The organism is Leifsonia poae, assembly GCF_050632195.1.
GTDB classification, from domain to species: Bacteria; Actinomycetota; Actinomycetes; order Actinomycetales; family Microbacteriaceae; genus Leifsonia; species Leifsonia poae_C.
The window spans coordinates 897,060-1,008,910 of the sequence record NZ_CP192580.1; the positions used below are offsets into that span (position 1 = coordinate 897,060).

At 66.9% G+C, this 111,851-nt stretch carries 106 protein-coding genes, 1 tRNA gene and 8 pseudogenes (2 of these 115 cut by a window edge); 72 read left to right on the forward strand and 43 right to left on the reverse strand.

Annotation, left to right across the window (positions count from 1 at the left end; genetic code table 11):
* Positions 1–1,365, reverse strand: a pseudogene (locus ACQ86A_RS04640) (catalase) (it extends 128 nt beyond the left edge of the window).
* An 11-nt stretch (positions 1,366–1,376) separates the two neighbouring features.
* Positions 1,377–1,829, reverse strand: coding sequence for a Fur family transcriptional regulator (locus ACQ86A_RS04645; RefSeq protein ID WP_431279444.1), 453 nt, complete (start codon positions 1,827–1,829; stop codon positions 1,377–1,379).
* Positions 1,830–1,980: 151 nt separating this feature from the next.
* Between ACQ86A_RS04645 and ACQ86A_RS04650 the strand changes: the two genes are divergently transcribed.
* Positions 1,981–3,294, forward strand: coding sequence for a hypothetical protein (locus ACQ86A_RS04650; RefSeq protein ID WP_431279445.1), 1,314 nt, complete (start codon positions 1,981–1,983; stop codon positions 3,292–3,294).
* On the opposite strand, the gene ACQ86A_RS04655 is transcribed toward ACQ86A_RS04650, so the two are convergent.
* Positions 3,291–3,581: a hypothetical protein gene (locus ACQ86A_RS04655; protein ID WP_431279446.1), complete on the reverse strand. Its 291-nt coding sequence runs from the start codon at positions 3,579–3,581 to the stop codon at positions 3,291–3,293. The two genes, ACQ86A_RS04650 and ACQ86A_RS04655, sit on opposite strands and share 4 nt — an antisense overlap.
* Before the next feature lie 171 nt (positions 3,582–3,752).
* On the opposite strand from ACQ86A_RS04655, the gene ACQ86A_RS04660 reads away from it, so the two are divergent.
* The 6 genes from ACQ86A_RS04660 (at position 3,753) to gap (ending at position 8,477) form a co-directional block, all read left to right on the forward strand.
* A complete protein-coding gene (locus ACQ86A_RS04660) occupies positions 3,753–4,283 on the forward strand; it encodes a hypothetical protein (protein WP_431279447.1) in 531 nt (176 codons plus the stop codon).
* A 133-nt stretch (positions 4,284–4,416) separates the two neighbouring features.
* Positions 4,417–4,554 carry a hypothetical protein gene (locus tag ACQ86A_RS04665; RefSeq protein ID WP_431279448.1) on the forward strand — a complete coding sequence of 46 codons (138 nt, stop codon included), beginning with the start codon at positions 4,417–4,419 and terminating at the stop codon, positions 4,552–4,554.
* Between the two features lie 140 nt (positions 4,555–4,694).
* Positions 4,695–5,117 carry a YciI family protein gene (locus ACQ86A_RS04670; RefSeq protein ID WP_431279449.1) on the forward strand — a complete coding sequence of 141 codons (423 nt, stop codon included), beginning with the start codon at positions 4,695–4,697 and terminating at the stop codon, positions 5,115–5,117.
* Between the two features lie 29 nt (positions 5,118–5,146).
* On the forward strand, positions 5,147–6,373 hold the full coding sequence (locus ACQ86A_RS04675) for an RNA polymerase sigma factor (protein ID WP_431279450.1): 1,227 nt from the start codon (positions 5,147–5,149) through the stop codon (positions 6,371–6,373).
* 53 nt (positions 6,374–6,426) lie between these two features.
* Positions 6,427–7,383 carry a GlxA family transcriptional regulator gene (locus ACQ86A_RS04680; protein ID WP_431279451.1) on the forward strand — a complete coding sequence of 319 codons (957 nt, stop codon included), beginning with the start codon at positions 6,427–6,429 and terminating at the stop codon, positions 7,381–7,383.
* Between the two features lie 95 nt (positions 7,384–7,478).
* Positions 7,479–8,477 carry a type I glyceraldehyde-3-phosphate dehydrogenase gene (gene gap / locus ACQ86A_RS04685; protein ID WP_431279452.1) on the forward strand — a complete coding sequence of 333 codons (999 nt, stop codon included), beginning with the start codon at positions 7,479–7,481 and terminating at the stop codon, positions 8,475–8,477.
* Between the two features lie 13 nt (positions 8,478–8,490).
* Here gap and ACQ86A_RS04690 read toward each other — a convergent pair whose 3' ends face one another.
* Positions 8,491–9,876, reverse strand: a complete 1,386-nt coding sequence (locus ACQ86A_RS04690; protein WP_431279453.1) for a dihydrolipoyl dehydrogenase family protein — start codon at positions 9,874–9,876, stop codon at positions 8,491–8,493.
* A 100-nt stretch (positions 9,877–9,976) separates the two neighbouring features.
* On the opposite strand from ACQ86A_RS04690, the pseudogene ACQ86A_RS04695 reads away from it, so the two are divergent.
* The 8 genes and pseudogenes from ACQ86A_RS04695 to ACQ86A_RS04730 all read left to right on the forward strand — a co-directional run.
* Positions 9,977–10,434 (forward strand): annotated as a pseudogene (locus ACQ86A_RS04695) (cupin domain-containing protein); the annotation flags it as partial.
* A gap of 192 nt (positions 10,435–10,626) precedes the next feature.
* Complete coding sequence (locus ACQ86A_RS04700) at positions 10,627–10,881, forward strand: helix-turn-helix domain-containing protein (RefSeq protein ID WP_431280366.1); 255 nt, start codon at positions 10,627–10,629, stop codon at positions 10,879–10,881.
* 452 nt (positions 10,882–11,333) lie between these two features.
* Positions 11,334–11,780 (forward strand): FAS1-like dehydratase domain-containing protein, encoded by a 447-nt coding sequence (locus tag ACQ86A_RS04705; protein ID WP_431279454.1) that lies wholly within the window; start codon positions 11,334–11,336, stop codon positions 11,778–11,780.
* On the forward strand, positions 11,780–12,202 hold the full coding sequence (locus tag ACQ86A_RS04710) for a MaoC family dehydratase (RefSeq protein ID WP_431279455.1): 423 nt from the start codon (positions 11,780–11,782) through the stop codon (positions 12,200–12,202). Before ACQ86A_RS04705 ends, ACQ86A_RS04710 begins: the two co-directional genes overlap by 1 nt.
* The gene (locus tag ACQ86A_RS04715) at positions 12,199–13,326 is read left to right on the forward strand and encodes a UDP-N-acetylmuramate dehydrogenase (RefSeq protein ID WP_431279456.1); all 1,128 of its coding nucleotides are present in this window, start codon (positions 12,199–12,201) and stop codon (positions 13,324–13,326) included. The genes ACQ86A_RS04710 and ACQ86A_RS04715 overlap by 4 nt, the downstream gene beginning before the upstream one ends.
* A gap of 17 nt (positions 13,327–13,343) precedes the next feature.
* Positions 13,344–14,087: a PadR family transcriptional regulator gene (locus ACQ86A_RS04720; RefSeq protein WP_431279457.1), complete on the forward strand. Its 744-nt coding sequence runs from the start codon at positions 13,344–13,346 to the stop codon at positions 14,085–14,087.
* Positions 14,088–14,265: 178 nt separating this feature from the next.
* A complete protein-coding gene (locus tag ACQ86A_RS04725; protein ID WP_431279458.1) occupies positions 14,266–15,228 on the forward strand; it encodes an ATP-binding cassette domain-containing protein in 963 nt (320 codons plus the stop codon).
* Between the two features lie 48 nt (positions 15,229–15,276).
* Positions 15,277–16,041 (forward strand): ABC transporter permease, encoded by a 765-nt coding sequence (locus ACQ86A_RS04730; protein WP_431279459.1) that lies wholly within the window; start codon positions 15,277–15,279, stop codon positions 16,039–16,041.
* Positions 16,042–16,172: 131 nt separating this feature from the next.
* Here ACQ86A_RS04730 and ACQ86A_RS04735 read toward each other — a convergent pair whose 3' ends face one another.
* Both ACQ86A_RS04735 and ACQ86A_RS04740 read right to left on the reverse strand, forming a co-directional pair.
* On the reverse strand, positions 16,173–17,987 hold the full coding sequence (locus ACQ86A_RS04735; RefSeq protein ID WP_431279460.1) for a glycoside hydrolase family 2 protein: 1,815 nt from the start codon (positions 17,985–17,987) through the stop codon (positions 16,173–16,175).
* 47 nt (positions 17,988–18,034) lie between these two features.
* On the reverse strand, positions 18,035–19,045 hold the full coding sequence (locus ACQ86A_RS04740) for a LacI family DNA-binding transcriptional regulator (RefSeq protein ID WP_431279461.1): 1,011 nt from the start codon (positions 19,043–19,045) through the stop codon (positions 18,035–18,037).
* Positions 19,046–19,198: 153 nt separating this feature from the next.
* Here ACQ86A_RS04740 and ACQ86A_RS04745 point away from each other — a divergent pair, with 153 nt between their 5' ends.
* Complete coding sequence (locus ACQ86A_RS04745; protein WP_431279462.1) at positions 19,199–21,292, forward strand: RecQ family ATP-dependent DNA helicase; 2,094 nt, start codon at positions 19,199–19,201, stop codon at positions 21,290–21,292.
* Positions 21,293–21,332: 40 nt separating this feature from the next.
* Here the strand turns inward: ACQ86A_RS04745 and ACQ86A_RS04750 are convergent, their stop codons facing one another.
* Genes ACQ86A_RS04750 through ACQ86A_RS04765 form a run of 4 tightly spaced genes read right to left on the reverse strand, consistent with a single transcriptional unit; the run spans position 21,333 to position 25,159 of the window.
* Positions 21,333–22,145, reverse strand: coding sequence for an ABC transporter permease (locus tag ACQ86A_RS04750; protein WP_431279463.1), 813 nt, complete (start codon positions 22,143–22,145; stop codon positions 21,333–21,335).
* Positions 22,142–23,044, reverse strand: a complete 903-nt coding sequence (locus tag ACQ86A_RS04755; RefSeq protein WP_431279464.1) for an ABC transporter ATP-binding protein — start codon at positions 23,042–23,044, stop codon at positions 22,142–22,144. The genes ACQ86A_RS04750 and ACQ86A_RS04755 overlap by 4 nt, the downstream gene beginning before the upstream one ends.
* 7 nt (positions 23,045–23,051) lie before the next feature.
* A complete protein-coding gene (locus ACQ86A_RS04760; RefSeq protein WP_431279465.1) occupies positions 23,052–23,411 on the reverse strand; it encodes a hypothetical protein in 360 nt (119 codons plus the stop codon).
* Entirely contained in the window at positions 23,408–25,159 is a 1,752-nt protein-coding gene (locus ACQ86A_RS04765; RefSeq protein ID WP_431279466.1) for a PspC domain-containing protein, read from the reverse strand. Before ACQ86A_RS04765 ends, ACQ86A_RS04760 begins: the two co-directional genes overlap by 4 nt.
* 113 nt (positions 25,160–25,272) lie before the next feature.
* Between ACQ86A_RS04765 and ACQ86A_RS04770 the strand changes: the two genes are divergently transcribed.
* Positions 25,273–26,631, forward strand: coding sequence for a PspC domain-containing protein (locus ACQ86A_RS04770; protein WP_431279467.1), 1,359 nt, complete (start codon positions 25,273–25,275; stop codon positions 26,629–26,631).
* Positions 26,628–27,358, forward strand: a pseudogene (locus ACQ86A_RS04775) (LuxR C-terminal-related transcriptional regulator). The gene ACQ86A_RS04770 and the pseudogene ACQ86A_RS04775 overlap by 4 nt, the downstream one beginning before the upstream one ends.
* A gap of 15 nt (positions 27,359–27,373) precedes the next feature.
* Here ACQ86A_RS04775 and ACQ86A_RS04780 read toward each other — a convergent pair.
* A complete protein-coding gene (locus ACQ86A_RS04780) occupies positions 27,374–28,339 on the reverse strand; it encodes an endonuclease domain-containing protein (protein WP_431279468.1) in 966 nt (321 codons plus the stop codon).
* A gap of 140 nt (positions 28,340–28,479) precedes the next feature.
* Positions 28,480–29,679, reverse strand: coding sequence for a pyridoxal phosphate-dependent aminotransferase (locus tag ACQ86A_RS04785; RefSeq protein WP_431279469.1), 1,200 nt, complete (start codon positions 29,677–29,679; stop codon positions 28,480–28,482).
* A 184-nt stretch (positions 29,680–29,863) separates the two neighbouring features.
* On the opposite strand from ACQ86A_RS04785, the gene ACQ86A_RS04790 reads away from it, so the two are divergent.
* From ACQ86A_RS04790 to ACQ86A_RS04820, 7 genes and pseudogenes are all read left to right on the forward strand, one after another.
* Positions 29,864–29,936 (forward strand) — tRNA-Trp (locus tag ACQ86A_RS04790).
* A 42-nt stretch (positions 29,937–29,978) separates the two neighbouring features.
* Entirely contained in the window at positions 29,979–30,251 is a 273-nt protein-coding gene (gene secE / locus ACQ86A_RS04795) for a preprotein translocase subunit SecE (protein WP_431279470.1), read from the forward strand.
* A gap of 69 nt (positions 30,252–30,320) precedes the next feature.
* Positions 30,321–31,243: pseudogene (gene nusG / locus ACQ86A_RS04800) on the forward strand (transcription termination/antitermination protein NusG).
* A gap of 102 nt (positions 31,244–31,345) precedes the next feature.
* On the forward strand, positions 31,346–31,777 hold the full coding sequence (rplK, locus tag ACQ86A_RS04805) for a 50S ribosomal protein L11 (RefSeq protein ID WP_431279471.1): 432 nt from the start codon (positions 31,346–31,348) through the stop codon (positions 31,775–31,777).
* 91 nt (positions 31,778–31,868) lie between these two features.
* Positions 31,869–32,558 (forward strand): 50S ribosomal protein L1, encoded by a 690-nt coding sequence (gene rplA, locus ACQ86A_RS04810; protein ID WP_431279472.1) that lies wholly within the window; start codon positions 31,869–31,871, stop codon positions 32,556–32,558.
* Positions 32,559–32,795: 237 nt separating this feature from the next.
* Positions 32,796–34,793, forward strand: a complete 1,998-nt coding sequence (locus ACQ86A_RS04815) for a S53 family peptidase (RefSeq protein ID WP_431279473.1) — start codon at positions 32,796–32,798, stop codon at positions 34,791–34,793.
* 112 nt (positions 34,794–34,905) lie between these two features.
* On the forward strand, positions 34,906–35,469 hold the full coding sequence (locus ACQ86A_RS04820; protein WP_431279474.1) for a GNAT family N-acetyltransferase: 564 nt from the start codon (positions 34,906–34,908) through the stop codon (positions 35,467–35,469).
* On the opposite strand, the gene ACQ86A_RS04825 is transcribed toward ACQ86A_RS04820, so the two are convergent.
* A complete protein-coding gene (locus ACQ86A_RS04825) occupies positions 35,466–36,434 on the reverse strand; it encodes an NADP-dependent oxidoreductase (protein ID WP_431280367.1) in 969 nt (322 codons plus the stop codon). The two genes, ACQ86A_RS04820 and ACQ86A_RS04825, sit on opposite strands and share 4 nt — an antisense overlap.
* Before the next feature lie 140 nt (positions 36,435–36,574).
* Here ACQ86A_RS04825 and ACQ86A_RS04830 point away from each other — a divergent pair, with 140 nt between their 5' ends.
* On the forward strand, positions 36,575–37,306 hold the full coding sequence (locus ACQ86A_RS04830; protein WP_431279475.1) for a DUF998 domain-containing protein: 732 nt from the start codon (positions 36,575–36,577) through the stop codon (positions 37,304–37,306).
* Positions 37,307–37,314: 8 nt separating this feature from the next.
* On the opposite strand, the gene ACQ86A_RS04835 is transcribed toward ACQ86A_RS04830, so the two are convergent.
* Both ACQ86A_RS04835 and ACQ86A_RS04840 read right to left on the reverse strand, forming a co-directional pair.
* The gene (locus tag ACQ86A_RS04835; RefSeq protein ID WP_431279476.1) at positions 37,315–38,040 is read right to left on the reverse strand and encodes a YqaJ viral recombinase family protein; all 726 of its coding nucleotides are present in this window, start codon (positions 38,038–38,040) and stop codon (positions 37,315–37,317) included.
* Between the two features lie 19 nt (positions 38,041–38,059).
* The gene (locus tag ACQ86A_RS04840; protein ID WP_431279477.1) at positions 38,060–39,118 is read right to left on the reverse strand and encodes a Gfo/Idh/MocA family protein; all 1,059 of its coding nucleotides are present in this window, start codon (positions 39,116–39,118) and stop codon (positions 38,060–38,062) included.
* 172 nt (positions 39,119–39,290) lie between these two features.
* Between ACQ86A_RS04840 and ACQ86A_RS04845 the strand changes: the two genes are divergently transcribed.
* The 3 genes from ACQ86A_RS04845 to ACQ86A_RS04855 all read left to right on the forward strand — a co-directional run bounded on the left by ACQ86A_RS04845 (position 39,291) and on the right by ACQ86A_RS04855 (position 42,555).
* Positions 39,291–40,640, forward strand: a complete 1,350-nt coding sequence (locus ACQ86A_RS04845; RefSeq protein ID WP_431279478.1) for an ABC transporter substrate-binding protein — start codon at positions 39,291–39,293, stop codon at positions 40,638–40,640.
* Between the two features lie 84 nt (positions 40,641–40,724).
* Positions 40,725–41,723 (forward strand): carbohydrate ABC transporter permease, encoded by a 999-nt coding sequence (locus tag ACQ86A_RS04850; protein ID WP_431279479.1) that lies wholly within the window; start codon positions 40,725–40,727, stop codon positions 41,721–41,723.
* Entirely contained in the window at positions 41,716–42,555 is an 840-nt protein-coding gene (locus ACQ86A_RS04855) for a carbohydrate ABC transporter permease (protein WP_431279480.1), read from the forward strand. The genes ACQ86A_RS04850 and ACQ86A_RS04855 overlap by 8 nt, the downstream gene beginning before the upstream one ends.
* Positions 42,556–42,578: 23 nt before the next feature.
* On the opposite strand, the gene ACQ86A_RS04860 is transcribed toward ACQ86A_RS04855, so the two are convergent.
* The 3 genes from ACQ86A_RS04860 to ACQ86A_RS04870 all read right to left on the reverse strand — a co-directional run bounded on the left by ACQ86A_RS04860 (position 42,579) and on the right by ACQ86A_RS04870 (position 45,824).
* A complete protein-coding gene (locus tag ACQ86A_RS04860; RefSeq protein WP_431279481.1) occupies positions 42,579–43,322 on the reverse strand; it encodes a ThuA domain-containing protein in 744 nt (247 codons plus the stop codon).
* A gap of 2 nt (positions 43,323–43,324) precedes the next feature.
* Positions 43,325–44,401, reverse strand: a complete 1,077-nt coding sequence (locus ACQ86A_RS04865) for a Gfo/Idh/MocA family protein (RefSeq protein ID WP_431280368.1) — start codon at positions 44,399–44,401, stop codon at positions 43,325–43,327.
* A gap of 217 nt (positions 44,402–44,618) precedes the next feature.
* On the reverse strand, positions 44,619–45,824 hold the full coding sequence (locus tag ACQ86A_RS04870) for an ROK family protein (RefSeq protein WP_431279482.1): 1,206 nt from the start codon (positions 45,822–45,824) through the stop codon (positions 44,619–44,621).
* Positions 45,825–45,986: 162 nt separating this feature from the next.
* Here ACQ86A_RS04870 and ACQ86A_RS04875 point away from each other — a divergent pair, with 162 nt between their 5' ends.
* From ACQ86A_RS04875 to ACQ86A_RS04895, 5 genes are all read left to right on the forward strand, one after another.
* Positions 45,987–46,709, forward strand: a complete 723-nt coding sequence (locus ACQ86A_RS04875) for a sugar phosphate isomerase/epimerase family protein (protein ID WP_431280369.1) — start codon at positions 45,987–45,989, stop codon at positions 46,707–46,709.
* Positions 46,706–47,800, forward strand: a complete 1,095-nt coding sequence (locus tag ACQ86A_RS04880) for a Gfo/Idh/MocA family protein (protein WP_431279483.1) — start codon at positions 46,706–46,708, stop codon at positions 47,798–47,800. Before ACQ86A_RS04875 ends, ACQ86A_RS04880 begins: the two co-directional genes overlap by 4 nt.
* 85 nt (positions 47,801–47,885) lie before the next feature.
* Complete coding sequence (locus tag ACQ86A_RS04885; RefSeq protein WP_431279484.1) at positions 47,886–49,007, forward strand: Gfo/Idh/MocA family protein; 1,122 nt, start codon at positions 47,886–47,888, stop codon at positions 49,005–49,007.
* A complete protein-coding gene (locus ACQ86A_RS04890; RefSeq protein WP_431279485.1) occupies positions 49,004–50,059 on the forward strand; it encodes a sugar phosphate isomerase/epimerase family protein in 1,056 nt (351 codons plus the stop codon). Before ACQ86A_RS04885 ends, ACQ86A_RS04890 begins: the two co-directional genes overlap by 4 nt.
* A gap of 39 nt (positions 50,060–50,098) precedes the next feature.
* Positions 50,099–50,680, forward strand: a complete 582-nt coding sequence (locus tag ACQ86A_RS04895) for a pentapeptide repeat-containing protein (protein WP_431279486.1) — start codon at positions 50,099–50,101, stop codon at positions 50,678–50,680.
* A gap of 20 nt (positions 50,681–50,700) precedes the next feature.
* Here the strand turns inward: ACQ86A_RS04895 and ACQ86A_RS04900 are convergent, their stop codons facing one another.
* The gene (locus tag ACQ86A_RS04900; protein ID WP_431279487.1) at positions 50,701–51,546 is read right to left on the reverse strand and encodes a phosphotransferase; all 846 of its coding nucleotides are present in this window, start codon (positions 51,544–51,546) and stop codon (positions 50,701–50,703) included.
* Between the two features lie 91 nt (positions 51,547–51,637).
* Here ACQ86A_RS04900 and ACQ86A_RS04905 point away from each other — a divergent pair, with 91 nt between their 5' ends.
* The 3 genes and pseudogenes from ACQ86A_RS04905 (at position 51,638) to ACQ86A_RS04915 (ending at position 53,993) form a co-directional block, all read left to right on the forward strand.
* Positions 51,638–52,393, forward strand: a complete 756-nt coding sequence (locus tag ACQ86A_RS04905; protein ID WP_431279488.1) for a response regulator transcription factor — start codon at positions 51,638–51,640, stop codon at positions 52,391–52,393.
* A 668-nt stretch (positions 52,394–53,061) separates the two neighbouring features.
* Positions 53,062–53,724, forward strand: a pseudogene (locus tag ACQ86A_RS04910) (HAMP domain-containing sensor histidine kinase); the annotation flags it as partial.
* Between the two features lie 125 nt (positions 53,725–53,849).
* The gene (locus ACQ86A_RS04915; RefSeq protein ID WP_431280370.1) at positions 53,850–53,993 is read left to right on the forward strand and encodes a hypothetical protein; all 144 of its coding nucleotides are present in this window, start codon (positions 53,850–53,852) and stop codon (positions 53,991–53,993) included.
* On the opposite strand, the gene ACQ86A_RS04920 is transcribed toward ACQ86A_RS04915, so the two are convergent.
* The 11 genes and pseudogenes from ACQ86A_RS04920 to ACQ86A_RS04970 form a co-directional block, all read right to left on the reverse strand.
* Positions 53,952–55,181: an SGNH/GDSL hydrolase family protein gene (locus ACQ86A_RS04920; RefSeq protein WP_431279489.1), complete on the reverse strand. Its 1,230-nt coding sequence runs from the start codon at positions 55,179–55,181 to the stop codon at positions 53,952–53,954. The two genes, ACQ86A_RS04915 and ACQ86A_RS04920, sit on opposite strands and share 42 nt — an antisense overlap.
* Positions 55,178–55,315 (reverse strand): hypothetical protein, encoded by a 138-nt coding sequence (locus tag ACQ86A_RS04925; RefSeq protein ID WP_431279490.1) that lies wholly within the window; start codon positions 55,313–55,315, stop codon positions 55,178–55,180. Before ACQ86A_RS04925 ends, ACQ86A_RS04920 begins: the two co-directional genes overlap by 4 nt.
* Positions 55,288–57,333, reverse strand: coding sequence for a hypothetical protein (locus tag ACQ86A_RS04930; protein ID WP_431279491.1), 2,046 nt, complete (start codon positions 57,331–57,333; stop codon positions 55,288–55,290). Before ACQ86A_RS04930 ends, ACQ86A_RS04925 begins: the two co-directional genes overlap by 28 nt.
* A gap of 16 nt (positions 57,334–57,349) precedes the next feature.
* Complete coding sequence (locus tag ACQ86A_RS04935) at positions 57,350–58,165, reverse strand: carbohydrate ABC transporter permease (protein WP_431279492.1); 816 nt, start codon at positions 58,163–58,165, stop codon at positions 57,350–57,352.
* Between the two features lie 9 nt (positions 58,166–58,174).
* The gene (locus ACQ86A_RS04940) at positions 58,175–59,050 is read right to left on the reverse strand and encodes a carbohydrate ABC transporter permease (protein ID WP_431279493.1); all 876 of its coding nucleotides are present in this window, start codon (positions 59,048–59,050) and stop codon (positions 58,175–58,177) included.
* Between the two features lie 3 nt (positions 59,051–59,053).
* On the reverse strand, positions 59,054–60,313 hold the full coding sequence (locus ACQ86A_RS04945) for an ABC transporter substrate-binding protein (protein ID WP_431279494.1): 1,260 nt from the start codon (positions 60,311–60,313) through the stop codon (positions 59,054–59,056).
* A 170-nt stretch (positions 60,314–60,483) separates the two neighbouring features.
* Positions 60,484–62,259 carry a class I mannose-6-phosphate isomerase gene (locus tag ACQ86A_RS04950; protein WP_431279495.1) on the reverse strand — a complete coding sequence of 592 codons (1,776 nt, stop codon included), beginning with the start codon at positions 62,257–62,259 and terminating at the stop codon, positions 60,484–60,486.
* Positions 62,256–63,176: an ROK family protein gene (locus ACQ86A_RS04955; RefSeq protein ID WP_431279496.1), complete on the reverse strand. Its 921-nt coding sequence runs from the start codon at positions 63,174–63,176 to the stop codon at positions 62,256–62,258. Before ACQ86A_RS04955 ends, ACQ86A_RS04950 begins: the two co-directional genes overlap by 4 nt.
* 203 nt (positions 63,177–63,379) lie before the next feature.
* Positions 63,380–63,937 carry a substrate-binding domain-containing protein gene (locus ACQ86A_RS04960; protein ID WP_431279497.1) on the reverse strand — a complete coding sequence of 186 codons (558 nt, stop codon included), beginning with the start codon at positions 63,935–63,937 and terminating at the stop codon, positions 63,380–63,382.
* A 359-nt stretch (positions 63,938–64,296) separates the two neighbouring features.
* Positions 64,297–64,413 (reverse strand): annotated as a pseudogene (locus tag ACQ86A_RS04965) (LacI family DNA-binding transcriptional regulator); the annotation flags it as partial.
* Positions 64,414–64,568: 155 nt separating this feature from the next.
* Positions 64,569–64,754, reverse strand: a complete 186-nt coding sequence (locus ACQ86A_RS04970) for a hypothetical protein (protein ID WP_431279498.1) — start codon at positions 64,752–64,754, stop codon at positions 64,569–64,571.
* A 63-nt stretch (positions 64,755–64,817) separates the two neighbouring features.
* Here ACQ86A_RS04970 and ACQ86A_RS04975 point away from each other — a divergent pair, with 63 nt between their 5' ends.
* The 8 genes from ACQ86A_RS04975 (at position 64,818) to ACQ86A_RS05010 (ending at position 71,380) form a co-directional block, all read left to right on the forward strand.
* Positions 64,818–65,696: a DUF4185 domain-containing protein gene (locus ACQ86A_RS04975; protein WP_431279499.1), complete on the forward strand. Its 879-nt coding sequence runs from the start codon at positions 64,818–64,820 to the stop codon at positions 65,694–65,696.
* Positions 65,697–65,963: 267 nt separating this feature from the next.
* A complete protein-coding gene (rplJ, locus tag ACQ86A_RS04980) occupies positions 65,964–66,479 on the forward strand; it encodes a 50S ribosomal protein L10 (protein WP_431279500.1) in 516 nt (171 codons plus the stop codon).
* Between the two features lie 59 nt (positions 66,480–66,538).
* On the forward strand, positions 66,539–66,925 hold the full coding sequence (gene rplL, locus ACQ86A_RS04985; protein WP_431279501.1) for a 50S ribosomal protein L7/L12: 387 nt from the start codon (positions 66,539–66,541) through the stop codon (positions 66,923–66,925).
* Positions 66,926–67,221: 296 nt separating this feature from the next.
* Positions 67,222–67,365: a hypothetical protein gene (locus tag ACQ86A_RS04990; RefSeq protein ID WP_431279502.1), complete on the forward strand. Its 144-nt coding sequence runs from the start codon at positions 67,222–67,224 to the stop codon at positions 67,363–67,365.
* 137 nt (positions 67,366–67,502) lie between these two features.
* Complete coding sequence (locus ACQ86A_RS04995; RefSeq protein ID WP_431279503.1) at positions 67,503–68,891, forward strand: DUF1254 domain-containing protein; 1,389 nt, start codon at positions 67,503–67,505, stop codon at positions 68,889–68,891.
* Positions 68,892–68,895: 4 nt separating this feature from the next.
* Entirely contained in the window at positions 68,896–69,546 is a 651-nt protein-coding gene (locus ACQ86A_RS05000) for a class I SAM-dependent DNA methyltransferase (protein ID WP_431279504.1), read from the forward strand.
* A gap of 31 nt (positions 69,547–69,577) precedes the next feature.
* A complete protein-coding gene (locus ACQ86A_RS05005) occupies positions 69,578–70,048 on the forward strand; it encodes a MarR family winged helix-turn-helix transcriptional regulator (protein ID WP_431279505.1) in 471 nt (156 codons plus the stop codon).
* A gap of 93 nt (positions 70,049–70,141) precedes the next feature.
* Positions 70,142–71,380: an MFS transporter gene (locus ACQ86A_RS05010; protein ID WP_431279506.1), complete on the forward strand. Its 1,239-nt coding sequence runs from the start codon at positions 70,142–70,144 to the stop codon at positions 71,378–71,380.
* 121 nt (positions 71,381–71,501) lie between these two features.
* Here ACQ86A_RS05010 and ACQ86A_RS05015 read toward each other — a convergent pair whose 3' ends face one another.
* The 5 genes from ACQ86A_RS05015 to ACQ86A_RS05035 all read right to left on the reverse strand — a co-directional run bounded on the left by ACQ86A_RS05015 (position 71,502) and on the right by ACQ86A_RS05035 (position 76,075).
* Positions 71,502–72,512, reverse strand: a complete 1,011-nt coding sequence (locus ACQ86A_RS05015) for a LacI family DNA-binding transcriptional regulator (protein WP_431279507.1) — start codon at positions 72,510–72,512, stop codon at positions 71,502–71,504.
* A 15-nt stretch (positions 72,513–72,527) separates the two neighbouring features.
* Positions 72,528–72,776, reverse strand: coding sequence for a hypothetical protein (locus ACQ86A_RS05020; protein ID WP_431279508.1), 249 nt, complete (start codon positions 72,774–72,776; stop codon positions 72,528–72,530).
* 4 nt (positions 72,777–72,780) lie between these two features.
* The gene (locus ACQ86A_RS05025; protein WP_431279509.1) at positions 72,781–73,695 is read right to left on the reverse strand and encodes a carbohydrate ABC transporter permease; all 915 of its coding nucleotides are present in this window, start codon (positions 73,693–73,695) and stop codon (positions 72,781–72,783) included.
* A complete protein-coding gene (locus ACQ86A_RS05030) occupies positions 73,695–74,723 on the reverse strand; it encodes a carbohydrate ABC transporter permease (RefSeq protein ID WP_431279510.1) in 1,029 nt (342 codons plus the stop codon). The genes ACQ86A_RS05025 and ACQ86A_RS05030 overlap by 1 nt, the downstream gene beginning before the upstream one ends.
* Positions 74,724–74,806: 83 nt before the next feature.
* A complete protein-coding gene (locus ACQ86A_RS05035; protein ID WP_431279511.1) occupies positions 74,807–76,075 on the reverse strand; it encodes an ABC transporter substrate-binding protein in 1,269 nt (422 codons plus the stop codon).
* 173 nt (positions 76,076–76,248) lie between these two features.
* Here ACQ86A_RS05035 and ACQ86A_RS05040 point away from each other — a divergent pair.
* Positions 76,249–78,119: pseudogene (locus ACQ86A_RS05040) on the forward strand (ABC transporter ATP-binding protein).
* A 9-nt stretch (positions 78,120–78,128) separates the two neighbouring features.
* Here the strand turns inward: ACQ86A_RS05040 and ACQ86A_RS05045 are convergent.
* Entirely contained in the window at positions 78,129–78,470 is a 342-nt protein-coding gene (locus ACQ86A_RS05045) for a histone-like nucleoid-structuring protein Lsr2 (RefSeq protein WP_431279512.1), read from the reverse strand.
* 238 nt (positions 78,471–78,708) lie between these two features.
* Between ACQ86A_RS05045 and ACQ86A_RS05050 the strand changes: the two genes are divergently transcribed.
* Complete coding sequence (locus tag ACQ86A_RS05050) at positions 78,709–79,929, forward strand: Nramp family divalent metal transporter (protein WP_431280371.1); 1,221 nt, start codon at positions 78,709–78,711, stop codon at positions 79,927–79,929.
* A 34-nt stretch (positions 79,930–79,963) separates the two neighbouring features.
* Positions 79,964–81,157: a low temperature requirement protein A gene (locus tag ACQ86A_RS05055; protein ID WP_431279513.1), complete on the forward strand. Its 1,194-nt coding sequence runs from the start codon at positions 79,964–79,966 to the stop codon at positions 81,155–81,157.
* 7 nt (positions 81,158–81,164) lie between these two features.
* On the opposite strand, the gene ACQ86A_RS05060 is transcribed toward ACQ86A_RS05055, so the two are convergent.
* Positions 81,165–81,833 carry a metal-dependent transcriptional regulator gene (locus tag ACQ86A_RS05060; protein WP_431279514.1) on the reverse strand — a complete coding sequence of 223 codons (669 nt, stop codon included), beginning with the start codon at positions 81,831–81,833 and terminating at the stop codon, positions 81,165–81,167.
* A gap of 48 nt (positions 81,834–81,881) precedes the next feature.
* On the opposite strand from ACQ86A_RS05060, the gene ACQ86A_RS05065 reads away from it, so the two are divergent.
* The 6 genes from ACQ86A_RS05065 to ACQ86A_RS05090 all read left to right on the forward strand — a co-directional run bounded on the left by ACQ86A_RS05065 (position 81,882) and on the right by ACQ86A_RS05090 (position 88,700).
* Positions 81,882–83,246, forward strand: coding sequence for a cystathionine beta-synthase (locus tag ACQ86A_RS05065; RefSeq protein ID WP_431279515.1), 1,365 nt, complete (start codon positions 81,882–81,884; stop codon positions 83,244–83,246).
* A 26-nt stretch (positions 83,247–83,272) separates the two neighbouring features.
* Positions 83,273–84,421: a cystathionine gamma-synthase gene (locus ACQ86A_RS05070; RefSeq protein ID WP_431279516.1), complete on the forward strand. Its 1,149-nt coding sequence runs from the start codon at positions 83,273–83,275 to the stop codon at positions 84,419–84,421.
* Positions 84,422–84,532: 111 nt separating this feature from the next.
* The gene (locus ACQ86A_RS05075; RefSeq protein WP_431279517.1) at positions 84,533–86,386 is read left to right on the forward strand and encodes an alpha/beta hydrolase; all 1,854 of its coding nucleotides are present in this window, start codon (positions 84,533–84,535) and stop codon (positions 86,384–86,386) included.
* Between the two features lie 116 nt (positions 86,387–86,502).
* Entirely contained in the window at positions 86,503–86,916 is a 414-nt protein-coding gene (locus tag ACQ86A_RS05080; RefSeq protein WP_431279518.1) for a hypothetical protein, read from the forward strand.
* A 540-nt stretch (positions 86,917–87,456) separates the two neighbouring features.
* Complete coding sequence (locus ACQ86A_RS05085; protein WP_431279519.1) at positions 87,457–88,170, forward strand: alpha/beta fold hydrolase; 714 nt, start codon at positions 87,457–87,459, stop codon at positions 88,168–88,170.
* Complete coding sequence (locus ACQ86A_RS05090) at positions 88,167–88,700, forward strand: GNAT family N-acetyltransferase (RefSeq protein WP_431279520.1); 534 nt, start codon at positions 88,167–88,169, stop codon at positions 88,698–88,700. The genes ACQ86A_RS05085 and ACQ86A_RS05090 overlap by 4 nt, the downstream gene beginning before the upstream one ends.
* Here the strand turns inward: ACQ86A_RS05090 and ACQ86A_RS05095 are convergent.
* A complete protein-coding gene (locus ACQ86A_RS05095) occupies positions 88,642–89,388 on the reverse strand; it encodes a histidine phosphatase family protein (protein ID WP_431279521.1) in 747 nt (248 codons plus the stop codon). The two genes, ACQ86A_RS05090 and ACQ86A_RS05095, sit on opposite strands and share 59 nt — an antisense overlap.
* A gap of 111 nt (positions 89,389–89,499) precedes the next feature.
* Here ACQ86A_RS05095 and ACQ86A_RS05100 point away from each other — a divergent pair, with 111 nt between their 5' ends.
* Together ACQ86A_RS05100 and ACQ86A_RS05105 are read left to right on the forward strand one after the other, a co-directional pair.
* Positions 89,500–90,627, forward strand: coding sequence for a glutamate--cysteine ligase (locus ACQ86A_RS05100; protein WP_431279522.1), 1,128 nt, complete (start codon positions 89,500–89,502; stop codon positions 90,625–90,627).
* Between the two features lie 5 nt (positions 90,628–90,632).
* Positions 90,633–90,902: a hypothetical protein gene (locus ACQ86A_RS05105; RefSeq protein ID WP_431279523.1), complete on the forward strand. Its 270-nt coding sequence runs from the start codon at positions 90,633–90,635 to the stop codon at positions 90,900–90,902.
* Positions 90,903–90,910: 8 nt separating this feature from the next.
* Here ACQ86A_RS05105 and ACQ86A_RS05110 read toward each other — a convergent pair whose 3' ends face one another.
* Positions 90,911–91,711 carry an SDR family oxidoreductase gene (locus ACQ86A_RS05110; protein WP_431279524.1) on the reverse strand — a complete coding sequence of 267 codons (801 nt, stop codon included), beginning with the start codon at positions 91,709–91,711 and terminating at the stop codon, positions 90,911–90,913.
* A gap of 177 nt (positions 91,712–91,888) precedes the next feature.
* On the opposite strand from ACQ86A_RS05110, the gene ACQ86A_RS05115 reads away from it, so the two are divergent.
* The 5 genes from ACQ86A_RS05115 (at position 91,889) to ACQ86A_RS05135 (ending at position 99,016) form a co-directional block, all read left to right on the forward strand.
* Positions 91,889–93,181 carry a glycosyltransferase gene (locus ACQ86A_RS05115; RefSeq protein ID WP_431279525.1) on the forward strand — a complete coding sequence of 431 codons (1,293 nt, stop codon included), beginning with the start codon at positions 91,889–91,891 and terminating at the stop codon, positions 93,179–93,181.
* A complete protein-coding gene (locus ACQ86A_RS05120; protein WP_431279526.1) occupies positions 93,178–95,283 on the forward strand; it encodes a glycosyltransferase family 39 protein in 2,106 nt (701 codons plus the stop codon). The genes ACQ86A_RS05115 and ACQ86A_RS05120 overlap by 4 nt, the downstream gene beginning before the upstream one ends.
* Positions 95,284–95,846: 563 nt before the next feature.
* Positions 95,847–96,539: a signal peptidase I gene (gene lepB, locus ACQ86A_RS05125; RefSeq protein ID WP_431279527.1), complete on the forward strand. Its 693-nt coding sequence runs from the start codon at positions 95,847–95,849 to the stop codon at positions 96,537–96,539.
* Positions 96,540–96,567: 28 nt separating this feature from the next.
* Positions 96,568–97,947: an APC family permease gene (locus ACQ86A_RS05130; protein ID WP_431279528.1), complete on the forward strand. Its 1,380-nt coding sequence runs from the start codon at positions 96,568–96,570 to the stop codon at positions 97,945–97,947.
* An 88-nt stretch (positions 97,948–98,035) separates the two neighbouring features.
* Positions 98,036–99,016, forward strand: a complete 981-nt coding sequence (locus tag ACQ86A_RS05135; protein WP_431280372.1) for a LacI family DNA-binding transcriptional regulator — start codon at positions 98,036–98,038, stop codon at positions 99,014–99,016.
* Position 99,017: 1 nt separating this feature from the next.
* Here the strand turns inward: ACQ86A_RS05135 and soxR are convergent, their stop codons facing one another.
* The gene (gene soxR / locus ACQ86A_RS05140) at positions 99,018–99,518 is read right to left on the reverse strand and encodes a redox-sensitive transcriptional activator SoxR (protein WP_431279529.1); all 501 of its coding nucleotides are present in this window, start codon (positions 99,516–99,518) and stop codon (positions 99,018–99,020) included.
* Between the two features lie 36 nt (positions 99,519–99,554).
* Between soxR and ACQ86A_RS05145 the strand changes: the two genes are divergently transcribed.
* The 4 genes from ACQ86A_RS05145 to ACQ86A_RS05160 all read left to right on the forward strand — a co-directional run bounded on the left by ACQ86A_RS05145 (position 99,555) and on the right by ACQ86A_RS05160 (position 102,890).
* On the forward strand, positions 99,555–101,033 hold the full coding sequence (locus tag ACQ86A_RS05145) for an MFS transporter (RefSeq protein ID WP_431279530.1): 1,479 nt from the start codon (positions 99,555–99,557) through the stop codon (positions 101,031–101,033).
* 116 nt (positions 101,034–101,149) lie between these two features.
* A complete protein-coding gene (locus tag ACQ86A_RS05150; protein WP_431279531.1) occupies positions 101,150–101,641 on the forward strand; it encodes a cellulase N-terminal Ig-like domain-containing protein in 492 nt (163 codons plus the stop codon).
* Entirely contained in the window at positions 101,578–102,657 is a 1,080-nt protein-coding gene (locus tag ACQ86A_RS05155) for a hypothetical protein (RefSeq protein ID WP_431279532.1), read from the forward strand. Before ACQ86A_RS05150 ends, ACQ86A_RS05155 begins: the two co-directional genes overlap by 64 nt.
* 17 nt (positions 102,658–102,674) lie before the next feature.
* The gene (locus ACQ86A_RS05160) at positions 102,675–102,890 is read left to right on the forward strand and encodes a hypothetical protein (RefSeq protein WP_431279533.1); all 216 of its coding nucleotides are present in this window, start codon (positions 102,675–102,677) and stop codon (positions 102,888–102,890) included.
* Positions 102,891–103,003: 113 nt separating this feature from the next.
* On the opposite strand, the gene ACQ86A_RS05165 is transcribed toward ACQ86A_RS05160, so the two are convergent.
* From ACQ86A_RS05165 to ACQ86A_RS05175, 3 genes and pseudogenes are all read right to left on the reverse strand, one after another.
* A complete protein-coding gene (locus ACQ86A_RS05165; protein ID WP_431279534.1) occupies positions 103,004–103,525 on the reverse strand; it encodes a zinc-binding dehydrogenase in 522 nt (173 codons plus the stop codon).
* A 174-nt stretch (positions 103,526–103,699) separates the two neighbouring features.
* Positions 103,700–103,816: pseudogene (locus tag ACQ86A_RS05170) on the reverse strand (alcohol dehydrogenase catalytic domain-containing protein); the annotation flags it as partial.
* Positions 103,794–103,931 (reverse strand): hypothetical protein, encoded by a 138-nt coding sequence (locus ACQ86A_RS05175; protein ID WP_431279535.1) that lies wholly within the window; start codon positions 103,929–103,931, stop codon positions 103,794–103,796. The pseudogene ACQ86A_RS05170 and the gene ACQ86A_RS05175, both read right to left, overlap by 23 nt.
* 265 nt (positions 103,932–104,196) lie before the next feature.
* Here ACQ86A_RS05175 and ACQ86A_RS05180 point away from each other — a divergent pair, with 265 nt between their 5' ends.
* The 7 genes in view from ACQ86A_RS05180 to ACQ86A_RS05210 are tightly spaced (at most 38 nt apart) and all read left to right on the forward strand, a layout consistent with a single transcriptional unit that may run on beyond the window.
* Positions 104,197–105,276, forward strand: a complete 1,080-nt coding sequence (locus ACQ86A_RS05180) for a Gfo/Idh/MocA family protein (protein ID WP_431279536.1) — start codon at positions 104,197–104,199, stop codon at positions 105,274–105,276.
* Positions 105,277–105,290: 14 nt separating this feature from the next.
* A complete protein-coding gene (locus ACQ86A_RS05185) occupies positions 105,291–105,743 on the forward strand; it encodes a hypothetical protein (RefSeq protein ID WP_431279537.1) in 453 nt (150 codons plus the stop codon).
* On the forward strand, positions 105,653–106,006 hold the full coding sequence (locus ACQ86A_RS05190) for a ThuA domain-containing protein (RefSeq protein ID WP_431280373.1): 354 nt from the start codon (positions 105,653–105,655) through the stop codon (positions 106,004–106,006). Before ACQ86A_RS05185 ends, ACQ86A_RS05190 begins: the two co-directional genes overlap by 91 nt.
* Positions 106,007–106,013: 7 nt before the next feature.
* Positions 106,014–106,988: an ABC transporter permease gene (locus ACQ86A_RS05195; RefSeq protein ID WP_431279538.1), complete on the forward strand. Its 975-nt coding sequence runs from the start codon at positions 106,014–106,016 to the stop codon at positions 106,986–106,988.
* Positions 106,989–106,991: 3 nt separating this feature from the next.
* Entirely contained in the window at positions 106,992–109,082 is a 2,091-nt protein-coding gene (locus ACQ86A_RS05200) for a dipeptide/oligopeptide/nickel ABC transporter permease/ATP-binding protein (protein WP_431279539.1), read from the forward strand.
* The gene (locus tag ACQ86A_RS05205) at positions 109,079–110,215 is read left to right on the forward strand and encodes an ABC transporter ATP-binding protein (RefSeq protein ID WP_431279540.1); all 1,137 of its coding nucleotides are present in this window, start codon (positions 109,079–109,081) and stop codon (positions 110,213–110,215) included. The genes ACQ86A_RS05200 and ACQ86A_RS05205 overlap by 4 nt, the downstream gene beginning before the upstream one ends.
* Positions 110,216–110,253: 38 nt before the next feature.
* Positions 110,254–111,851: the 5' portion of an ABC transporter substrate-binding protein gene (locus ACQ86A_RS05210; RefSeq protein ID WP_431279541.1), read on the forward strand. The gene runs 64 nt beyond the window's last position; 1,598 of the gene's 1,662 nt are visible here — the first part of the coding sequence; it begins with the start codon at positions 110,254–110,256; the stop codon falls past the right edge of the window.

Sequence of the window (111,851 nt, forward strand, 5' to 3'; positions counted from 1 at the left end):
TCTCGGGGTTCTTCACACCGCCGACCGCGCCCGTGATGGTCTGCAGGAAGCGCTCCTTCGCCGCAGCAGAGAACACGTCTCGGTAGAGCGTTCCGGCCTGACCGAAGTCGTCATCCTCGGCGTGCAGGGTTGCCGCTGATCGGATGAGCTCGCCGTCCGACTCCCACGAACCTTCGCCCGCGCGTGCGGGTCGGCGGCCGGGCCGCCCTTCGAGTTCGGGGCGTAGACCGGCGCATCCGCGGGCTTGTAGCCGTGGCGGGTCGCGCCGTCCTGCGAGTAGTTGTGCACGGGTGCGATCGGCGCGTTGACCGGGAGCTCGTTGTAGTTGGTGCCCACGCGGTAGCGCTGAGCATCCGGATACGAGAAGACACGGGCCAGAAGCATCTTGTCGGGGCTGACGTCGATGCCCGGCACGGTATTCGCGGGCGAGAACGCTGCCTGCTCGATCTGGGCGAAGAAGTTCTCCGGGTTCTTGTCGAGCGTGTGAACTCCCAGCTCGATCAGCGGGTAGTCCGAGTGCGACCAGATCTTCGTGAGGTCGAACGGGTTGAACCGGTAGGTCTTCGCGTCCTCGTACGGCATGACCTGAACGGAGACCTTCCAGGCCGGGAACTCGCCCCGCTCGATTGCCTCGTAGAGGTCGCGGCGGTAGTAGTCCGCGTCCGCACCGGCGATCGCCTCCGCCTCGACGCCGTCCATCTCCTCGTTGCCCTGCAGCGCGTGGAAATGGTATTTGACCCAGAAACGCTCGCCGGCCGCGTTGATCCACTGGTAGGTGTGCGACCCGTAACCGGGCATGTGCCGCCAGGAGCGCGGGATGCCGCGGTCGCCCATGAGGTAGGTCACCTGGTGCGCCGACTCGGGGGAGAGGGTCCAGAAGTCCCACTGCATGTCCGCATCCCGAAGCCCGGAGCCCGGGAGGCGCTTCTGCGAGTGGATGAAGTCGGGGAACTTGATGCCGTCGCGGATGAAGAACACCGGGGTGTTGTTGCCGACGATGTCGTAGTTGCCCTCGGTCGTGTAGAACTTCACCGAGAATCCGCGCACGTCGCGCCAGGTGTCGGGGGAGCCCTGCTCGCCGGCGACGGAGGAGAACCGCTGCACGGTCTCGGTGGTCGTTCCGGGCTGGAAGACCGCTGCCTTCGTGTACGCGGTGACATCCCCAGTCACCACGAAGTGTCCGAACGCGCCGCCGCCCTTTGCGTGCACGATCCGCTCAGGGATGCGCTCACGGTTGAACTGGGCGAGCTTCTCCACCAGGTAGCGGTCGTGCAGCGCGACCGCGCCGTCTGGGCCTGCGCTCAGCGAGTGCGTGTCGCTTGCCACGGGGCTTCCGGTCTGGCTGGTCGTGTAGTTCTCCGACATTGTTCTCCTTGCTAGTCACTCTGCTCGGCGTGCGACGAGACCTCGGCACGCTGTTGGCAGGACGGGCACAGCCCCCAGAAGGTGACCTCCGCGGTCGACACGGTGAATCCGGATGCGTCCGACGGCGTCAAGCACGGAGCGTGCCCCACGACGCAGTCCACATCCGCCACGGCACCGCACGACGTGCAGACGACATGGTGATGGTTGTCACCGATGCGTCGCTCGTACAGTGCGGCGGAGCCCGCAGGCTCGATCCGCCGAACCAGTCCGGCCGCGGTCAGGTCGCCCAGAACGTTGTGCACGTTCTGGATCGACGTGCCCGGCAGCTCGGCGAGCACCGCGCGGAACACCGTCTCGGCGTCCGTGTGCGGCCGCTCGCCGAGCGCGCCGAGAACGGCGACCCGACCGGCGGTGACGCGGAGGCCCGCGGCCCGAAGGCCGTCCTCGAAGTGTGCGTCGTCCATCCCTCGACCCTAGCGGGTTGTTTTGAATGACTCAAAACTGTCTGGCCTCACTGGCGAAAGCGACTCCGATTCCGATTGGTTGCGATCCGATCGAGACGGGGTCTTATCAGGCAGACCCGTCCTCGCCCTCCCGACACGAAATGCGACTCCCATGCCTGAATGCCTCACTACGCTCGCACACACCGGTTCCGACATCGTCGGGCCGGCCATTCTCGCCCTCGCGGTTCTCGTCGTCGGACTCGTCCTTACAGTGGCCCGCCGGCCTGGCGGTCGTCCTCGCTTTCTACGGCGGCACCGCAGCTCGACAGTGCTCGTCGCGGCCGCGCTCGTCGCAGTCGGTGCGCTGGCCACACTCATGCCGACCCCGTCACAAGCTGCGGAGGTCTGCGGAGCTCCCTCGGGAGCAGACCCGGTCCCCGGACCGGCGGAAGCCGATGCGATCCTCGCCACCGTACCTGTGGCGCCTGCAGATCCGGGAGAGCCGCCGGTGCAAGCAGACGCCAGCGCCGACGCGACTGCCGTCGTCGCGCTGAGCGGTACTCCTGCGGACAAAAGCGCGGGTGTTTTGAACACGGTGGGCTCGCTCATCGCCGGCGTCAGAAGCAGTACCGGGAGTCTCCCCGTTGGAACCCGATTTCACGTGCGATACACCGCCGCCGGAACGGGCCAGCTGCTCTTTCTCGGCGTCCCTGTGCCGACGCCGCCGTCGACCGTAACGATCGATTCGATCAGCCCCGACCTCCGCTGCGATCCGGCAGCCGCTCCTGGACTGGTCGCGGGCCCCGGATCGCAGGTCGTCCTCGACATGACCTGTTCCCTCACATCGGTGTTGCCCCCGGGTCACCTCGCCGAAATCAGGGCGTCCTTGCTGATCGGCGGGTGCGGTAAAAGCACCAGACCCGTCGTGGATGTCGCGCTTCCCGCTTCTCTCAGAGATCTGAACCTCGCCGACAATTCCGCTTCGGCAGATCCACTCGCCGGCACGTGCCTCGCGGTGCGTCCGCCACGCGGCGTCGATGCCACCGCGATCGCTACGAGCGAGGCCGGCGGAATCTCCCCAGCCGACTCGTTTCAGTCGCTGCCCGCGGGCTCGGCGATGCACATCGTGCTCTCTCTCAGTTCCACCCCGCCGCAGGGATTCGCGGGCACGCCCTCGAGGGTCACGATCGGATCGATCGATCCGCGGCTGAAGTGCGACGAGATCGCCGCTGGTCAGGCCTTCGGCCCAGCCGACCTCTTCGGCTTCAGCGCCACCTGCACGTTGACCACCGCGCTAGAACCTGGAACCGCCGCTTTAGTCACGTTCACGCAACAACTGGGTGAGTGCGTATCGATCGTGGGCCCCGTCGTAACCGTGGTGTTGCCGACCGGATACACAGACACAGATTTGTCCAATAACGAGGTGACCAACGCAACCAGGTCGGTTCCTTGTTCACCTGTACGCCCCGTCGCGATTCCTGACTAGACGCACAACCGGGCGCGGATCCAATCCCCGGAATCGGCCGGCGAGAGCTCGCCCGAACGGATCAGCCGCGTGAATTCGAGGGCCTGATCGGTGAGCCGCCCGTCGGCGCTCGTCGGTTTGTCGCCGCCCACGGTGATCGAGAGCCGCCGGGCCAGCCGGGTTCCCACGCGCGCGGCGACCGCGACGATTCCGGCGAAATGGCGCGCCTGTCCGTCGGTGCCGTCGTCGACATGACGGCGGAATCCGCGACCCGAGAGCCGGTTGCGGCCGCCCGTTCCCGCATCCAACACCCAGAGCGGCCCACGGCGTACCCCGCCGCGGCGTGGCCGAAGTCGACGAGAAAGCGCCGCGGAGTGGTGGCGGTCGACGCGACGCGGGTGGCGGCTTCGGCGAGTTCGGAACAGGCATCCATGCGGTCCACGTTACGTCGAGCAGGTCGACGGACTAGAAAGGACTCGATGACTATTCAGGCGTTCGAGAGGATCGTCCCGGTGGCGGCGACCCGAATCGAGATCGTGGCCGACGTTCCATTCGAGACGCTACGGCGGGCGTTCGAAGAGGAGGTGCCGCCGCTCGACGAGGAGCTGTTCCGAAGGCTCGTCGACGCGGGCGCCGAGTGGCGACAGTTCGCTCAGGCGGCGGCGGGCAACGGCATCCACAGTTTCGTCGTGTTCTGGCGCGACTACCCCGGCGACATCATGCGTGCAGGCGGATCGGATCGGCCGAGCGCGAGCTATCTGATCGGCGACTACGCCACGGCTGCACGGATGTTCCGGCACGACCCAGGCGTCATGCTCTACGCGCCGTTGCGCGTCGAACTACACGTGGATCGCGTCGGCAAGACCGTGCTCTCCGTCGACCAGCCCAGCTCGCACCTCGTGAGCTTCGGCAACAACAAGATCACCCAGACCGGCTATGAGCTCGACCGGATGCTCGGCGACCTCATCGAGGAACTCGGCCTCCCGAGACCCTCCGTTCTGCGCCGCTGACCCCGATGCAACGCACCGCGGACGCGGGCGCACATGGGGGTTGCCTGCCAATGTCGCAGAAGAGTGTGTGGAAAGGGGCCGGAGGCATAGCCTTCGACTACCGAGCCACCGTGGCTCCGATGGAGGAATCACAATGGCCGAGAAATCCGCACGCAAGACGACCGCCAAACCCGCCGCGCGCTCGCTCAAGGAGAAGCGCGCCGACAAGAAGGCGAAGAGCGACCGTCAGGACCACGCCGCCGACGTCGTCTCCAACACCAAGAAGCGGTAGCACCGCATCCGGTGACCGAATCCACCAGCACCCCTTCGACTCTCGAAAGAAAGTCGAAGGGGTGCTGTCGATTTCCCCGCGCTCGTTCGACGCCATAGTAGAGGGACGCAATCGCGACCCCTGACGAAGGAGAAGAAACCGTGAAGTACATGCTGATCATGCGCTCCAACGACGAGGCAGTGAAGACCTACGAGAACATGGACTTCGAAGAGGTCATCAACGCGATGGGCGCTTTCAACGAGGCCATGATCAAGGCGGGCGTTCTGCTCGCCGGCGAGGGTCTGTCGGACGCCAAGGAGGGCTTCGTCGTCGACTTCGCATCGGAGAAGCCGATCATCACCGATGGCCCTTACGGGGAGACGCACGAGCTCTTCAACGGCTTCTGGATCATCGGGGTCTCCAGCAAGGAGGAGGCCGCGGAGTGGGCCCAGCGGGCACCGCTCACCCCGGGCAACAAGCTCGAAGTGCGTCGTGTGACCGACGAGACCGACTTCGCCGACTACGCCGACAACGAGTACATCCAGAAGGAGGCCGGCTGGCGCGCTGAGGCGGAGAAGGCCTGACGGGTCCGTCGGCGCATCCGGAGACCGCGATGACCGACACCCGGCGAGCCGCCGAGGCTGTCTGGCGAATCGAGGGTTCGCGCATCGTGGCGACACTCGCCAAGATGACCGGAGACGTCGGTCTCGCCGAGGATCTCGCCCAGGAGGCGTTCGTCGACGCACTGGCCCAATGGCCCGAGTCGGGCGTTCCGCGCAATGCGGGCGCCTGGCTCACGGCCGTCGCCAAGCGGAAGGCGATCGACGGATGGCGGCGCCGCGAGCGACTCGACGAACGCTACCGCGCGATCGCCCGCGACCTGTCGGAGACCACCGAGGACGACTGGCAGGCGATCGACGACGACATGCTGCGCCTGGTGTTCACCGCCTGCCATCCCGTGCTGTCGCGAGAGGCTCAGGTCGCGCTGACGCTGCGGATCGTTGCCGGGCTCAGCACGGAGGAGATCGCCCGGATGCTGTTCGTTCCGGTCGCGACCGTGCAGCAGCGGATCGTCCGCGCGAAGAAGACGCTGTCGGCCGCGCGGGTGCCGTTCGAGGCACCCGATCCGAACGAGTGGGCGACACGGATGGGGGCGGTGCTGGGCGTCGTGTACCTCATCTTCACCGAGGGCTACGCTGCCACCTCCGGCGACCGGTGGCTGCGGATCGAACTGGCCAATGAGGCGCTCCGGCTCGGACGCATCCTCGCCAACCTGCTGCCAAGCGAGCCCGAGGTGCACGGACTCGTCGCGCTGATGGAATTCCAGGCGTCGAGGTTCTCGGCCCGCACCGCCCATGACGGAACGCCGATCCTGCTCGACGAACAGGATCGGTCGCGCTGGGATCGCGCGCAGATCGCCCGGGGACAGGCATCCCTCGCTCTGGCGGATGCGGTAGGACGCGGTCGTGGAAGCTACGGCCTGCAGGCGGCGATCGCCGAGTGTCACGCGACCGCGCCCACGTTCGAAGCGACCGATTGGGAGCGGATCGTGCTGCTCTACGAAGCGCTCGGTCGGTTGGCTCCGAGCCCCGTCGTCGAGCTCAACCGCGCCGTTGCCGTCTCGATGGCGACCGGGCCGGCCAACGCCCTTCGCATCGTGGACGAGCTTGCTGCAGAGGGCGCGCTCCGCGGCTCGCACCTTCTGCCGAGCGTGCGGGGCGAACTGCTCGCCCGGCTCGGTCGCACCGAGGAGGCGCGTTCGGAGCTGTTGACGGCAGCCGCGCTGGCGGCCAACGAGCGCGAGAGCGCGTTGCTGCGCGCGAAGGCAGCAGCGCTCTGAGCGGAGGCTACGCTGCCGGACCGGCCGACCGCGCATGCGGCTAGCCTGGGGCTGTGTCAGCCTCCCGTCTGCATCGCGTCGCCGTTCTCGTTCTCGAGGGTGCCAAGCCGCTCGATGTCGGCATCCCCGCGCAGGTGTTCTCGACCCGCGCGAGCATGCCATACGAAGTTCGCGTGTGCGGCGCCGCACCGGGACTGGTGACGGGCGGCGACGGCCTGTCGTATCACGTCGCCGACGGCCTCGATGCGCTCGAGTGGGCCGACATCGTCTTCATCCCGGGCTACCGGTTCCCGGATCGGGACGACGCGCCGCAACCTGTCGTCGACGCCCTCATCGCCGCCCACGACCGGGGCGCGCGGCTCGCCGCCATCTCGACAGGCGCGTTCGCGCTCGCCGCAACGGGTCTGCTCGACGGCAAACGCGCGACGACCCACTGGCACTACACGCGGGCGCTCGCCGCGAAGTACCCGCTCGTGCGCCTCGACGAGAATGTCCTATTCGTCGACGAGGGCAGCGTGCTCACCTCGGCGGGCGCCGCCTCCGGGATCGACCTGTGCCTGCACATCCTTCGCGGAGATCTCGGCGTTGCGGCATCGAACCACACGGCTCGGCGTCTGGTCGCCGCGCCTTACCGGAGTGGCGGCCAGGCGCAATACGTTCCACGCAGCGTGCCGGAACCGCTCGGCGAGCGGTTCACGGATACCCGGGAGTGGGCACTGCACCGACTCGGCGAGCCGCTCAATCTCGACGTTCTCGCCCGCCACGCGGCGGTGTCTCCACGCACGTTCTCGCGCCGCTTCGTCGAGGACACCGGATACACGCCGATGCAGTGGGTGATGCGCGCCCGGATCGACGTGGCCAGGGAACTGCTCGAGCGCTCCGAGCGGAGTATCGAACAGATCGCAGCGGACGTGGGACTCGGCACCGGCGCGAATCTGCGGCTGCACTTTCAGCGCATCCTGGGCACGACGCCGAGCGAGTACCGGCGCACCTTCGCCCTGGGTGAATAGCTCTGGCGCGATCCTTTCGAACCATGGCGCTCTCGCCGCTGTCGTCGACGGATGCGGCGAGCGAGTCTTGTGGGGAAACCGAAAGGAACCCCTTCATGACCCGCATCGCCATCAACGGATTCGGCCGCATCGGACGCAACACCCTGCGCGCGCTCCTCGAGCGTGACAGCGACCTCGAGGTCGTCGCCGTCAACGACCTCACCGAGCCGACGGCTCTCGCCCGACTCCTCGCCTTCGACACCACGGCCGGCCGCCTCGGTCGCCCGGTGACCGTCGACGGCGACACCCTCGTCGTCGACGGCCGACGGATCAAGGTCCTCGCCGAGCGCGAGCCGGCCAACCTGCCCTGGGCGGAGCTCGGCATCGACGTCGTCCTCGAGTCGACCGGGCGCTTCGCGACGGCTGCAGCGGCGCACGCACACATCGACGCCGGTGCGAAGCGCGTGCTCGTCAGTGCTCCCGCCGATGGCGCCGACGTCACACTCGCCTTCGGCGTCAACACCGACGCCTACGACCCGGCCGTCCACACGATCATCTCGAACGCCTCGTGCACGACCAATGCGCTCGCGCCCCTGGCCGCGGTGCTCGACGACCTGGCCGGCATCGAGCACGGCTTCATGACCACGGTCCACGCGTACACCCAGGAGCAGAACCTTCAGGATGGGCCGCACCGCGATCCCCGCCGCGCCCGCGCCGCCGCCGCCAACATCGTGCCGACGACCACCGGCGCCGCGAAGGCCATCGGCCTGGTGCTCCCCAACCTCGAGGGCAAGCTCTCGGGCGACTCGATCCGCGTTCCGGTGCCGGTCGGCTCCATCGTCGAGCTCAACACGACCGTCTCCCGCGACGTGACCCGCGACGACGTGCTCGCCGCATACCGCGCAGCCGCAGAAGGCCCGCTCGCGGGCATCCTGGAGTACTCGGAGGACCCGCTCGTGTCGTCCGACATCACGGGCAACCCGGCCTCCTCGATCTTCGACTCGGCACTCACCCGCGTCGAAGGCCGGCACATCAAGGTGGTCGCCTGGTACGACAACGAGTGGGGATTCTCGAACCGCGTGGTCGACACCCTGGAGCTGCTCGCCGCAAGCTGACCGGCCGACGAAGTCAGCCGACGATCTTGCCGAGCACCTCGTTGAGAGCTTCGGTCGAACTCGGGTGCGTGTAGATGGCGTTCCTCAGCGTCGTGGCGGTCACCCGCTGCCGCATCGCCAGCGCAATGGTGTTGATCACTTCTTGCGCATCGATGCTGAGGATCGCCGCTCCGAGGATGAGGTCGGTGTCGGCATCCAGGATGAACTTCATCACTCCACGCGTCTCCTCGACCGTGTATGCGCGAGGCATCGCGACGATGTCGGCGACGTTCTCCCGAGCAACCAGGATGTTCAGGCCGCGCTCGCGGGCCTCACGTTCGGTGAGTCCCACGGTCGCGAGCGGGGGAGTGATGAAGAGCGTCTTCGGCACCGCGACCCGGTCGTCGGTGCCCCGTTCACCGTCGCCGAGTAGCTGGTCGATCACGATGCGCGCGTCGTCGAGTGAGACGTACGTGAACTGCGGTCCTCCGTTCACGTCGCCCAACGCGAAGATGTGCGGCTGGGTCGTGTGGAGTTTCTCGTCCACGACGATCGTGCCGCGTTCGGTCGTGTCGACGCCGGCCCTGCCGAGGTCGAGCGTCTGTGTGGCGGCACGACGTCCGGTCGCGGCGAGGAACGCATCCGTCTCGACTGTGTGCATGTCGCCGCCATTTCGGTAGCTGATGGTCGCCGAGCCTTCTCCGTCACGAACCTCGGTGACCTCGGCGCCCGTCACGACGGTGATTCCGTCTCCGATCAGGATGCCCGTGGCCACGTCGGCAACGTCCTCGTCCTCGCGCGGCAGCAGTCTGTCGGCCGCTTCGAGAATCGTCACCTCGGATCCGAACTGGCGGTAGATGGAGGCGAACTCGAGTCCGAGGTAGCCGCCCCCGATGATGACGAGCCGCGCCGGCAGATCCTGGGCCCGGATCAGGTCGGTGCTGCTCACTAGGTGAGTACTCGTGCGAACTCCTGCGATGTCGGGGAGGATCGGCTCCGATCCCGTGTTGATCAGGATGGTCGGAGCGGTCACCGTGATCGTGTCCGAGCCCTCGCCGACGGCGATCGTGTGCGAGTCGATGAAGCGTGCGTGCCCCGTGATCACCGTCGCCGTGTCCTTGCCGTCCAGCGCCTCGAAGTTGCCGGCGCGGAAGGCGCTCGTCAGCGCACGGACGCCCTCGATCGAGTTCGCGAAGAACTCCTGGGCCTCGTCCTCCAGTCGCTTCGAATTCGAGTAGTGGACGAGCATCTTCGTCGGCACGCAGCCGACATTCGGGCAGGTTCCGCCGTACATGTCCTCGGACTGCTCGACGAGGATCACGCGCTTGCCGGCATCGGTGAGGGCGTGTGCTGCGGTCTTGCCGCCTTTGCCGAATCCGATCACGAGGACGTCGGCGCTGAGTGCTGTTGTCGTTTCCATGTGTTGAGTTTGCGCGCTCGTGAATGATACAAATAGGCATACCGGTATCAATAAACTGCCCGAAAGTCTCACATTGGATGACATCAGCAACCTTCTGAGAATGGCCCGACTCGAGGCGACCCTGGAGAAGAGGTGTCTTCTCGGAGCAGCGACCCGCATGGACGTGAGCCCCGGAGCGGAACGCGAGGTGCCGTTCCACGTGCTCCTCGAGGGCGAATGCCGGATCGAGGTGGGGGAGCGCTCTACTCGATGAGCGCCGGAGACGTAGTGATCATCCCCGCGGGCGTCGGCCATCGGATCATCACCGCGGGTGCCGGCGAACGCCCCACGTCCGAGGTGGCTGGCAGGACTTTCGCGATGACGACGACGGAGGGCGGGGCGACCCCGGTCATCGACCTGTTCTGCGGTCACTACACGATCAGTGCGGGAGCGGGCGACATCCTCTTCGGCTCCCTCCCGACGCCGACGCGAGTGTCCCTCTTCGAGACGTCGGAGGGGAAGGCGATCCTCCTGCAGCTGAGCGCACTGATGCGAGCTGAAGCCGAGCGCGACGGTGCTGGCACCGCAGCGATCATGTCCGCGTTCTGCACCGTGCTGATGGCGCTGGTGTTGCGCACCCCGGTCGGTGCGGGAGCGCACTCGAAGCTCTGGACTGCGATCCCCGACCCTCGGCTCAATAGAGTCGTGCAGCGAATCATGGATGCGCCAGGCGATCAGTGGTCGATCGACCGCCTGAGTCGGGAAGCCTCGATGTCCCGGGCGACGTTCATCCGGCGATTCAGTTCGAGCACCGGGATGACCTTCGGTCAGTTCCTGTCGCGGGCGCGCCTGATGTGCGCGGCAGAGTTGCTGACGACGTCGGACCTGACCGTCGCCGCAGTGGCTGCGCAGGTGGGATACCAGTCGGAGTCGGCCTTCACCCGTGCATTCCGAGCCCAGGTCGGCCAAACGCCAGCGCGCTTCCGGAGATCGCAGGAGGCTACCCGACCGGTCGTGCCGGTTTAGGGGTGCGTGCCTACAAGCCGTCAGTCGCGGGTTCCGACACGCCGAAAACACGCGCGACACGCCGTGGATCGACGCGCTGCAGTGGCTCTGGATCGCGGAAATGTCGGTGGTTCCCGCTAAATTCAAGGTGAGCCCAAAAAAGTTCGAAAACACTACATGTAGTGGAATGACAAGAGTGTCATTCGGGTTATATAGTGGGTGAACACCGCACGAAGCGGTGACCAAGACTTCAAGGGAGGCCATCATGGACTACGAAAACAGCGACAGCGTTGGCGGCTACTCGGTTCCCGTCGACCCCATGGACCTGCTGCAGTGCGACAGCTGCCAGTAAGGCGCTAGCACCGAGCACGAGAACCCCGGCAGCCGCAAGGCCGCCGGGGTTCTCCCGTTAACGCACGTCCCCGCATCCGGACCCTGCTGGGGCGAGGGAACAGCATCCGTAGAATGGTCGGGTGCCAGTGAACCCAGAGTTGCAGGGGCGGGCGTTCGCGCCGGTCAGCCCCTACCTTGTCGGCCGGGAGAAGATCCGCGAGTTCGCGGCGGCCGTCTACGCCACCAACCCGCTCAGCTTCGACGTCGACGCCGCGCGCGCCGCGGGCTATGCCGACCTCGTGGCCCCGCCGACGTTCCCGATCGTCGTGCAGGAGCGCACCCTCGCGCAGCTGCTCGCCGAAGAGGACTCAGGGATCGACTTCAGCCGCGTGGTGCACGGCGACCAGCGCTTCACGTACTCGCGTCCCATCGTGGCCGGCGACGAACTCACCGCAACGCTCGCGGTGACCAGCGTCAGGACGCTCGGCGCCCACTCGATGGTGACCGCCGAGTCCACGATCGTCGGCGCCGACGGCGAGCATGTCGTAACCGCCACGTCCACCCTGGTCGTCCGAGGAGACGAGTGATGCCCGAGTTCGACACCCTTACCGTCGGCGATGTCGTCGCCGAGCGCGTGACTGCGATCACCCGTGAGTCGCTCGTGCGCTACGCGGGCGCGTCCGGAGACTTCAATCCCATCCACTACCGCGACGACGTCGCCACGGCTGTCGGTCTGCCGGGTGTGATCGCCCACGGGATGCTCACCATGGGTCTCGCCGTGCAGCCCGTCGTCGACTGGGCCGGCGACCCGTCGCTCGTCTCGGACTACCAGGTGCGGTTCACGCGACCGGTCGTCGTCGACCCAGCTGACGGCGCATCCGTCACCATCACCGCCAAGGTGGGCCAGCTGGATGCGGAGGAGAACGTCGCCCGCATCGACCTCACCGTCACATTCAACGGCGACACAGTGCTCGGCAAGGCGCAGGTGCGCGTCTCGCTTTCGCGATGACCGAGCTCTCGTCCCTGACCACCATGCAGGTCGGCGGCGCGCCCGAGAATCTCATGGCGCCCGCAACCCGCGACGAGCTCGTCGCGGCCGCTCGTGAGGTGTGGTCGGAGGGCGGCGACTGGCTGCTGCTCGGCGGCGGCTCCAACACCATCGCGAGCGACGACGGATTCGCGGGCACGGTCATCCGGATCGTCACCCGCGGCGTCGAACGCCTCGAAGCGCCCGCCGGCACGGTCCGACTGCGCATTCAGGCGGGGGAGCCGTGGGATGAGCTGGTCGCGCACACCGTGCGCAACGGCTGGTCGGGCGTCGAGGCGCTGTCGGGCATCCCTGGTTCCACCGGTGCTGCTCCCGTGCAGAACATCGGCGCCTATGGCCAGGAGCTCGAGTCGAGCCTGCTGGGGGTCGAGTTCCTCGACGAGGCGACGCACGAGGTCCGCTGGATGTCGCGCGCCGACCTGCACCTCGGCTATCGCACGTCTGTGTTGAAACAGGGGATGCGCGGGGTGGTGCTCTCCGTCGACCTCGAGCTCGCCGACGGCAACGCACCCGGCGGACTCGGAGCTCCGCTCAGTGCGCCCGTCGCCTACGCCCAGCTCGCCGACTCACTCGGCGTCGCGCTCGGCTCGCGGGTGCCCGTCGCCGAACTGCGCCGGTCGGTTCTCGCGCTTCGCGCATCGAAAGGCATGGTGCTCGACCCGAACGACCAGGACACGGTCAGCGCGGGATCCTTCTTCACCAATCCGATCGTGTCTGAGAACTTCGCGCGGTCCCTGCCCGCGAATGCGCCTCGGTGGCCCGTCTCACCGGCCGAGCCCGACACGGTTCTCGGTCTCGGTGCGGGCGGCGTGCATCCCCTCGACATCCCGCAACTGGCCGACGGGCCTTACGACGTCAAGCTCAGCGCTGCGTGGTTGATCGAGCAGTCGGGCATCCGCAGGGGCTTCTCGCTTCCCGGATCGCGTGCTGCCGTATCGAGCAAGCACACGCTCGCTCTCACCAACCGCGGCGGGGCCACCGCGTCGGAGATCGTTCAGTTGGCGTCGTACGTGCAGGCGCGCGTGCAGTCCGAGTTCGGCGTGCTGCTGCAGCCGGAGCCGATCCTGGTGGGGGTCGCCCTCTAGTCGCGCGCCTGGGCCTTGTGGCGTCGTCCTCTAATCGCGCCTGTTCTGGAGCGACCCGCTCTTTAGAATGGCCACATGGCCGCCACCTCGACCCGCATGCTCGTGCTGGGCGTGGTGCGCCTCTTTCGCCGGCGAACGGCTACCAGCTGCGTCGCGAACTCGTCTCGTGGAACGTCGACTCGTGGGCCAAGGTCAATCCCGGGTCGATCTACTCCATGCTCGCCACGCTGACCAAGCAGGGGATGCTGGAGGCGACCGCGCTTCCCGAAGGCGGCCGAACCGTCACGGTGTACACCCCGACACCCGCCGGGATCGAGGAACTCGACCGGCTCATCCACGACGGGATCCGCACCGTCACGGCGATGGACCCGACCGGTTTTCGCGTGGCCTTGAGTTTCGCACCCCTGCTCGAACGAGGAGTGTTCGCTGGCCTCCTCGAAGACAGGCTGCAAACGGTCCGCGGGGGAGCGGACGGGTTGGCGGTCGAGGCCGAGCGGATTCTCACAACCCAGTACGCGCCGCCGCATGTCGCATATTCGTTGGGCTTGGAGGGCTGCCTCCTCGCCGCAGAGGCCGAATGGATCGAGGACCTGCTCACCGTCGTGCGCGACGGCGGCTTGAACTTCGCCGGCGAAGACGGCGGCTGGGTAGCTCCGCCGGAGGATGCCGGATGGGAAATGGCGCACGAGAGCGCTCGGTACCGCGAGCAGCTCGAACGGCTGCACGCGATCACGGCGGAATCGCATGGGAAGTCGGCCTAGCGTCAGTCTCGTCTACTGATTTTAGTCAAACTTGACTAATCAATTTTGACTAATCTGGTCCCACCGCTTGCGTGCGCACAACTTCGCGATATATCGTGAGTCCGGTCAATCACGATATATCGCGATTCATGATCAACGCGTCAACAGTCACAGACTCATCCAACCGAAGGGATCCACGGTGATTCACGCCAGAGGGCTCGCCCGCACATTCGACACCAAGCGAGGCAGGGAGAAGGTCGCGGTCAAAGCGGTCGCGGGCGTCGACATCGACGTCGAGGAGGGCGAGATCGTCGGCTTCCTCGGTCCGAACGGAGCCGGTAAGACGACGACGCTCCGCATGCTGACCACCCTGCTGAAGCCCACGACGGGCACCGCGACGGTCGCCGGTTTCGACCTCGCCAAAGACCCGATCAACGTGCGCAAGAGCATCGGCTACGTCTCGCAGAGCGGTTCGACCGCATCCGAGGCCCGCGCGGGCGAAGAGATCGTCGACCACGGACTGCTCTACGGAATCACCGCGGCGCAGGCCACGCGCCGCGGCAAGGAACTGTTCGAGCAGCTCGACCTCGACGGGATGTGGGCGCGCCAGCCCAAGACGATGTCCGGCGGCCAGCGCCGCCGGCTCGACATCGCGATGGGACTCGTGCACGATCCGAAGCTCGTGTTCCTCGACGAGCCGACCACGGGCCTCGACCCGCAGGCTCGCGCCAACCTCTGGACGCACATCTCCGACCTGCGCACGAAGCGTGGAAGCACGGTGTTCCTCACCACGCACTACCTCGACGAGGCGGATGCGCTCTGCGACCGCATCCTGGTCATCGACCACGGCTCGATCGTCGCCTCCGACACTCCGGATGCTCTGAAGCGTCAGGTGGCCGGCGACCTCATCGAGCTCGTACTCCACGATGAAGCACAGGTCGGCATCGCGGCCGAGCAGCTCGGCCGTCTCGGTGACGCGGATCCGGACGTGAAGGATCGCGTCGTCAGCGTTCGCGTGCCCAACGCCGGTACCGAGCTCCCGCCGCTGCTGCGCTCGCTCGACGCCGCCGGTGTGGCGCTGGCGGCCATCGAAGTGCGCCGCCCGACGCTCGACGATGTCTTCCTCACGATGACCGGCCGTTCGCTGCGCGAAGACGCCTGAGCCGCGCACCCCGTCGCCACTGACTTTCACGACTTCTAAGGAACGACCATGACTTTCGCAAACCAGACCTGGATCATCTTCCGGCGCCAGATGCGCCTCGCCCTCCGCAATCCCGCTTGGGTGATCATCGGGCTTGCTCAGCCGGTGCTCTACCTCTGCCTCTTCGGACCGCTGCTCGAGCCGTTGGCCGCACAGATCGGAACCGACAACGCGTACACATTCTTCGTGCCGGGTCTCCTCGTGCAGCTCGCCCTGTTCGGCGCCCTGTTCGCGGGCTTCGGACTGATCTCGGAATGGCGTGAAGGCGTCATCGAGGCGGAACGCGTCACGCCTGCCAGCCGCACGGCACTCCTGCTCGGTCGCGTCGGCCGCGACCTCGCCCTGTTGACCGTGCAGGGCCTCGTGCTCGTCGCCCTCGGCTTCGCGTTCGGCCTCACCGGGTCCATCCCGGGCATGATCTTCGGACTCATCCTCACCGTGCTGCTCGGCGGCGCGTGCTCCGCATCGTCGAACGCCCTCGCGCTGACGACCAAGAGTGAGGATGCACTCGCCCCCATCCTGAACAGCATCTCGCTGCCCGTGCTTCTGCTGTCGGGCATCCTGCTGCCGATCAGCACTCAGACCGGTGCGCCGCAGTGGCTCGTCACCCTGAGCGACTTCATGCCGATCAAGTACATCGTGAGCGGGATCCGCTCCACTTTCACGGGTGACTTCTGGACCACGACCGTGCTCTGGGGCGTCGTCTGGACTCTTGTGCTGTTCATAGCCGGACTGTGGGTGGGCACGCGCACCTTCCGCAAAGACAACGCGTAGGTCGCTGGCTGGCCGTCGGCCCGCCTGTTCGTAACTCCGGAGCTTTGGTCGTTTTCGGCAGCAAGACTCCGTCATAACGGAGTTCCCGCCGGCGTGTCGGCCGAAGTCTCCGGAGTTACGAACCGACCGGGTTAGGCGTGTGGCCCCTGCACCATCCGCCGAATCGCCTCGGCCGGCACCTTCGGCACCCGCGCGTCCGTCACCAGCCCGTTCGTCTCCTGCCCGGTGTCGGCCAACTGCGTGTAGCAGAAGCCGGCGAGCACCGGGCTCGCCAGCGTCGCCTCGATCAGGGCGCCGACCCGGGATGCGAAATCGTCGGCGTTCTCGGCGGCCGAGTACCCCCACGCGCCGTCCACCGACCCCGCGCGGTCGACGAAGGACACCCCGCCGAACTCGGTGAGCATCACGGGCGCGTTCGGATCGCGGTCACCGGCCACGATCATCCGGCGACCGGCGGGGCCGAGTCCGCCGAGCATCCGGTCGACCGACTCCTCGCTGCCGTACCTCGAGGCGACGACCGGTCCCGACGACTCGTAGTCGTGAATGCTCAGGATGTCTGACCCGACATGCTCCCAGCCGTCGTTCGAGATCACGGGGCGCGTGGGGTCGAGTGCCTTCGTGAGTTGCACGAGCGCGGCGGCGTAGTCGCGCATCCGTCGGTCGTGGGCTATGTGCTGCACTCCCCAGCTCTCGTTCGTCGGCACCCAGGTGACGATCGACGGATGCGAGTAGTCGCGATCGACGATGGCCGTCCACTCCGCCGTCGTGCGGCGCATCGCGAGGTGGGTGAACTCGTAAGCGGCCGGGGCCTCGCCCCACACGAGCAGGCCCAGCTTGTCGGCGAAGAAGAGGAACCGGGGGTCCTCATACTTCTGGTGGATACGGGTCGCGGTGAATCCCAGGTCCAGGATGAGCTGCGCCTCGGCCCGCAACATCTCGGTCGTGGCCGCGAGGTGGGTCGTCGGCCAGTAGCCCTGGTTGAGCACCGAGCGCACGTAAAAGGGTCGGTCGTTGAGGAGAAAGCGGCCGTCGGCGACGGCGACAGACCGCAGACCGAGGTAGGAGTGGACGGTGTCGACGGTGCCCGCGGTCAGGGTGACGACCGCATCCACCAGTCGGGGATGCTCGGGCGACCACAGCAGGTGCTCGTACGCCTGCCCGTTGCGCTGCTCCGGGAGCGGGATGCGCACCTCGATCTCGCGTCCGACGGCCGACGTCGACACGCGGCCGACCGACCGGCCCTCGTAGTCGAGTGCGATCGAGAGCTCCGAACCGGCGGGGGCAGGCCGGTTCAGGCGTACCCGGGCGTGCACACTCGCGTCGACCACATCCGGAGTCCAGTGGATGCGCTCGATCGCGACCGGCGCAACCGCTTCGAGCCAGACCGGCTGCCAGATGCCCGTGGTGCGGTGGTACCAGATCACGTGCGGATCGAGCAGCCAGTCCTGCTTGCCTCGGGGCTGCGAGAGGTCGGCCGGATCGTCTTCTGCGCGAACGACGACGGACGTTCCGGCGGGGGAGTCGCCGAGCAGGTCGGTGATGTCGAACGAGAACGGTGAGCCGCCGCCCTCGTGCGTTCCGGCGAGCGAGCCGCCGACCCAGACGCTGGCGCGATAGTCGACCGCGCCGAAGTTCAGGATGAACCGGGTCCCGTCGCCGTGGCCGACCGCAGCGACGTCCTGAGCGGTGAGAGTGCGGCGGTACCACACGACGGGGTGGAAGCCGGTGTCGCCGATGCCCGAGGCGGGCGACTCGGGCGGGAACGGCACGACGATGGTCCGGTTGAAGACGTCGGTGACGGTGTCGGCGAACCATGATTCGCGCAGGCCGGCATCCTGATCGTCGTAGGCGAATTCCCACTCGCCGCCAAGGTCGCACCAGTGCTCTCGCACGAGTTGCGGTCGGGGGTAGGTTCCGTCGAGGGTGCTGGCGCGGTTCAAGGTCATGCGCACTATCGTGCCCTACATTTGCAGCGCTGTAAATGCGAAGACGATCACGCCTCGGGTGCGCTCTCCCGCTTGACGAGGTCGAAGTCGACGAGCTCGTGGCGTCCCATCGTGTCGAGTCCATCGATCCGCTCACGCAGCATCGTCAGCGCTCGGGACGCCAGAGCGGTCATGTCGGGGGCGATCGTCGTGATGCTCGGAAAGGTGACCCACGTCATCTGGGTGTTGTCCCAGCCGGTGATCGCCACGTCTTCGGGAACCTTCAGGCCGCGCTCTTGCAGCGCGCGGAGGGCGCCGATGGCGGCGAGATCGTCGCGACACATGATGGCGTCAACGGCCAGCCCGGCGTCGAGGGCGGCGCCGACCGAGCGGGCCGAATCCACCGGCGAGACGGACTGCGAAGGGATGAGCAGCGCAGGATCCGCGGTCAGCCCCGCCTCCTCGAGGGCGGCCTGGTAGCCGGCGATGCGCAACTCGGACGTGCGAGAGAGCGCTGTCCGCTCATGGCCGGCGAAGGCTACCCTCCTGCGTCCCAGGGAGAGGAGGTGTCTCGTCGCTTCCCGCGCTGCGGCGACGTTGTCGATCATGACGCGGTCGATTGTGACCGGAGCCGCGCCCTCGCCGAGGATGACCATCGGGATGTCGCTGCGAGTCTGCGCGAGTTCGGCCGAACTCATCCTGCTGGGTTGAAAGATCATCCCGTCGACGAGCCCGGCTTCGCCGCTCGAGACCACGGCGCGCTCGCCCTCGAGCGTGCCATCCGTCTCTTCGAACAGCACCCGGTAGCCCTGTTCGGCCGCGAGTGACGAGACGCGTCGCGCGAGTTCGGCGAAGTAGGGGACGGAGACGTCCGCGAAGGCCAGCGCGATGAGTCCGGTTCGGCCCGTGGCGAGGCGTCGGCCCAGCACGTTCGGGCGGTAGCCGAGCTCCGCGATGGCGTTCTGCACGCGCTCGCGCATCTTCGCGCTGACGTGGGGATAGTCGTGGACGACGTTCGAGACGGTCTTCATGGAGACGCCGGCCAGGTCGGCCACGTCTTGCAGGCGCACCCCGCTCATGCCGCCTCTTCTCGTGTTCGTCTGACCCGTCGATCGATGAGTCGATCGATTGTAGCGCTGCAAATCGCGTTTCTCGGTTCTCCACAACCCTGACTTCTCAACAGATTCAGGCCTTCACCGGGGACTGCCGGTGGCCTCTGAAACGATGGAGTCATGAGCACCACCAGAGAACAAGCCCTCGCCACGCTGCGAGCCCTCGTCGGCCGAGACGACGCCGAATTCCACGACGGCCAGTTCGAGGCGATCGCGGCCCTCGTCGACGAGCGGCGGCGGGCACTCGTGGTCCAGCGCACCGGATGGGGCAAGTCCGCGGTGTACTTCGTGGCGACCATGCTCTTGCGTGCTCGCGGTGCTGGGCCGACCATCCTGGTGTCACCTCTCTTAGCGCTCATGCGCGATCAGGTGGCTGCGGCCGAGCGCGCCGGCGTGCGGGCGGTCACGCTCAATTCGGCCAACCGCCACGAGTGGGAAGACGTCACGCAGGCGCTGCGTGACGACACAGTGGATGCGCTGCTCGTCTCGCCCGAGCGGTTGAACAACCCGGAGTTCCGCGATCAGTATCTACCGGCGCTCATCGCTCGAAGCGGCCTACTGGTGATCGACGAGGCCCATTGCATCAGCGACTGGGGGCACGACTTCCGCCCCGACTACCGGCGCTTGCGCGACCTGATCGCTGGGATGCCCGACGGCGTGCCCGTGCTCGCCACGACCGCAACGGCGAACGAGCGCGTCGTGGCCGACGTTGCCGAGCAGATGGGCGCAGGGGCGCACAATGACGTTCTCACCCTGCGAGGTCCGCTCGCCCGAAAGTCGCTACGGCTGGGCGTGCTGACGCTTCCGGATGCGGGTGCCCGCCTCGCGTGGCTGGTCAGCAACCTCGGGGCGCTCCCGGGCAGCGGCATCATCTATGCGCTTACGGTGTCGGCCGCAGAAGACACTGCGAGACTCCTGCGCGATGCGGGGCACGAGACCTTCGCGTACACCGGGCAGACGGATACGGCGGAGCGCGAAGAGCTCGAGTCGAAGCTCAAACGCAACGAGGTCAAGGCGCTCGTGGCGACGAGCGCGCTCGGAATGGGGTTCGACAAACCCGACCTCGGATTCGTGGTGCACCTGGGCGCTCCCTCTTCGCCCGTCGCCTACTACCAGCAGGTCGGCCGGGCGGGCCGAGCGACCGACAACGCTGACGTGCTGCTGCTGCCGGGACAGGAAGACCAAGCCATCTGGGACTACTTCGCGACCGTATCCATGCCCTCGAAACCCAAAGCGGGTGCCGTTCTCAGCGCGCTCGGTACCGAGCCTCAGTCGACGCGCGCGCTCGAGAGCCAGGTCGACCTCAAGCCCTCCACCCTGGAGCTCCTCCTCAAGGTGCTCGACGTGGACGGTGCCGTTCGCCGGGTGCCCAAGGGATGGGTGTCGACGGGCGAGGAGTGGCGATATGACGAAGAGCGATACGCGCGGATAGCAGCCGCCCGTCTGGCCGAGCAACGGTCGATGCTCGCCTATGAGACCACGGACGAATGCCGCATGACCTTCCTGCAGCGAGCGCTCGACGATGCCGGAGCGCAGCCCTGCGGTCGATGCGACAACTGTGCCGGCGCCTGGTACCCGAGCGAGGTCGCGTCGGGAGCAGCAGCCTCGGTCGCCACCGCCCTCGACCGGGTCGGCGTCGAGATCGAGCCACGCAAGCTGTGGCCCACTGGCGCCGATCGGCTCGGGGTGCCCGTGCGCGGCAAGATCACGCCCGAAGAACTCCTCGCGCCGGGCCGCGCTCTCGCCCGGCTGACCGACCTCGGCTGGGGCGGTCCGCTTCGCGAGCTTTTGGACGCAGATGCGGAGGACAGAGCGATTCCGCCTCAGGTGCTCGCCGCCTGCATCCGGGTCCTTGCGGACTGGAAATGGGACGAGCGACCGGCAGCGGTCGTGAGTATGCCGTCGCGCCGTCGACCGGAGTTCGTCACGTCGCTCGCGCGAGGGTTCGCCGACGCTGGACGCCTGCCGTACCTCGGCTCGATGGAATCGGTGGGTGGGGGCCCGACCGGCGGACCCGGCGGCAACAGCGCCTTCCGGCTGTCGTCGGTGTGGGAACGATTCGGAGTCGGCTCGCTGGAGCTCCCGGTCGGGCAGCCTGTGCTGCTTGTGGACGACCTGGTCGACAGCCGCTGGAGTGTCACCGTCGCCGGGCGCGAGTTGCGTCGCGCCGGCGCGTCAGCGGTGCTCCCGTTCGCGGCGGCACTTCGCAGCTGACCGCGCCGGAATCGTGCATCCGGCGTGCTGCGCTGACGGCTCAGCGGTCCTTGCGGATCCAGCGGAATGTCATGCGACAGACGATGAGGCCGACCACCAACCAGATGGCGAGCACGAGCGCGATCAAGCCGAGCTGCCAGCTTCCGCTGGGCTCCTGGGCTTCGAAGCTGGCGGGGAGGAAGACGCTGCGCATCCCCTGGGCGATCCATTTGAGAGGAAAGATGCTCGCGATGTTCTGCAACCACTCGGGAAGGAGATTGAAGGCGAGATAGACGCCCGAGATGAACTGAAGAATCAGGACGATCGGGATGATGACGGCCGTAGCACTCTTGCCGGTGCGAGGAACCGACGAGAGCGCGATGCCGAGTACGGCGGAGGTGACGATGCCGAGCAAGTAGATCCAGACGAAGCGCAGCCACAGAGCTGGATCCGTCGGCAGGGCGACACCGAAAGCCACTCGGGCCACCAGCAGCAGGATCAGGATCTGCAGCACGCTGGTGACGATGACCTGGCCCATCTTCCCGAAGAAGTAGGACACGACAGGAAGCGGTGTACCGCCGAGACGTTTCAGGGTGCCGTCGCTCTTCTCCATGGCGATGTCGACCGCCAGGTTCTGCACACCGCTCAGCAGGATGCCGGCTGCGATCATCCCGGGCAGATAGTACGCAGCCTGTGTGATGCCGCCCGTGCCATCCGGAGCCGCGCCAACGTTGCCGAGCCCCTGGAACGCGACCGAGAAGATCCCGAGCATGACCACGGGAAAGAGGAAGGTGAAGAAGATCGTGTCGCCCTGACGAAAATAGACGGCGACCTCGTAGCGCACGCGATTGACGCCCAATCCCACGGTCCTCATGCGCGGCCTCCGATGCCGGCACCGCTGCCGGTGCCGATCGCGCTCTCGGTCGCTTCGCGCACGAGGTCCAGGTAGATGTCCTCCAGGCTCGGGCGGATCACCTCGAGATCACGGGGCTCGCCGCCGAGCTCGGCCGTGAGGCGCGCCACCAGCGCGGCCGGGGCATCCGTTCGCTCGGATCGCGACTGCCCGTCGCGGTCGCGCCACCGCACGATCGGAATCCGGGCATCCTGACCGCCGATCGCGTCGACCTCGCCGATGTCGATCAGCTCGCCGTTGGCGATCACCGCGACCCGGTCGGCCAGTTGGGCGGCCTCGTCGAGGTAGTGCGTGGTGAGCAGGATGGTCGTGCCCTCCCGCTTGAGGCCGCGGATCAGCTCCCAGAAGTCGCGTCGTGCCTCGGGATCGAACCCCGTCGTCGGCTCATCGAGAAACAGCAGCTCGGGCCGTCCGATCACGCCGAGTGCCACATCCACTCGCCGTCGCTGACCGCCCGATAGATTCTTGATCCGCGTCTTGGCCTTGTCGGCGAGCCCGACGGCGGCGATGACCTCCTCGACGTCCCGCGGGTTCGGATAGAACCGGGCGAAATGCGTCAACTGCTCACGAACGCTCACGTTGCCGGCCTCGCCGCTCGACTGGAGCACGATCCCGATCCGTGCCTTCCAGTCGAGGCGGCCCTTGTGCGGGTCGATTCCGAGGACGCTGGCCTCGCCGCTGCTGCGATCGCGGTACCCCTCGAGGATCTCGATGGTCGTGCTCTTGCCTGCCCCGTTCGGTCCCAGCAGGGCGAAGGTCTCGCCGGAAGCGATATCGAAAGTCACACCGCGGAGGGCCTCGAAAGATCCGTACTCCTTGCGGAGCTCGCGAACCGAGACGGCGGGAGACGGCGAGGTCATGTGACCATCATGCCCGCCGCTTGCGCTGAGCGCTCCTCACCACCGCCAACAACGCGAGAATCAGGATGAACACCCCGACTGCAATGACGGCCAGCGTCCAGAAGCCCCCGGGCGTCAGACCCGCCACCCAGCTGTCGAAGGCAGCCTGACGCTCGTGCGACGACACGATGAAGAGCACGAAACCGGCGATCGCGACGAGGATCGCTCCCCACACGATCCCGCCCCAACGCACGTGGGGCCGGGTCGACACATTCGCGGCGTACGCGTTTGCGGTGTACACGGCGCTGGGAGCCCATGCGCCCTCGGGTGCCTGGGTCGCCTCCGCCGCCGGTGTCGGCAGCGTCGGGTTCTCGTCGCTAGTACTCATTGTCCGGCTCCCTCGTTCTGCTCGGGGTCGTGGATCTGAACGGTCAGTTCTCCGGTCTGCTCGACGCGCAGGATCGTGTCGGGTGTGCCGCCCGGACCGACGTGGACGTGAATCGTGCAACTACCGGACCGGTCGGCCGGGCAGCTGTGCTGTACCGAGCGTCCGGTCGACTCATCGACGACGAAGAGGCTTCCTCCGTGCAGCTGCGCCACGACCTCAAGGGTCAGGTCGGACTGCATCGTGGCTGTTGTCGTCCCTGCGCCCTTGACGAGGTCGACGACCGGCGCTTTGGGGAACGAGGCCAGCCCGGGGTCGAGTGTCAGGTCGGTGTACCCGTACGGCTGAGCGATGCTCTCACTGCTCGACACCGTCAGGTTCGCTCCGTCCAGCACGACCAGCCGATCGCGAGGGATGAGTGCGCTCACGATGGTGACCACGGCCAACACGATGCCGAAGAAGATGAGAGCGCCGCTGCGCCGCTTGGCGACCCCGGCGATCAGTGCGGCGAGCCCGAAGACCCCGGTCGCGACCGCGAACGCCGCCGTGAGGCTGTACTCGGGGAGATCGGTCATCTGCCACAGTGCCTGCGTCAGGGCGGCGCCCACGAGAGCCAGTCCGACCACGGCCCAGCCGACAGCTGCGCCCACCCGGGGGTTCGCCGCCCGGCGAGCCGCGCGTTCGGCACGTGCCCGAGCCGCCATCGCAGCGGACTGTGCTCGCAGCTCTGCCGAGCGCTGAGCCTTGACCGCTCGCATGTCTTCGTTGAGGCGCTGCTTCCACTGTGCGTGCTCCGCCTGCCAGGCGGCGTGGCGCGCCTGCCAGTCGGCAACATCCTGAGTCGACGCCCCGACGGTCGGTGCAGGCGGCTCGGTCGGTTCGGCGGTGGTGTCGAGGGATGGGGTGAGCGGCACAGTCGCGTCGGCTCCCGCCGTGGCGTCTTCCGTGTTCGAAGCGTCGGAGTCCGACGACGCCGTGCTCGCGTCATCAGGCGCTGTCGTCCCGGAGGCCCGGGCAGCGAGTGTTGCGGCTCCCGCTGCTGCTGCAGCTCCCGCTGCGGCTGCAACTCCCGCTGCGGCTGCAGCGGTCGCCGCGGTCGAAGTCGGAGGAGTGGCCGAATCCGTCGAGGCCGGCTCGGCCGTGGACGAGGCAGGGCCCGCGGTCGCCGACGGTGCAGCGGTGGCCGTGCCCGCGAATCCGGACCAAGTCCCTCCCCGCCGTGAGGCGATGATCACCAGCGCGACCAGGGCCCCGATGACGATGAGGGTCCAGACGACGCGTCCGACCACGTCGCCCCAGGATGCGGTGCCCCAGAATCCACCGCCGGCCCACCACAGTCCCTGCGCCATCGGGAGGAGCGAGAGCAGTGCCATCGCGCCAATGCCGACGATTGCAGGCTGGAAGTCGCCCTCGATGAGTCGCTGCAGGTGGATGCGGTTCTCCCGATCGGGGAGGAGCGCCCATGCCGCCGCATAGAGCAGCAGCGCTGGAGCGCCGAGGATCGCGGCCACGACGACGATGCCGCGCACGATGATCGGGTCGATGCCGAGGCGGTTGGCGATCGCGGCGCAAACACCTCCGATCCAGCCGTCCGTGCGAACGAGGCCGAGACCGCGCAGCCAGTCGAAGAAACGGGTGCCGCGTCCTGAGAGTCCGGTCTGCGGTCCGTCGTATGGCGATGAGGGCGTACCCGCACCGGAGTACGGCGGTGGTGGCGGAGGAGGCGGTGGCGTCGAATCGTGCTGTGACATGCTTCGATCGTGGCCCCACGGCCGGGGCGCTGCTATGGGGTATCACCCTGACCGGCCCCTGATTCATCAGAGCTGGGGTGTCGGGGCTCCCCCGAGTCTGCTTGGATTTCACCATGACCCAGGCCGCCTCCTCCCACGCCCCGCGCAAGCCGCGGGCTTCGGGCGCGCCGCGCGCTTCGCGCACGCCACGAGCTCCGGGCGCGCCGCTGGCTCCGGGCGCGCCGGTGGACCCGCGTGCCCAGCAGGCGGAGCGCGCCCCGTCCTCCTCTCGGCCGCCCCTCGCACGCCCCCGTGTCTGCGTTCTCGGCGGGGTGAGTCAGGCGCTCGCCGATCACCTGGGGTGGCCCGTGACATCCGTGCGGTGGATCTTCGCCGGACTCTCGCTTTTTGCGGGCGCAGGGGTACTCCTCTATCTCTGGCTATGGGCACTCACCCCGCTCCGGCCACTCCAGGCTCCGGATGCGGTCGGCCCTGCGGGTCTGACCGGCTCGGTCGGCCGAGTGGATCCGGTCGACGGGGTGCAGCGCACGGTCCCGGTCGCGTGGGTGCTGCTCGCGCTCGCCGCCCTCGCCGGAATCGGCACCATCGGGTCCGCTGTCTCCGGCGGCAATCCGCTCGGGCTCCTCGCCCTGGTGGGTCTGATGATCGCCTTCGCCGTCAGTGCGGTGAGCTGGGACCAGCTCGTCGACGTCGGCGACGCTGCTCGCGGCCGTGCATCCTCGGCGCTGCTCAGGCTCGTATCGGGCGGCTTCCTCCTCCTCGTCGCCATCGCCTTGGCCGCCACCCCGAGCCAGGTCGGTTCCGGATGGGTCTGGGCGTCGATCATCGCCATCACGTTCGCAGGCGCGGCGGTTCTGCTTGCCCCGTGGGCGTTCCGGCTCTGGCGGGAGCTCATCTCCGAGCGCACCGCCCGGATCAAGGAGGAGCAGCGCGCCGAGATCGCCGCGCACCTACACGATTCCGTGCTGCAGACCCTCGCCTTGATCCAGAATCGGGCTGGAGCATCGAGCGAGGTCGCCCGCATCGCCCGGGCGCAGGAGCGCGAGCTGCGGGAGTGGCTGTTCGCGGGATCCGAGGCTCCTTCGAGCGACTTGGCCGCGGACCTGCGCGACTTCGCTGCTGTGCTGGAGGTCGACCATCCTGTGCACATCGACGTCGTCACTGTCGGCGAACCGGTCGAGCGGGGCACGGCGGAACTCGGCGCGGCGGCCCGCGAAGCCATGCTGAACGCGGCACGGCACGCCGGCGGCGAGATCTCGGTGTACGTCGAGAGTCGCCCGGGCGCTGTCGACGTCTTCGTCCGCGACCGCGGAGCGGGCTTCGACGTGGAATCCCTTCCCGAGGGGCGCCTCGGAGTCCGCGAATCCATCATCGGCAGGATGAAGCGGGCCGGTGGCACCGCGACCGTGTCGTCCCGCGAATCCGGCACCGAAATCCACCTGAGTATCGAATTCACGAACGAGGCACCATGAGCGACGAGCACAGTCCGAGCGACCACGCCGACCACGCCGACCACGCCGAAGAAGCGAGCGCGACCCGTCCAGAGCCCGATCCCATCTCGGTGGCGATCGTCGACGACCACTCCATCTTCCGGTCGGGCCTGCGGGCTGACCTCGATGCCCGGCTCTCTGTCGTCGCGGAGGCGGCGGACGTGGATTCGGCCGTCGAGGCCATCCTGAACTCCCATCCTGGTGTGGTGTTGCTCGACGTGCACCTTCCCGGGGGCGCGGGTGGCGGGGAGCGGAAGTGGTTCGGCGCACGGCTCCGCAGTGCCCGGACACGCGCTTTCTCGCCCTGAGCGTCTCGGACGCGGCCGAGGATGTGGTCGGCGTGATCCGCGCGGGCGCTCGCGGCTACCTCACGAAGGGAAGCTCGGGCAGCCAGGTCAGCGATGCCGTCGTGGCGGTCGCTAGCGGTGACGCGGTGTTCTCGCCACGCCTCGCCGGATTCGTGCTCGACGCGTTCGGTGTCGCGGCAGGCGAGCAGGCGGAGACCAAGGACGAACTCGACCGCCTCTCGGCGCGCGAGCGCGAGGTCATGCGGCTGATCGCCCGGGGCCACTCCTACAAAGAGGTGGCCGCCGACCTCTTCATCTCGATCAAGACCGTCGAGACCCACGTGTCGGCCGTGCTCCGCAAACTGCAACTCTCCTCCCGTCACGAACTCACCGCCTGGGCCCTCGAGCGCAAGCTCCTCTAGCCGCTGCGAGCCCCCTCATCCCGGCGCCTGGCGTCGAGTGGCGCCGATTCGACCTTCCCGCGCGCCACGAAGGTCGAATTGCCGCGACTCGGTGCGCAGTCGGAGGAGGTCACGCACCGTCCGAACGAACGCGGCTTCGGAGCGGATGTCGTCGGGCCCGACGAGGACGACATGCAGGCCAGCCGTCTGAAGGTCGAGCACCCGGGAAAGATCCTTCCTGTATTGCTGGCGTTCGCGATGATGGTCACCCTGGTACTCGAGAATGAGCCCGCGATCGAGGAAGGCGAAATCAGCGCGGTACAACTGACCGCTGGCGCCCTGAACAGGTGCATTGACGCTGAGCCCCGGAAAGTTGGCGCGCACCAGGATCAAACGGATCCGCGTCTCCTGTGGAGACTCTGAGCGATCGTGAAGCAGCGGAAGCGCCTCTCGTAGCTTGCGTCGACCTCGTTGACCCAGGAAACCTTGCACCGCGGCCGTCAAATCTGCCGACGACGCGATCGGATGCGCCCGTCTGATGATGAAGTCACCCGCAGCGATGAGCTCATCGGTCGTTAGATACGAGCCGAGTTCGCACCACGTTCGTGTGGGGTTGCTTACTCGCAAACCATCGACTTCCCTGATATCGCCGTCAAGAAATCGGACCGTGTGACCCCTGACGCCGCGACCTTCCGGCGCTCGATTCGGCCACGCCACTGAGACGTCGATCGCGCGTGACGTAGCGTGGGGCGGGAGTGGAATTCCCCAGAGTTGCGCGGCCGTCGTATGGCTGAAGAATGACTCGGGCGGCGCTTTGGTCGAATACGCGCGACACAGTGAGGCGACGTCCGAGGGGAGATCGGCGGGCATCCTGACCCCGTGGAACGGGATCGCGAGGTCGCGCCCGTAGAGGCGTCGCTCACCGTATCCCGCGTCGCGCGCCTCACGGACCAGAAAGGCTCGCGTGCGGTGGAGCGATTCAAGTTCGATGCGAGGCGTCATGTCCCCACCTTGCAGTTCCGCAACCGCCGCTAAGCGGTTATCCCCAGCCCGCAATCACCGTCCACAGATCGAGTTGCGGCGAATCGACCCTCCGGGCGCGCGGGAAGGTCGATTTGCCGCCACTCAGCAAAAAGAGGGGGCTATGCGAAGAGGCGCTGCAGGCGGCGCACGCCCTCGAGGAGTTCGTCGTCGCCGAGCGCGTAGGAGAGCCGCAGGTAGCCGGAGGGGCCGAAGGCCTCGCCCGGTACCGTGGCGACCTCGGCCTGGTCCAGGATGAGGTCCGCGAGCTCCAGCGAGGTCGTCGGCGTCACGCCGCCCCACGAACGGCCGAGCAGGCCGCTTACGTCTGGATACACGTAGAAGGCACCGAGAGGTGTCGGGGTGCGGATGCCCGCGATGGCGTTCAGCTCGGCGACGATCGTGCGCCGGCGCCGGTCGAACGCGAGACGCATCTCCTCCTCCGGCTCCTGCGGCCCGGTGAGTGCTTCCAGAGCAGCCCGCTGGGAGATGTTGGACACGTTGGAGGACAGGTGCGACTGCAGGTTCGCCGCTGCCGCGATGGCATCGGCCGGCCCGGTCATCCAGCCCACGCGCCACCCGGTCATGGCGTAGGTCTTCGCCACACCGTTGACCAGGATGGTGCGGTCCGCGAGCTCGGGGACCGCATCCACGATCGACACGGCCTTCACACCGTCGTAGGTGAGGTTCTGGTAGATCTCGTCCGCGATGACCCACAGCCCGTGAGCTTCCGCCCAGCGCCCGATCTCCTCGACCTGCGACGGTGAGTAGACCGAGCCAGTCGGGTTCGACGGGGAGACGAAGAGAAGCACCTTCGTGCGGTCGGTTCTGGCGGCCTCGAGCTGGTCCACGGTGACGAGATAGTCCTGGTCTGCTCCGGCGAAGACGTCGACCTGCGTTCCGCCGGCCAGCTTGATGACCTCGGGATACGTGGTCCAGTACGGCGTCGGCACGAGAACCTCGTCGCCCGGGTCGAGCAGCGTCGCGAACGCCTGGTAGACGGCCTGCTTGCCCCCGTTGGTCACGACGACCTGCGAGAGGGAGACGGCGAGGCCGGAATCGCGGAGGGTCTTGGCTGCGATCGCCTCGCGCAGCTCGGGCAATCCGGCGGCAGGGGTGTACCGATAGTTGCGCGGATCGCGAACAGCCTCGAGCGCGGCCTCGACGATGTTCGACGGTGTGACGAAATCGGGCTCGCCCGCCGCATAGCTGATGATGGGCCGGCCCTGGGCTCTCAGCGCCTTCGCCTTCGCGTCGACTTTGAGGGTGGCGGATTCGGCGATGCCACTGATTCTGCGGGAAACTCGCTGCTGCGCTGTCACGATGCCCAACTTTACAGTCGTGCATCCGTCACATACACTGGGCTGCGGTAGTTGAAATCTGCCAAGCTTTTTGCGCCCTTTTTTCGGTAGAGCAGCTGCGAAGCCCCGGAGTAACTTCCTGGCGATATCGGTTAGCCTTGTCGTCAGGATGTGCGCGATCAAGTGTCGCGGTTTCCACTTTCCTAGGGCGGTGGCTCAATTGGTAGAGCAGCGGTCTCCAAAACCGCAGGTTGCAGGTTCAAGTCCTGTCCGCCCTGCAAGCCGGCATTCCGATGCCGGCCCACGAAAGGTGTAACGAGGTGGCCCGAAAAGTTATCGACGAGCCCAGCGAGGAAGTCGTCGCCAACGCGAAGAAGGAGCGCGCTGCAAAGCGTGGACCCTTCGCGCGGATCGCCCTGTTCATCCGACAGGTCATCGGCGAGCTCAAGAAGGTGGTCACACCCACCCGCAAAGAGCTGTTCAGCTACACCGGCGTCGTGCTCGTCTTCGTGGTGATCATGATGGGGATCGTCTCCCTGCTCGACTGGGTCTTCGGACTCGGAGTCGTGTGGGTGTTCGGCAATCCGTCCTAACGACGGCAGCCGCCGTCACGACGGCAGTCAGGGCCGCATCCGGCCAACGACAGAAATGGAATGAATTCAGTGTCTGAGACAAATCGCGACGACGTGGACTGGGCGACCGCAGCCGAGCAGTCCTCCGAAGACGATGAGGCGCAGACCGGGAACGTTCTCGCCGCCGATGAAGACTCCGTAGACGCCGCAGAGCACGAGGCCCTGCACGTCGTCGCCGAAGACGGAACCGAGATCGATCTCGACGCCGTGCTCGACGCGATGGCCGAGGCCGTCGACCCCGAGGCCGACCGCGCCGTCGACGAGGCCCTCGAAGTCGACAACGACGAAGAGGCCGAGGCCGCGATCGAAGCCGTCGAAGACGAGGACGAGAACGCCACCGACCCGTACGAGGAGTTCCGCGCCGAGCTGCGCGCCAAGTTCGGCAAGTGGTACGTCATCCACTCCTACGCCGGGTTCGAGCGTCGCGTGAAGTCGAACATCGAGAACCGCATGGTCTCGATGTCGATGGAGGACTTCATCTTCGAGGTGCAGGTCCCCATGGAAGACGTCGTCGAGATCAAGAACGGCCAGCGCAAGATGGTCAACCGCGTGCGCATCCCGGGTTACGTGCTCGTGCGCATGGACCTGAACGAAGACAGCTGGTCCGTCGTCCGCCACACGCCGGGCGTCACCGGCTTCGTCGGCAACGCGCACAACCCCACCCCCTACGTTTCGAAGAAGCCTTCTCGATGCTGAAGAGCCTCGTGCAGGTGCAGGAGGCTCCGGCCAAGGGCGGCGCCACCAAGGGCGCCAAGACCGCACAGCGCGTCATCCCGGCCGAGGTCGACTTCGAGATCGGCGAGACCATCACGATCAAGGAAGGCTCGTTCGCGGGTCTTCCCGGTTCGATCAGCGAGATCAAGCCCGAGAGCGGCAAGCTCACGGTCCTCGTCTCCCTCTTCGAGCGCGAGACCCCGGTCGAGCTCAGCTTCGACCAGGTCACGAAGCTCTAACCCACAGATTTTTTAGAACACCGGATCTCGGAACGGCCGAGAAACCGGGAGAGCCGTTCGGGATGCATCCCGAACGCTCGAATACACAAAGAAGGAATGAACATGGCACCGAAGAAAAAGGTCACTGGTCTGATCAAGCTTCAGATCAAGGCCGGCGCCGCCAACCCCGCCCCGCCCATCGGCCCGGCGCTCGGTCAGCACGGCGTCAACATCATGGAGTTCTGCAAGGCGTACAACGCGGCTACCGAAGCGCAGCGCGGCAACGTCATCCCGGTGGAGATCACCGTCTACGAGGACCGTTCGTTCACGTTCATCCTCAAGACCCCGCCGGCCGCAGAGCTGATCAAGAAGGCCGCTGGCGTCGCCAAGGGCTCAGGCGTCCCGCACACCACCAAGGTCGGCAAGCTGACCACGGCACAGGTTCGCGAGATCGCCGAGCAGAAGATGGTCGACCTCAACGCGAACGACATCGACGCCGCGTCGAAGATCATCGCCGGCACCGCGCGTTCCATGGGAATCACGGTCGAGGCCTAAGCAGCCCGCCCGTCCATCCCGGACGCCAGCACAGACACATTCGTGGCAGAGCTTCGCCAGGCTCGCACCACATTCTCGACAGGAGAAACAAATGGCACAGAAGTCAAAGGCCTACCGGGCCGCGGCCGAGAAGATCGAGGCCGGAAAGTACTACACCCCCGCTGAGGCCGTCTCGCTCGCACGCGAGACCGGTTCGGCCAAGTTCAACTCGACCGTCGAGGTCGCGCTGAAGCTGGGCGTCGACCCCCGCAAGGCGGACCAGATGGTCCGCGGTACCGTGATCCTTCCCCACGGCACCGGTAAGACCGCCCGCGTCATCGTGTTCGCGACCGGTCCGGCCGCTGAGGCTGCGATCGCAGCCGGCGCCGACGAGGTCGGCGGCGCCGAGCTCATCGAGAAGGTCGCCGGCGGCTACACCGCGTTCGACTCGGCCGTCTCCACCCCGGAGCTCATGGGCCAGGTCGGTCGTCTCGGTAAGGTGCTCGGCCCGCGTGGCCTCATGCCCAACCCGAAGACCGGCACCGTTACGCCGGATGTGGCCAAGGCCGTCTCCGACATCAAGGGCGGAAAGATCGAGTTCCGCGTCGACAAGCACGCCAATGTGCACTTCGTCGTCGGCAAGGCCGGCTTCACGGCCGAGCAGTTGCAGGACAACATCAGCGCCGCCCTCGAAGAGGTCATGCGACTGAAGCCGTCCGCTTCGAAGGGTCGTTACATCCAGAAGGGCGCCGTGTCGACCACGTTCGGCCCCGGCATCCCGCTGGACGTCAACGCGATCTAGTCGATCTGCGTACGAAGACACAGTCTCGTTCGAAGGCCCGCTCCGTGAAGGAGCGGGCCTTCGTCGTTGACGGCTCCGGGCATCCCGAACCAGCGAGTCGAAGTGAGAATAGTTCATTCCCGACAAAGACTATGACAGACCCGTCTACCCCCTCTTGTGGTGGTAGAACACACAGGTCTAATGTCGCGCTTGGTACGCGCCGCGTGCCAGCTCACAGTCGAGTAAAGGATGACATTCATGACAACTCGCATCAGCCGACGGCCTCTCCACAAGAGGGCCGTCGGAATCGTCGCCACCGTGACCGCCGTCGTGGCGCTGTCACTGACCGGCGTAGGGGCGGCGAACGCCGCCGACCGGGTCACGTTCGCCGACTCGGTCCCCACCTGGGCGACTTCTGCCAACGACGCCGGAGCCGCCCCGACCGATGAGACGTTCGAAGGGGAGATCTACCTTCCACTGCGCGACCAGCAGGGCGCTGAAGCCCTCGCCAAGGCGGTGTCCTCACCCGTCAATCTCGCGTTCCGCAAGGCCCTCACCCCGAATCAGTGGATCAAGCGGTTCTCCCCGACCCAGGCAGACTCCGACTCGATCGTGAGCTTTCTCAAGACCGCCGGCCTGACCATCACTGCCGTTCCGGCCAGCCGCCAGTACGTGGTGTTCCGCGGAACTGCCGAGCAGCTCGGCTCGATATTCGGCACCTCGCTTCACGCGTTCAACTACGCGGGCAAGCAGCTCGTCGCTCCGACCACGGCTCCGTCGCTCCCGACGGCTGTCGGCACGAAGGTATCCGGCATCAGCATCGAGCAGTCCAGGATGCTCACCAAGCCAGACTCGATCAAGCAGGGCGACCTGGGCGCATCCGGCGAACCGCAGCTGAGCCGCAAGGCCGCTGCCGCTCCCGTCATCGTGACGCCTTGTTCGCACTACTCGGGCGAGCACACCGTCACCGTTCCGCCGGCCTACAACGGGCAGACGCAGTACAGCACCTTCAACTGCGGCTACACCCCCAAGCAGCTCCGGTCGGCTTACGGCCTCGACACGCTGAGCAAGCAGGGCATCAACGGGTCGGGACAGACGATCGCAATCATTGACGCGTACGCCAGCCCCAGCATCCTGAGCGACGTGAACACGTACTCGGCTGCGAACGGCGAGCCCGGTCTGACCAACTCCACCTACCAGCAGCTCGTGCCGAAGCCGAGCGACTTCACCGACCAGGCGCTGTGCCAGTACCCGAGCGGATGGCAGGGTGAGCAGACGCTCGACGTCGAGTCGGCCCACGGCATCGCACCGGGGGCGCGCATCCTGTACGTCGGCGGAACGAACTGCGGCGGCGGCCTCGATGTCGCCATGTCGAAGATCCTGGATAACAAGCTCGCGACGATCGTGAGCAACAGCTACGGCAACGTCGGCGAAGCGGTTCCGGCCGACGTGCTCCAGGGCGAGGCCAACCTGCAGATCCAGGCGGCCGGCGAGGGCATCGGCCTCTACTTCTCGAGCGGTGACAACGGTGACGAGGTCGCAGCTCTCGGCTACCCGTCGCCCGACTTCCCGGCATCCTCGCCGTGGGTCACCTCGGTGGGTGGCACGAGCATGGGCATCGACAAGAACGGCAAGCTCGCTTACGAGACCGGTTGGGGCGACACCTTCGACCAGATCGTGAAGGATGCGTCGGGCAACCTGTCCTACGTGCAGCCGCTCCCCGGAACGCGTTTCGTGGGTGGTGCCGGTGGTGGAACGAGCGCCGTGTTCGCGCAGCCTGACTACCAGAAGAACGTGGTTCCGGCGGCTCTCGCCAACGGTCACCGCGTGTCTCCGGATGTTGCGGCCCTGGCCGACCCGTACACCGGGTTCCAGATCGGCATCCGTCCGATCATCGACGACGACACCCTGGCGACGGGCGACTTCATCAACGAGACCTACGGTGGAACGTCGCTGGCCTCGCCGATCGTGGCAGCCCAGATCGCGATCGTGCAGCAGTCGACGCACACGTCGATCGGGTTCGCGAACCCGACGCTGTATGCCGTCGACCGCGTGCTGCCGAAGAGTTTCCGTGATGTCCTGCCGCTGAACCCGACCCAGGCGGTCGCTTACACGAGCGCGATCAGCGGAAACACCTATCTCGTGTCCTTCGACCAGGACACCTCGCTGAAGACGGCGAAGGGATACGACAACGTCACCGGCCTCGGCGGCGTCTCGTTCTCGCTGCTGTCGTTGGTGGCCTCCGGGCGCCACTAGCGCGTCGGATCATCGGGCCGGCCGTCCCCACCAGGGGCGGCCGGCCTTCCTCTGCCTCGCGTCTCTGCCAGCGTCTCTCCGTGGTGTCGCAGCACGGCGATACAGTGAACGGATGACCGTCACGATCCGCACCGCGGGGGCTCAGGATGCGCGGGCGCTCGCCGCCGTCGCAGCCGAGACCTTCGCACTCGCCTGCCCACCGCACACCACGGAGGAGGCGAAGGCGCACTTCATCGCCACGATGCTCTCCGAGGCCAAGTTCACCGAATACCTCGCCGACGACCAGCGCGCACTTCTCATCGCCGAGGATGTCGACCCCGAGGACGGCGGGGCCGTCGCGCTCGGCTACACGATGGTGAATTTCGGGGAGCCGACGGATGCGGACGTGAAGTCGGCGATCCGCATCCGGCCCACGAGCGAGCTCAGTAAGTGCTACGTGCTCGCCGGCCATCACGGAGCGGGCGTGGCCGCCGGGCTGATGCAGGCGAGTCTCGACGCGGCCGTCCAGCGCGGAGCCGAGGGGATCTGGCTGGGCGTGAACGAGGAGAACAGTCGCGCCCAGCGGTTCTACGCGAAGCACGGGTTCGAGCGGGTCGGGTCGAAGCAGTTCCTCGTAGGGGAGCGGCTCGAGGACGATTGGGTGATGGAGCGGTCGCTCGCGCCTGCCGAAAACTAGCCTTCGGCGACCTTGATCACGATCTTCCCGCGGGTGTGCCCGCCTTCGATGGCGCGATGCGCCTCGGCGATCTCATCGAGGGAGAAGATCTGCTGGACGTGCACGCGTACATTGCTCGACTCGAGCAGGCGGGCTATCACCGCCAACGCGTTGCCGTCGGGGGCGACCTTGAAGTCCGTGCCGCGCATCCCTGCGGCTGTCACATCTTCCTGAAAGGTCGGCCAGCTGCCCGTCGGCACGTTGATGATGAGACCGCCGGGGCGCAGTACGGAGAGCGAGCGTGTGCCGGTGTCGTCGTGCACGTTGCCGATCAGGTCGATCACGACGTCGACATCGCTGACGACGTCCTCGAAGCGGGTGGTCGTGTAGTCGATGACTTCGGTGGCCCCCAGTGAGCGCAGCCAGGCGACGTTCGCCGTCGAGGCGGTGGCGATCACGTGGGCGCCGAAGTAGGAGGCGAACTGCACGGCGAAATGACCCACACCGCCGCTGCCGGCGTGGATGAGCATCCGTTGCCCCTCATGCGCTTTCGCCACCTCGACGACCATGCCCCAGGCCGTGAGAGCCGCAACGGGAGCGGCTGCAGCCTCGATGTGGGAAAGCGTCGTGGGTTTGCGCACGACGCTCAGGCTCGGCACCGACACGTACTCGGCGTAGGTTCCGCTGTAGCGCGGGACCATGACCATCCCGAACACTTCATCGCCGGGCTTGATGGGATGCGCGCTGAACGGCGACTGCACGACGACACCACTGAAGTCGTGCCCGAGCACCGCTGGAAGGCTGTGGATGGCGCCGAACACCCCGCGACCGGCGCGGGTCTTGGCGTCGATCGGATTGACGCTCGAAGCGACCACCTTCACCAGGAACTCGGCGTTCACCCGGTCGGGGGCGGCGGTCTCGGCGATCTCGAATTCCTCGGGAGGTCCGGGCTGGCGGAGGAGGGCTGCTCGCATCGTCGTCACCATTCGTCGTCCCATCGTCGTTTCGATCCTCAGTCAATCCCGTCAATGATTCGCCGGTGTTACGACGGAGTCACCGCTTGTGAACAATCTGTTTCGGATACCCCCAGGCAGTTTCCCTGACTTCACTCGTTATGATGCTGCACGTGACCCGACTGCTCCGATCCGACGGCCGAGTGCGGCTGTCGCAGATCGTGCGGCAGCCGTTCGCTGTGCCGCTGCTCGCGCGCGGATGGCAGCGAGCCGTTCCGGTTCTGCTCGCGATCGGCACCTTCGCCGTTCTCGGCGGACTCACCGTGATCTGGGCGGCCAGACTCACCGTGCCGTATCCGGTGTACGTCAGCGAGCTCGGCGCACACGGGGCTCCCACGGCGGCGCCCTTTGCGGTGGCGTTGCTCAGCATCGCCGCGGGCGGATTCTCGATCGCATTGGCTAGCGGGCACATCCGATCGGCTGCGCCGGTGCTCGGTCGCTGGGCTCCCGCTGTCACGCTGGGATTCGCTGGACTGTGCTTCGTTGTCGCGTCGCAGATCACCTGCTCCGCGTACTGCCCGGTTCCCCTCGTCGACCCGCGTTCGACGGTGGGAGACCTCGTGCACACGTCGACCGCTGTGCTCGGGTTCGGGGCCGCCTGCTACGCCATGCTCCAGGTCGCTTTCGCGACCGCCCTGCCTCGGATCGCGCGCTTCTCGCTGCTCTGCTGCGTGGCGGTCGCATCGATCACGATCGTGGGCGGTCTGCTTGCTCTCGTCCACGTCGCCACGGATGTGGGGGCGTGGCTGGAACTCACCGGAACGACGGTGGCGATCGCCTGGTTGGCGGTCTACGGGATGTCACTCGTGCGCGTTCCCGTGCTTGCGGCGGGCGACGGGCAGTAAGCCAGGCGTCAGCCCGCGCGTTGCGTGCTGCGCTGGAGCACGGCGATGAGATTGGCGGCAAGGGCGACCAGTTTCGCGATCTCGGCGTCATCCCGGTCGACCCACTGGCACTGGGGCTCCTCGTGGACGGGGACGAAGTTCACGTGCTGCTCCCAGACGAACAGCGTGCGCTCGGCGCCGAGCACATACTGCTGCCACCAGATCTGACGCAGATAGTTGCGCGGGATGCTGCGGAACTCCTTGTTCGTCGTCTTGATCTCGGCGAGTTCCAGCGTTCCGGTCGAACGCAGCGCGAGACCGTCGGGCGTCGCCAGGTGCCGAAGGTCCCGTTCCGCGTGGAACAGCGCGTCGCTCGGGTGGATGCCGTGGGTCGCAGCGACCCAGGATGCGATCTGGGGTTCGCGGTCGCGACCGTGCTGCGTGTAGACGTTGCCGCCGAATCCTGTGCCGTGCAGCTTGTCGTATGCGGCGCTCTGCACGGAGCGCGGCGTGGACAGCTTTGCGACGTCCGTTGCGGTGATCCCGCGGCTGCGGGCGCGCAACCAGGCCACACGGTCGCTCGATCGAGCGACGACGCGGCCGAGGTGGCCGGTGGGGCGCTGCTGCGGCTGCTGCTGCGGCTGCGCTTGCAGCGGCGATCGGCGGGGCGGGATGCGCTCTGGGAGGCCGAGGTCCAGCTCTGGCGCTGCCGGCTCGGAGAGAGCCAGCGGGCGGGTCAGAGCGACGTCGAACATCCTCCTATTCTGCCCCGAGTCATCGTGCCGCGCCGCCGCCCACGCCCAGCGCGCCGATCTGCCGTCGGGCCTCGTCGATGGTCTCGAGGGTGCTGATCGCCTCGTCGAGCGGGTGCAGAGGCGAGTCGGTGAGTCCGTCGGCCACGTAACGGGCGAGGGCCGCGGCCTCGTACACCATTCCCTGGCGTCCGGGCCGGTCATACGGATCGATCCACTCGGCGCCGACGGATCCGTCCGCCTCGTGGAAGCGGAGTCCGCTCGGGGCCCAGAAGGGGCTGTGCGTCTCGACCCTGCCTGCCGATCCGCTGATGGTCGCGAGCGACGGGGTGCCCGCCCTGATCCCGGTACTGAGCAGGGCTTGGGCTCCATTGGCAGAGCTCAGGATGAGCGCGACCTGCTCGTCGACGCCGGTCGACGTGAGCGTTCCCGCGGCGATGACACCCGCGGGTGCGCCCAACGCGAATGACGCCCAGGAGACGGCATAGACGCCGAGGTCGAGCAGAGCCCCGCCACCGAGCGCCGGGTCGAAGAGGCGGCTGGTCGGGTCGAATGTGGCGGCGAATCCGAAGTCCGCTGTCACGACGCGAACATCGCCGAACGCGCCGTCGGCGAGCAGCTGGCGCACGATGTCGGTCTGCGGAAGGTAGCGGGTCCACATGGCCTCCATTGCGAACACGCCGGCTTCGCGAGCGGCCGCGGCGATCGCCCTGGCGTCGTCCGGCCGTACGGCGATGGGCTTCTCGATGAGCACGTGCTTGCCAGCGGAGATCGCGAGGAGGGCGAGCTCGGGGTGCTGAGGATGGGGCGAGGCGACGTACACGACGTCGACCTCCGGATCGGCGACGAGCTCCTCGTACGACCCGTAGGAACGAGCGACCCCGTGCGCGGCCGCGAAGGCGGCGGCGCGCTCGGCGGAGCGCGAACCGGCGGCGACGACGCGCTGACCGGAGTGCTTGTGCAGCGCATCCGTGAAATCTGCGGCGATGCCACCAGGAGCCAGCACGCCCCAGCGGAGTGCGGGAGCGTCCGTGGGATCGGGGAAACGGGGTTCGGGCAGGGTCTGGAAGGCGCTAGTCATGAGATCAGTCTGCCTTATATACACGTATTCTGCCGTCGATCAGGCGACTTTTGCTTGACCTCCGATCGAAGTATCTCTAGGTTGATGGCATCCAGTAGAAAATACCTAGGGCATAAAAGCACTAGGTTCCCCACCGCCGATGTCGTCGACGACGAGAGGACCCACCGGTTCCATGAGCAACAAACGCAGTTCCAGGCCGCGCAGCGCTCGGCAGCGCCGCATCCGGTCGTTCACCATCGGGACGGCGCTCGCTGCCGCCACCGCGGTACTGATCGGCACGAGCGGATGCGCCACGGGCGCATCCGACAGCGCCGACGGCACCACACTCACCTACTGGGCGAGCAACCAGGGCACCAGCCTCGACAACGACAAGGCCGTGCTCACGCCGGTGCTGAAGGACTTCACCGACAAGACGGGCATCAAGGTCAAGCTCGAGGTCATCGGCTGGAACGACCTGCAGACCCGGCTCCAGACCGCGGTGACGAGTGGTCAGGCGCCCGACGTCACCAACATCGGCAACACGTGGGCCGCCTCGTTGCAGGCGACCGGCGCCTTCCTGCCCTTCGGAGAGACTGAGTTGAAGGCCGTTGGCGGCGCCAAGAAGTTTGTTCCCACGGCGCTCGAGACCGGTGGCGCCGCGGGGCAGGATCCCACGTCGGTTCCGCTCTACGGCCTGGCATACGGCCTCTATTACAACAAGGCCTTGTTCGCGGCAGCGGGCGAGAAGCCGCCGACGACCTGGGAAGAACTCGTGGCAACGGCGAAGAAGCTCACCACGGCAGACATCGCAGGCATTTCACTCGCAGGTGGAAGCTACACCGAGAACGCGCACTTCGCCTTTATCAACTCCGCTCAGAACGGCGCGGCTCTTTTCGACAAAAAGGGGAAGCCGACCTTCACCAGCGACGGGGTCGTCGACGGTGTGATGCGCTACCTCGATCTCATGCAGAAGGACAAGGTGATGCCGACGGCCGACGCTCAGTTCGCAAGTAGCAACGACGCTCTTGCTCGCTTCGCGGCAGGCAAGGCGGCGATGACGGTGACGCAGAACAGCGCGGGTACGTCTCTGGAGGCCGGCGGAATGCACTCCGACGCATACGGGGTGGTTCCCTTCCCCTCTCCCCAGGGAGGGAAAGCGATCGCCAGCATGGTCGCGGGCATCAATCTCTCGGTCTTCAAGAACACGAAGCACAAGGACGAGGCGCTCAAGCTCGTCGACTACCTCACAAGCGAGTCCGCCCAGGCGGCACTCGGCCGACAGTTCTCCACCCTTCCTGTACTGAAGGGCGTGGCACCCAGCGTCAAGGGCGACCCGGAGCAGATCGCCCTGTTCCAGAAGATCTACAGCACGATGTCGGCGCCGCTGCCGACTGTCGCAGCCGAGGACCAGTACGAGAGCACGGTCGGCAAGGCCATGAACCAGCTGTTCGCCTCGATCGCCACAGGAACCCCCGTCAGTCGCGCCGACGTCAAGAAGGCCCTGCAAACCGCGCAGGACGACGTCGCCGCATCCGTCGGCTAACAGACCGGGGCGCGCGGGCGGGTTCCCCCGTCACCTCAGCCCGCGCGTCCCACCTCCGTTCAGCGTCGAACCGAAAGAAATGCCATGACGACAGTGTCCGAACCATCCGCGCGCGACGTGAACGGCATCGCTACCGCATCCCCGCCCCGTTCGTCTCGTCGATCTCGTGGACGCGGCGGCGTATTCAGCAGTCGCTGGCTGCCGCTGCTGCTCCTGGCTCCGGCTCTGGTCTTCGAGCTGGGAATCCACGTCTTCCCGATGATCACGGGCATCTGGATCAGCTTTCTCAAGCTCACCAAGTTCTTCGTGGCCAACTGGGGTGCCGCCCCCTTCGTCGGGTTCGAGAACTACCGGGTCGCAATCGACGTCAATGGCGCTGTTGGCGCGGGGCTCGTGCGCTCCTTCGTGATCACCTGTGCCTTCACAGCACTCGTCGTCGGGGCGTCATGGGCGTTCGGGATGTGCGCAGCCGTCGCCCTGCAGCGTTCGTTCCCGGGTCGGGCGATCCTCCGCACCCTGTTCCTGCTGCCCTATGCGCTGCCGATGTACGCCGCCATCATCGCGTGGAAGTTCATGCTGCAGCGCGACACGGGAGCTGTGAACCACTTTCTCGTCGACAACCTCCACTTGTTGGACGAGAAGCCGTTCTGGCTGATCGGAGACAATGCGTTCTGGTCTGTCGTGATCGTGGCCGTCTGGAAGCTCTGGCCGTTCGCGTTCCTCATGCTGATGGCCGGCGTTCAGAGCGTGCCGGCCGAGGTGTACGAGGCGTCGGCGATGGACGGCGCCGGTGCTCTGCGGCAGTGGCGTGCGGTGACGCTGCCGATGCTCCGCCCGGTGAACCTCGTGCTCGTGCTGGTGATGTTCCTCTGGACGTTCAACGACTTCAACACGCCCTTCGTGCTGTTCGGGTCCGCGCAGCCTCCGGCCGGCGATCTCATCTCGTTCCACATCTACAACGCCTCGTTCCTCACCTGGAACTTCGGGTCGGGGGCCGCGATGAGCGTGCTCCTGCTGCTCTTCCTGCTTCTCGTGAGCGGCGCTTACCTGCTCCTCACCAACCGGAGGTCCTCGGATGCATGACACGATCGGCAACCGCGTCTTTCGCATCGTGGTGCTTACCCTGCTCGCGGTCTTCGTTCTCGTACCGCTCTACGTCATGGTCACCTCGGCCATGAAACCGCTTCAGGATGTGCAGGGCGCGTTCACGTGGATCCCCACCACCGTCACGCTGCAACCCTTCATCGACATCTGGTCGACGGTGCCGCTGGCGTCGTACTTCCTGAACAGTTTGATCGTCTCGAGCGCGGCTACTGCTCTGAGCGTGGTCGTTGCGATCTTCGCGGCATACGCGGTGTCGCGCTACAGGTTCAAGGGGCGCACACTGTTCACGACGAGCGTGCTCTCGACGCAGATGTTCCCCGGCGTGCTCTTCCTGCTGCCGTTGTTCCTGATCTTCGTCAACCTCAACCAGACACTCGGCATCCAGCTCGTGGGCACGCGCTGGGGCCTCATCATCACCTACCTCACGTTCTCGTTGCCCTTCGCGATCTGGATGCTCGCCGGCTACTTCGATGGCATCCCGCGCGATCTCGACGAGGCGGCGACGGTCGATGGAGCGGGGCCGCTGCGAGCGCTCTTCAGCGTCGTGCTTCCTGCGGCTAGGCCCGGCGTCGTGGCGGTGGCGATCTACAGCTTCATGACCGCGTGGGGCGAAGTGCTCTTCGCATCCGTCATGACCAACGACGAGAACCGTACGCTAGCGGTCGGGCTGCAGCTCTATTCGACGCAGACCAATGTGTTCTGGAATCAGATCATGGCAGCGTCGCTCGTGGTGAGCATCCCTGTCGTCGTCGCTTTCCTGCTGCTCCAACGTAACTTCGTCGCCGGCCTCACCGCCGGCGCCGTGAAGTAACGACGCCGGCGGCGGCACGCTCCTCAGCGAGGGAACGCGCCCGCTTCCGGATTCGACACCTCGGGCGCCCGGCGCGTGTCGGACAGCGGCGCCGCCCAGCGGACGCCGTTGGCGAGCACGCGCCGCACCTGCGGGTGGAAGTACACCGGATACTCCTGGTCGCCCGGGCTGAAGTAGAAGATCTTGCCGCGGCCGCGCGTGAATGTCACGCCCGAACGGAAGACCTCGCCGCCGGTGAATGAGCTGATGAAGACGAGGTCGTCCGGGGTGGGGATGTCGAAGAACTCCCCGTACATCTCCTGCGCTTCGATCACGATCGGCTGCTCGACGCCCTCGGCGATGGGATGAGTCGGGTTCACCGACCAGACCAGCTCTCGTTCGCCGCCCTCCGGGTTGCGCCACGCGAGCGAGCAGGTCGTGCCGAGCATCCGGATGAAGATCTTCGAGAAGTGTCCCGAGTGCAGCACGATCAGACCCATGCCGCCGAGAACGTGCTCGCGCACGCGCTCGACCACCTCATCGGAGACCTGGTCGTGGGCGATGTGCCCCCACCAGAGCAGCACGTCGGTGTCGGCGAGCACCTCCTCGGTGAGGCCGTGCTCGGGGTCGGCGAGGGTCGCGGTGCGGATGCGCGCATCCTGTCCCAGCAGCTCGCCGAGTCCCTCGGCGATCGCACCGTGGATGCCGTGCGGGTAGACGGCGGCGATCGCGGGCTGAGTGGTCTCGTGAACACCCTCGTTCCAGACGGTGACGCGCAGAGCGGACATGATCAGGCTCCCTTCGAAGCGGTCGTGGAGTTGGTGGTTTCGGTGCCGGTTTCGCCCGGACCCGCGTCGAGACGCACTTCGGCGCCGCGGGCTGCGGACTCGTAGGCGGCGTCGATTATTCGGGCGCGCTCAAGGGCCACCGACCCGTCGTAGTGCGACCAGTTCGCTTCGTCGGCGACGTGCTCGAGGAAGGTCTCGACGACGGCCGCGTGACCGCGGCCCGGGTCGGCGTTGACGCTGACATCCGCTCTGAGCTCGCCGTCGCCGCTGAAAATGGTCAGCTCACCGGCCGGTGCGTAGTCGACAACACGCAGGTCGGCGCCGCCCTCGGTGCCGTAGAGGGTGATTCCGAACTCGTCGCCCGCGGGTCGGTACGCTGCCCAGCTCGTCTCGAGCACCAAGGATCCGCCGTTCTCGAGTCGGAGCAGCAAGCTGGCGAGATCTTCGACTTCGTACGCGGAGCCCACATCCTGCTTGTTGCCCGCTGCCCCGCCCCGGCCGCGGGAGCCGAGCTCGGAGTGGGTGACGGCTGAGACGGCGAGTACGCGAGGCTCCCCGAACAGGAACATGGCGTAGTCGAGCACGTGCACGCCGATATCGATGAGGGGCCCGCCGCCGGCCATCTCGCGGTTGGTGAACCAGCTGCCGAGGGCGGGGATGCCTTCACGACGCAACCAGGTGGCGCGGCCGTGGTACGGGCGGCCGATCTGACCGGCGTCGATCGCGGCCTTCAGCGCCTGGATGTCGCCGCGGCGGCGATGGTTGAAGGCCACCTCGAGCACTCGGCCGCTCGCGTGCGCGGCATCCACCATCGCCTGCGCCTCGGGAGCCGTTCGAGCGATCGGCTTCTCGCTGAGCACGTGGATGCCCGCCTCGAGTGCGCCGACCGCGATGGGAGCGTGCAAGAAGGTAGGCACCGCGACGCTCACGACGTCGAGGTCGCCGTCGGCGACGAGATCCTTCCAGTCGCGGTAAAGCCGGGTGATTCCGTACTTCTCACCGAGGGCCGCTCGGGGCTCGTCCTCCATGCCGGCGATTGCCACCAGCTCGACGCCGGGCAGAGCGGCATAGGCCTCCATATGCTGCTGGCCGGCCCACCCGAGGCCGACGACGCCCGCGCGTAAAGGCTTGCTTGTGGTGGTTGCGTTCTCCGAGGTGCTGGTCACGTCGGTCCTTCCGGTTCTGTCGATGGTGCTTCTCGGTCTACTACTGAAACGGCTTCACTGCTGCTCGGGAGGGGAATCGAAACGATTCGATCGGTGCGATCGCGACGATGTCCGTTCGACGGATGCGGGCTCAGCGGCCCAGGGATCTGGACGGCGCGGGCGTATGGCGCTCCGCATCCGGGTCGAGGGCGTGCTGGATGACCATGATGGCCGCGCCGAGCACGCCGCCGGTCTCACCTGCCCGTGACTGGGTGATCGTCAGGTATTGCGTGGCGAGTGGTGTCGAGCGCTGATAGACGACCTCGCGCACCCCGGCCAGCAGCTGCTCGCCGACGCGCGACAGGCTTCCGCCGACGACCACGACGGAGGGGTTCAGCAGGTTCACGCAGGTGGCCACGACTTCACCGAGGTCGCGCCCTGCCTGGCGGATGGCCTGCAGAACGGTCGGATTGCCGGTTCGGGCGAGGGTGACGACGTCTTCGCTTGTGGTGGCCGGGATGCCAGCGGCTGTCAGCATGCGCGCGATGGCGGGACCGCTGGCGAGAGCCTCGAGGTCCGCATCCTGAGCCCCGTGGCTCGGTGTCTCGGCGCCGAAGGGAACGCGCACATGACCGAGGTCTCCCGCAGAGCCCTGCGCACCGCGCTGCAGGCGACCGCCGTTGATGATGCCCGCGCCGATGCCGGTGGCGACCTTGACGAAGAGGAGGTCCGACTGGTCGGGCCAGCTCGTCGCATGCTCGCCGAGGGCCAACAGGTTGACGTCGTTGTCGACGAGGACGGGAACGTCGAAGGTCTTCGCCACGTATGCGGGGATGTCGAAGCGGTCCCAGCCGGGCATGATCGGCGGATTGACGGGCTTGCCGCTCGAGTGCTCGACGGGCCCGGGTACGCCGATCCCGATGCCGATCAGGTCTCCGACAGGTCGATTCGACTCGGAAAAGAGGGTTGAGGCGGTCGTCAGTGCCCAACCGAGCACGGCCTCCGGTCCGTCTGAGATCAGGATGCGGCGCGATTCGCTGTGCAGGATGGTGCCGGCGAGGTCGGCGATCGCCACGACCCCGTGCGTCGCGCCGAGATCGATGGCGATCACGATGCGTGAACTGGGGTTGAACGCGATGCGCGCCGGGGGCCGGCCCCCGGTGGACACGTCATCGCCGGCGGGAGCGACAAGGCCGCTCGCGGTGAGGCCGTCGATGCGCACGGCGATGGTCGACCGGGCGAGACCGGTGAGTTCGGCGAGCTGGGCGCGGGTGCGGGGAACGCCGTCGCGCAGGATCGAGAGCAGTTGTGCAGCGTCGGGCGCGACCAGCGTCGAATCGCGCGCGCTATCTGTCATGAGGTCATTGAAGCACACGGTTCCCCGGCGATCCAAAGTCTGATTTCGAAGAGCGATCTTTTGATTGACAATCGGCAGAAGCCTGCTTGAATGGTTGAGCGCCTTTTCGCGCGCTCAATGAATCACTCGACGAGGAGAACAGTGTCGACGTCCAAACTCTCCGTGCAGCTTTATACCGTTCGTGAACTTCTGACCGAAGACGCGGTAGGCACGCTCAAGCGCATCGCCGACCTGGGGTTCACCCAGGTCGAGCCGTTCGCATTCCTGTCTTTCGGCGACGACCTCCGTCGCGGCCTCGCTGAGGCCGGCCTGTCCGCCCCGACGACCCACCAGAGCTTCATCGGCGCCGACCTCGAGCCCGTCTTCGAGGCCGCCAAGGCCCTCGGCATCGAGACCGTCATCGACCCGTTCGTCGACCCCGCCCGCTGGCAGACCGCCGAGAGCGTCGACGAGATCGCCGCGCAGCTCAACGAGGCCGCCGAGGTCGCCGCCCGCTACGGCGTGCGCGTCGGCTATCACAACCACGCCCACGAGCTCGAGAGCACCATCGACGGCGTCACCGCCCTCGAGTACTTCGCGAGCAAGCTCTCCGACAAGGTCGTGCTCGAGGTCGACACCTACTGGGTGGCGGTCGGTGGACACGACCCCGTCGAGCTGCTCCAGAAGCTCGGCGACCGCGTCGTCGCGCTGCACGTGAAAGACGGCCCCGCTACGACCGAGACGAAGGACCAGGTCGCCGTCGGCCAGGGATCCCTGCCGGTCGAGGCCATCATCGCCGCGGCACCGAACGCGCTGCGCGTGATCGAGCTCGACGACTCGCGCGGTGACCGCTTCCAGGCCGTGGCCGACAGCTACGCCTTCCTCACCTCGAAGGGGCTCGCATGAGCGGCGGTCGTGTCGGAGTCGGTGTCATCGGCGCCGGTGTCATCAGCACGGAGTACTTGAAGAACCTCACCACCTTCCCGGATGTCGAGGTGCGATTCATCGCCGACATCGACGAAGAGCGTGCACGCGCCCAGGCCGAGGCGTTCGGCATCGCCGGTTCCGGGTCGGTCGATCAGCTTCTCGCTGACGACGGGATCGAGATCGTCGTCAACCTCACCCTGCCGAAGGTGCACGTGGAGGTCGCGCTGAGGGCTCTCGCCGCCGGCAAGCACGTGTGGAGCGAGAAGCCGTTCGCGCTCGATCGCGAAAGCGGCAAGCAGTTGCTCGACACCGCGCACGAGAAGGGACTGCGGGTCGCCACGGCGCCCGACACCTTCCTCGGGGCCGGCATCCAGTCGGCTCGTCGCCTGGTCGAGGGCGGCACGATCGGTGCACCGCTCACGGCGCTCACACTGATGCAGAGCCCGGGTCCCGAGTCGTGGCATCCGAACCCCGACTTCCTGTTCCAGGAGGGCGCGGGTCCGCTTTTCGACATCGGCCCGTACTACCTGACGGCGCTCGTCCAGCTCTTCGGGCCGATCGCGCGGGTCACGGCCGTCGCCTCCAAGTCGCGCGAGTCGCGGGTCATCGGCTCGGGTCCCCGCGCCGGTGAGGAGTTCGCGGTCACCGTTCCTACACACGTGAGCGCGCTGTACCAGTTCGAGGGCGGTCAGACCGCGCAGAGCATCTTCAGCTTCGACTCGAAGCTCGGGCGCACGCTGTTCGAGGTGGCGGGAGTCGAGGGCACCGTCGTCGTTCCCGACCCCAACACCTTCGTCGGCGAGCTTCTCGTGCACGGCACCGACGGGGTCGAGACGATCCCGGCCACCGGATCGACCAGCAGCCGCGGAACCGGTGTCGTCGAACTCGCGCGGGCAATCCGCGCCGGGCAGCCGGAACGCGCTTCGGGTGAGCAGGCTTATCACGTGCTCGACGTCATGGTCTCGACGATCGAGGCGGGCCTGAGCGGTCTGCCCGTCGACGTCGAGAGCACGGTCACCGTGGCCCCGGCGCTCCCCGAGGACTGGGACCCGCGGGCGGCGACGCTCTAGACGAATTGGCGAGCCGCAAGCTCGCAAGCAAGGCGATGACACGAACGACGATGGCTGATGCGGGCTTGCCCGGGAGGACGACTGAATGACGGAGAGTGAGACGGTGAGCGGTTCGGGACTGGGCGCACGGCGGGTAAGGGCCGCCGTTGTCGGCGGTGGATTCATGGCTGAGGTGCATTCCCGGGCAGCTCGCACCGCGCGGGCAGAGCTGGTGGGCGTCGTCTCGTCGTCGCCGGCGAAGTCGGCTCAGGCCGCCGAGACGCTCGGGTTCGAGCGATCGTACGGGTCGCTCGACGAGTTGCTGGCCGACGACTCGATCGACGTCGTGCACGTCTGCACGCCCAACACCCTGCACGCGGAGCAGGCGGCGGCCGTGCTCGCCGCGGGCAAGCACGTCATCTGCGAGAAGCCGTTGACCACGACGGTCGCCGACGCCGAATCGCTCGTCGGTGCGGTCGGCTCCCTCACGGCCACGGTGCCGTTCGTGTACCGCTTCCATCCGATGGTGCGGGAGGCTCGGGCGCGGTTCCGTTCGGGAGACGCGGGCGAGGTGCTGAGCATCAACGCCTCGTACCTCCAGGACTGGCTGCTGGGTGTCGGCGACGACAACTGGCGGGTCGACTCGGCTCTGGGCGGTCGCTCGCGTGCGTTCGCCGACATCGGGTCGCACCTGGTCGACCTGGTCGAGTTCGTGAGTGGCGACCGGGTGTCCCGGGTCGCCGCGACGAAGAAGACCGTCTTCAGCGAGCGCGCGGCTCATTCGGGAATCACCACCGAAGACGCGGTCGCTGTCGTTCTCGAGACCGTTTCGGGTGCGCTGGGAACGCTCCTCGTGTCGCAGGTGGCGCCGGGACGCAAGAATCGCCTCTACCTCGAGATCGCGGGCAGCGAGCAGAGCGTCGGCTTCGACCAGGAGCAGCCCGAGACGCTGTGGGTGGGCAAGCGGAAGGGCAGCATGGTCGTGCCGCGTGACGCCGATCAGCTCGATGCCGACGCGGCGCGACTCTGCGTCGTCCCGTCCGGGCACGCGCAGGGCTATCAGGATGCGTTCAACGGCTTCGTCGCTGACACGTACGCCGCGATCGGGGGAGCCGACCCCGACGGCCTTCCGCGCTTCACCGACGGCCTGCGCGCCGTTCGGGTGACGGATGCGGTGATCGACTCGGCGGAAGCCGGCACCTGGATTGAGATTGGATCAGAACGATGACCGACACGAACTCGACGAACGGCGGCGCCGCCAAGGAGCTCGCCAGCACGCATCCGGTGACCCTGTTCACCGGCCAGTGGGCCGACCTCACCCTCGAGGAGGTGGCGAAGTACGCCAGCGACTGGGGCTACGACGGGCTGGAGATCGCCTGTTCAGGTGAGCACCTCGACGTGTGGCGAGCGGCCGAAGACGACGCATACCTGCAGGGACGCCTCGACATCCTGAACAAGTACGGCCTCAAGGTGTGGGCGATCTCGAACCACTTGAAGGGTCAGGCGGTCTGCGACGACCCGATCGACTTCCGCCACCAGGCGATCGTCGGCTCGAAGGTGTGGGGCGACGGCGAGCCGGAGGGCGTGCGGCAGCGCGCCGCCGAGGAGCTCAAGCTCACCGCCAAAGTGGCGCGCAAACTCGGAGTGGACACAGTGGTCGGCTTCACCGGCTCGAAGATCTGGCCGTACGTCGCCCAGTTCCCGCCGGTTCCCGCCGACGTGATCGACGCCGGCTACCAGGACTTCGCCGACCGGTGGAACCCCATCCTCGACGTGTTCGACAGCGAAGGCGTGCGGTTTGCCCACGAGGTGCATCCATCGGAGATCGCCTACGACTACTGGTCGAGCGTGCGCTCCCTCGAAGCGATCGATCACCGTGAGGCCTTCGGTTTCAACTGGGACCCGAGTCACATGATGTGGCAGGACATCGACCCGGTCGGCTTCATCGTCGACTTCAAGGACCGCATCTACCACGTGGACTGCAAGGACACCCGTCTGCGCCCGAAGAACGGCCGGGCCGGCGTGCTCGGCTCCCACCTGCCCTGGGGTGACCCGCGACGCGGCTGGGACTTCGTCTCAACCGGGCACGGCGACGTGCCCTGGGAGGACTCGTTCCGGGCCCTGGAGTCGATCGGCTACACCGGTCCGATCTCCATCGAGTGGGAGGACGCGGGCATGGACAGGCTCCACGGCGCGAAAGAGGCAGTCGGCTACATCCGCTCCCTGCTCTGGGACCTGCCGACCGCATCCTTCGACGCCGCCTTCAGCAACCAGGACTGATCCGCGGCAGTCGTCGGTGGCGACTGCTTGGATGAGCACATGGAAAGCACTGTTCGGGGCGAAGACTGGTACGGGCGCGAGCTGGAGGGCGCCGAGTACACAGAGGTCGACTTCGTCGACGTCGACATGACGGAGTTGGTGAGCACCGCCGCGGTATTCACCAACTGCACCTTTCGCAACGTGCGCTTCAACGTCAGCGAGCACACCGATAGTGCGTTCGTGAACTGCTCGTTCAGCCGGTGCAACTTCTTCGACGCCACCTTCCGCCGCTGCAAGCTCACCGGCAGCACCTTCGACGGATGCGACTTCGGCTTGCTCAAAGTCGACGGCGGCAACTGGTCGTTCGTCAGCCTGCCGAAAGCGGACCTGGCCGGCGCCGAATTCGCGGGCGTGCGGCTTCGCGAAGCCGACCTCGCCCGCGCTCGCTTGGTCGGTGCGACCCTGACCGGCTGCGACCTCTCCGCCTCAGCATTCGAGGGTGCCGACTTCAGCAAGGCCGACCTCCGCGGGAGCGACCTCACCGGTCTCGACCCGCAGACCGTCACGCTTACCAACGCCACCATCGACGACCGTCAGGCCGTCACCATCGTCGAAGCACTCGGCCTCATCGTCATCGGCTGACCGGCGCCCGTCGCGCCGGGTCAGGTGATCGCCGCGTTGAGAGCCGCCGCGTTCTCGCCCAGCCACTTTCCGCGGCGCAGGATGCGGTCGCCGACCCCCGCATCCCACATCCGTTGCCAACCGCCCCCGCGCTCGAGAGCGTTGCGGCGCATGAGATGCCACGACCGGTCGGCTCCATTGTGGGCGACCTCCACCACCCGCGACCGATCGGCCGACCCCAGATCGTATGCGTCGAGAAGGTCCGCGGCTCGGCTCGCAGGATCTACGTATCGGAACGCCGGGTCCCGGTCTTCCTCGGGCATCCAGGCACCCCACCACAGCAGCAGATTCACGACCTCCTCGACGCGCGTCGCAGGCCGCACGAGGTCGAAGTCGATGAGGGCGGCGGCCCGGCCAGAACGGAAGACGACATTCTCGGGAGTGATGTCGAGATGGGCGAGGAAGGTGGGCGCTCCGGCGATCGGTGGCGGGCATCCGGCGGGGTCGGCTGGTCGCGCACCGGCAGCCCAGTCAGGAACGCCGAGCGGATACGCAGCGTCGTCGTATGCGCGAACAAGACGGGCGACGCTCAGCCCTCGCGCTTCGTCGCCCACCCATGAAGGCCAGGGACGACCCGCGACCTCACCCGGAACGTAGGTCAGCACGTCACGGTCGACGGCATCCACGCCCAGAAAGCGCGGCGCGCCGGTGAACCCGACGGAGGCGAGATGGTCGAGCACCCCGCGGACCCGAATCGACGCATCGTTCACGGGCCGGCGAACCGTGTCGTCGATGCGGACGAGCCCCTCTGTCACATCCCCGCCGAGCAGCGGGATCTCGGGTCCCGGATCGGCCGGTTCGACGTAGCGGAGAGGCTCGGTGGTCATCTCCTCATGCTGCCAGAGGATTCTTCTCAGACGTCGCATAGGTTTCACATAGCCCGCGCGAAGGGCTCTCGCGATAATAGGAAAGGTGACCATGAACTCGCGCGCCGTTCCCGGCACCCCCAGCCCCTCCCGCACCCTGTTGCGCCGTGCAGACGGCAGCTCCATTCGCGTGCTCGTCGTCGACGACGAGTCGACGCTCACCGATCTGCTCTCGATGGCCCTCCACTACGAGGATTGGGATGTGAAGACGGCCTCGAACGGCCAGCAGGCGCTCAGCATCTCGCGCGAGTTCAAACCCGATGTCGTCGTGCTCGACATCATGCTCCCCGACATCGACGGTTTGCAGGTGCTCTCCCGGATGCGCGCCGACGGCAACGAGGCGCCCGTCCTCTTCCTGACCGCCAAGGACTCGCTCGACGACCGGATCGCCGGCCTGACCGCGGGCGGCGACGACTACGTCACCAAGCCCTTCAGCCTGGAGGAGCTCGTCGCCCGGCTCCGCGGACTCCTGCGCCGGTCGCGGGCGGCGGTGGCCGACCACAGCGACCCTGTGCTCATCGTGGGCGATCTCGTTCTCGACGAGGACAGCTACGAGGTGCACCGCGACGGAGAGCCCGTACAGCTGACCGCGACCGAGTTCGAGCTACTGCGCTTTCTGATGCGCAACCCCCGTCGCGTGCTGAGCAAGACGCAGATCCTCGACCGGGTGTGGAGCTACGACTTCGGGGGCTCGTCGAGTGTCGTCGAGCTCTACATCTCGTACCTCCGTAAGAAGATCGACTCGGGCCGCGCCCCGATGATCCACACCGTGCGCGGTGCCGGGTACATGGTGAAGGCCGCGACGTGACGGCTGCCCCTGCGACGGGCGCTGCTCAGTCCGGGTCCAGGATGCGCCGCGGATTCGCGCGCATCCGCCCGTTCCGTTCGTGGACCATCCGGAGCCGGGTCGTTCTCGTCGTCGTCGCCATGCTCGCCGTTCTCGGTACAGCGATCGGCACGGTCAGCGTCTTCGCGCTGCAGGGCTATCTGCTGGACCGCCTCGACGGACAGCTTACGAGCGCGGTCGAGCGCGGCCAGCACGCAGCCAACACCGCGCTCGCTGTGAACCCGACCTCTCCCGATCTGGCGGGCATCGTGATCACGCCCGGCCAGCAGACGTCGACCTTCGGTGCGATCGTGAGCGGCAAGGCCGTGGCGTACTCGGTGGTCCTGTCACCGCGACCCGAGGGCACGGTTCCGAACGGGCCGCTGGCGCCGAAGCAGGTACCGGCGACGCTGGGCGACGTTCCTAAAGTGAAGGCAGGCGCCGACCCGCAGACGCAGAATCTGGGCCCGACCCTCGGCGACTATCGGCTCGCATCCGCGCCCCTGCTGAACGGCGACGTCGTCGTTATCGGGCTGCCGCTGAACGACTTGAACGCGACGGTCGAGCAACTCACCTTGGTGATCGTCCTCGTCACGCTCGCCGGGTTGATCTTCGCCTTCCTGATTGCGAACTTCGTCACCCGGCTCGCGATGCGCCCGTTGGAGCGCGTCGCCTCCACCGCTCAGGCCGTTGCCGAGATGCCGCTCGATCGCGGCGACGTCGCGCTCTCGGTGCGAGTGCCCGAGGCCGACACCGACTCGCACACCGAGGTCGGCAAGGTCGGTGCGGCACTGAACCGGATGCTCGGCCACGTCGCGTCTGCGCTGACCGCGCGTCAGGCGAGCGAGCAGAAGGTGCGGCAATTCGTCGCCGACGCGAGCCACGAGCTGCGAACCCCGCTTGCCTCGATCCGCGGCTACGCGGAGCTGACCCGGCGCTCGCCGCACGAGCTTCCGACCGACGTGACGCGCTCGCTCGGACGCATCGAGTCGGAAGCGACTCGCATGACGTCGCTCGTCGAAGACCTGCTCTTGCTCGCCCGCCTCGACGAAGGTCGCGAACTTGATCGCGACCCTGTCGATCTGTCGATGCTGCTCGTGAACGCCGTGAGCGACGCCCACGCGGCCGGCCCGGATCACAAGTGGTCCATCCAGTTGCCCGAAGAGCCGGTGGAGGTTGTGGGCGACCGGGCGCGACTGCATCAGGTCGTGGTCAACCTGCTGGCGAACGCACGCGTGCACACCCCCGAGGGCACGAAGGTGACCGCCGCTCTCAGCCTGGATGACGAGAACGAACGCGCGATCATCACGGTCACCGACAACGGCCCGGGCATCCCGGACGACCTCAAGGCGACCCTGTTCGAGCGGTTCGCGCGGGGGACAGCTCGCGCAACCGGGCGACGGGATCGACCGGCCTCGGCCTCGCGATCGTGCTCGCCGTGGTCGAGGCGCACGGCGGCGAAGTGTCTGTCGAAAGCGAGCCCGGAGAGACGGTCTTCACCGTGTCGCTGCCCTCGCGGGCGCCGACCGCCGACGAAGCCTCACCCTCCGACGAACCCGCCGACGCTTCCGCGAAGCTGTAGGAGCCCACTCGGCCCGAAGACGTGGCGCACGAATCGTTCGGCGATCAGCGCGTTGACGTCGTCGCCCGGGTGGAGGTTGTCGGGGAGGGGCCAGCGCTCCGCTTCCTCGGGACCGTAGAGGCGCAGCCCGTCGAGATAGTGGAGGTTCGCGTCGTCGACGGCCCGCTCGCGCACGATCCGCTCGAGCTCCGCGCGGATCACGGACAGGCTCAGCTTGCCCTCGGCGACCTGCTCCGGGGTTCCGGATGCGATCGTCCAGGTGTCCGTTCGCGTAGGATCCTGCACGGTCGGTCCGGCCGACTCTTCGACCGGGGCGCAGAAGATCGGCGAGATCACGATCAGGGGCTCGGTCGGGTGTCCGTCGCGGATCAGATCCAGGAAACCGTGGACGGCGGTGCGGAAGATCCGCAGGCGCATCATGTCGCCGTTGACGATGTTGATGCCGATCTTGACGCTGACCACGTCCGCCGGCGCATCCCGCATCGTGCGCGCGGTGAGCGGGTCGAGCAGGGCGTTGCCCGAGTATGCGACGCTCGTGAGCTCGGTTCCGGATGCGCGGGCGGCAGCGACCGGCCACGTGTTGCTCGTGCGACTCGCGATGTACCCGTGGCTGATCGAGCTGCCGTGGTGCAGCCAGCGCAGCCCGGTGGCCGGAGTCGGGGGCTCGATCGGCGCATCCGCCCGCAGGTCGAGCAGCTCGACCTCGTCGGTGTACGGAAGCCAGAGCTCGACCTCCTTGTCGACGGCAGCCAGCCCGTCGAAGCGGAGCGTGTCCGGTTCGCCGGGCACGATGTACGCCTCCGGGCGCTCGAAGGTGAAGACGAAGCGATTTCCGGCGGCGGATGCGCGCGTCTGCACGAGCTCGCCGTCCACGACGAGCTCGTAGTGCGCATCCGGCATCGGCGCCGTCTCGCTCTCGATCATCTTCGTCGCGAGCACACCGAGTTCGATCACCGTCGCCGTCGTTCGGAACGCGAGGCGGATGCCCGCGCTCTGCGAGACCGAGGCCAGCATGAAGTCGTCGGGGATCTGCTTCCATTCGCGCGGTCCGAGCCGGCGCGGCAGCAGACCGCGTTCCGTGCGTTCGACCACGATCGCGCCGCGCACTTCCGCCTGGTCGAGGCCGGAATGCGGGAGCGCGCCGGCGGCAGGGACGGGAGCGGCGGGATCCGCGTCGGCCAGCGTCACAGCTCTTCGACCCGCCCGTCCGCGTGGATGCGGTAGTCGCGGCCGGCGGCGTGGTACCCGGTGAGGGTGGCCGTGGGGTCGAGCTGCGCCGCGCATCCGGAAGCAGTCACTGTGCCGTCGAAGTCGGCGCGCACACCGAACACCGACTCGACCACCAGGGCGACCCAGGCGCCCGCGGACGAGCACGACCAGTCGTTGATGTACGGCAGCTGCGGGGGAGCCTTGCGCGCCCCGCCGGCGATGCCGGGCAGGGCCTCTTCGACAAAGTGCGCCTGCCCGGGAGGTCCCTGGTTGGCCGAACGGGCGAGACCCTCGAGCCACGGAACGGCCACGTCGGCGGCGCCGAGCGCGATGAGCGACCGGGCGGCATCGGCGGGCCAAGCCGGATACGCGCCGTTCCACTGGTGGTCGGGGCGCACGCTGAAGCTGGCGTCCGGGTCCCAGGGGAGAGGGCGCGCATCCAGTTGTCGGTCTGCAGGTCGTGCTGGAAGAACCGCACCATCTGCTCGCGTACCGCCGGGTCGAGGTCGTCGGCGATGGTGGTGCCGACGACGTTGAAGTCGTAGCAGTGCTTGACCGGGATGCGCGTGCCGTCGGGCTGGCCCGCGGCGAAGTGCCCGGTTCCGTCGAGGTAGAGGGAGAGCACATCCGGAAGCAGGGTCTCTGCTTCGTTGCGCAGGCGCTCGGCTTCTGCCGTGTCGCCGAGGCGGTCCAGGATGCTCGCTGCCGTGCGCAGATTCCACACGTTGGCCGCGTTCAGGCTCGCGACTTCGTGCGTGTACGAGCTGACGCACTCGAGCAGGTTGTCGATCTCGCCGTAGTCGGCGAGGCGGCCGCCCGCACGGAGCGTCTTCCACGCCTCCGCCCATTCGACGAGGTGGTCGGCCACCCGCCGGGCCTCGCTGTCTCCCGCGCCGACGACCTCGTCGAGGAAGTCGATGTCGCCGGTGAGGCGCACGTAGTCGCTGACCAATCTAGTCATCGCGTAGTCGTTCACTGAATACCAGCGGCCGAGCGGCCCACCGGTGATCGACGAGGTTCCGAAGTGGGTGTGGATGTCGCTGGCGATCCAGTGCCGCAGCTGTCGGCGCATCTCCACCGGGTCGAGCATCGCGTGGGTGACCGAGCTGAGGCTGTAGTCCCAGATGAAGGTCGCGGTCGCCCAGTAGTTCGGCATCAGGGTGTCGTAGCTGCGCCCGTGCACGTTGCCCGCGAACTCGCGGCGGAACCAAATCGTGCCGAGGGCGCCCCACCAGTAGAGGCGGCGCAGCGCATCAGAGGTCGTCTCGAGCACCGGCAGGTGTCCCGAGTACTCGGAGTTGCCGGGGGTGAAGACGGCTTCGAGTTGGGCGTTCCACATCTCCTCGGCGGCTGAGACCGCACCGGGAACATCTGCTGCGACCCGGTCGAAGACCGCATCCGCCGCCTCCCGGGTCGTCGCCACGGCCTGCACGTAACCGAAGCGACCGGTCTCACCCGGCGCGAGGTCGAGCGAGGTCTCGAGCTCGCCACCGCGACCTGCGCCGCCGATGCCCACCTCGAACTCGTCGACGGGCGTCGGGGGCACGGCGCTCTTACGCACCTGCGCGCTGCGATCGAGGCCCTGGATGCTCCACGCGGTGCCCGCCTGGCTTTCGAACACGAGTCGGTTGCCCGCCGCATCCACCGTCACCTCGTTGCGCTCGTTCGGCGACTCGGCGTCGCCCCACGCTTCGGCGGATTGCACCACTCGTGCGTTCGCGGCCATCGTGAGCGACACGCGTCGCGCCGAGGCGCCGCGGTTCGTCACGCGCACGTCGATCGCGACCGCCGTCTCACCGGGCACGCAGACCGTCACGGTCTCGAGGTCGAGCCCGTCGACGCTCGCACTGCGCACGACCCGGTCGGGCCGCCACGCGTGCGAGATCGGGATGCCGTACGACTCGAACACGCGCCCGTCCACGAACAGAGTGCCGGTCAGGGCCAGCCCCTGGGAGACGGGCGGAAAGGTCACCGCCGCCAGCGACGTCAGGTCGTGACCGACCACGGTCGTGCCGAGAAAGTTCGTGAGCCCGGGCGGCGCGATCAGATCGTCGTAGTGGTGCGTGATGACGTCGGCCGCGAGGTCGTCGACCGTCGGGATGGTGCGGGTGCCGCTGATGGTGCCGGGCATGGATGCTCCTGAAAGGTCAGTACTGGCCGAGGGCCAGGCCGCGTGAGAAGAACTTCTGCGTGAAGAGGAAGAGCACGACCGTCGGCAGCGACACCAGGATGCCCGCCGCCAGCACGGTCGACAACTGGGCGCCGCCGTAGGTGCTCTGCATGCCGGCCAGGGTCGTGACGATCGGGCGCACGTTGTCGGACTGGCTCAGGGTGAGTCCGAGCAGGAGATCGTTCCAGATGAACGTCGCCTGAAGGATGAACACTGCGATCAGTGCACTCGACGCCATCGGCAGGTAGATCCGGCTGAAGATGCGCCACGAGGATGCGCCGTCGACGACAGCGGCCTCGAACACGTTGTGCGCGATCCCCGTGAAGAAGTTGCGCATGACGAACGCCGAGAACGGTATGGAGATCGCCGTGTAGACGATGATCATGCCGAGCTGGGTGTCGAAGAGCCCGGTGCGCGAGTAGCCGTCGAAGAGGGGGAGCAGGATCATCTGCAGCGGGAACACCGTTCCGCCGAAGATGAAGACGAACCACCAGAACCCGTGCTTGAGGCGCAGGGCGACGATCGCGAATCCGACGGCAGCGCCGACGATCACGGCAACCGTCGGCGACACGATCGAGTAGATGACGGTGCTCAGGAGGCTGTCGCCCAGATTGCTGAGCTGCCAGGCCTGTACCATGTTGTCGACCAGGGCCGTGCCGTTCGGGATCCACGACTGCTTGGAGTCGTACGCCGTGGGCGACTTGGCCGCGTTGATGATGAGCAGGTACACCGGCAGCAGCCAGATGATGCCGAAGAAGACGAGCACGGCGGTTCTCGTGATGCGGGATGCCATGGGTCGCTCCTAGATCTCGTTCTTCTTGGACAGCTGCTGGCGCAGGTACAGCACGGAGGCGACGAGGGTGACGACGGTGAGGAACACCGCGATCGCCGATCCGAGGCCGTACTGGCTGTTCACGAAGGTGTCGTTGTACATGGTGAGGGCGAGCGTCTCCGACACGCGCCCCGGGCCGCCCTTGGTCATGCCGAGCACGATGTCGAAGGTCTTCAGGCTGGCGACGATCGACAGTCCGATCACGACCGTGGTCAGTGGCCGCAGCATCGGCCACAGGATGCTGCCGAACAACCGCGCGCCTGTTGCGCCGTCGAGACGCGCGGCCTCGAGCGGTTCCTTCGGGATCGACTGGAGTCCGATCGTGAAGAGCAGCGCATTGACGCCGACGCCCTGCCACGCGGCCGCGATGATCATCACGACTGTGTTGAGCGGGGCATCCAGAAGCCATCGTGGGGTGTCCATGATGCCGAAGAAGTGCAGCGCCTGGTCGAGCGCGCCATCGCTCTGCAGCACGAACGACCAGATGAGGCCGACGCCGATGCCGGAGATCGCGTATGGGATGAGGAACGGCAGCCGAAGCCACACGCCGCCCTTGAGGTTAAATGTCAGCAGCGCGAGTGCGAGGCCGAGCCCGACCGGGATGACGAGCGTGCCGACCACCCAGAGCAGGGTGTTGAAGAGGGAGTTGAGGAAGTCGGGATCCTCGAACATGGTCACGTAGTTCGAGAACCCGGCCCAGGTCGGGTCGCCCAGGCCGTTGTAGTCGGTGAAGCTGAGGAACACGGTCCACAGCAGGGGAAGGTAGAGGAGTACGGCTACCAGGATCACGCCCGGGGCTACGAAGCCCCGGGCGGCCCAGTGGTACTGCGGTTTCTTGTCGCTCACGTGTTATTTCTTCGAGGCCCAGTACTTGTCGGCGGCGTCCTGGATCTTCTGCAGGAACGGCATCGGGTCACCGGGGTTGGCGGAGAAGGCACCGAACTGCTCGAGTGCCACGTTCAGGATGGGCGTGGGTGCGGCCTCGAAGTAGCGGGTGACGAGCTGGTAGTCGCCGCCCGACACATCCTCGCCGAGCTTCTTCAGGCTCGCGTCCTTGACGGTCGCCTTCGGGTTGAAGGGCACGTCGCCGCGGGCGTTGCCCCAGGCGGACTGGGCGCTGGGCGTCATCCACCACTTCGAGTAGGCGAGTCCCAGGTCCTTCTGCTTCGAGGTCTGCGCGACGCACATCGGGCCGGTCTCCACCGGGACGGGCGTCTTGCTGAGGCTCGCGTCGACCGCGGGGATGATGAAGTAGTCGTAGTCGCTGCCCGCCTTCATCCCGACCCCGTCGAGGGATGCGCCGAAGAACGTGCCGAAGTTGATCATGGCCATGTCGCCCTGCTTCAGCATCTGCGCCGGGTCGGTCTTGCTTCCAGCATCGCTGAACCAGCCCTTCTTCTCCTGCTCGAGCCAGACGTTCATGATGTCGACGATGCGCTTGTCGGTGTACTTGACCGAGCCGTCGGCCAGGCCGTTGTAGAGCGCGGGGTCTGTGCCGGCGACGAGAGTCTCGAACCAGGGGAAGGTGAAGAGAGTGCTGGTCTGGTAGAACGGCGTCACCCCGTTCGACTTGAGCTTGGCGGAGTCGGCCATCAGCTCCTTCCACGTCGTCGGCTTCTCGATGCCGTACTTGTCGAAGATCTTCTTGTTGTAGTACATGACCCAGTAGGCGATGTTCATGGGCACGCAGTACTGCTTGCCGTCGAACGTGTAGTACTTCTCGAGGTCCTTGCTGACGTTGCCGTCGTCGATCGCCTGCTTCCAGACGTCCGAGGTGTCGGCGACGAGCTTCTGGTCGACGAGCTGGCTCAGCGAGTCGCCGGTGGCCCAGGTGAACAGACCCGGGCTCTGCTGGGTGCGGAACGACTGCTTCACGAACGCCTGGTACTGGTTCTCGTCCGAATACCCGGTCGTGGTCAGGCTGATCTTCGCGTCCTTCTGGGACGTGGGGTTCAGCGACTGGAACTGGGGTTTCCAGGCGGCCTTGTCCGTGTAGAACTTCAGCGTGCCGGTCGTGGCGTCGCTGGATCCTCCGCCGGAGCATCCGGCGAGCAGGAGCCCGGTCGCGAGCACGGAGGCGACCAGCCCGATGGTGCGTTTCTTGTTCATCTGAACTCCCTTGTTCTCTGTGCGGCTTGGTGGCCGGCACATCCGGTGCGCCCCCGAAACTGGGTTGGTATCGTTACCAACAAAGTGCAAAAGTATCAGGATTCGAATACCCCTGCAAGGCGGCGGGTGTTTCTGGTGCTGTGTTGCTGTATTGCTGTCGTGCGCTCTGTTCAGTTGTCGCTTGCGCGGGTGCCGCGCACCGAGGCCTTCACCGTTGCGAAGGTCTCGCTCTTCGAGTCCGCCGTGCGGCGGATCACGTACTCGCCCACCGCGGCCGGCACGATGAACGTCTCGGCGTAATGGATGCGGTACGGCTCGAACGCATCCGTCGGGCTCGCCACCTCGACGCAGTCGCCTTCGACCAGGTTGAGCACGTTGACCGTGCCCTCCGTGTCGTGCCGTGCCTCGGACTCGAACCAGTGCCGGCGCACCTCGATGAACTCGAGCTCGTGCAGACCCGTGCGCTCCTCGCGCACGCCCTCGTTCTCGTGGATCACCTCGACCTGGCCGACCAGGTTCTTCTCCACCCACTCGGTGTCGCGATCCCACTGGATGTTCTTGCGACCGTGCTCGAGGTGGATCGGGCGGGGGATGCCGTCGCGGCCGACCCTGCCCCAGTCCCAGAGCTTGAAGGTGAAGATGAACGGCGTCGCCGAGATCTCGAGCACCATGGAGTCGGAACCTGAAGCGTGCACGGTTCCGGCGGGGATGGCGAAGTGGTCGTGCTTCTTCGCCGGGAACACGTTGACGAAGTCCTCAGCGGGGAAGGGATGCTCGCCGTCGGCGGCCGCTTCGAGTGCGGTGATCATCGCATCCCTGTCAACATCGGTCTTGAGCCCGAGGTAGACGACAGCGTCGTCGGCGGCGTCGAGCAGGTAGTAGCTCTCGTCCTGGGTGTAGTGCATGCCGAAGGTGTCGAGGATGTAGTCGGTGAGCGGGTGCACCTGCAGTGACAGGTTGCCGCCGTCCATGGTGTCGAGGAAGTCGAACCGGATGGGGAACTCGGCCCCGAAGCGCGCGAACGTCTTCTCGCCGAGCAGGTCGCGCGGCTGCGACAGCACGAGGTCCATCGCGGGGATCTCGACGATCCGGCCGTCGGCTTCGAGCAGCAGCGAGTTCTCCTCGGGCACACAGTCGAAGCACCAGGCGTAGTTGTCGGCCGACGGGTCGAGGTCGAGCCGCTTCTTCATCCACTGGCCGCCCCAGACGCCGGGGTCGAAGAACGGCACGACCCGGAACGGGGTCGACGCGGCCGTCGCCAGGGCTTCGCGGAACGCGTCCCCGGTGATCAGGCCGGCAGACGGGATGCTCGTGTTCGTGTCGAGCACGAAGTCGACGCGGTCGAAGAGTGTGCGCTTGTGCCGGTCGGCCGTGCGCCACTCGACGAAGAAGCCACGCTTGTACTTGCGCAGATTGTCGTCGCCGGCGTTGCTGGTGTGCCAGTTCGTCGCTCCCGCGCGCTGGCGCTGCTGGATCTCCCAGCGGGCGAGGTCGGCGAGCACGAGCAGGTCGAACTCGAGGGGGACGAGTGCGGCTCCCCAGCCGACCAGGATAGTCGGACGGCCGGACTCGACGACCGCGTCGGCCAGCGCATCCAGTTCGGCCTCGACGTAGAACTCGCTCAGCGTGAAGTGGCTCATCACACCGAAGACCCGGTCGTCGGTCAGGTTGCGTCCGATGAGCGCATCGATCTGGTCGGCGGGCTTCGCGGCCTCCTCCATGTCGATCACGGCGTAGTCCGGAAGCGCTCGACTCAGCTCGGCGACCAGGTCGGCGATCTCGACACCCGGGTAGCAGTCGACGGCGATCACGGGCGAGCGGTCTCCGGATGCGCGGCGTGCGGCCTCGTCGAGCTGCTGCCAGGCCTCGGCCCCCAGCCACACCCGGCTGCCGCTCGGAAGCGGTACCGACGGCTGTTTGTCGTAGGTCGAGCGGGAGGATGTCACGGAAGATCCTTTCGTGGGGCGGCGGCGGAGAGCCCGAGGAGCACGGAGTGCTCCGGGGCGTCCGGCGTCAGAAGCGGGGGACGGAAAGACGAAGACCACAGGTGCGAGTGCACGTACTCGGTAAGGCGGGGGAGCAGGACGTCGGCGGAGCGCATGACCCCGCCGGAGACGATGACGACGTCGGGGTCGTACGCGTGGCAGACGCCGACGATCGCGGCTCCCCACGCGCGCAGGTAGCGGTCGAGCACCGGAGCGACCACGGGGTGGTCGGCGTGGGCAATCAGGTCTTTGATGCCGAGGTGCTGGGCTTCTGTGCCGAGCGCGGCGGCGAGGACTGGGTCTGCGGCGGCGTCGCGGCGGAGTGCCCAGGTGCTCGCGATGGCTTCGGCACATCCTGTGTTGCCGCAGTTGCAGACCGGGCCGTCGATGTCGACGGTGATGTGACCGCCGAGGATGCCGGCGTGGTCGTGCGCTCCGCGGAGCAGGACGCCGTCGATCAGTGCGGCGGTGCCGATGCCGGTGCCGAGTGTGACCAGCACGGCGTCGGTTTCTCCGGCGGCGCATCCGAACGTCGTCTCACCGAGGAGCGCGGCGCGCGCGTCGTTCTCGATGACGGCCGGGACGTCGAAGGTTTCGGTTGCCCACACACGCAGGTCGCGGCCCGTGGCCCAGTCGTACTTGTCGTGCGCGGCGACGAGAGCACCGCGTTTGCGGTCGACCACCCCGGGAACGGCGATCCCGACGGCGTCGATGGGGCTCTCGCTCGCTGTGGACATCCGGAACGCCGCATCGCGCACCGCGTCGAGGTCGGCTTCGTTGCCGGTGTTCGGCAGGGTGGCGGATGTGAGGATGTTCGCGTCGTCGAGCATCCCGAGCTTGATCTCGGTCCCGCCGAAATCCACGCACAACACCGTCATCCCCTCACCCTCCTCCCTCTCCGCCCTACCGTTGATTGGTAACGTTACCAACCCCACCCCTCACGTCAAACGCAATCGACTCCGGCCAAAATCCCGCTTAGAACGCGCGCTTTCGGGGATTTCTCCCGGAGTCGATTGCGTTGGAGCGGTGCGCGAGAGCGAAGCGGAGCGAGCAGAGCGGAGCGGAGCGGCGGGCGCGAAGGTCAGGCGCGGGCGATGCGGAGTTGGGTGGGCATCTCGATCTGGTGGGCGGGGTCGATCGCCGTGGGGTCGAGCAGGCGGGCGAAGAGGAGGCGGGCGGCCTCGCGTCCGAGTTCCCGCGGCTCGTGGTCGATCACGGTAACCGGCACCGGCATCATGTCGGCCAGCTCGAAGTCGTCGAAGCTCACGATCGCGGGCAGCGGCACAGCCGAGCGGTTCCGGATGCGCGCCCCGATCTCCTCGAGAGCACCGATCGTATTCCGGTTGTTGGCGCTGAACACCGCGGTCGGCGGATGCGCAAGGTCGAGCAGTTCGTGCATGGCCGCGCTCGCCGTCGCCACGTCCTGTTGTCCGCGTCGCACGAGCTCCGGGTCGACAGGGATGCCGTGCTCGGCCAATGCGCGCTCATAACCCTCGAAGCGTCGCTGGCCCGTGAAGACGCTGGTGACGTTTCCGAGATAAGCCACCCGGGTGTGCCCGGCCTCGAGCATCGCCTTGGTGCCGCGGTACGCGCCCCCGATGTCGTCGAGCACGACCGCGTCGGCCTCGACGCCCGGCACGGTGCGCGACGCGAGAACCAGGGGGTGTCGCGCAGCATCTCGCGCTGCAGGTGGGCCGCGTCGCCGCCCGACGGCACCACGATGAGACCCTCGACCTGTCTGCCGATGAAGTCGGCGATCAGCTGGCGTTCGCGCGAGAGCTCCTCGCCGGTGTTCCCCAGCACGATGCGCCGCCCGTAGTGCGAGGCGACCTCTTCGACGCCGAGGGCGAATGTTCCGTAGTAGGGGTTTCCGAGGTTGGTGATGGCCACTCCGACGAGCCCGCTGGCCTGGCCGGGCCGGATGCTCCGCGCGTTCTCGTTGCGGAAGTAGCCGAGCGCGTGCACGGCCTCGTTGACGCGATCCTGCACATCCTGCCGCACGTTCTTGCCGCCGGCGAGGGTGCGGGAGACCGTCATCGGGCTCACGCCCGCGAGTGCGGCGACCTCTTTGATCGTCGGCTGCCGGACGGGTCCGTTGAGGGGCGTCGTGGTCATGCTCGCTCCTCGTCTCGGTCGCCGCCGGTGGTCGCACTCAACCTACTACCGGGCGCCGCACCAGGAGGCCATTGCTGTACAGCGGCGCACGCTCGGTGCTACCTTGTGGTCGTTGGTAACGATACCAGAATCACCGTCGATCGGAGAATCATGCCTTACCGTCCACGCCTAGCCGTCGCGGCTGCCGCCGCGCTCGGCCTCGCCCTCGCCGTCGGATCGCCCATGGCGGCCACCGCGAGCCCGTCACCCCACCCCGCACCGTCCGGCACCACCGAGACCATCACGACCAGCGCATCCGTCGACGCCCCGCTCACCGCGAAGTTCGGGACGTACGGCGACACGTCGGGCCGCTGGACTGGCGCCGACTCCGCATACAGCGTGCCGTTACCCGGGGGCAAGATCGCGTGGCTCTACTCCGACACGTTCCTCGGCACCGTGAACGCCGACCATTCCCGCCCGACCGACTCGCCGTTCATCCACAACTCGATCGTCGTCGACAACCACGGAACGCTCACCACGTACACCGGCGGAACTGCTGCGGCCCCTCCTCCCTTGCGCAGGTTCCCGGTGGCGACGAGGGCCAGAACTGGTATTGGTTCGGCGACGGGACGGTCGAGGGCAACCACCTGCGTGTCTCGCTGCTGGAGTTCGCGAAGACCGGCGACGGTCCGTTCGACTTCGCATTCAAGAACACCGCGATCGCCAGCTTCTCGCTGCCGAGCATGACGCTTGAGGGCATCACCCAGCGCCCCGCGGGAGCGGTGGAGTGGGGTTCGGCTATCTACGAGGACGGCGGTTACACCTATGTGTACGGGGTCGAGGACCTCGGCGCCACGAAATACATGCATCTCGCACGAGTCCGCACGAACCACCTCACCTCGGCACCGTGGCAGTTCTGGACGGGCACAGGATGGTCGGCCGACGAGACGACGTCGGCCCGCATCATGGACGGCGTCTCCAACGAGTTCAGCGTCACAAAGTTCCAGGGCAAATACACGCTCGTCACGGGCGACACCAGCGAGATCCTCAGCGCCAAGGTCGTGATGTACCGCAGCGACTCGCTCACGGGCCCTTTTACGAACAAGACCCTGCTGTACACGACGCCCGAGACTTCGGGCAACGTCTTCACGTACAACGCGAAGGCGCATCCTGAACTCGGAAATCGCAACACTCTGCTCGTCACCTACAACGTGAACAGCTTCGACACCAATGACGTCTACGCCAACGTCGACAACTACAGGCCGCGCTACATCGACGTCGCGGTGACCATCTCCCGTCACTAGCGGGAGACGGATGCGCGGGGCGCGGATTTGCGTCCGCCCCCGCGCATCCCGTAACCTGTACGGAGCCAAAGACCGCTGGTCTTCGCGTGCGAGAGCATGCGAACGAAGAATCACTCAGGTGAGGGCCCGCGCAGGTGTATGAAGCAAGTCTCGCAAGCTCCAGTTTGCGCCGCCAGCTCCGTGCCCTTGCGCCGGAGCTTTTTCTTGCCCGCGGTCGAGGCGCACATCGCTCCCGCGGTGTGCGACGCAAAATCAGAGGAGTAGGCCATGGCGAAAAAGGAAGCCGCGGTTGCCGAGCTTGAGGATCTCTTCAAGAGCTCGACCGCCGTTCTGCTGACCGAGTACCGCGGTCTCACTGTCGCTCAGCTCAAGCAGCTGCGCGCATCGATCAGTGAGCACGCTACGTACGCCGTGGTGAAGAACACGCTGACCAAGATCGCGGCAAACAACGCCGGCATCTCGTCGTTCGACGAGGAGCTCGTTGGGCCGTCCGCGATCGCCTTCGTGCACGGAGACCCCGTCGCCGTCGCGAAGTCGCTGCGTGAATTCACCAAGGCGAACCCTCTCCTTGTGGTCAAGGGCGGTTACTTCGACGGTAACCCGCTGACCGCAGAAGAGGTAGGCAAGCTCGCCGACCTCGAGTCTCGTGAAGTTCTGCTGGCGAAGCTCGCCGGCGCCTTCAAGGCCTCGCTGTTCGGAGCCGCATATCTGTTCAACGCACCGCTGTCGAAGGCCGTTCGCACGGTCGACGCGCTGCGTGAGAAGCAGGAGTCCGCTGCGTAGTCCATCCCTCGGGATGTCTGCCAAGCGGTTGAGTACACGAAAACACTAAGGAGAAAATCATGGCAAAGCTCACGACTGACGAGCTGCTCGACGCGTTCAAGGAGCTCACGCTCATTGAGCTGAGCGAGTTCGTGAAGAAGTTCGAGGAGACCTTCGAGGTCACCGCTGCCGCCCCCGTCGCCGTTGCTGCGGCCGGCGCCGGCGCTGCCGCCCCCGCGGAAGAGGTCGAGGAGAAGGACTCCTTCGACGTCGTCCTCGAGGCGGCCGGCGAGAAGAAGATCCAGGTCATCAAGGAGGTGCGCGCACTCACCAGCCTCGGCCTCGGTGAGGCGAAGGCTCTCGTTGACGGCGCCCCGAGCACCGTTCTCGAAGGCGCAAACAAGGAGACCGCTGACAAGGCGAAGGCTCAGCTCGAAGAGGCTGGCGCCAGCGTCACCCTCAAGTAGTAAAGGCCCCATCGGGGCTCTTTCTACCGCAGGCTGACATCGCCTGACGCAAGTCGCGACGCGGACTCCACATACCGAGTATCCGTGTTGCGAGGGCGTCGTTCCCCGCAACGGGAACGACGCCCTCTGTGTTTAACCCGTGCGGGTTCGCCCGCCCGAGTTCAGCGCAGCGGTTCGTCTGGCGACGCGGATGCCCGGAACGACCGACACCGACCGGTGCCGGCGATCCAGCGTCCGACCGCGCCCGCCTGCGGGCATCAGGAGTGCAAGGACGCACATCCAGGGAAAGAACCACGATGAATACCAGTAAATGGCGCGGCTATGCCGCGTACTGGCGACACCTCAGCGGTGTCGTCCTCTGCGGGGAGGCCCGCGAACACTCCGCGCACCCGCCGGATCTGTTCCGCAGCACCGCTCTCTACGAGCGGTTCCTGCGGTAGCCTCCATCCGTTCGACAGCCCCCGGCCCTCGCGGCCGGGGGCTGTCTTCGTCTCAAGAAGCTCCCTGCCGCTCGGGCGATCCGCTCGGTATCGTGACCTACATCGAGTCACGCAGCGTGAGCGAAGGAGCCGCATCCATGGAACAGTCCACCGAGCAGGCGAAGACACCGAAGATGCTGAATGTCCCGAACGCAACGTCGTCGCTGCATCCGGAGTACGTGAAGCTCGTCGCCGAGGCCGCATACGTCTGGGGCTACCCGATGGTCAACATGATCAATCGGCAGGGCCAGCTGGCGAAAGCGCCCGAACCCGGCCGACTCAACGGTGTCGTTCCGGTCGCCCCTCTCGGCAGGATCGGGATGCTGAACGACTACATCGACGCGGAGCAGCGGTTCATCGCGTGCCCGAATCAGGACGTGGTCTACGGGGTCGGGTGCTACTCCCTCGACCGTGGCCCGATCGTCGTGCAGGTTCCGGACTTCGGCTCGCGCTTCTACGTGTTCGCCTTTTATGATGCGCGCACCGATCAGTTCGGTGAGGTCGGGTCGCCGTACGGATCCAAGCCCGGCAACTACCTGTTGGTGGCGCCGGACTGGACAGGGGAGACGCCCGAGGGCATCGTCGGCGTGCTTCGCAGCCCGACCGTGCTCGCGCAGGTGATCCCGCGGGTGTTCATGGACGACACGGCGGAGGATCGCGCGGCGATCCAGCCCGTGATCAACGGCATCTGCGCCTACCCGCTCGACGAGTTCGACGGCACGACGAAGACGAAGGATTGGAGCGACGTCCCGTCGTTTCCCGGCAGCGCAGCCAGCGGCGCGGAGACCAAGTGGGTCGTGCCCGACACGTTCTTCGATCAGCTGGCGACAGTCCTCGAATCGGTTCCGCCGCTGCCGGGCGAGGATGCGCTGTACGCGCAGTTCCGTGCGTTGCTGGCCCACGCATCCCGAGACCCGGAGACGCTGCGGCTGATGATCGACGCGGCGAAACGGGTGGACAACTCCCTGATCGCCGAGTTCATTCGCTGGGAGTACAACGGCGCCCCGGCGGGCAACGGCTGGAACCGCTCGGTGCACAACGCCGAGTGGGGATTGGATTACCACAACCGAACGGGCACTTCCCGGTCGAACATGTTCGACAACCGTCCGAGCGAGACCCAGTACTTCTACACCGACGACGACGGTGCGGGCGAGCAGCTCACCGGCGCGAACACGTACACGGTGACGTTCGCGGCAGGCGAGACGCCGCCGGTCGACGGATTCTGGTCGTTGACTCTCTACGATCCCGCTCACTTCTTCGCCCCCAACCGGATCGGCCGGTACTCGCTGGGGACCAAGAACAAGGGGCTGCAATTCGGCGAGGACGGCAGTCTGACGCTCACCGTCTCGGCGGATGCGCCGGATGAGGGCGACACGAACTGGCTGCCGGCGCCGGATGGACCGTTCTCGTTGTACCTGCGGGCATACGCGGGCAAGCCTGCGATCATCGACGGGTCGTGGGTGCCGCCGGTTATCGCGCGGGCCTGACTCCATGTCTGAACCAGCCGACGTCATCGCCACCCGCACCGCGTACGACAAGGTCGCGGTCGACTACGAGTTGTTGCTGCGGGATGAGCTCGCCGAGAAGCCGGTCGATCGCGCGATGCTCGGGATCTTCGCCGAGCAGATCGCCGCGGCGGGAGGCGGGCCGGTCGCCGACCTGGGCTGCGGCCCCGGCCGGGTGACGGCGCACCTCGCCGGCCTAGGCGTGGATGCCTTCGGTGTCGACCTCTCCCCGGGGATGGTCGAGGTGGCGCGAGCACAGCATCCTGAACTCCGGTTCGACGTGGGCTCGATGGCGGCGCTGGAGATTCAGGATGCGTCACTCGCCGGAGTGGTGGCCTGGTACTCGATCATCCACACTCCTCCTGAGCGGCAGGCGGGCGTCTTCGCAGAGTTCGCCCGGGTGCTGCGACCCGGTGGCTGGCTATTGCTGGCCTTCCAGGTCGGCGACGATGTCGTGCATCTGCAGCACGCCTACGGCCACGACATCGACCTCCACACCCGGCGGCAGTCGCCTGATCGCATCCGGTCGCTGCTGGAGGACGCGGGATTCGCCGAGTTCGTGCGGTTGGTGCGGGAGCCCGTCGCGCCCGAGAAGTCTGCGCAGGCGTACGTGCTCGCATCCCTGTCGCACACTTGAGTTATATAGTCAAGCTATATATAATAGGGATATGCCCCAACCCGACCTGCAAGAACTCCACCAGACCCTGGGCGACCTGGTCGTCGCGAGTCATCGCCTGACCCGGCTCGCTGCCCGCGTGACGGGCAACACGGAGTCCCCGGCGACCTGGCGCACTCTCAGCGTGCTGAACGGCTCCGGAGCGATGCGTCTGGGGGAGCTCGCCGCGAACAGCCGGGTGTCCCAGCCGACGATGACGAAGCTCGTGCGCAATCTCGTCGAGTCCGAGTGGGTCAAGCGCATCGCCGACACCGACGACGCCCGCGCCTGGCAGATCGCGATCACGCCCAAGGGGGCAAAGGCCCTGCAGGACTGGCGTGACGAGCTGACCAGCGCGCTCATCCCGATGTTCGCCGACCTCAGTGAGGACGAGGTTGCGGCACTCCGCAGAACCGTGGAGATCATCGGCTCGCGAGTCGAGTTGTCTGCCGCGACCTCGCAGGCCGTCGCGAACTCGCTCTAGACGCCTCACCCTCACGTCGCGGTGCACCCGCGACACCACGACCACAACACGACCACACCACATCGCATCACCGATCGGAGCCCTGACCCCTACATGTCTCACGACAAACCCACCAGCATCCTGCGCCAGCCGACCGCCGTCTGGGCCGTCGCATTCGCATCCGTCATCGCCTTCATGGGCATCGGGCTCGTCGACCCCATCCTGCCGGCCATCGCCGCCAGCCTGAAGGCGACTCCGACCGAGACCGAGATGCTCTTCACGAGTTATCTGCTCATCACGGGCGCGGCGATGTTCTTCACGAGCTGGATATCCAGCCGCATCGGAGCGAAGAAGACCCTCCTCATCGGGCTCGCCCTCATCGTTGTGTTCGCGCTCGCCGCCGGGCTGTCGCCCAACGTCGAGGCGATCATCGGGTTCCGTGCGGGCTGGGGTCTCGGCAACGCGCTCTTCATCTCGACGGCACTGGCGACCATCGTCGGGGCCGCATCGGGTGGAACGTCGTCGGCGATCATCCTGTACGAGGCGGCACTCGGCCTGGGCATCGCGATCGGGCCGCTGCTCGGCGGACTGCTCGGCAGCTGGAGCTGGCGCGGGCCGTTCTTCGGCACGGCCGTTCTGATGGCGATCGGATTCATCGCGATCACCCTGCTGCTGAAGAAGAACCCCGAGAAGCCGGTGCCCACATCCATCGGCGCGCCGTTCAAGGCACTCGCCAAGCCGGCTCTCGGCTTCCTGGCCGCCGCAGCCCTCTTCTACAACATCGGCTTCTTCGTGCTGCTCGCTTACACGCCGTTCGCGCTCGTTCCGCTCGGCGTCGACTCGGCTATCAGCCTCGGCTTCATCTTCTTCGGCTGGGGCGTCGCGCTGGCGGTCACCTCGGTGTGGGGCGCTCCGCTGCTGACGAACCGGTTGCCGCGCACCCGCGTGCTCTGGATCGTCATGCCGCTGCTCGCGATCGACCTCGCGGCGGCCGGACTGTTCATCTCCTCGGTCGTGGGTCTGATCGTCTGCGTCATCGTCGGCGGTCTGCTGCTGGGCATCCTGAACACCGTGCTCACCGAGTGCGTGATGGAGGCGACGGATCTGCCCCGCTCGGTCGCATCGAGCGCATACTCGGGCGTGCGGTTCCTCGGCGGGGCGATCGCGCCGCCCGCGGCGACACTGCTCGCGGCCACGATCTCGCCGGCAACGCCGTTCTTCGCCGGTGGTATCTCGGTGCTGGTCGCCGTCGTGCTCATCGTCATCGGCCACAAGCACCTCAAGCGGGTCGACGGCATCGAGGAGTCGCAGGTCGAAGAGGCCGAAGTCCTCACCCTCGCCGACGCCACCTGACCCCCTTCCGCCGCCCGCCGCCCAACGCCCAACGCCCAACGCAATCGAGTCCGGGAGAAATCCCCACTCCCCATCGGGGGAAGCGGGATTTCTCCCGGACTCGATTGCGTTAGGTGCGGGGTTAGGGGCGCGGGGGCGCGGTCGAGCTGCGGGAGACGAGGGTGACGGGGGAGCGCACGGAACGGGTGCGGGGTTCCCCGCCCGCGAGCTCGTCGAGCAGGATGCGCGCGGCCACAGCCCCCTGCTCGAACGGATTCTGCGCCATCGTGGTCAGCCCGAACGAGTCCGCGAAGTCGTGGTTGTCGATCCCGATCACGGAGAGGTCGCCCGGCACGGACAGACCGTGGTCGTGCGCGGCCAGGATGACGCCGATCGCCATCTCGTCCGAGCCGGCGAACACCGCGGTCGGCCGAGGACCGGGCCGGTCGAGCAGCGCGTTCATCGAAGCGCGACTCTCGGGCAGCGAGAACCCTCCCGGCAGAATCCACTCAGGACGAACGGTCAGCCCCGCAGCCCGCATCGAGTGTTGAAATCCGTGCAGCCGCCCGATCGGCACCTGCCGGTTGAGGCCCTCCTCGTCCTCGCCGCCGATGTGCGCGATATCGCGGTGGCCCAGGGCGATGAGGTGGTCGGTCGCCTCGCTCGCCGTGTGCTTCTCGTCGATCCCCACGCTCCGCAGCCCCTTCACCGGGCCGCCGACCACGATCGTGGGGTGGCCGAGGGATGCGAGCTGGTGACGCTCGTCGGCGGTGAAATCGAGGCACAGCGCGAGCAGCGCATCCGTTCGTTTGCGCAGGATGCTGCGGTGGAAGACCCGTTCACGGTCGCCGCGGTGCCCGCCCAGGTTGAACAGGATCATGTCGTAGCTGGCCGAGCGGAGCTCGGCGTCGACCCCCTCGAGCACCGTGGTGTAGAACCAGCGGCTCACCGACGGCACGACGACACCCATCGCGAGGGTGCGTCCGCTGGCCAGACCGGATGCGCTCGACGACGCCACATAACCCAGCTCGTCGGCCGCGCGGCGCACTGCAGCACGCGTCGAGTCCGACACGTTCGGCAGCCCGCGCAGGGCTCGTGAGACCGTAGCTGTCGAGACGCCCGTCGCGCGCGCGACCTCGTCGATTCCCGCCATGTCTTCGCCCCCGGCTCAGAAGCTCTTCGGCAGGTCGGCCGTGGCCTGTTCCTCGTCCGCCGGCCGGCGCGACGCCACGATGCGGCGTCGCGCCTGCCAGAGCAGAACGAGGATGAGCACCAGCGCCAGCAGGGTCAGTGCCCAGCCGAGTGCGGCGGCGCCCGTGAGTTCCATCACGATGGTGACGATCAGGAAGGCGAACGCGAAGAACCCGACGATGCCGATTCCGACGTCGACCAGTTCCAGCGAATCGTCCCAGCGCATGTCGTCAGCCCTTCACTCCACCGGCGGTCAGTCCGGCGACGATCCGGCGCTGGAAGATCAGCACCAGGATCACCAGCGGAACTGTGACGATCGTACCGGCGGCCATGACGGCCGTGTACGGCTCCTGGTGCGGCTGGCTGCCGGCGAAGGAGGCGATGGCCACCGTGACCGGCTGGGTCGCGTCGCTCGACAGCTGGCTGGAGATCAGGTACTCGTTCCAGGACGAGATGAACGCCAGGATCGCCGTCGTGAAGACGGCCGGAGCCGCGAGCGGCAGGATGATCTTGCGGAACGCCTGCGCCTGCGTGCATCCGTCGATCCGGGCTGCCTCTTCGAGGTCCCACGGCATCTCGCGGAAGAACGAGGTGAGCGTGTAGACCGTCAGCGGCAGCACGAACGAGATGCTCGGGATGATCAGGGCCTGGTACGTGCCCATCCAGCCGATGTTGGTGAACAACTGGAACAGCGGCGTGATGAGCGCGACACCCGGGAACATCGAGGCGCCCAGGATGAGCCCGAGCACGATCCCCTTGAACTTGAAGTCCAAGCGGGCGAGCGCGTATGCAGCGAACGTGCCGACGAGCAGGGCGATGATCGTGACGCACGCCCCGATGAACAGCGAGTTCAGCAGCGCCTGCCCGAGGTGGTTGCCCAACTGGGTCGAGAAGGCGGTGATGTAGTTGTCCCAGGTGAAGTGCGTCGGGAGCGGTGTCGTCTCGAAGGTGTATCCCACGTCGCGGAACGAGGTGACGACCATCCAGTAGAAGGGCAGCAGACACCAGAGCACGATGATGATCGCGCTGATTCCTGTGCGGATCCCCTGGTTGCGATTGCGCGACTTGGTCCGGCTCTTCGTGCGAGTGCGGGGCAGTGCGTTGGCCTCGGCGGTTGCGGCCGCAGGGCCGGCGACGGTGGTCATCACTTCGCTCCCTTCTGCTGGTTCTCCTGCGTTCGAACCACGTTCGTGCCGAGGAACCGCACGAAGATGAAGGCGACGAGGAAGATGAGGATGAAGGTGATCGTCGACAGGGCGGAGGCGCTGTTGAAGCCCTGCCTGATCTGATCGACCACCAGGATCGAGAGGGTGGTCGTGGCATTACCGGTGCCACCACCTCCACCGGTGAGGATGGCAGGGAGGTCGTAGATGCGCAGAGCGTCGAGCACCCGGAACAGCACGGCGACGAGAAGCGCCGGTTTGACCAACGGCATCGTCACCCGCCAGAACCGCTGCCAGGTCGTGGCGCCGTCGACTTTGGCGGCTTCGTAGACCTCTTCGGGGATGATCTGCAGACCGGCCAGGATGAGGAGCGCCATGAACGGCGTCGTCTTCCAGGTGTCGGCGATGATCACCGCGAACCGCGACGCCCACTCATCGCTGGTCCACAGGATGTGCGCGCCGAGCACGGCGTTGGCGACTCCGGCGACCGAGAAGATGAAGAACCACAGCTTGGCGGTGACGGCGGTGGGGATGGCCCACGGCACGAGGATCGCAGCGCGAACCAGGCCGCGTCCGCGGAACGTGCGGTTCATGATGAAGGCGAACCACATCCCGAGGATGGTCTCGAACACCACCGTGGTGACCGTGAAGAAGAACGTGACGCCGACGGCGTTCCAGAACTGCGAGCCGAGGTTACCGGGCGGGCACGAGATGGTCTCGCCGTTCGGGCCCATGCACTGTTGGAACAGCCAGTGCGCGTAGTTCTGGAAGCCGGCGAACCCGCCCTGAACGAACAGGCCGGTCGCCGGGTCGAGTCCGGCGTCCTTCTGGAAGGACATGATGATCGCGCTGACGACCGGATAGCCGATGACGATGGCCAGCAGGATGAGCGTGGGGAGGATGAGGTAGAGCGCCCAGCGACCTTGCGCTCGACGGTTCTTTTTGACACCGGCGCGAGTCTGCTGAGGACCGGTTGTCTGGGGCGGGGCGACGACGTTCGACGTTGACATGTGAGGCCTCCGGATGGGGTTCTAGGGGGAGAGGGACCAGGCGGCGGGAGGGGTCCCGCCGCCTGGTGACCGCATCCGTCTTGTTAGCCGGCGCTCGCCGTCTTGATGGCCGCAGCCATGTCCTTCAGCGCCTGGTCAACCGTCTTGTCGCCCTTCAGAGCGGCGTACGAGTTGTCCTGGACCGCCTTGGTGATCGCCGGGTAGAACGGCGACACGGGACGCGGAACCGCGTTCTCGATCGACGTCTTCAGGGTCGACAGGTAAGGCAGCTGCGTGTTCAGGTCGGCGTCGTCGTAGAGCGAGGCGACGACCGGAGCCAGCGAGCCCTGGGTCACGAAGAACTTCTGGGTCTCTTCGGTCTGCAGGAACTTCAGGAAGGCGAAGGCGGTTGCCTTGTGCTTCGAGTAGACGCTGATCGCGGCGTTGTGTCCGCCCAGGCTCGAGACGCCGGGACCGGTGACACCGGGCAGCGGCGCGACGCCGAACGTGTCCTTGACCGTCGAGCTTCCGTCGGTCTTGGCCAGGTTGTAGACGTACGGCCAGTTGCGCAGGAACAGCAGCTTGCCCGCCTCGAACGACTGGCGCCCCTGCTCCTCCTGATAGGTGATGGCTTCGGCGGGGATGGTGCCGTCCTTGAAGCCGTCGACCAGGCGGGTGAGGCCCTTGTTGGCCTTGTCGCTGTCGACCGTGACGGTCTTGCCGTCGTCACCGACGATGGTTCCGCCGTCAGTGTTGATCGCCTCGGCGACGTTCACCGTGAGGCCCTCGTATTTCGCGAACTGTCCCGCGTAGCAACCGATGTTGTTGGTCTTCGCGATGGCGCAGTCCTTGAGCATGTCGTCCCAGGTCTTCGGCGGGTCGGGCACAAGGTCCTTGCGGTAGTAGAGGATGCCGCCGTCAGAGGTCTGCGGGGCGGCGTACTGCGTGCCGTTGTATGTACCGGACTTGACCGTCGGGGCCAGGAGCGCCGAGTTGTCCATCTTGAAGTCGCCCGTCAGCGGCTGCAGCCAGCCCTTCGCGGCGAACTCACCGGTCCACACCACGTCGACGTCGACGACGTCGTAGTTGGAGTCCTTGGCCTGGAAGTGCTGCACGAGGTCGTCGTGCTGCTGGTCGGCCTGGTCGGACTGTTCCTTGAACGTGACCTTCTCGTCCGGGTGGGCCTTGTTCCATTTGTCGATCAGCGGACGGACGACGTTCGAGTTGTCCTTGCCCTGAACGTAGGTGATCGGACCCTTGGAGGTGGTGCTCGCATCCGAGCTTCCGCTTCCTGATCCTCCGCCGGTACATCCCGCCAATGCGAGGCCGACGACAGCGACTCCGGCTATCACGGAGAGACGTGCTGCTTTCATTTCACTCCTCGTTGAGCTTCTTGGTGCAGGCGCGCTGTTGCGCCCGCCGCCAACGTACCTGTGCATCGCGACTTGTGCAAGCGTTTACGTCAAGCGCTTGCATCACGGTTTCGTCTCGGGATGCGCCGGTCGAGGGTGTCCCCCGCCGGGGTTACGCTGAACTCATGAGCGGGATGCGCGGAGCGGGCGGGGGCGGAGGCCGCGGTCGGGTGAGCGGGGGCGACGCCGAAGCGCAGAAGGCTTTGAACGCCACCGCGCCGAAGATCCCGCACTTGTTGCGCCGGATCGGGGAGCTCTTCGCCGCGCACAAACCGGCCATCGCGATGACCATCGTCCTGGTGCTCATCGGCGCAGCGCTGTCGGTCATTCCTCCGCTGCTCACCCAGCGCGCGTTCGACGACGGCCTCTTCCCCGAGTCGGGTTCTCCGAACATGCCAGTGCTGATAGAGATCGTCGTGCTGATGATCGTCGTGTACGTCAGTTCTGCGCTTCTCGGGGTCTGGCAGACGTATCTGACCGCATCCGTCGGCAACAAGGTGATGGGCGCGCTGCGCGTCCGGCTGTTCTCGCACCTGCAGTCGATGGAGCTGAGCTTCTTCACCAAGACGAAGACGGGCATCATCCAGTCGAGGCTGCAGAACGATGTCGGGGGCGTGGCGAACGTGCTCACGAACACGATCTCGAGCATCCTGGGCAACACCGTGACGGTGATCGCGGCATTCGTGGCGATGCTGCTGCTGAACTGGCAGCTGACGGTCGTCGCCGTGGTGCTGATGCCGATCCTGGTGATCGCACAGCGCCGGGTCGGTCAGGTGCGGGCGCGCATCGCGACCAAGACGCAGGAGTCGCTGTCGGACATGACCGCGATCACGCAGGAGACGCTGAGCGTGTCGGGCATCCTGTTGTCGAAGAGCTTCAACCGTCAAGCCACCGAGGTCGGCCGCTACTCCGACGAGAACCAGAACCAGATCCGGCTGCAGGTGTCGCAGTCGATGAGCGGCCAGTGGTTCTTCGCGATGGTCAACATTTTTCTCTCGTCCATCCCGGCGATCGTCTACCTGGTCTCAGGATGGCTCGTGCTCGGCGGCGCGACGGGCATCACCGCCGGCACCATCGTCGCCTTCACCACGGTGCAGGCCCGGCTGCTGTTCCCGCTGCTCGGCCTGATGCGCGTCGCGCTCGACCTGCAGACCTCGGGAGCATTGTTCGCGCGCATCTTCGAGTATCTCGACCTGAAGCCCGCCATTGCTGACGCTCCGGAAGCCGTGCCGGTCGATCCGAGCCGCGACCTCGGCCGGATCGAGTTCGATCACGTCATCTTCCGGTATCCGGATGCGCGCCCCGAGGAGCGGAACACCCTCGACGACGTCTCGTTCGTGATCGAACCGGGCGAGTTCGCGGCGTTCGTCGGTCCGTCGGGGGCGGGCAAGACCACAGTGTCGTACCTCATCCCGCGCTTCTATGATGCGACCGGCGGGCGGATCGTATTCGGCGACACCGACCTGCGCGAGCTCCAGCAGGATTCCCTGGTGTCGCACATCGGTGTGGTCAGCCAGGAGACCTACCTCTTCCACGCGACCATCGGCGAGAACCTGCGGTACGCGAAGCCGGATGCCACTCAGGAGGAGGTCGAGTCCGCGACGCGGGCGGCGAACATCCATGACACCATCGCCGGATTCCCCGACGGCTACGACACGATCGTGGGGAGCGGGGCTACCGGCTCTCTGGCGGAGAGAAGCAGCGCATCGCCATCGCCCGGGTGCTGTTGAAGAACCCCGAGGTGCTCATCCTCGACGAGGCGACGAGCGCACTCGACTCGATCTCGGAGCGGGTCGTGCAGGTGGCGCTCGACACCGCGTCGCGCGGACGTACCACGATCGCCATCGCGCACCGTCTGTCGACCATCGTCGCCGCCGATGTCATCTTCGTGATCGACCACGGCAAAGTGGTCGAGCGGGGAAGCCACCGCGATCTGCTCGACCTGGGCGGCGTCTATTCACGGCTCTACCGCGAGCAGACGGAGACGGCTCTGCTCGACGAGTGAGCCCGGCGCTCAGCCGTTGGCTGCGTGATACGCCTCGGACACGGCAGCAGGGATACGCCCGCGCGTCGACACCTTGAAGCCGTTGTCGTTCGCCCACGCGCGAACGGACTCGAGGTCTCGTTTCACCGGGGATGCGCGGCGCACGCTGCCGCCACCCGAGCGCCGGGCCCGTGGGCGGGCGGCTGCGACGAAGGCCTCGAGCGCGTCGCGCAGCTCCGTCGCATGCTCGGCCGAGAGATCGATCTCGTAGTCGACGCCGTCCAGCCCGAAGACGATCGTCTCCCCTTCTCCGTCTGCGAGGGGGCTCTGGTCGAGATCGTCGACCAGCTGGTAGATCACTTTCTGTGCCATTTCGGTACTCCTCGCGGATTCGTCATTCATTCGTGCGCTGACTGCGTTCGCAATGAATCTAATGCAATTCACCTTTTGTTTATCTCTGTATTGTTTGCATTCATTTAACTAACCATTAGCGCCGACACTCTTATTGCTGCACCAGGGAGCGGACGCCCGGGCCATCCAAGTGTTAGGGTGAGCTAACAATTTGGTTAGGGACGGGTGAGCCGATGGTCGCGGGGTTCAGCAGCAGAAGATCCGCGTGCCCGCGCGCTTGTTCTTTCTGCTGGGGCCGGCCTTTGTCGCCGCGATCGCATACGTCGACCCGGGCAATGTCGCGGCCAACCTCACCGCCGGCGCGCAGTACGGATATCTGCTCGTCTGGGTTCTCGTGGCCGCGAACGCGATAGCCGTGTTCATCCAATACCAGTCGGCGAAGCTCGGAATCGTGACCGGTTCGAGTCTCCCTGAACTGCTCGGCACGCGGCTCGGTAAAGGAACTCGGCGCGCATTCTGGGTGCAGGCGGAGCTCGTCGCGGCCGCGACCGACCTGGCCGAGGTCATCGGCGGAGCGATCGCTCTGAACCTGCTCTTCGGACTCCCGCTCCCGCTCGGCGGCCTCATCGTCGGAGCGGTCTCGATCGGCATCCTGAGCATCCAGTCGCGTCGGGGCCAACGGCCGTTCGAGATGGTGATCCTCGGGCTGCTCGGCGTCATCGCGATCGGCTTTCTGGCGGGACTCTTCGTCAGCCCGGTCGATTGGGGCGCGGCGGCGGGCGGTCTGGTGCCGCGGTTCGACGGCGCACCGACTGTTCTTCTCGCAGCCAGCATGCTCGGGGCCACGGTGATGCCGCACGCGATCTATCTGCATTCGGCGCTCGCGCGGGACCGTCACGGCACGAACGAGAGCCCGGCCGTCGTCACCCGCCTGCTACGAGCCACCAAGGTCGACGTCATCGCGGCGCTCGTGCTCGCGGGAGCGGTGAACATCGCAATGCTGCTTCTTGCCGCGGCGTCGCTCAACGGCGTCGATGGCACCGACACCATCGCGGGTGCGCACGCGGCCATCACGTCGGCCCTGGGTCCCGTGATCGGTGTGATCTTCGCCATCGGACTCCTCGCCTCCGGCCTCGCATCCACGTCGGTCGGGAGCTACGCGGGGGCGACGATCATGGCGGGGCTGCTGAAGGTGCGCATCCCCTTGCTCACCCGGCGGGTCATCACGCTCATCCCGGCCATCGTCATTCTCGCCGTCGGCGTCGAGCCGACCTGGGCGCTCGTGGTCAGCCAGGTGTTCCTGAGCCTCGGCATCCCGTTCGCGATGATCCCGCTGCTCCGGCTCACCGGCTCGCGTGAGGTGATGGGCGAGCGCGTCGACGGGATGCGCGTCCGCGTTCTCGGCATCGTCATCGCCACCCTCGTGGTCGCGCTCAACGCGGCGCTCGTGGTTCTGACGATCGGTCGCTGGTTCGGATAGCCCCGCGTGGCGGTGACGCACTAGGTTCGGGACCGTGAGCGACGAGAGCACTCCGCAGGTCACCGTGGCGTCGACGGATCGGGATCCGTCGCGCGTTCACTGGATGGAGCTGTTCTTCGACCTGATCTTCGTGGCGCTGGTCGGGCAGTTGGCGCACGGGCTGCACGTAGAGCCGACGCTGGGTTCGCTCGCTTTATTCTTCGCCCTCTTCGCGTCGGTCTGGTGGTCGTGGGTGAACCTCACGTTCGCGGTGAACGTGATGCCCGAGCTCTCGCGGCGGCAACTGTCGCTCGTGATGCTCGCCTCGATGTTCGCCGTCGGAGCGATCGCCGTCGCTGCCCCCGAGGCTGTCACCGAACGCGCGTGGCTGTTCGCAGCCGGCAACGCTCTGCTCCGCTTCGTACTTCTCGGGCTGTGGATCCGGCAGTCGTGGCGCCTCGGTGCGGCGTCGCGCATCCGGATCCTCGTCTACAACGGTGCGACGGCAGTGCTGTGGCTCGTCTCGATCTGGCTGCCTCATCCGGTCGACTTCGTGCTCTGGACGGTCGCGATCGTTCTCGAGGTGGTGCTGCTGGTCGCGAGCGGACCGCGGTGGGCGGCGGGCATCCTGAGGCGACTGAACGTCGAGCACCTGTCGGAACGGTTCGGGCTGCTGGTGATCATCGTGCTGGGCGAGTCAGTGCTGTCGACGGCGGCGGCTCTCGACGCCGCGTGGACCGTGGCGGCAGGGATCACGGCAGCGCTCGGTCTTGTGGTCGCGTCGTGCCTAGCCTGGTCGTTCTTCATCTACGGGGTGGATGCGATGCAGAACGGGCTCGAGGTGCTCCTCGAAAGAGGCGATCTGCGCACCATCCGGGACACGGTGGGATTCCTCCCGTTCCTGCTGGTCGCGGGAGTGACCGTCATCTCCGGTGCGCTGTCGATCGCGATCGCGCATCCGGACGACGTGTTGCCGGTCGCTTCGGCGATCTCGTTCGGCGGCGGCATCGCACTGTTCTATTTCACGAACGCCGTGATCTCGCGCCGCTACGGAGACACCTGGCCGCACGTGCTGAGTTGGGCGGTTCCGGCGGTCGGGCTGCCGATCGTGCTCGTCTTCGTGGGGTTGGTGGTGCCGGCTCTGGTCACCACGATCTGCGCGGTCGCGATTCTGGCCTTCGTGGTCGCCTGGAGCGAGATTGCCGCCCGCCGTCGTGCCCGGGCCGCGCGCGCCGTCGCCGCTGCCTGAGGCTGGATCAGGCGGCCGAGACCCAGACCGCCGCGGCGGCGGTGGCGCCGAGAACGACCTCGGTGTCGCCGACTCGCACCGTGACGTCGCCGGCGAACTCGCGATGCTCATCCATGGTGAGGGATGTGTCGGGCCGGATTCCGCGCTCCGCCAAGTACCGCAGCACGGCGGGGTCGGCGTCCGAGATGCGCGAGACGAGGAGCACCGTGCCGGGCTCCGCGCTGACGAGCGGGACCGCATCCGGGAGGTGCGTAGTGCCGTCGGCGCTCGGGATGGGGTCGCCGTGCGGATCGCGCGACGGGTAGCCCAGCCGGCGGTCGATCCGGTCGATCAGGGCGTCGGATACAGCGTGCTCGAGCACCTCGGCCTCGTCGTGCACTTCATCCCAGCCGTAGCCGAGTTCGTCGACGAGGAAGGTCTCGATCAGGCGGTGGCGACGCACCATCATCACAGCGTGGCGGCGGCCGGCATCGGTCAACTCGATGCCGCCGTAGGGTTCGTGGGCTAGCATCCCCTGGTCGACGAGACGCCGGATGCTGTCGGAGACCGTTGCCGCACGAACGCCCATCCGCTCGGCGAGCTGCTTGACCGTGATCGGATCCTCCGACCATTCCGTCGCCGACCAGATCACCTTCAGGTAGTCCTGTGCGACGGTCGAGAGTTCGGACACGGGCATGTCGTAATTCTATGGGCGGCCTCCGTGCAGACTGTTACGGTTGGTCGCGTGGAATATGCAGAGACCATCATCGACTTGGTCGGCAACACCCCGCTCGTCAAGCTCAACAAGGTTGTCGACGGGATCGCGGCGACGGTGCTCGTCAAACTCGAGTACCTGAACCCCGGAGGATCTTCGAAAGACCGGATCGCCACCCGCATCATCGATGCGGCCGAGCGTGACGGACTGCTGAAGCCGGGCGGCACCATCGTCGAGCCGACCAGTGGGAATACCGGAGTGGGCCTCGCCCTCGTCGCTCAGCAGCGCGGCTACAAGTGCGTGTTCGTGCTGCCAGACAAAGTGGGCGAAGACAAGCGCAACGTGCTCACGGCGTACGGCGCCGAGATCGTGGTGACCCCAACATCCGTGCCGCCGGATCACCCCGACTCCTATTACAGCGTCTCCGACAGGCTGGTCGGTGAGATCCCCGGCGCATTCAAGCCCAACCAGTACGCCAACCCGAACGGTCCGCTGAGCCACTACGAGACCACGGGTCCGGAGATCTGGCGCGACACCGACCACCGCATCACGCACCTCGTCGCCGGTGTCGGAACGGGCGGCACGATCAGCGGCACCGGACGCTTCCTCAAGGAGGCGTCTGAGGGTCGCGTGCGCATCATCGGAGCCGACCCCGAAGGATCCGTCTACTCGGGCGGCACGGGGCGTCCGTATCTCGTCGAGGGTGTCGGCGAAGACTTCTGGCCGACCGCGTACGACCCGAGCGTGGTCGACGAGGTCATCCCCGTCTCCGACGCCGACTCGTTCGCGATGACCCGGCGGCTGGCCCGCGAGGAGGGCATCCTCGTCGGCGGCTCCAGCGGAATGGCCGTTGTCGCGGCGCTTCGCGCGGCTGAGGGCCTCACGGCCGACGACATCGTGGTGGTCATCCTGCCTGACAGCGGGCGCGGCTACCTGGCGAAGATCTTCAATGACAAGTGGATGCGCTCTTACGGCTTCAGCGATGTGCCCGACGAGGCGACGGTGCACGACATCATCCGCACGAAGAGCAGGGACCTGCCCGACCTGGTGCACGCGCATCCGTCGGACACGGTTCGCGACGCGATCCAGATCATGAACAAGTACGGGGTCTCCCAGCTGCCGGTTCTGAACGCCGAGCCTCCCGTGGTGATGGGTGAGGTCGTCGGAGCTCTCGACGAGGCGTCACTCGTCGACGCCGTCTTCGGCGGTCGCGCGCAGATGACCGACAATGTCGGCGCCTTCCTCGGGGAACCGCTCGCGCTCATCGGCGTGAACGAGCCCGTGAGCGCCGCGCGAACGGCCCTCGCGACAGCGAACGCGCTTCTCGTGACCGAGGACGGCAAGCCCGTCTCCGTGCTCACGCGGCAGGACCTCCTCAACTTCCTCAGCGAATAGCTGACCCGCAGACCAGAAAGCACCCCATGACAGACCACGCCTTCGCTACGCGCGCCATCCACGTCGGCCAGGAGTTCGACCCGACGACGGGCGCGATCATCCCCCCGATCTACCAGACCTCGACCTTCGTTCAGGATGGGGTCGGCGGCCTGCGCGGCGGCTACGAGTACAGCCGTGGCGGCAACCCGACCCGCACGTCGCTGGAGACGTTGCTCGCCTCCCTCGAGGGCGGCAAGCGGGCGCTCTCGTTCGCTTCGGGGCTCGCGGCCGAGGATGCGTTGCTTCGGGCAGTTCTCGAGCCCGGCGACCACGTCGTGCTGGGCAACGACGTATACGGCGGAACCCACCGGCTGATCAACCGCGTTCATGGCGCGTGGGGCATCCGGAACACCACGGTCGACTTGACCGATCTCGACGCGGTGCGTTCGGCGCTCTCGACCGACCGCAGCCGGGTGCTCTGGATCGAGACCCCCAGCAACCCGCTGATGAAGATCAGCGACATCGCCGCTCTGGCCGAGCTCGGTCACGCCGTCGGCGCGCTCGTGGTGGTCGATAACACCTTCGCGTCGCCCGCGCTGCAGAACCCGTTGGCGCTCGGCGCCGATGTGATCGTCCACTCGACCACCAAGTACCTGGGCGGCCACTCCGACGTGATTGGAGGCGCTCTTGTGATCAACGACGACGAGCTCGCCGACAAGGTGCAGTTCATCCAGTTCGCGGCCGGTGCGATCTCGGCCCCGATGGACGCCTGGCTGACCACTCGTGGCATCAAGACACTCGCGGTCCGGATGCAGAAGCACAGCGCGAACGCGCAGGCGATCGCCGAGAGCCTGGTCGGGCACCCCGCGATCGAGGCTGTCTACTACCCGGGCCTGCCGACCCACCCGGGCCATGAGCTCGCCGCGCGTCAGATGAGCGGTTTCGGCGGGATGCTCTCGGTGGCGGTCGCCGGAGGTGCAGCCGCGGCGCGTAAGTTCGCCGAGTCGACCGAGGTGTTCCAGCTGGCCGAGTCGCTGGGCGGCGTCGAGTCGCTGATCGGCTACCCCGCCGAGATGACCCACGCCTCGGTGCGCGGCACGGAGCTCGAGGTGCCGGACAACATCATCCGGCTCTCAGTCGGCATCGAAGACGAGGCCGACCTCATCGCCGACGTTCGGCAGGCGCTCGCCCGGTAGAACACCGGGATATCACCGGCTCCAGCTGTTGAAGGAGCGGTCTCCTCCTCGGTAGCGTGACGTGTGCACTCATGTGCAACATTTCACATTCGGTTGGGGGAGCCGCGATTGGTGAACGTACACAACCCTGGGGCGGGCGAGCCGCCAGGAATCGTCGCGCTAGCTCGAGCGCGATCGGCTAAGGCCGAATCGCTGCGCCAGGTTTACGCGACGGTGAATTTATCGGCGGCGTCTGTCGCGGGTTCGGCCTGGCGCGGAAAAGCACAAGAATCATTCACGTCGGCGATTGAGTCGGTCACGCCAGAGCTGTTGCTGTTGGCGAATGGTCTGGACGCTCAGGCGAATGCGCTTCAGGCCTATGCGGGTCAGGTGCAGCAGATCAAAGACCGCCAGGCGGCATTGGAATCGCAGCGATCGCATGCTCGCGCAGACTTGGAAGCAGACAAGCGAAGGCTGACCGTTGCGCACGGCCGCAACGACCGTGTGCTTTTGAACGAGGCTGCGGCGAGCAGGGATGAACGCACCGCCGAGATCCTGAGGCAGCGCGCGCGGATCGAAGAGAGCATCAGCTCGCGCATGTCGAGCCTCAACCAGATCGAAGCGCAGTGGGACGAGTTGGTGCGCTGGCGGAATCAGGTCGATCGCGTATGCGCGGAGGCTCTGTCGGGGCCGACAGTCCTTGGCCGGCTCTCGACGTTCACGGACACCGCAGTGCGCGCCGCCGCACCGGCTGCGCTTCTCAAGATGCTTCGCGGATTGTCTGCAACGGATCTCAGGGTGCTTCTCACAGTGCGCCCAGAGCTCGCGGATCAGCTGGCACAGACCGATCCTCGCGTCGTCGCAGCCTGGTGGACCAGGATGGACGCGCCGGGCAAGCGGATGGCGTCGGTCGCGCAGGCCGCACTCATCGCAGGTATCCCGGCGATTCTGGGGAACCTCAACGGGGTCGCCTTCTGGGCTCGCGATCGGGCGAACACTGTCTTCCTAGAGCAATCGTTGGCGAAAGCGTACGGAGACCCGCACGCGAACGGTGACCGCATCAAAGCCCTGGAGGCGGTGAAGCGCGCACTCGGCAGAGGGATGCTGGAGTCGCCTCCCAGACAACTGGTCTCGCTCTCGCTCGAACCCGACCCGAAGGCGGCGATCTCTCGCGGGGACCTCGACAAGGCAAGGAGGATCACGTACCTCGTGCCCGGGATGGGGACGAATGTCGCTGGGGATATCCGCGCCTACAGCGACGCGGCATATACGCTCTGGCGGATTCAAACGAGACTCGCGGGTGGAAACTCATCGAAGACCGCTGTCTTGGCATGGCTCGACTATTCACCTCCGAGTGCGGACGACGCCTGGGGTGTGGCACATGACCAACTTGCCGAAGTCGGTGCTCGGCGCCTGTCGGCCGCGATCAACGGGGTCAGAGCCGTTCACTCAGTGAGCGTCGGACCCGTCGACTTGTCGGTCGTTGGACATTCATATGGCTCAACGGTGTCGGCCTTGGCCATGAAGCGGTCGAGCGTCGAGCACTTGGTTTTGCTGGGTTCGGCGGGAATTCCTACTTCGATCACCGATGCAGGCCGACTTCTTGTCCCTTCGGGCCAAGTCTTCGCGTCGCAAGGACACCATGACGCGTGGGCGACGACAGGCCAGATCGTCAGCGGGAGACAGGATCCGACGTCACCGTCATTCGCGGCTCACGCATTCAGTTCTGAAAGGGGCGAAGACGAGCAAGGCCGTGCCCTTCATGAGATATCACAGCACGGACCATTTGCCCCCAAGGGTGAATCCGGCAAGTACAGCTATCTGGACAACGGTACGAGTGCGATTTACAACACGGCAAAGATCACGATCGGACAGGGTTCAACTCTCCCCATACACGACACTCCGGCTGAGCGGCTCGCGCTGCAGGCGCAGGATCGCGCCATCGACATGATTCGGAACGGAACTCCATGGGTCCCTCAAAAATGAGACATCGCATCGCTTCTGGCGTCGTTGTAGGCGTAGTCCTTGCACTCTGCGGCTGCACCGTCACTGGCGGCAAAAGCGTTGTTCACCCGCCTACAACACGAGAGTTGGGATCACGCATGACGCCGACGGAAGCCAAGCAGGAAGTGGATGCGCTCTACGGGGCGACCCGTGATTCCGTCGGCGGTGAATGGAACGAAGCAGGGCGCAGTTGGGAGTTCTGTCCACTGCCGGATGGGAGTGATGGCAACGCCTACCGGTTTTTCGCTCAACGTCGTGAGCAGCCGCTCACTGACCCGGAATCTGTAGCAGAGGCCGTTCGGCTGGTTTGGGCGCAGCACGGGCACGACGTCAAAGTAGAATTCGACGGCACACTCACTCCCAAACGGTACATCCTCTCCGATCCAGCATGGTTGGCAGGAACCGGCAAAGACGGGCTGCTCTTTCAGTTCACGGTCGGTGAGAACTACGCCGATTTCAGTGGTGACAGTCGTTGTGTTCAGGGCGACCCCGACGATGCGCTGGCCGAATGATCGATAGAGACCGGCACGTTGGCTTCGGGATCGCGGTCGTCCTTTTTTGGCGCTCACGGGGTGCGTCTCTCGACCTACGGTCCAAACGACGGGTGACGCCGAGCGGAAGGTCCACGCGCTCCATGAAGCGACGAAAAACCTACTCGGCGGGGAATGGGACGAGCTCAGCCCAGCCTGGGATCGATGCGAACTGCCGAATGGCCGCGACGGTATCCATTACAGCGAGTCGTCGGCGCGGGTGGAGCTGCCGCAGCTCGGCCCTCCGAAAGCGACAGCTGCCAGGGTCCAGAGGCTCTGGGCGGAACACGGGTACTCCGCCGAAATCGAGTACTCGACCTCGCTGCCGGCGCCCCAGTACGTTCTTTCGGATCACGCGTGGGAGGCAGGTGCCGGACCGGAAGGGCTCGTCCTCCTCATGATCGGCGAGCGATTCACCATGTTCAGCGCGGTCAGTCCCTGCATAGCCGATCACTCCGGCGGGCACGACGACGATGGACCATGAGGGCTGACGTGTCGGTCGGCTCGCGTATGGTCGCGGGCATGGGACGGACAAAGTATCTTCTTCTGCCGGGCGCCGGCGGTGCCGGGTGGTACTGGCATCTGGTGGTCGACGAGCTGGCGAGGCGCGGTGAGGATGCCGTCGCGATCGACTTCGAGGTGGGTCCGGATGCTGGGTTGGCCGAGTACGCGGACTCTGTCGTGGCCGCTGCGGGTGACAGCAGCGACATCACGCTCGTCGCCCAGTCGATGGGCGCGTTCACCGCGGCGCTCGCAGCCTCGCGGCTGCCCGTGACACGGATCGTATTCGTGAACGCCATGATTCCGGTTCCCGGTGAGGCGCCCGGCGAGTGGGGCGAAGCGACCGGTCATGCGGAAGCGGCGCGCGCGAACGACCTCGCTAACGGGCGGGAACCCGACGCCGGGTTCGACCTTGAGACATACTTCACGGTCGAGCTCACCGACGAGCAGACCGACGAGCTCCTGGCGCACGAGGGCGAAGACGCGCCGGAGGTCTTCGACACGGCTGTCGAGTTCGACGGCTGGCCCAACGTTCCGCTCGTCGTGATCGCGGGCCGCGACGACCGCTTCCTCCCGGTCGAGTTCCAAAGAAGGGTTGCGCGGGAGCGGTTGGGAGTGGGGATCGTGGAGGTCGACGGTGGGCACCTGGCCGCACTGTCGCATCCTGAGCAGATCGTCGACGCGCTTCTCGACGGACGTACTGCAGAGGGCGGAGCTGGGACGACCGACCGGTGAGCAGCGAGAGCGACACCGTCGTCATCCGGCACGCCGACCCGGGCGACGCCGACGCCATCCTCCGGCTCTTCGACGAGGCGATCGCCTGGTTCGTCAGCATCGGCAACGTTCAGCAGTGGGGCACCGAGCCGTTCTCGACGCAGCAGCGGCAGATCGACCGGGTGACCGGATGGTGTGCCGAGCCGGGCGCGTGGGTGGCCGCGCATCCTGAGATCGGAGTCTGCGGTGCGCTGGTGCTCGGGGAGGCGAACGACTACGTCCCACCCGCTACCGAGCCCGAGCTGTACGTGCGGCTTCTGATCGGCTCGCGCGATCCGCGGGCGAAAGGCATCGGGCGACGGATGCTGGAATTCGCAGACGATCAGGCCGAGGAAGCAGGGGCAGGCCTGCTGCGGGTCGACTGCTACGCCGGCGGCAGCGGTGACCTCGTGCGGTTCTACGAATCGTGCGGCTACGTGCGCGCGGGCGAATTCAGCGTGGGGGAGTGGCCGGGGCAGGTTCTCGAGAGGCGGCTGCGCCCGGCGCGCTGAGCGGCATACCGGCTTCACGAAGGTGCCTGTCGTCGGAGAACATGCCGACCTCCCAGGTGCCGGTGCCGTCATGTTCGAGGATCGTGACGGATGCGTTGGTCACGACTCGAGTGCGCAGAAACTCCTTCAGCTCCTGTTCCGTGTAGTGGAGCAGTACGTAGAGGAACAGACTGACGACCGCGTCGTGCGCGAACACGACGACCGGGCGCGGATCCGTCCAGTCGACGTCGCGGCAGAACGACCGGATGCGCAGGGCGACATCCGTCCACGCCTCGCCTCCGGGCGGCCGGTAGTAGAACTTGCCCACCCAGCGTCGACGCTCGGCCTCTGCCGGGAGGCGAGCGGCAATGCCACGCGCGGTGAGGGAGTCGACGATGCCGAGCTCCCGATCCCGGAGGCGCTCGTCGATCGCGAACGGCAGAGCGTCACCCAACGCGAAACGCGCAGTCTGAACCGAGCGACGATACGGGGAGCTGAAGACGCGAGCCGCCTCGAGCCCGCCGTCGAGGTCGGCGAAGAGACGTGGGCCGAGGGTGCGAGCCTGCAGCTCGCCGAGCGGTGACAGGGACACGTCAGCATCCCTCGCCTCCATGACGATCGTCTCGAGACCGGCAGCCACGGCGGCAGTCGCGGCGACGTTCGCCGTGCTCTCACCGTGACGGACGAGGATCAGCTTGGACGCAACCATGCGGCGGAGTTTACGCCGGGTGCTCCGCGCGGGACGCGGTATCCGTTCGCGAAACACGCTCTGTTGCCGGAGCCTGTTTGCGAGGGATACTCGCATATGAGGACTTTCGGGGTGGAGGAAGAACTTCTCCTGGTGGACGAGTCAGGCATTCCGGTGCCCATCGCCCCCGAGGCCCTCGCCGCCGCACCCCCGTCGACCGGTGGTCCCGAGGTCGACGCCGAGATCCAGCAGGAGATGCTGGAGACCCAGACCCGGCCGCAGACGTCGAGTGCGATGCTGCTCGCCGATGTGGTCGCCGGGCGACTACTCGCCGACTCCCTCGCGAAGCCGTTGGGCGCCCGCGCCGTCGCGCTGGCGATGTCGCCGCTCGCTGTTCGGCCGCACACCACCGACGAGCCACGCTATGCCGCTATGGTGGCGCGGTACGGATCGACCGCCGGAACCTTGGTCTGCGGCTTGCACGTGCACGTGTCGATCGAGTCGCGCGAGGAAGGCGTCGCGGTGCTCGACCGCATCCGGATCTGGCTCCCGGTGCTGCTCGGCCTGAGCGCGAACTCGCCCTTCGCGCACGGCGTCGACACCGGATACGCGAGCTTTCGGTACGTCGCCTGGCACCAGTGGCAGAGCGCCGGGCCGACGGATGTGTTCGGGTCCGTCGAAGCGTACGACGCGTTCGAGAACATGCTGGTGGACACCGGGGTGATCCTTGACCACGGGATGCTCTACCTCGACGCGCGGCTCTCGCGCAAGCAACCGACGCTGGAGGTGCGCGTCGCCGACGTGTGCCTCGATCCGCGCGACACCGTCGTGCTCGCGGCCCTCGTGCGTGCGCTCGTCGACACGGCCGCCGACGAGTGGCGGGCCGGCGGAAGTCCGGTTGCCGTCCCCTCGGCCGCCCTCCGGCTGGCGAGTTGGCAGGCGGCGCTGACGGGGGCGACGGGGAGTCTGCCGCATCCGGTGCACGGTCGCGAGACGGATGCGCACCAGGCGGTCGCAGCGCTGCTCGCGTACGTAGACGACGCGCTCGCGGCCAACGGCGACACCGAGCGGGTGCGGACCGGTGTGGAGCGCATCCTGAGCACCGGCGGCGGAGCCGGTTTTCAGCGCGCTTCGTATGCTCGCGCCGAGGCGTTGAGCGACGTCGTGGCGGATGCGGTGGCGGCGACATACGCGTCGGCCGACCTCGATGACGGGCTTTCGCAACAGTCTTCCTCAGCGGGCGGAACACGCCTAGTCTGACGAACATGTCGGCCAAGGAACTCGCGCACCAGCACGCGGTCTACAGTTACGGCACCATCCCCCTCACCCTCATGTACAGCCCGACGGCGACAGCCGCCTGGGAGGTCTACTACGGTGGCGAGTACCTCGGCCTGGTCGAGGAAGTGCATGCACCCGGAGCGTCAGACCTGCTCTTCCGCATCACGTTGCCCGGTGAAGAGGAGACGGGCAACAGTGAGGATGTGCGCGACTGGCGACTGGCGGTGGAGATGCTCGCGGGACAGGCGGGACTGTAGAGCCAGCCCTACCGGCCAAAGGATTTGCGCACGGCGTCCAGGTCGTCGCGGACGCGCTGGGGTTCCTCGTCGAGGGGCAGGTTCGCCGGGTCCAGCACGCCATCGAGGGCGTCGGCGGGGTCGGGTTGGAGAGCGTCGAAGAGCGGGGTCAGGTCGGTTGGCGCAGGGCCGCGTTCGGCGAGAAGGTCGAAGGTCTTGTGGTCGGCAGCGTGGGAGGTGAGGCTGGCGACAAGCACTTCCGCGATCTGCTGCCGTGAGATCGCCCCGTCGCTCGGAGCCTCTGCGCGCGGTTTGTCGCCCTGAGGGAGCGTGAGCTGGTGCTCGTCGGGCTCGTTGTAGTCGAACCAGCCCGGTCTCACGATCGTGTACGGACGACCGCTCGCTCGCACCAGGCGCTCCGAGCGGCGCTTCCAGTCGAGCACGCCCGTCTCGCTGTTGAAGCCACCGGTGCGGTTGGTGATCCCGATGAGGGTCATCAGTGCGATGCGCGCCGGTCGTTCGCCGAGGGCCGCGAGGATGTTACGAACCGCTCCGTAGTCGGCGGCCTCGGCCGCCTCGCTCCCGCCTTCGCGCGAGCCCTGCGTGAACACCACGGCGTCGACGCCGTCAACTGCCGAAGCAAGAGTCTCGGCGCGGGTGAGGTCGGCGACGAACAGGTCGGTCTCCGCGGGCAGCTGCTCGGCTGCCTTGCCCGCGTCGCGCACCAGCGCCCGTGTCGTGTAGCCGCGGCGGAGTGCCTCGGCGACGACCAGACGGCCGATGCTGCCGGTGGCCCCGACGACCAGCACGGTGAGAGCCTTGTCGTTCATCCCTGGTCCCTCTTTCTTGATGCGACGGTGAATCCGTGACCAGCTTGGTCCGGATCGCTACGGGAAACCAGAGGCCCGGAGTGACGAATCCGCACATAGGAATCCTCCAGAACATCCATGAACGCCGCATAGCCTCACCAAAGGTCACAGGAATGTAACGCCGCGAGGGTGGGTGCCATGTCGCACTCAACCGAAACCCTTTCGCTCGACATCGTCGTGCCCGTGTACAACGAGCAGGCGACGCTCGACTCGTCCATCCGTCGGCTGCACGCCTACCTGATCGATCAGGTCGACCAGTCCTGGCGCATCACCATCGCCGACAACGCGAGCACGGACAGCACTGCAGCGATTGCGGATGCGCTCGCCGTGCAACTCCCGCACGTCCACGCCGTGCACCTCGCGCTGAAAGGCCGGGGCCGTGCGCTCAAGCAGGTCTGGGGATCATCGTCGGCGGAGGTGCTCGTGTATCTCGACGAGGACCTGTCCACCGACCTCGCCGCGCTGCCGCCGCTCGTCGCCCCGCTGCTCTCCGGGCATTCCGATCTCGCGATCGGAACGCGCCTCGGACACAGCTCCCGGGTGACCCGCGGTGGCAAGCGCGAGTTCATCTCCCGCTCGTACAACCTGCTGCTGCGGCGCACGATGGCGGTGACGTTCAGTGACGCACAGTGCGGCTTCAAGGCGATCCGCCGGGATGTCGCCGGTCGCCTGCTCCCGCTGGTGGAGGACGACGCCTGGTTCTTCGACACCGAGCTGCTGATCCTCGCCGAGCGGTCCGGGCTGCGCATTCATGAGATCCCCGTCGACTGGGTCGACGACCCGGACAGCTCGGTCGACATCGTGTCGACCGCTCGCGAGGACCTCAAGGGGATGCTTCGTGTCGGCACGAACATCGCCCGCGGCCGCATCCCGCTCGAGTCGGTGTACGCCGAACTGGGCAGGCGGCCGTTCGACCCGCCGAGACCGCCGAGCTTCTTCGGGCAGGTCGTGCGGTTCGCGGTCGTCGGGGTGCTCTCGACCGCCGCATACGCGCTGATCTACCTGCTGATGCAGGCGTTCGTTCCGGCGCAGGTGGCGAATTTCGCGGCGCTGCTGCTCACGACCATCGCGAACACCTGGGCGAACCGACGGTTCACCTTCGGAGTGCGTGGCCGCGCAGGAGCCGTGCGTCACCAGTTCCAGGGGCTCATCGTGTTCGGCATCGCGTGGGGCATGACGAGCGGTTCGCTCGCCGTGCTGCACCTCGCGGCTCCGCAGGCATCCGCGCAGGCCGAACTCGTCGTACTCACGATCGCGAACCTCGCGGCCACCCTCGTTCGTTTCGTGCTGCTGCGGCTGTGGGTGTTCCGGTCTCGGACGCGTGACACGGCGCATCCCCACCCCACTCTTGTGCTGACCCCAGCACCGACACCATCCCCGGACACTGCTCTCGTGTCCACCGATTCCCGACAGGAAGTGAACGGATCATGACCATCACAACGCAGGACCGCCCCGCCGGCTACGCGCCGGTCGACATCCCCACGACCACACAGTCGGGAGGTCGGATGCGCGCCGCCGGGCGCTGGCTCATCCGCGGCCGCGCGGACTCCGCAGCGTGGGAGCGGCCGGCGCTCATCGGATTGCTCGGACTCACCGCGCTCCTCTATATCTGGGACCTCGCGGCGAGCGGGTGGGCCAACTCCTTCTACTCCGCGGCCGTGCAGGCCGGATCGGTCAACTGGGAGGCCTTCTTCTACGGGTCGTCGGATGCGGCGAACTCGATCACGGTCGACAAGCCGCCGGCGAGCCTGTGGATCATGGCGCTCTCGGTGCGGCTGTTCGGGCTGAGCTCGTGGAGCATCCTGGTGCCCGAGGCTCTGATGGGCGTCGCGACCGTGTGGCTCGTCTACTGCACTGTTCGGCGGCACTTCTCCGCCCGCACCGCCCTGTTGGCGGGCGGCGTGCTCGCGATCACTCCGGTGGCCGCGCTGATGTTCCGGTTCAACAATCCGGATGCGCTGCTCGTTCTGCTGCTGACGGCTGCCACATATTTCACGCTCCGCGGCATCGAGTCGGGGCGGATGCGCTGGGTGTTGCTGGCGGGCGCCGCGGTCGGCTTCGGGTTTCTCACCAAGCAACTGCAGGCGTTCCTCATCCTTCCGGTGCTAGCGGGCGTTTACCTCACAGCCGCTCCGATCTCGTGGAAGAAGCGTTTCGGACACCTGTTCGCCGCGCTCGGTGCGGTCGTGGTCTCGGCTGGCTGGTGGGTCGCGATCGTCGAACTCGTGCCTGCCTCGCTGAGGCCGTATATCGGCGGCTCGCAGACGAACAGCTTTCTCGAATTGACCTTCGGGTACAACGGGCTCGGCCGGCTCACGGGTAACGAGACCGGGAGCGTGACCGGAGGCGGGGGAGGAGCGACCGGCGGCGGGATGTGGGGTGCGACGGGCATCCTGAGACTGTTCGAGAACGAGGTCGGCGGCCAGATCGCTTGGCTGCTGCCCGCGGCCCTCGTGCTGCTCGCGGTCGGGCTGGTGCTCGGCAGAACGGCTCGGCGAACGGATGCGCGACGCGCGACCCTGCTGCTGTTCGGCGGCTGGCTCGTGGTCACCGCCCTGGCGTTCAGTTTCATGGCCGGCATCTTCCACGCGTATTACACGGTCGCACTCGCGCCGGCGATCGCCGGAGTGGTCGCGATCGGAGGTGCGGCCGTCTGGACGGCGCGGGAGAAGCTGTGGGTGCGCATCCTGGCGGCCGTCACGATGCTCGGCACGGCGGTATGGGCGTATGTGGTGCTCGACCGGGCGACCGATTGGCTGCCGTGGCTGAAATTCGTGGTCCTGATCGTCGGGATCGTCGCAGCAGTGCTGCTGGTGCTGCCACCTCGCGGCCGGATGCTCGCCGGCGCCACGATCGCGGTGGCGCTCGTCGGGTCGCTCCTCGCTCCGGCTGCGTACTCTCTCGAGACGGTTACCACGGGGCACAGCGGATCGATCGTGACCGCCGGGCCGACGGTCGCCGGCGGGATGGGCGGCGGAGGCGGGTTCGGTGGCCGCGGGGGCGGACAGGGTGGGCCGCCGCAGGGGACTGCTCCCGGTGGGACCGCTCCTGGTGGGACGGCGCCAGGTGGGACCGGCGGGCAGACCGCGCCCGGTGGTACGGGTGGACAGGCGGCGCCAGGCGGCACCGGCGGAACCGCCGGTCAGATGGGCGGCGCTCCGGGCGGTGGGGGAGCGGGCAACCTGCTCGGCTCATCCTCGGTCAGCTCGTCGCTCAGCACTCTCCTGAAGGCGAACGCCTCCGAGTACAGCTGGGTTGCGGCGGCGATCGGATCGAACTCGGCGGCCAGCTACCAACTGGCCACAGGCGAGGCGGTCATGCCGATCGGCGGCTTCAACGGCTCCGATCCGTCGCCGACACTGGCGCAGTTCAAGGCGTACGTCTCGGCGGGCAAGATCCACTACTTCATCGGCGGAAGCGTCGGCCAGGCGAACGGCGGAAGCAGTGCATCCAGTGACATCGCCAGCTGGGTCGAGGCCAACTTCACCGCCCAGACGGTCGGCGGGGTGACGCTCTACGACCTGACGAAGTAGCGGCCATCGGCGGTCCGCCCCTCAGCAACGCTGAGCGGGGCGGGCCGCCTTTGTCGTGTGCTCGCGTCTGGTCAACGAGTGTTCGTGAGCCGCGCTCGAAGACGCTCTATCCCGCGATGGTTATGTTGCCGGTCGTGCCCTGTCCTTTGTAGAACGTGAACGTGACGCTTCCTCGATAGGCGCCAATGTTGCAGCTCTTATTCGTCCTGTATCCCATGGTGCTCGTGCAGAGCGCCGCTCCGTAAACGTCCTTGTTCAGGGAGTACGACGCTGTCCGCGACCCCTGACCGTCAAAGCCAGTAGTGAAGGCAATGAAACTCTGCGATGCGGGCAGCGTGACGCGACAGACCTCCTGCGACGACGAACACGCGGCCACTCGGCTGGTTGTGGCGTTGGCTGGCAGGCTCAGGCCCACGATGGACATCGTTGCGACTATGAGAATTAGGCCCAAACGAGCTGTTCTGTGCAATGTTACATCCTAAATATTAAACCATGCATGTACAATTTGTACTCTCGATCAAGGTAGTGCAGGAATCATTCGAATGGGAAGTATTAAATTTTAGATGTCGAGCTCACAGGTCAGTCGCATCACGCCGCCGAAGAAGCCCCACGGATTGAAGGGCATCGCCCGGGATCTGGTGGTGATCGTCGTGGTGGCGGTACTCGTCTCGTTCCTGGTGAAGACGTGCGTCGTCCGGTCGTTCTACATCCCGTCGGCCTCGATGGAGAACACGCTCCAGATCGACGACCGGATCATGGTCGACGAACTCGGGCCGCGACTCGTGCCGATTAACCGTGGCGATGTCGTGGTGTTCAAGGATCCCGGTGGCTGGCTCGCTGGAGCTACGAAGGAGCCGCTCAACCCGCTCGAGGTCGCCCTGTCGTTCGTCGGCGTTCCGTCGGCGAAGGAGAACGACCACCTCATCAAACGGGTGATCGGGTTGCCGGGCGACAGGGTGGCGTGCTGCGACGGGCTCGGCCTCATCACGGTGAATGGCCGGCCGATCAACGAGGCGGCTTATCTGCGCTCTCCCGAGCAGCCCGCGTCGGCGATCCCCTTCGCGGTGACGGTTCCGCGCGGCAAGCTCTGGGTGATGGGTGACAACCGCAACAACTCGGGCGACTCCCGGTATCACCAGAACGAGCCGGGCGGCGGATTCGTGCCGGAGTCCGACGTCGTCGGGCGGGCGTTCGTGATCACCTGGCCGCTCGATCGGTGGGCGTGGCTCGGTGATTACCCGACGGTCTTCGACTGATGTCGGCCGTGGGCTCCATGATGGGAGCATGAGCACAGCTGGACCGTCGATTCCGCACGCCTCCGCGTCGCCTGATCAGGTGGCCCCGGATGCAGTCGTCGCGTCGTCAGCAACCACCGCTTCGGGCGCATCCACCGCCGCAACCGGCGGCATCGCCGAGCCGCACGGTCACCTGGGGCTGGCGGGCGGGACAGCGCTGTACGTGGCGGCGGTGCTCGGCACGGGCATCCTTGTGCTTCCTGCGCTCGCCGCGGCGGCCGCTGGTCCTGGTGCGATCATCGCGGTCGCGGTGCTCGCCGTCATCTCCATCCCGTTGGCGTCCACCTTCGCGGCACTCGCCCGACGGCATCCGGATGCGGGCGGTGTCGCCACCTTCGCTCGTCGCGCGTTCGGTCCCACGACGGCGCGCGTCATCAGCTATTGGTTCTTCTTCGGAACGCCGATCGGTGCGCCCATCGCGGCGCTCATGACCGCTCGCTACGTGGTCGCGGTGATCGGCGGCGACGCGGCGACAGCAGTCTGGATCGCGATCGCGCTGATGGTCATCCCGGTCATCGTCACCGCGTTCGGCGTGCGGTTCGCGGGCTGGCTGCAGCTCGTGCTCTCGGCCGCACTCGTCGCGGTGCTGGTCTTCGTTCTAGCGGCGGCAGCGCCGCACGGCGATCCGGCGAACCTGCAGCCGCTCCTCCCGCACGGGTGGGAGGGCGTCGGCCTCGCCGTGAGCCTGTACATCTGGGCGTTCGCCGGCTGGGAGGCGGTCGCCGGGATCGGCGGCGAGTTCCGCAATCCCCGACGCGACATCCCGAGAGCCACAGCGCTGGCGCTCATCATCGTTTCGGTTGCCTACCTCGCGATCCAGACGGTGACGGTTCTGGTGCTCGGAGACAAGGCCGCCACGAGTGCGGTACCGCTCCTCGACCTCGTGCTCGTGTCGACCGGGCGCGGCGGCGGCATCGTCGTTGCGGTGATCGCTGCGATCGTCGTGACGGGTGTGTTCAACGCGTACCTGGCCGCGTTCAGCAAGCTCGGCGCGGCGATGGGGCGCGACGGCGACCTGCCGCGGTGGTTCGGCCGTGGTGTCGAGAACGGCGGGGTCGCGCGACGCGGGTTGCTGCTGTCGGCCGTCGTGATGGGGCTGTACTCCGTGGTCGTGCTGACGAGCGGCGACCTGGAGCCGTTCATCCTGGTGCACACGAGCATCGCGGCAGCCGTGTACGCAGTGGGGGTCGCATCCGCCATCGTGCTGCTCCCGCGCTGGTCGCTCGGCTGGTGGATGTCCGTGCTCTCCTGCATCTTCGCGGCCGGCCTGCTTGTGCTCGCCGGGTGGCACCTGGTGTTCCCGGTCGGGATAGCGATCGTGGCCGTACTGGTGGGTCTGATGGTGCGGCGGAGGCAAACGCCCGCATAATGGCGTGAACACGCCGGGCGCGCGCCCGGGCGGACGACCGACCGGGGGATCCGTGACAGCAGAGCAGCCGCAGTCCCGGGCCTCCAGCATGCGCGACGTCGCGCGTCTCGCGGGAGTCTCGCACCAGACGGTCTCGCGCGTGCTCAACGGACATCCGAGCATCCGTGCGTCCACCAGGGAGCGCGTGCTGCAGGCGATGGACGAGCTGCGCTACCGCCCCAACCGCGCGGCACGAGCGCTCGTGACGGCTCGGTCGAGCACGATCGGAGTGCTCTCGGCATCGGCGGCCGCGCTGTACGGTCCGGTATCGAGCATCGGCGCGATTCAGGATGCGGGGCGCGAGGCCGGCTACTACGTGACCGTCGCCCACCTCGACAGCCTCGAGCCGCAAGGAATCGCCGCCGGTGTCGACCAGCTTCTCGCGCAGGCCGTCGAGGGGATCGTCGTGATCGCCCCGCAGTCGGCAGTGCTCGACGAGATCGCGGCGATCGGCGTCGGGGTGCCGTACGTGACGCTGCAGGCGGGCAACGACGATGCCGAGAACGCGCTCTCGGTCGACCAGATCGCCGGGGCGCGGGCGGCCACCCGCCACCTGATCGGCCTGGGGCATCGGCGAATCGTCCACCTCTCGGGCCCGACGGAATGGATCGAGGGAAGCGCGCGGCTGCATGGCTTCGAGGAGGAGGTCCGCGCGGCCGGCCTTGAGGTTCTCGAGGCGCCCCGCGGGGATTGGACGGCGGAGTTCGGGTATCGCGCCGGACTCGAGGTGCTGGCCGATCCGACGGTGACGGCGGTCTTCGCATCCAACGACCAGACGGCGCTCGGGCTCTACCACGCGGCGCACGAGCTCGGGCGTGCGGTGCCGGGGGAGCTGAGCGTGGTCGGCTTCGACGACATCCCGGAGGCGGCACACTTCTGGCCGCCGCTGACGACGGTTCGTCAGGACTTCACCGAGCTCGGCCGCCGCAGCGTCGCGCGGCTGGTGGCGGACATCGAGGGTCGAGAGGAACCGACTCCGGGCAACATCCAGCCGGAGCTCATCGTGCGGGCGTCGACCCGGGCGGTCTGAGTCAGTCGACCGGTTCGGGGCCTTGGGCGGCCTCTGCGCCCGCCGCGGTCTCGGAATCTGCGTCGATCCAGCGACGAGGGCCCGTTCCCTCGGCGCCGAGCTCGTCGGACGGATTCTGCAGGCGGCAGGTGCGAAGGCTCAGACAGCCGCAGCCGATGCAGCTGGTGAGGTCATCGCGCAGATGCTGGAGCGACCGGATGCGCTGATCCAGCTCACCGCGCCAGAGCGCCGAGAGCCGCTCCCAGTCCCGCTTCGTCGGCGTGCGTCCGTCGGGCAGCGAATCGAGAGCCGCGCGGATGTCCGTGAGCGGAACGCCCACCCGCTGCGAAACGCGGATGAACGCCACCCGTCGCAGCGTCGCGCGCGGATAGCGCCGCTGGTTTCCGGATGTGCGTTCGCTCGCGATGAGCCCCTGGCGTTCGTAGAAGTGCAGGGCGGACACCGTTACCCCGCTTCTCGCGGAGAGATCACCGACGCTGAGAACCGCATCCTGAGGAGTCATTGACCTCAACCTTAGTTGAGGTTCTAGGCTGACACCATGACCGCCGAAGACCTGGACGCCGAGACGATCACCGGTAAGACTGGCAGGATGTCCGCCGACCTCCCTCCGCCCCACGGCGTGCTCAGCGCCAAGTACTTCTGGGTGAGTGTCGGGATGTGCGCCCTGATCATGCTCGCGGCCTTCGAAGCCCTCGCGGTCACCACGATCATGCCGAAGGTGAGTCACGAGCTGAACGGTGCATCCCTGTACGCGTTCGCGTTCGCTGGACCGCTCGCCGTGAGTGTTGTCGGGATGGTACTCGCTGGGGCGTGGCCAGACAGGGGCGGCCCGCGCAACGCGCTGTTCGCATCCGTCGGCTTCTTCGTCGTCGGTCTGCTGATCGCCGGAACCGCGCAGAACATGGGGCTCTTCGTGACCGGGCGTCTCGTGCACGGGCTCGGCGGCGGCGCGCTGACGGTCGCTCTCTACGTGATCGTGGCACGGGTATATCCGCCGGTGCTGCACGCCCGGATCTTTGCCGGTTTCGCCGCTGCGTGGGTCATCCCGTCGCTGATCGGACCGTTGATCGCGGGGCTGCTCGCCGAGTCCGTCGGCTGGCGCTGGGTGTTCCTCGGCGTAGTCGCGCTGGTCGTTCTCTCGTTGATCATGGTGGTGCCGGCGATGCGTGGGGTGCGCACGCCGGAGGCGTCTGCGGATCGCCCGCCGTGGAACATCCGTCGGATCGGCTGGGCGGTGCTCGTCGCCGTCGCGGTGCTGACGCTGAACCTCGCTGCGGAGGCGCGCGGGCCGATCCAGTGGATCGCCCCGGTCGTCGCTGTCGCGGTCGCGCTGTTCGCGTTGCGTCCGCTGCTCCCAGTACGAACCCTTCGGGCAGGTCGAGGGCTGCCGAGCGTGATTCTGCTGCGCGCCGTCGTCGCGGGTACCTTCTTCGCGGCGGAGGTGTACGTGCCGTACCTGCTGGTCAAGGAGTACGGACTGTCGGCCTCGCTGGCCGGTCTCGCGCTCACCGCGGCGGGCTTGAGCTGGGCGACGGCGTCTTGGGTGCAGGGGCGATTTCCCGGGATCACGCACCGGACGGCCGCGCTGGTCGGCGCGATCGGACTGAGCATCGCGATCGGGTCGCTCATCGCGATGGCGGCCTTCGGCCTTCCGCCGGTGGTCGCGATCATCGGGTGGGCGTTCGCGGGCGGAGGCATGGGCGTGCTGTATCCGAGGCTCGGTGTGCTGACGTTGGAGTACTCGAATGTGTCGAACCAAGGGTTCAACAGCTCCGCGCTGTCGATTTCGGACTCGACGGGGTCGGCGATTGCGCTTGCAGCAACCGCGATCGTGTTCGCGGCACTGTCGCCGCTCGGTGGAGCGTGGCCGTTCGCCGGGGTGTTCGGGGTGACCGGGCTGCTGTGTGTTGCGGCGTTCGGCGTGGGACCGCGCATCCTGAGGCCTGCTGGGGTGCCGACCAGCGGCGCGGAAAACCCTGCGACGGCGTCTCCGGCGTCTCCGGCAACGCCGGCCTAAGCTACCGCGCCGGTTGCGGACGGCTCCCGAAGAGCGGGGCCGAGCGACAGCCGCCCGCCGGCGCGGTACAGTATTGGTAGTGCGTGGTATTGCGCGTGTCTACCGACAGGAGTGCGATGGAAGCGGTCGGAACGAGACTGGTCGTGGTGGTCAACCATCTCGGTTATGACCGGAGCGGGCCGAAGTCGGCGATCGTGGCAGCGCCGGTGGGGGCAGTTGTAGGGGTTGTTCGGATCGAGACCGTTGCGGGCGCGGTTGTGCCGCTCGGGGTTCGCGCTGGTCAGCCGCAGACGGTCGATGGCTGGCGTGGGGCCGCGTATCACCGGGTCGACCTGACGGGGCTGGATGAGCCAGGCACCTACCGGGTCGTGGCGGTCGTCGACGGTGTCGAGGTTTTCAGCGACGCGTTCGTGGTCGCCGAGCATCGCATCCCTTCGCTCGTGGTGTCGGACATCACCGCATACTTCCGGTCGCAGCGTTCTTCGGGGAGATCGAGCGGAAGGATGCGCACGCCCGCTTCTATGACGACGACTCCGGCCGCACGGTGGATGCGCGGGGAGGCTGGCTCGATGCGTCGGGGGACTACAGCAAGTTCCTCAGCCACCTGACGTACACGCGGATGATGAGCCCGCAGCAGATCCCGCTGTGCGCGTGGGCGCTACTGACCGCTGGTTCCGAGCTGCGCCGGGCGCATCCGTCGTTCGAGACGAGCCAGTATCCGCGGCTTCGCGACGAGGGGCTGTTCGGGGCGGACTTCCTCGTGCGGTTCCAGTCACCGGAAGGCTACTTCTACACCGGGATCTTCGACGCGCTGACCAAGGACCTCGACGAGCGAGTGATCAACGCCCCGCTGCAGGACAGCGTTCGTACCCAGCGCTGGCAGGCCGCATACCGTCACGGCGGAGGTCTGGCGATCGCGGCGCTGGCGCTCGCGTCGACCGTCGGCGAAGCAGGCGAGTTCGATGCCGATACGTACTTTGCGGCGGCGGTGCGCGGGTTCGAGCACCTCGAGGTGCACAATCGCGAGTACCTGTTCGACGGCGAGGAGTCGGTGCTCGACGACTACTGCGCGTTGCTCGCGGCGGCGGAGCTGGCGTCGGCCGCATCCGCTCGTGGCGTCGATGCCGACGCCTATCTCAGCGCGGGGCGGCGGCGGGCGGATGCGCTGGCCGCGCGGCTGCGCTCGGATGCGGCAGGTGCGGCGTACCTCGTCGGCGATGTCGAGGGGCGGCCGTATTTTCACGCTGCGGAATCGGGGATGCCGGTGGTGGCGTTGCTGCGGTTCGCGGATGTGGTGGATGCGCTGGGTGATCCGGGAGCCGCGACCCCTGCTCGGAGCACCGCGCTGGCGATCATCCGCGGAACGGTGGCTCGGGTCGACTCGGTCGCGAATCCGTTCGGATATCTGCGGCAGCGGGTGCAGCCGACCGGTGGCGAGCCGCGCGACGCGTTCTTCTTCCCCCACGAGAACGAGACCGGCTACTGGTGGCAGGGGAGAACGCGGGGATCTCGTCGGTCGCGTATGCGGCGAGTCGCGCATCCCTGGTCCCAGGATGCGACGACGCCACTCGGGATCGGTTGCGCCGGCTCTCGGCGGACCTGGTTGCGTGGGTCGGCGGCCTGAACCCGTTCGACTCCTGCATGGTCCAGGGTCGCGGGCGCAACAACGTGGAGTACTCGGGGGTGTATCAGAACAGTCCCGGCGGGATCGTCAACGGCATCACGAGCGGCTGGGGTGACGAGAACGACATCGCGTTTCTGCCCGGGGATGCGCCGGACGGCAACGAGTGGCGCTGGGCCGAGCAGTGGATCCCGCACTCGGCGTGGTTCCTTCTGGCGGTGTGCGCGGCTTCGTAACGACGGAGATTTCGGGCGGCGCGCCGGTGAGGTGACCGTAATTACGGATGTTCGGGGCGAGCGGGCGCGAAGTCTCCTGAGTTACGGGAGGCGCGGCGGGCGGGCGCCGCTGATCAGGGGACGATGACGGCTTTGACGAAGGCGGGGTCGCGGTCGGCCATGAGGGTGTATGCGGCGTCGATGCCGTCGAGCCCGAGCGTGTGGGTGATCAGCGGGTTGTAGCTGAAGCGGCGGGATGCAACCAGGTCGAGTGCCGCATCCATCGCCCGCATCACCCGGGGCCGGTCAGGGCAGAAGCCGTTCACGACGGTGACGCCCTTGTACCAGAGCTCCATATCGAGCTTGGCGGTTCCGGCGTGGTGGTAGCCGACGATGCAGAGCGTGCCGAACGGCTTGACGAGCGGTGACGCGGTGTCGAGGCCAGGGGTGACGCCGGTCGCTTCGAGGACGACGTCGGCACGCGCATCCGGAGACCCGGGCTGGCCGGCGGCGACGAAGGCCTCGACCTGGTCAGGATGCAGCACCACGTCTGCGCCGAGGGCCAGTGCGCGCTCGCGGGCAGCCGGGTTCGGGTCGACGCCGATGATGGTGCGCGGCGCGCGGGTGCGCGCGAGTTGCAACAGGCCGAGCCCCATGAAACCGAGGCCGACTACCGCGACACGGCTGCCCGGCGCGACCGGAGTGCGGGAGATCGCCTCCTCGAGGGTGGCGATCGGCTCGCCGATGGCGTGCGTCGGCGCGAGCCCAGCAGGGATAGGGAGAGCCGCGTCGGCGTCGAGAAGAGCGTGGGTGGCGAATCCTGAACCACCGAGACCGGTGACGAGATCGCCGACGGCCCACCGGGAATCGGGCGAACCGACCGATACGACGCGGCCGGCGGTCTCGTGGCCGAGCTCGATGGGCTCACCATCGGCGGGACCCCGCAGCGGTGCATACGCCGCTGGCCAGCACCTCGATCAGGATCTGCCCGCTGGCCGGGTCGGGAGTGGCGACTTCGTCGATGCGAGAGGTGCGTGGGGCGACGACGCGGCTGATGAGCATGGTGTCCTTCCGGTTCGGGATCGACCGCCAGTGTAGCGCTGTGGTCGGATGTGGTACTACGTGGACCGCGGCACAAATTCGAGCAATTTCAGGCCGCGGAGCGCATTTTCGGGCAATTCCTCGCCATTTCCGGGCATCCGGGATGTTTCGTTGAGATGAAATTGTGCCGAATGTCTTGTTACCGTTCCCTCTTTCGTCTTAGGCTGGCCTCAAGTGGTATAGCTTTGGGATACATCCCCAGAGAAGTGGTTCAAAGGAGAAGGTGATGCAGGGCTATCGTGCAGCGGTTATCGCAGCGGGTGGGCAGGGGCGCGTTCACGCGGCCGGCTACCTCGCCGATGACCGCGTCAGCCTGGTGGCCGTCGCCGACGTGAACCGCGAGACCGCTGAGGCGCTCGCCGGCGAGTTCGGCATCGAGAGCGTCTTCACCGACTACCGCGAACTGCTGCAGACCGTCCGGCCCGACATCGTCAGCATCTGCACCCCGCCCGCCTTCCACCTCGACGCGGTCACCGCCGCGGTCGAGGCCGGCGTGCGCGCGATCCACTGCGAGAAGCCGATCGCGCTGACGTACGCGGACGCGCTGCAGCTGCAGGCCGTCGCCGCGGAAGCCGGTGTGCAGGTGACTGTGAATCTGCAGCGCCGGTTCGAGCCGGTCCACCGCTTCGCCCGTGAGCAGCTCGCGTCCGGGGCGATCGGCGATCTCGTCAGCATCGAGGGCTACTGCCCGAATCTGCTCGACTGGGGCAGCCACATCCTCGACCTGATCCTCTTCTATCGTGGTGACGCCGCGGTCGAGTGGGTCATCGGGCAAATCGACGTGTCGACCAACCGCTATGTCTACGGCGCGTTCGTCGAGACGTCGTCGATCACTCAGCTGGCGTGGCCGGATGGGGTACGGGCGACGGTCTCGACGGGGCGCGAGCCGGCGACGCCCATCCTGAACCTCGAGAACAACCTCGGACTGATCGTGCAAGGCACGCGCGGCCGGATCGTCGTGCGCGGCTCGGAAGCGCTCGTTCACCGGTTCGGTGGCGACGGCATCCGATTCGCCTCGCCGTACGATACCGACAGCACTCACTGGGACCACGGGATCGACCCGGCGATCTTCTCCTGTACCGCGGCCGCGGTCGCCGACCTCGTCGACGGGCTCGAGACCGGGGACGAACCCGAGCTGTCGCTCCGCCACGGTCTGGCGGGGGCGGAGCTCATCTTCGCCACTTACGAGAGCAGCCGGTCGCGCCGCCGGGTGACGTTGCCGCTCGACCGCCACGACAACGCCCTCCTGACCGGCCTCGAACAGGGAATGTGGTCGCCGGTCGGCGAACTGCGTTCCACATACTAGGAGCCGAGAAGACAATGACGCCTTCCGCAATCGCGCGCGACGTGCTCACCGCCCAGGTGGTGATCGCGGGTGACGACGTGTACGAAGACCTCTTCACCGCGAGTGTCGAGCTGCAGGATCTGCTCGCCTCGGCGGGATTCGTCACGCGGGTGCGGATGGGGACGGCCCTGTTCGCGCAACCACTCGTCGACAACCTGATCGTGCTCTACCGCGCCGCCGGCGCGTTCACCGCCGAAGAGCAGCGCGGGCTCGCGGCCGCGGTCGCCGGGGAGCCGGACTGCTCGCCATCCACTCGACGGCGTTCTTCGCCGCCGAAGACGGGCAGGATCCGCAAGACGCCCGCGACGGCGGCGACAACGCACAGCCCGGTACCGACCTGCTCGCCCTCTTCGGCGCACGGTTCGTCGACCACGGTCCGCAGCCGCACGAGAGCCGCTTTAGGGTGGACTTCACGCGGCATCCTGTGACCGCCGGGCTCGACCCGTTCGAGCTGACCCATGAGCACTACCGAACCCAGCTGGCCGACGACGTGGAGGTCGTCGCCTGGCGCGAGGCGCCCGACGGTCCCGAACCCGTTGTCGTCGCGCACGAGTACGGCGCCGGCCGGGTCTGCTTCGTGCAGTTCGGCCACGACATGCGTATGTGGGACGAACCCGGGATGCGCGCCATCGTCATGAACGCGGCCCACTGGCTCACGGCCGCATCGAACCCCAACGAGAACGAGGACTGATCCGCACATGCGTGTTCTTCTGCGTCGCGCCGTCTTCTACGTCATCACGGCGTGGGCGGCGATCAGCCTGAACTTCCTGCTGCCCCGCATCATGCCGGGCAGCCCAGCGGATGCGCTGATCGCGAAGTTCCACGGCAAGCTGTCCCCTCAGGCCGTCGAGGCGCTCCGCGTGCTCTTCGGCCAGAGCAAGGCCACGCTCTGGCAGCAGTACCTCGACTACTGGCACAACCTGTTCACCGGCAACCTCGGCATCTCGTACGCCTACTACCCGGCACCGGTGGCCGACGTGCTCGGCAGCAGCATCGGCTGGACGCTCGTGCTCATCACGGTGTGCACGGTTCTCGGCTTCGTGATCGGCACGGGGCTCGGGATGCTCGTGGGCTGGCGCCGAGGCAGCTGGCTCGACTCGCTCATCCCGGTCACCACACTGCTCTCCTCGATCCCGTACTTCTGGTTCGCGATCTGCGTCGTGCTCATCTTCTCGATCATCCTGCGGTGGTTCCCCCTCTCGGGCGGCTATTCGGTGCTGGAGACGATCGGCTTCAACTGGGGGTTCATCGGCAGTGCGATCTACTACGCGACGCTGCCCGCCCTCACCATCGTGGTCGCGTCGATCGGCGGCTGGCTGATCGGGATGCGCAACATGATGGTCACGACCCTCAGCGAGGACTACGTGAAGCTCGCCGAGGCGAAGGGCCTGCCGAAGCGCCGGATCATGTTCACCTACGCAGCGCGGAACGCCATCCTGCCGTCGTTCTCCAGCTTCGCGATGTCGCTCGGCTTCGTCGTCGGCGGGTCGATCGTGACCGAGGTCGTCTTCAACTACCCGGGAATCGGCACCGTGCTCTTCAAAGGTGCGCAGGCCCAGGACTACCCGCTGATGCAGGGGATCTTCCTCGTCATCACGATCACCGTGCTGGTCGCCAACCTGCTTGCCGACTTCGCATACGTCTTCCTCGACCCCCGGACAAGAGAGGGCTGACCCATGGCCATCACCACTGCGACGGTCGCCGAGGCCGAAACATCGGACCTCCAAGGAACCTCGCGTTTCGCCTGGATGCGCGCCTTCCGCCGACCGTGGACGCTCGCCGGCATCGTGATCGTGGCGATCTTCTGCGTGCTCGCCGTCATCGGTCCGTGGATCGCGCCGTACGATCCATCGGCGGTCAGCAAGGCGGCACTGCAGCCGCCGAGCCCCGAGCACTGGCTCGGCACGACCCAGACCGGCCAGGACATCCTGTCTCAGATGCTCTACGGCACGCAGGTGTCGATGATCGTCGGCGTCTGCGCGGCGCTGGTCGCGACCATCCTGTCTGTGATCGTCGGGCTCGCGGCCGGTTACCTCGGCGGCCTGGCGGATGAGGGGCTGTCGCTGCTCGCGAATGTGTTCCTGGTGATCCCGGCGCTGCCGCTCACGGTCATCCTGGCGTCGTACCTGCCGAAGACCGGCTCGCTCGGCATCATCCTGGTGATCTCGGTCACCGGATGGGCGTGGGGCGCCCGCGTGCTGAGAGCGCAGACCCTGTCGTTGCGCAAGCGCGACTTCGTCGAGGCGGCGCGAGCGACGGGGGAGCGTACGTCGAGCGTCATCTTCCGCGACATCTTCCCGAACCAGATCGCGATCATCGCTGCCTCGTTCCTCGGCACAGTGACCGGGGCCATCCTGACCCAGGCAAGCCTGGCGTTCCTCGGTCTGACCAACGTGACGGAATGGTCGTGGGGCACGATCCTCTACTGGGCCCAGGTCTCGAGCGCGATGCTGAGCGGTGCGTGGTGGTGGTTCGTGCCTGCCGGTCTGGCGATCGCGGTGCTCGGAACCGCGCTCTCGCTGGTGAACTTCGGCATCGACGAGTTCATCAACCCGCGGCTGCGTCAGGCAGGGATCGGCACCAAGAAGGCGCAGCGCGCACAAGCGAAGGCCAAGCGGGCGAAGGTTGTGAAGCGGCCGCAGCGGGTTCGTACGGTGAGGGATGCGGCCGGCCCGTTCGATCCTGTCACCAGCGATGTGATCCTCGACATCCGCAACCTCAAGGTGGACTACCTCGGCGAGAACTCGGTGACGCCGGCCGTCAACGACGTGTCCCTCACCCTGCGCCGCGGCGAAGTGCTCGGCATCGCGGGGGAGTCGGGCAGTGGAAAGTCGACGCTCGCCTATGCGATCACGCGGCTGCACAAGCCGCCGGCGCACATCACCGGCGGCGAGATGATCTACACGAACGCCGACGGGTCGAAGACGGACATCCTCTCGATGAGCGAGGACGAGCTGCGCGACTTCCGCTGGGAGGAGCTGTCGATCGTCTTCCAGTCCGCGATGCACGCGCTGAACCCCATCCTGACCATCGGCGCCCAGATGGAGGATGCGCTGCGGGCGCACCGTCCGGAAATGACGGCGCAGGCCCGCGCGGCCCGGGTGATCGAGCTTCTGGGATTGGTCGGCATCCAGACCGATCGCGTCAACGCGTACCCGCACGAGCTCTCGGGCGGGATGCGGCAGCGCGCGATGATCGCTGTAGGCCTAGCGCTCGACCCCGAGATCATCGTGATGGACGAGCCGACGACCGCGCTCGACGTCGTCATCCAGCGCCAGATCATCGAGAAGATCATCGAGCTGAAGGACCGGCTCGGCTTCTCGGTCATCTTCATCACCCACGACCTGTCGCTGCTGATCGAGCTGTCCGACACGATCGCCGTCATGTACGCAGGCCGTGTCGTCGAACTCGCGGACGCCAAGGAGTTCTACCGCAACCCGCGGCACCCGTATAGCCAGGGGCTTCTCGCATCGTTCCCGACACTGTCGGGTCCGAAGCACGAGCTCACCGGCATCCCGGGCTCGCCGCCCGACCTGCGCAAGCTGCCTTCAGGATGCGCGTTCGCGGCACGCTGCCCGCTCGCCTTCGACAAGTGCGACACGGTTGTACCGCCCTTGTTCGCGCTGGCGGGCGAGGCCGACTGGCGTCAGTCGGAGGCCGCCTGCCTGCTCTACGAAGGTGACGGCACCCTCGCCGACGACGCATTCTCCGACAACCCCTCGAGCGACCTCGACGACGCTCAGCACGAAATGGAGGACGCCCGATGACCAGCGCCGAGATCGTCGCGCCGACGTACGACGCACCGCAGGGCGAAGCGCCCGTGCTGGAGGCAGTGCACGTCACCAAGCACTTCCCCGTGCGCGGCTCCACGTTCAAGCGCGGCCCGCGCAAGGTGGTGCATGCCGCCGACGACGTCTCACTTGCGCTCTACGCCGGCCGCATCATGGCGCTCGTGGGCGAGTCCGGCTCGGGCAAGTCGACGTTCGCGCGGTTGCTCGCGCAGCTCTACCCGCTGACCAGCGGCGAGGTGCGCTACCGCGGCAAGACGGTGAGCACTCGCGGCGGCAAGGCGCTCCGGGCCCACGTGAGCAAGGTGCAGCTGATCCTGCAGGACCCCTTCGGGTCGTTCAACCCGGTCGCGACGATCGCGCGCACGTTGTCACGTGCGGTGGGCATCCACCACAAAGGCAAGACGCCGAAGGAGCAGCGCGCGGTGATCGACGACCTGCTCGCGCAGGTCAACCTCACCCCGGCACGCCAGTTCACGGAGAAGTACCCGCACGAACTCTCGGGCGGGCAGCTCCAGCGCATCTCGATCGCGCGGGCGCTGGCAGCGAATCCGGATGTGTTCCTCGCCGACGAGCCCGTCTCGAGCCTCGACGTGTCCATCCGTCTCGGCGTGCTGAACCTGCTGCGTCGGCTCGTGGAGGACCGCGGTGTTGCGCTGCTCTACGTCACGCACGACATCGCATCCGCCCGCTACTTCGCCGAAGACACGACCGTCATGTACGCCGGCCAGCTGGTGGAGGCGGGGCCGTCGGAGCAGGTCACGCAGAAGGCCGCGCATCCGTACACCCAGTTGCTCATCGCCTCGGCGCCCGACCCCTCGCGGCCCGAAGGCGAGACCCCGCGCGACATCGGTCAGCCGCCGAGCCTCATCGACCCGCCAGCCGGCTGCCGGTTCCACCCCCGCTGCCCGTTCGCCATGGAACGGTGCAAGACGGAGGCGCCCCCGCGGTTCGAACTCGAAGACGGGCAATGGGCCAAATGCTGGCTCTACGCCGACGACGCCGAAGCCGAAGGCAAGCGCGCCGAGAACGCCGCCGTGTACACGCGCGGCGAGATCCGGAAGGCCGGCAAGGCCCTGACTCCGGACCCCAAGAACGCTCCATCCGAATAGCAAGCATCAAGCCAAGCAAGCACTGAAGGAGAACAGCAATGAAGCACAGAAAGGTAACGCTGCGGCGCACACTCGTCGCCGCAGCGATGACCGCCAGTCTCGTCATCCCGCTCGCAGCCTGCTCGAGCAACGGGAGCGGATCGGGCGACGGCCTCATCCTGAACGTGGCCAGCCAGTCCGACTCGCTCACCCAGACCTTCAACCCCTACCTGCCGAACACGGCACAGGGCGCGACGTACACCAATCAGGGTGGCGGCGGATTCATCTACGAGCCGCTCGTGCAGATCAACAACGTCGACATCGGCAAGGACATCCCGTGGCTCGCGAAGAAGTGGGCGTGGTCTGACGAGAACAAGACGTTCACGCTCGACCTGCAGCAGGGCGTCAAGTGGAGCGACGGCAAGCCGTTCTCGGCCGACGACGTCGTGTTCACGTACAACATGCTGAAGAAGTACCCGGCGCTCAACGTGGGCGGTGTGGACTTCGACACGATCACGGCCCCGGATGCGAACACCGTCGTCATGACGTTCAAGACCCCGTCGGAGACGAAGTTCACCTCGCTGGTGTCGGCGGCCATCGTGTCGCAGCACATCTGGTCGAAGGTGGGCGACCCCACGAAGTACCCGGACAAGAACCCGGTCGGAACCGGTCCGTTCGTGCTCGACACGTTCTCGCCGCAGAGCTTCGTGCTGAAGACGAACAAGGACTACTGGCAGGACCCGGCCAAGATCGCGGGCATCCGGTTCATCCCATACAAGGACAACCAGGGCCAGACCAACGCGCTCGTGCAGGGACAGGCCGACTGGAGCGGCACGTACATCGCCGACGCCGAGAAGTCCTACCTCTCGAAGAGCAAGGACAACCACTACTGGGCTCCCGTCGTGGGCTCGGACGGCCTCATCCCGAACCTGGAAAAGTGGCCGCTCAGTGACATCTCCGTGCGCCGGGCCATCAGCCTCGGTGTCGACCGCGAACAGGTCGGCGCCGCGACGGACTCCCCTGCCGCGACCAGCCAGACCGGTCTGCCGATGCCCTCGTTCGCGAGCGAGGTCGCCCCGAAGTACAAGGATCTCGTCTTCAAGCAGGACAAGCCGGCCGCTGAGAAGCAGCTGACCGACGCGGGTTACACCAAGGGCGGCGACGGCTACTACGAGAAGGACGGCAAGAAGGTCGAGTTCTCGGTCAGCTTCCCGGCCTCGTACACCGACATCGCGGCTCGCGCCCAGGTGCTGGTGTCGCAGCTGAAGGACATCGGGATCAAGCTCGACATCGACACCACCTCGGTGAACGACATCAACAAGATCACGGCCGACGGCACCTTCCAGTCGACCATCGGCTACCCGGTCGGTCCGGCACCCCGTGCGTTCAACATCTACGACTCGATGATGAACCCGAACAAGTACTACCCGCTGGGCGAGGCGACGCCGACGTTCGAGAACATCGAGCGCTTCAACGACCCGGTGGCCAAGGAACTGTTCGCGAAGTACCCGTTGGCGACGACGGATGCTGAGCGCAACGACATCCTGGCTCAGCTCCAGGGCATCTGGATCGACCAGCTGCCGATGATCGTCATGTTCTACTGGGGCAACTACGGAGACTGGAGCACCGCCAAGGTGACCGGATTCCCGAGTGAGGA

What these genes read in the sequence shown, in the direction of transcription:
- ACQ86A_RS04780 (WP_431279468.1), bottom strand. Translation starts at nt 28,339, where the DNA reads ATGACGCCTCGCATCGAACTTGAATCGCTCCACCGCACGCGAGCCTTT.
- ACQ86A_RS05015 (WP_431279507.1), bottom strand. Translation starts at nt 72,512, where the DNA reads ATGGCGGGAATCGACGAGGTCGCGCGCGCGACGGGCGTCTCGACAGCT.
- ACQ86A_RS04735 (WP_431279460.1), bottom strand. Translation starts at nt 17,987, where the DNA reads ATGACCTTGAACCGCGCCAGCACCCTCGACGGAACCTACCCCCGACCG.
- ACQ86A_RS05115 (WP_431279525.1), top strand. Translation starts at nt 91,889, where the DNA reads ATGTCGCACTCAACCGAAACCCTTTCGCTCGACATCGTCGTGCCCGTG.
- ACQ86A_RS04990 (WP_431279502.1), top strand. Translation starts at nt 67,222, where the DNA reads ATGAATACCAGTAAATGGCGCGGCTATGCCGCGTACTGGCGACACCTC.
- ACQ86A_RS05045 (WP_431279512.1), bottom strand. Translation starts at nt 78,470, where the DNA reads ATGGCACAGAAAGTGATCTACCAGCTGGTCGACGATCTCGACCAGAGC.
- ACQ86A_RS05110 (WP_431279524.1), bottom strand. Translation starts at nt 91,711, where the DNA reads ATGAACGACAAGGCTCTCACCGTGCTGGTCGTCGGGGCCACCGGCAGC.
- ACQ86A_RS04755 (WP_431279464.1), bottom strand. Translation starts at nt 23,044, where the DNA reads ATGACCTCGCCGTCTCCCGCCGTCTCGGTTCGCGAGCTCCGCAAGGAG.
- ACQ86A_RS04665 (WP_431279448.1), top strand. Translation starts at nt 4,417, where the DNA reads ATGGCCGAGAAATCCGCACGCAAGACGACCGCCAAACCCGCCGCGCGC.
- ACQ86A_RS04740 (WP_431279461.1), bottom strand. Translation starts at nt 19,045, where the DNA reads ATGAGCGGGGTGCGCCTGCAAGACGTGGCCGACCTGGCCGGCGTCTCC.
- ACQ86A_RS04650 (WP_431279445.1), top strand. Translation starts at nt 1,981, where the DNA reads ATGCCTGAATGCCTCACTACGCTCGCACACACCGGTTCCGACATCGTC.
- rplK (WP_431279471.1), top strand. Translation starts at nt 31,346, where the DNA reads ATGGCACCGAAGAAAAAGGTCACTGGTCTGATCAAGCTTCAGATCAAG.
- ACQ86A_RS05120 (WP_431279526.1), top strand. Translation starts at nt 93,178, where the DNA reads ATGACCATCACAACGCAGGACCGCCCCGCCGGCTACGCGCCGGTCGAC.
- ACQ86A_RS05105 (WP_431279523.1), top strand. Translation starts at nt 90,633, where the DNA reads ATGTCGGCCAAGGAACTCGCGCACCAGCACGCGGTCTACAGTTACGGC.
- ACQ86A_RS05020 (WP_431279508.1), bottom strand. Translation starts at nt 72,776, where the DNA reads ATGCGCTGGGACGATTCGCTGGAACTGGTCGACGTCGGAATCGGCATC.
- ACQ86A_RS04850 (WP_431279479.1), top strand. Translation starts at nt 40,725, where the DNA reads ATGACGACAGTGTCCGAACCATCCGCGCGCGACGTGAACGGCATCGCT.
- ACQ86A_RS04730 (WP_431279459.1), top strand. Translation starts at nt 15,277, where the DNA reads ATGACTTTCGCAAACCAGACCTGGATCATCTTCCGGCGCCAGATGCGC.
- ACQ86A_RS05135 (WP_431280372.1), top strand. Translation starts at nt 98,036, where the DNA reads ATGCGCGACGTCGCGCGTCTCGCGGGAGTCTCGCACCAGACGGTCTCG.
- ACQ86A_RS04855 (WP_431279480.1), top strand. Translation starts at nt 41,716, where the DNA reads ATGCATGACACGATCGGCAACCGCGTCTTTCGCATCGTGGTGCTTACC.
- ACQ86A_RS05160 (WP_431279533.1), top strand. Translation starts at nt 102,675, where the DNA reads ATGGTCCAGGGTCGCGGGCGCAACAACGTGGAGTACTCGGGGGTGTAT.
- ACQ86A_RS04675 (WP_431279450.1), top strand. Translation starts at nt 5,147, where the DNA reads ATGACCGACACCCGGCGAGCCGCCGAGGCTGTCTGGCGAATCGAGGGT.
- ACQ86A_RS04860 (WP_431279481.1), bottom strand. Translation starts at nt 43,322, where the DNA reads ATGTCCGCTCTGCGCGTCACCGTCTGGAACGAGGGTGTTCACGAGACC.
- lepB (WP_431279527.1), top strand. Translation starts at nt 95,847, where the DNA reads ATGTCGAGCTCACAGGTCAGTCGCATCACGCCGCCGAAGAAGCCCCAC.
- ACQ86A_RS04690 (WP_431279453.1), bottom strand. Translation starts at nt 9,876, where the DNA reads ATGGAAACGACAACAGCACTCAGCGCCGACGTCCTCGTGATCGGATTC.
- ACQ86A_RS04890 (WP_431279485.1), top strand. Translation starts at nt 49,004, where the DNA reads ATGACCGACACGAACTCGACGAACGGCGGCGCCGCCAAGGAGCTCGCC.
- rplJ (WP_431279500.1), top strand. Translation starts at nt 65,964, where the DNA reads ATGGCGAAAAAGGAAGCCGCGGTTGCCGAGCTTGAGGATCTCTTCAAG.
- ACQ86A_RS04835 (WP_431279476.1), bottom strand. Translation starts at nt 38,040, where the DNA reads ATGTTCGACGTCGCTCTGACCCGCCCGCTGGCTCTCTCCGAGCCGGCA.
- ACQ86A_RS05080 (WP_431279518.1), top strand. Translation starts at nt 86,503, where the DNA reads ATGACGCCGACGGAAGCCAAGCAGGAAGTGGATGCGCTCTACGGGGCG.
- ACQ86A_RS05195 (WP_431279538.1), top strand. Translation starts at nt 106,014, where the DNA reads ATGCGTGTTCTTCTGCGTCGCGCCGTCTTCTACGTCATCACGGCGTGG.
- ACQ86A_RS04935 (WP_431279492.1), bottom strand. Translation starts at nt 58,165, where the DNA reads ATGGCATCCCGCATCACGAGAACCGCCGTGCTCGTCTTCTTCGGCATC.
- ACQ86A_RS04765 (WP_431279466.1), bottom strand. Translation starts at nt 25,159, where the DNA reads ATGTCACAGCACGATTCGACGCCACCGCCTCCTCCGCCACCACCGCCG.
- ACQ86A_RS04815 (WP_431279473.1), top strand. Translation starts at nt 32,796, where the DNA reads ATGACAACTCGCATCAGCCGACGGCCTCTCCACAAGAGGGCCGTCGGA.
- ACQ86A_RS04945 (WP_431279494.1), bottom strand. Translation starts at nt 60,313, where the DNA reads ATGAACAAGAAACGCACCATCGGGCTGGTCGCCTCCGTGCTCGCGACC.
- ACQ86A_RS05185 (WP_431279537.1), top strand. Translation starts at nt 105,291, where the DNA reads ATGACGCCTTCCGCAATCGCGCGCGACGTGCTCACCGCCCAGGTGGTG.
- ACQ86A_RS04870 (WP_431279482.1), bottom strand. Translation starts at nt 45,824, where the DNA reads ATGACAGATAGCGCGCGCGATTCGACGCTGGTCGCGCCCGACGCTGCA.
- ACQ86A_RS05005 (WP_431279505.1), top strand. Translation starts at nt 69,578, where the DNA reads ATGCCCCAACCCGACCTGCAAGAACTCCACCAGACCCTGGGCGACCTG.
- ACQ86A_RS04715 (WP_431279456.1), top strand. Translation starts at nt 12,199, where the DNA reads ATGACCGAGCTCTCGTCCCTGACCACCATGCAGGTCGGCGGCGCGCCC.
- ACQ86A_RS05150 (WP_431279531.1), top strand. Translation starts at nt 101,150, where the DNA reads ATGGAAGCGGTCGGAACGAGACTGGTCGTGGTGGTCAACCATCTCGGT.
- ACQ86A_RS04820 (WP_431279474.1), top strand. Translation starts at nt 34,906, where the DNA reads ATGACCGTCACGATCCGCACCGCGGGGGCTCAGGATGCGCGGGCGCTC.
- ACQ86A_RS05025 (WP_431279509.1), bottom strand. Translation starts at nt 73,695, where the DNA reads ATGACCACCGTCGCCGGCCCTGCGGCCGCAACCGCCGAGGCCAACGCA.
- ACQ86A_RS04955 (WP_431279496.1), bottom strand. Translation starts at nt 63,176, where the DNA reads ATGACGGTGTTGTGCGTGGATTTCGGCGGGACCGAGATCAAGCTCGGG.
- ACQ86A_RS05000 (WP_431279504.1), top strand. Translation starts at nt 68,896, where the DNA reads ATGTCTGAACCAGCCGACGTCATCGCCACCCGCACCGCGTACGACAAG.
- ACQ86A_RS05060 (WP_431279514.1), bottom strand. Translation starts at nt 81,833, where the DNA reads ATGCCCGTGTCCGAACTCTCGACCGTCGCACAGGACTACCTGAAGGTG.
- ACQ86A_RS04745 (WP_431279462.1), top strand. Translation starts at nt 19,199, where the DNA reads ATGAGCACCACCAGAGAACAAGCCCTCGCCACGCTGCGAGCCCTCGTC.
- ACQ86A_RS04710 (WP_431279455.1), top strand. Translation starts at nt 11,780, where the DNA reads ATGCCCGAGTTCGACACCCTTACCGTCGGCGATGTCGTCGCCGAGCGC.
- ACQ86A_RS04845 (WP_431279478.1), top strand. Translation starts at nt 39,291, where the DNA reads ATGAGCAACAAACGCAGTTCCAGGCCGCGCAGCGCTCGGCAGCGCCGC.
- ACQ86A_RS05070 (WP_431279516.1), top strand. Translation starts at nt 83,273, where the DNA reads ATGACAGACCACGCCTTCGCTACGCGCGCCATCCACGTCGGCCAGGAG.
- ACQ86A_RS04760 (WP_431279465.1), bottom strand. Translation starts at nt 23,411, where the DNA reads ATGAGTACTAGCGACGAGAACCCGACGCTGCCGACACCGGCGGCGGAG.
- ACQ86A_RS05175 (WP_431279535.1), bottom strand. Translation starts at nt 103,931, where the DNA reads ATGCTCATCAGCCGCGTCGTCGCCCCACGCACCTCTCGCATCGACGAA.
- ACQ86A_RS04750 (WP_431279463.1), bottom strand. Translation starts at nt 22,145, where the DNA reads ATGAGGACCGTGGGATTGGGCGTCAATCGCGTGCGCTACGAGGTCGCC.
- ACQ86A_RS05180 (WP_431279536.1), top strand. Translation starts at nt 104,197, where the DNA reads ATGCAGGGCTATCGTGCAGCGGTTATCGCAGCGGGTGGGCAGGGGCGC.
- ACQ86A_RS04995 (WP_431279503.1), top strand. Translation starts at nt 67,503, where the DNA reads ATGGAACAGTCCACCGAGCAGGCGAAGACACCGAAGATGCTGAATGTC.
- ACQ86A_RS04770 (WP_431279467.1), top strand. Translation starts at nt 25,273, where the DNA reads ATGACCCAGGCCGCCTCCTCCCACGCCCCGCGCAAGCCGCGGGCTTCG.
- ACQ86A_RS04900 (WP_431279487.1), bottom strand. Translation starts at nt 51,546, where the DNA reads ATGACCACCGAGCCTCTCCGCTACGTCGAACCGGCCGATCCGGGACCC.
- ACQ86A_RS04905 (WP_431279488.1), top strand. Translation starts at nt 51,638, where the DNA reads ATGAACTCGCGCGCCGTTCCCGGCACCCCCAGCCCCTCCCGCACCCTG.
- rplL (WP_431279501.1), top strand. Translation starts at nt 66,539, where the DNA reads ATGGCAAAGCTCACGACTGACGAGCTGCTCGACGCGTTCAAGGAGCTC.
- ACQ86A_RS05205 (WP_431279540.1), top strand. Translation starts at nt 109,079, where the DNA reads ATGACCAGCGCCGAGATCGTCGCGCCGACGTACGACGCACCGCAGGGC.
- ACQ86A_RS04895 (WP_431279486.1), top strand. Translation starts at nt 50,099, where the DNA reads ATGGAAAGCACTGTTCGGGGCGAAGACTGGTACGGGCGCGAGCTGGAG.
- soxR (WP_431279529.1), bottom strand. Translation starts at nt 99,518, where the DNA reads ATGACTCCTCAGGATGCGGTTCTCAGCGTCGGTGATCTCTCCGCGAGA.
- rplA (WP_431279472.1), top strand. Translation starts at nt 31,869, where the DNA reads ATGGCACAGAAGTCAAAGGCCTACCGGGCCGCGGCCGAGAAGATCGAG.
- ACQ86A_RS05095 (WP_431279521.1), bottom strand. Translation starts at nt 89,388, where the DNA reads ATGGTTGCGTCCAAGCTGATCCTCGTCCGTCACGGTGAGAGCACGGCG.
- ACQ86A_RS05030 (WP_431279510.1), bottom strand. Translation starts at nt 74,723, where the DNA reads ATGTCAACGTCGAACGTCGTCGCCCCGCCCCAGACAACCGGTCCTCAG.
- ACQ86A_RS04865 (WP_431280368.1), bottom strand. Translation starts at nt 44,401, where the DNA reads ATGGAGGCCTATGCCGCTCTGCCCGGCGTCGAGCTGGTGGCAATCGCC.
- ACQ86A_RS05130 (WP_431279528.1), top strand. Translation starts at nt 96,568, where the DNA reads ATGAGCACAGCTGGACCGTCGATTCCGCACGCCTCCGCGTCGCCTGAT.
- ACQ86A_RS04880 (WP_431279483.1), top strand. Translation starts at nt 46,706, where the DNA reads ATGAGCGGCGGTCGTGTCGGAGTCGGTGTCATCGGCGCCGGTGTCATC.
- ACQ86A_RS05085 (WP_431279519.1), top strand. Translation starts at nt 87,457, where the DNA reads ATGGGACGGACAAAGTATCTTCTTCTGCCGGGCGCCGGCGGTGCCGGG.
- ACQ86A_RS05165 (WP_431279534.1), bottom strand. Translation starts at nt 103,525, where the DNA reads ATGGGGCTCGGCCTGTTGCAACTCGCGCGCACCCGCGCGCCGCGCACC.
- ACQ86A_RS04660 (WP_431279447.1), top strand. Translation starts at nt 3,753, where the DNA reads ATGACTATTCAGGCGTTCGAGAGGATCGTCCCGGTGGCGGCGACCCGA.
- ACQ86A_RS05035 (WP_431279511.1), bottom strand. Translation starts at nt 76,075, where the DNA reads ATGAAAGCAGCACGTCTCTCCGTGATAGCCGGAGTCGCTGTCGTCGGC.
- ACQ86A_RS05010 (WP_431279506.1), top strand. Translation starts at nt 70,142, where the DNA reads ATGTCTCACGACAAACCCACCAGCATCCTGCGCCAGCCGACCGCCGTC.
- ACQ86A_RS04825 (WP_431280367.1), bottom strand. Translation starts at nt 36,434, where the DNA reads ATGGTGACGACGATGCGAGCAGCCCTCCTCCGCCAGCCCGGACCTCCC.
- ACQ86A_RS05200 (WP_431279539.1), top strand. Translation starts at nt 106,992, where the DNA reads ATGGCCATCACCACTGCGACGGTCGCCGAGGCCGAAACATCGGACCTC.
- ACQ86A_RS04840 (WP_431279477.1), bottom strand. Translation starts at nt 39,118, where the DNA reads ATGACTAGCGCCTTCCAGACCCTGCCCGAACCCCGTTTCCCCGATCCC.
- gap (WP_431279452.1), top strand. Translation starts at nt 7,479, where the DNA reads ATGACCCGCATCGCCATCAACGGATTCGGCCGCATCGGACGCAACACC.
- ACQ86A_RS04930 (WP_431279491.1), bottom strand. Translation starts at nt 57,333, where the DNA reads ATGCCCGGCACCATCAGCGGCACCCGCACCATCCCGACGGTCGACGAC.
- ACQ86A_RS04700 (WP_431280366.1), top strand. Translation starts at nt 10,627, where the DNA reads ATGTCCCGGGCGACGTTCATCCGGCGATTCAGTTCGAGCACCGGGATG.
- ACQ86A_RS05145 (WP_431279530.1), top strand. Translation starts at nt 99,555, where the DNA reads ATGACCGCCGAAGACCTGGACGCCGAGACGATCACCGGTAAGACTGGC.
- ACQ86A_RS04885 (WP_431279484.1), top strand. Translation starts at nt 47,886, where the DNA reads ATGACGGAGAGTGAGACGGTGAGCGGTTCGGGACTGGGCGCACGGCGG.
- ACQ86A_RS04645 (WP_431279444.1), bottom strand. Translation starts at nt 1,829, where the DNA reads ATGGACGACGCACACTTCGAGGACGGCCTTCGGGCCGCGGGCCTCCGC.